Below are 103,358 nucleotides of genomic sequence, written 5' to 3'. Positions count from 1 at the left end.
GTGGGCCCCGGTGATCACCGGGGCCCACCCCTCCGCGCGGTTCAGTTCCTGGCGGCAGCCGCCGCGCACTCCGCGCAGGTGCCGAAGATCTCCACCGTGTGGGCCACGCTCACATAACCGTGCTGGGCCGCGATCGTCTCCGCCCACTGCTCGACAGCGGGCCCCTCGACCTCGACCGCCTTGCCGCAGATCCGGCAGACGAGATGGTGGTGGTGGTCGCCGGTCGAGCAGCGCCGGTAGACCGATTCGCCGTCGTTCGTGCGCAGCACGTCGACCTCGCCCGCGTCGGCGAGCGACTGGAGCGTGCGGTAGACCGTGGTCAGTCCCACCGAGTCACCACGGTGTTTGAGCATGTCGTGGAGATCCTGAGCGCTGCGGAACTCGTCCACCTCGTCGAGCGCCGCCGCCACCGCGGCGCGCTGGCGGGTCGATCGGCCGCGCACGGGGGCCGCGTTCGATCCGCCGCTGGGCGCAGTCGTCACCGGTGCCTCCTTGCCTCTGCCCGTGTCCTCCGGGCGTTGCCCGCTTGTCTACGGGCCCATTCTGCCAGTCCAGGACCGGCCCGCGGTCATGCCGTGGCGTCCTCCGCCGGGCGCCGGGCGCCGGGGACGTCGGCTACCGGCACCGGCGCCGGTCCGGTTCCGTCCGCCTGTACGAGACACGCTTCCGCGTTCCTCAGCGCACGGGCCCGGCGCCGGGCCAGCGGCGCGGCGAGCGCGGTCAGCAGGACGAAGACCCCGATCGCGATCAGCACGATCGTCGCGCCCGGCGGTACGTCCTGGTAGTACGAGGTGACCGTGCCGGCCAGCGTCACCGCCGTACCGATCACGACGGACAGCACGAACGTGACCACGAACGAGCGCGTGACCTGCTGCGCCGCCGCCACCGGCACCACCATCAGCGCGCTGACCAGCAGCAGCCCCACCACCCGCATGGCGACCGTGACCGTCACGGCGGCGGTCACCGCGATCAGCAGGTTCAGGGCGCGCACCGGCAGCCCGGTGACCCGGGCGAACTCCTCGTCCTGGCTGACGGCGAAGAGCTGCCGCCGCAGACCCACCGTGACCAGCACCACAAATCCGGCGAGCAGCGAGATCGCGGTGACGTCGGAGGGAGAGACGGTCGAGAGCGAGCCGAAGAGGTACGAACTGAGGTTCGCGTTGGAACCGTTCGGCGCGAGGTTGATCAGCAGCACACCGCCCGCCATGCCCCCGTAGAAGAGCATCGCCAGCGCGATGTCACCGCGGGTGCGGCCGTACGCCCTGATCAGCTCCATCGTGACGGCGCCGAGGACCGCGACGAGCGTGGCCATCCATATCGGGCTCGCGGAGAGCAGGAAGCCCAGGCCGACCCCGGTCATCGCCACATGGCCGATGCCGTCGCCCATCAGGGCCTGCCGGCGCTGGACGAGGTAGATACCTACGGCGGGCGCGGTGACGCCGACCAGGACGGCGGCGATCAGCGCCCGCTGCATGAAGGCGGTCTCAAGGATTTCCATGGTCAGGTCAGCAGTCCTGTACGGAGCGGCTCGCCGGCCGCGTGCGGATGAACGTGGTCGTGGCCGGGCAGGGCGTGCTGGCCGACGGCCTTCGGCGGCGGTCCGTCGTGCACCACGCAGCCGTCGCGCAGCACCACCGCGCGGTCGATCAGCGGCTCCAGCGGGCCCAGCTCGTGCAGGACGAGCAGTACGGTCGCGCCGGCCGCCACCTGCTCGCGCAGGGTCGCCGCGAGGATGGCCTGACTGGCCAGGTCGACGCCCGCCATCGGCTCGTCCATGATCAGCAGCTCGGGCTCGGAGGCGAGCGCGCGGGCGATCAGCACCCGCTGGTGCTGGCCGCCCGACAGGGCGCCCACGGAGTCCCTGGCGCGGTCGCCGAGGCCCACCAGCTCGATGGCCCGCTGAACGGCCGCACGATCGGCCTTGGTGGGCCATCCCAGCCGCAACGGGCTCGTACGGGAGAGCCGGCCGGAGGAGACGACCTCGCGGACGGTCGCGGGCACGCCGCTCGCGGCGGTGGTGCGCTGCGGTACGTAGCCGACGCGCCGCCACGCGCGGAAGCGGCGCAGCGGGGTGCCGAAGAGCGAGATCTCGCCGTCGGCCAGCGGGACCTGGCCGATCACGGACCGTACGGCGGTGGACTTGCCGGAGCCGTTGGCGCCGAGCAGGGCGACCACCTCGCCGCGGCGCACGGTGAGGTCGATGCCGCGCAGCACGGGGCGCGCGCCGAGCGTGGCGGCGGCGCCGCGGACGGTGATGACGGGCGGGGGGCCGCCGTCGGTACCGGGGTGCGCCGGGGCGCGTTCCGCCGCCCTGGCGTGGTCGCTCTCCACCGTCGCCATCTCAGGCGCCTCCGTTGCTGGTCTCGTCGCTGCCGTCGCCGCCGATGTCGCCACCGGCGGGGGAGTCACCCCTGGTCGAGGGCCGCCCCCGGTCAGGGGAATCGTTTCGCCCGCTCCGTGTCACGTCAGGTCATTTCGCGCCCAGCGCGGTGCGCAGGGCTTCCAGGTTGGACCGCATGACCTCGATGTAGTCGCGGCCCCTGGTCTTGTCGGTGATTCCCTCGATCGGGTCGAGGACATCCGTGGTGAGCCCGGAGTCCCCGGCCACCGTTTTGGCGGTCTTGTCACTGGCGAGTGTCTCGAAGAATACGGTGGTGACCTTGTCCCGCTTCGCGATGGTCTCCAGTTCCTTCACCCGGGCCGGGCTCGGCTCCGACTCGGGGTCGATGCCGGCGATGGCCTCCTGCTCCAGACCGTAACGCTCGGCGAGGTAGCCGAAGGCGGCGTGGGTGGTGATGAACGTCTTGGTGCCGGTGTCGGCGAGGCCGTCCTTGAAGGACGTGTTCAGGCCGTCCAGCCTGGTGACCAGCGCGCTGGTGTTCTTCTTGTACGCGGCGGCGTGGTCGGGGTCGGCCTTCTCCAGGGAGGCGCCGACGCCCTTGGCGACCTCGGCGAACCGCACCGGGTCGAGCCAGATGTGCGGGTCCTTGCCGTCCGTGTCCGACTCCTCGTGCCCGTGGTCGGCCTCGTCCGTGGCGGCCTCGCCGGCGTGGTCGTCGTGACCGTGGTCGTGGCCGGTCTCCGTGCCGTGGTTCTCCAGTGTGGTGAGGGTCGTCGCGTCGATGACCGTCTTCGCCCCGGACTGGTCGATGGCCTTGTCCACGGCGGGCTGGATGCCCTTGAGGTAGAGGATGACGTCGGCCTCGCCGAGCTGGGCGGCCTGCCGGGGCTTCAGCTCCAGGTCGTGCGGCTCGACGCCCGGCTTGGTGAGGGTGGTGACGGAGACGTGGTCGCCGCCGATCTGCTGGGCCAGGTATTCCATGGGGTAGAACGACGCGATCACCGCGAGCTTGCCGTCACGGCTCTTCCCGGTCGTGTCGGAGGAGGAAGAGCAGGCGGAGAGCGCCACCATGCCGAGGGTGACGGTTCCGGCGAGGGCGGCGGTGGGTATGAGGCGTCGTCGTACGTTCATGACAGTCATTTTCAACAAAAGTGGAAACGGTTGTCAACAAGGGTCCGGTAACGGGTCGGAATGTCTCTTGCTCCGCACCGATTTGATCGAAGGGGTGCGCGCGCCGCTAATCTGAAGCATTCGCCGTTCGTCGTCGTCGTAATGAAGAGAGACCCGTGGCCGCCGACAAGATCGACAGCATCGTCAACCTGAGCAAGCGCCGTGGCTTCGTCTACCCGTGCAGTGAGATCTACGGTGGTCAGCGGGCCGCCTGGGACTACGGGCCGCTCGGAGTCGAGCTGAAGGAAAACCTCAAGCGTCAGTGGTGGCGCTACATGGTCACCTCGCGCGAGGACGTTGTCGGCATCGACTCGTCGGTGATCCTCGCCACGGAGGTCTGGGAGGCGTCCGGCCACGTCGCGACCTTCACCGACCCGCTCACCGAGTGCACCTCTTGCCACAAGCGCTTCCGCGCCGACCACCTGGAGGAGGCGTACGAGGCGAAGCACGGCAAGGCCCCCGCGAGCCTCTCCGAGCTGAACTGCCCGAACTGCGGCAACAAGGGCACCTTCACCGAGCCCAAGCAGTTCTCCGGTCTGCTCTCCACCCACCTCGGCCCGACGCAGGACTCCGGCTCGATCGCCTACCTGCGCCCCGAGACCGCGCAGGGCATCTTCACCAACTTCGCCCAGGTGCAGCAGACCTCGCGCAAGAAGCCGCCGTTCGGCATCGCGCAGATGGGCAAGTCCTTCCGGAACGAGATCACTCCGGGCAACTTCATCTTCCGCACGCGCGAGTTCGAGCAGATGGAGATGGAGTTCTTCGTCAAGCCGGGCGAGGACGAGCAGTGGCAGGAATACTGGATGGAGCAGCGCTGGAACTGGTACCGCGACCTGGGTCTCCGTGAGGAGAACATGCGCTGGTACGACCACCCGGCCGAGAAGCTCTCGCACTACTCCAAGCGCACCGCCGACATCGAGTACCGCTTCCAGTTCGGCGGCAGCGAGTGGGGCGAGCTGGAGGGTGTCGCCAACCGCACGGACTACGACCTCTCCGCACACTCCAAGGCGTCCGGTCACGACCTGTCGTACTTCGACCAGGAGGCCGGTGAACGCTGGACCCCGTACGTCATCGAGCCCGCCGCCGGTGTGGGCCGCGCGATGCTCGCCTTCCTCCTCGACGCGTACAACGAGGACGAGGCGCCCAACGCGAAGGGCGTGCTGGAGAAGCGCACCGTGATGCGCCTCGACCCGCGCCTCGCGCCGGTCAAGGTCGCCGTGCTGCCGCTCTCCCGCAACCCGCAGCTCTCGCCGAAGGCCAAGGGTCTCGCGACGGACCTGCGGCGCAACTGGAACATCGAGTTCGACGACGCGGGCGCCATCGGCCGCCGCTACCGCCGCCAGGACGAGATCGGCACGCCGTTCTGCGTGACCGTCGACTTCGACACCCTGGACGACAACGCGGTGACGGTGCGCGAGCGCGACACGATGAAGCAGGAGCGCGTCTCGCTGGACCGGATCCAGAGCTACCTGGGCGAGCACCTGCTCGGCTGCTGACCGCGAAGTACGCGAGACTCCACGGGAGTTTTGGACAGGCCCCCGGTTCCGTCACGGAACCGGGGGCCTGTCCGCGTTCCACGGCGGAGCCTTGCGGCACACTGGGCGCTCCCCGAGAAGAGAGGAACGGATCATGCCGTCCTCCACCACCAGCAAGGTCAGCCGATGGGATCAGCACGGACGGGAACATGTCGTCCGGGTGCAGAAGGCGGGTGTGCAGCGGTCGTTGATATGTGACACCTGCGGCTGGCGGAAGGGGGCGCAGTTCCTTCCCTGGCTCAAGGCCGAGGAACACCTCACCGAGGCCCACCAGGCCACGGTGGACCCGGCGGCGGGCTGACCGCCGGCCGCCCGGGCGGGGGAGGGGGCGGAGGCGGGCGCCGTCCCCCGCCGTCAGGGCTTGAGGCCGCGCAGCAGCAGATCGGCGACGGCGGTGAAGTCGGCGTCGATCGTGGGCTTCTGCCACTCCGGTGCGTAGCACGGGTCGTGGAAGCGCGCCGTCGCGACGAAGAGCGCCCCGGCCGCACCCGCCGGGTCCGGCGCCACGAACTCGCCCGCGCGCACGCCCTCTTGGACGATCCGTGTGAGCTGTCCGGTCAGCTCCGTCAGATGCGCGTCCACCGCGTCGCTCTGTTCCTCGGCGAGCACCGAGTACGTGGCGAACAGCTCGGGGTCGTCGCCCGCCTTGTGGCGCTTGGTGTCGAACAGCGCCAGCAGCCAGCCCCGCAGCTTCTCCGGGCCGGGCGCCCCCGCCCCGTCGACGATCTCCTGGAGCACCCGCTCCGTGCCGCTCAGCCAGCGCGCCGTGACCGCCTCGCGCAGCGCCGCCTTTGTCCTGAAGTGCCGGTAGACGCTGCCGTGACTGACCCCGAGCAGCCGCGCCACATCCACCACCGTCGCCTTCGCCGGCCCGTAACGGCGCAGCACCTCCTCGGTGGCTTCGAGGATGCGCTCGGCGGTCAGGGTCTCGGGGGACATGGCTGCCCGACCTTTCATGGCTCGTGCGGCTTGTGCGGTTCGTACGGCGGCGGTACGTCACCTGGGGTGCCAGGCGACACTACCGGTCACCCCGGGCCGGACGGCCCGCCGGGTGAGCCCTCCGTGCCCCCCTCCCCCTGAGCCGCGCGCGGTCCTGCCGCGCCCCGGTCACCGTTCGCTGTCCAGGGACGACATCTGCGAGGCCGGATAGCGGTCGCCCGCCGCGACGCCTGCCGGGAAGGCCTGGTCGAGGGCGGCGAGATCGGCGGCGTCGAGCGTGACGTCCAGGGCACCCAGGGCCTCGGTCAGCCGGTCCCGGCGCCGGGCGCCGATCAGCGGGACGATGTCCTCGCCCTGGGCGAGCACCCAGGCGATGGCGATCTGCGCGACCGTGACGCCCTTCTGCTCGGCGAGCTTGCGCAGCGAGTCGACCAGCGCCAGGTTGTGATCGAGGTTCTCCCCCTGGAAGCGCGGGCTGAACGCCCGGAAGTCGCTCGGCCTCAGCTCGCGGTCGCGGGTGAAGTGGCCGCTGATCAGCCCGCGCGAGAGCACTCCGTACGCCGTGACACCGATCCCCAGCTCGCGGACCGTCGCCAGGATGTTGTCCTCGATGGAGCGGGAGATCAGCCCGTACTCGATCTGGAGGTCCGCGATCGGGGCGACCGAGGCGGCCCGGCGGATGGTGTCGCTGCCCGCCTCGGAAAGGCCGATGTGGCGTACATGGCCGGCCTCGACCAGCTCGGCGATGGCACCGACCGTCTCCTCGATCGGGACATCGGGGTCGACGCGGGCGATCCGGTAGATGTCGATGTGGTCGGTGCCGAGGCGCTGGAGGGAGTAGGCGGCGAAGTTCTTGACGGCGGCCGGGCGTCCGTCGTTTCCACCCCAGCCGTTGTCGGGATCGCGCAGGGCGCCGAACTTGACGCTGGTGAGCGCCCGTTCGCGGGCACCCGCCGGCGCGGTGCGCAGCGCCTCCGCGATCAGCAGCTCGTTGTGCCCCATCGCGTAGAAGTCGCCGGTGTCGAGCAGGGTGACGCCCGCGTCGAGCGCGGCGTGCAGGGTGGCGATGGACTCGGCGCGGTCCACCTCTCCGTACATCGGGGACATGCCCATGCAGCCGAGGCCGAGGGCGGAGACCTGGGGGCCCGTGGCGCCGAGGGCGCGGGTGGGGATGGCGTGAGTGGTCATGGCGGCTTCCTCCATACGTGAATCCGGACACCATCGAGAATGACATGACGGATGACAGATTTCAATATCTGTCATCCGTTCAGGTGTACGGAAAACGCGTTACGCCCCGGTCGCACCCGGTGGTAGCGTCTCGGGCATGTTCTTCCAGATCTACGAGTGAGAGCGCGGCGGTCTCCGCACCGCCCCCCACCGACGAATCCGCAGATCACTTCTCATCACTTCGGGAGAACCCCGTGGCAAAGAGCCGCAACAACCTTCTCGGCGTGGGCGGTCAGCGCACGAAGATGAGCCGCACGGACCCGCAGTCCAGCGGCCCCGCCCGTGACGCCAACCGCAAGGCCGCCGCCGACCAGAAGCAGGAGCTGCTGCGCAAGATGCGGGAGCGCGCGGCGGGCCAGACGCCGGCCGACCAGGACGACACCGCCCCGGCGGGCGGCACCTCCCCGGCGGGCGGCACCTCCCCGGCGGACGACACCACCCCGGCGAACGGCGAGGACGCGGCGCAGGCCTGACGCCGCCCGTCCCCTGAGGGACGGCTACGGAACAGCGCGCGATGGGCCCGGATCACGAGACGATCCGGGCCCACCCCCTGCTCCCCCTCGGCGTTCCCCTGGGCTCAGCCGATCGCGCGCGGCAGCCGCAGACTGAGCAGCGCCGTCAGGACCACCGTCCCGAGCTGCACCAGCAGCGTCACCGCCAGCGCGTCCCGCATCCCCACCGAGGACGTCAGCGTCAGGAAGAGCGAGCCCAGCGTCGCCACCCCCAGCGCCAGCGCGGACTGCTGGGTCGTGACCAGCACCCCGCTGCCCACCCCGGCCCGTTCGGACGGCACGTCCGCGAGCACGATCCGGATGATCACCGGGAGCTGGAGCCCCTGGCCGAGACCGGCCAGCGCGATCCCCGGCAGCAGTTCCGGCGTGCCGATCGCGGGCCAGCCGTCCCGCACGGTGAGCACCAGCAGCGCCACCCCCACCGCCTGGAGCACCGCGCCGGCCGTGACGACGAGGCTGCCGTACCGCCGGATCAGCCGCGGCCCGGCCAGCGACGCCCCGAAGAACGCCACCGCCATGGGCACCAGCGCCACCCCGGCGGCCACCGTTCCCATCCCCAGCCCCTGCTGGAGCGCGACCGCGATCACGAACATGAAGCCGCCGAAGCCGATCGAGAACGGCACGATCATCGCGAGCCCGCGCCGTACCGAGACCAGCGCGAAGAGGCTCGGCGGCACCAGCGGCGTGCGCCCCTGCCGGTCGGCCCGCCGCTCCACGCGCAGGAAGACGTACGCCACCACCGGGAAGGCGGCGAGCGAGGCCCAGGTCCACACGGGCCAGCCGGCCGCCCGGCCCTCGGTGAGCGGCGCCAGCAGCGTCACCAGGGAGAGCGCCAGCAGCAGCGTCCCCGGTACGTCGACGGGCGCGGGCCGCTGCGCGCGCGTCTCGGGGACCGAACGGAACGCCGGCACCAGGCCCGCCAGCGCGACCGGCACGTTCACCAGGAAGATCGCCCGCCAGCCGGTGCCCGCCAGGTCGGCGGCGACGAGCACGCCGCCGAGGATCTGGCCCACCACCATCGCCAGCCCCGCGGTCGCCCCGTACAGGCTCAGCGCCCTGGCCCGGCGCGGCCCGGTGGTCGAGGCGTGGATCGTGGCCAGCACCTGCGGCAGCATCAGCGCCGCCGCCGCGCCCTGCGCGACCCGCGCCCCAGCGTCCCGGCGGTCGGCGCGAGGCCGCACAGCAGCGACGTGAGGCCGAAGGCCGCCATCCCGGCGAGGAAGAGCCGCCGTCTGCCGAACATGTCCCCGAGCCGGCCGCCGAGGACGAGGAGTACGGCGTAGGAGAGCCCGTACCCGGCGACGACCAGCTCCAGCATGGCGGGACCGGCCGCCAGATCACGGTCGATGGTCGGCAGGGCGACATTGACGATGAAGAAGTCGATCAGGGGCAGCGCCGCTCCGAGCAGCACGGTGAACAGCCCCAGCGGGCCGAGGACGGACCCGTGATCGCGTACGACGGGTGCCACCGCGCCGACCGGGGTGGCACCGGCGGCGGTGGACGGGGTCGGGAGGGAGATGGATGATCTGCTCACCTCATCGAGGGTGCTCCCCGTCCGAGCCTGGTACCAGAGTCTCCTTATCCTGGTACCGGTACTACCTGGCAACAGGATGGACCGTGCGGCACCCTGGAACCATGACCACCCTCGCACGGACCGCGGCGACCGGACAGGCGACCGACATCCGGCGGCATGAACTCGCCGGGTTCCTGCGCAGCCGCCGCGAGCGCATCACCCCCGAGCAGGTCGGGCTCGACCGGGGCCCCCGGCGCCGTACGCCCGGACTGCGCCGCGAGGAGGTCGCCCAGCTCTCCGCCGTCGGCGTCACGTGGTACACGTGGATCGAACAGGCCAGGCCCATCCAGGTCTCCGCCCAGGTTATGGACGCCCTCGCCCGCGCGCTGCTCCTCGACGCAGGCGAGCGCGCGCATCTCTTCTCGCTGGCCGGCGTCGTCGATCCCGCCCCCGGGACGCCCTGCCCCACCATCACCCCCGCCCTGCGGGAGATGCTGGCGCGGCTCGACCCCTTCCCGGCGTGCGTGCAGAACAGCCGGTACGACATCCTCGCGTACAACCAGGCCTACCGGGTGCTCCTGTGCGACCTGGACGCCGTGCCGCCCGAGGACCGCAACTGCATCCTGCTCGCCTTCACCAACGACGAGTGGCGCGCGGCGCTGGCCAACCGGGACGAGACCGTCCGGATCATGGCGGCCAAGTTCCGGGCCGCGATGGCCGAGCACCTCGCCGAGCCGCCGTGGAAGACGCTGCTGGGACGGCTGCGCGCGGCCTCGCCCGAGTTCCGGGAGATCTGGGAGCGGCATGAGGTGGTGGCCCCGGTGGGCGACCGGACCAAACGGTTCGTCAACGCGCGCGTCGGCCGGCTCGACCTGGAGCACACCAACCTCTGGCTCGGCCCCGCCTCGGGGTCCCGGCTGGTCACGTACGTACCTGTGGACGAGGAGTCCCGGCACCGGCTGGAGAGGCTGGTGCGCACCACAGGGGTGGCCGCGGGGGCGGCCCCGGGGGCGCGGGAGGTTCAGGTGTCGGCCCGGGTGTCCGCGGGCGTCTGAGCCCCGGACTTCGCCAGGCCCACCGGAGAGGGCTCGGACTCCAGCCGCCCCGCCGTGCGCAGCGCCGTCCCGCGCGCCCACGCGCCGCTGGTCAGCGCGCCCACCAGCAGCACGCACAGCCCGCACGCGGTGATGATCCACCACGCGACGCCGCTCACCTCGTCGAACCCGGTGCGGTACGCGGCCGAGCCGGCTCCGCCCGCCCCGCTCACGGCCACCCCGCCCGCCAGCACCGCGCCGATCACCGCGACCCCCAGCGTCTGACCGATCTGACGGCTCGTGGAGGCGACGGCCGCCGCCACACCCGCCTGGGCGCGCGGCATCCCGGAAACGGCGGTGTTGGTGATGGGGGCGTTCAGCATGCCGAAGCCCAGCCCGAAGAGCACATACCCGGTGAACATCAGCCCGGTCGTCGCCTCGGCGTCCAGCGTGGCGAAGAGCAGCCCGCTCGCCGTCATCGCCGTACCCGCGACCAGCAGGGGCAGCCGGGGGCCGCGGCTGCCGACCAGCCGGCCCGACAGCGGGGCGCAGAGGAAGGTCAGGGCCGCCATGGGCAGCATGTAGAGGCCCGCGTGGAGGGCGGACAGACCCCGCACGTTCTGGAGGTAGAGCGTGTTCAGGAAAAGGAAGCCGCCCAGCGCCGCGAAGCCGCACACGGCGATGACGGTCGCTCCGCTGAACGGCGCGCTGTGGAAGAAACGCAGGTCGATCAGAGGTTCGGCGCGCCTCGGCTCGTACAGGAGGAGCCCCGCCAGACAGAGCGCGGAGAAGGCGGCGAACGACACGATCAGCGGCGAGGTCCACCCCTTCGCGGGCGCCTCGATGATCGCGTACGTCAGCGCCCCGAGGACGCCGATGACCAGGAGCTGCCCGACCGGGTCGGGGCGGCGCGGCTTCGGCGCCCGGGACTCGGGGACGTACCGCCAGGTCAGCAGCAGGGCGGCCAGTCCGATCGGCAGATTGATCCAGAAGATCGACCGCCAGCCGACCGAGTCCACCAGCACCCCGCCGACCAGCGGGCCCGCCGCCATCGAGATGCCCACGACGGCGCCCCAGACGCCGATGGCGCGGGCGCGCTCACGCGGTCCTGTGAAGGTGTTGGTGATGATCGACATCGCGACCGGGTTGAGCATCGAGCCGCCGACCGCCTGCACCATGCGGAACACGACGAGCGAGGTGAGGTTCGGGGCGAGGGAGCAGAGCGCCGAGCCGAGCGTGAAGAGGACGAGACCGGTCTGGAAGACCCGCCGGCGGCCGATCCGGTCGGCGGTGGAGCCCGAGAGCATCAGCAGAGAGGCGAGAACGAGGGTGTACGCGTCGATCGTCCACTGCATCCCGGAGACCGAGGCGTGGAGCTCGCGCTGCATGGAGGGGAGGGCGACATTGAGGACGGTGTTGTCCAGGCTGACGATCAGAAGACTCATGCAACAGATCGCCAGCACCAGTATTTTCCGCCGGGGGCTCAGCTCGGGCATACGTCGATGGTACGACTGAGTAGTACGGCTAACTAATGAATGCCCCGGTGCGCGACAATGGCCGGATGACCGCTCCACTCGCCATCGGCCCGTACCCCGTGACCCCGCCCGTCGTGCTCGCCCCGATGGCCGGAATCACCAACGCCCCCTTCCGCACGCTGTGCAGGGAATTCAGTGGAGGGAAGGGGCTGTTCGTCAGCGAGATGATCACGACCCGGGCCCTGGTCGAGCGCAACGAGAAGACCATGCAGCTCATCCGCTTCGACCCGACCGAGACACCGCGCTCGATCCAGCTCTACGGGGTGGATCCGGTCACCGTCGGCAAGGCGGTCCGCATGATCGTGGACGAGGATCTGGCCGACCACATCGACCTCAACTTCGGCTGCCCGGTGCCGAAGGTGACCCGCAGGGGCGGCGGCTCCGCACTGCCGTACAAGCGGCCCCTGCTCCGCGCGATCCTGCGCGAGGCCGTCTCCAGCGCGGGCGGTCTGCCCGTCACGATGAAGATGCGCAAGGGCATCGACGACTCCCATCTCACCTGCATGGATGCCGGGCGGATCGCCGTCGAGGAGGGCGTGACGGCCATCGCGCTGCACGGCAGGACCGCCGCGCAGCACTACGGCGGCACCGCCGACTGGGAGGCGATCGCGCGGCTCAAGGAGCATGTGCCGGAGATCCCGGTGCTCGGCAACGGCGACATCTGGTCGGCCGGGGACGCGCTGCGCATGATGCGCGAGACCGGCTGCGACGGGGTGGTCGTGGGGCGGGGCTGCCTGGGGCGGCCGTGGCTCTTCGGCGACCTGGTGGCCGCCTTCGAGGGGACGGGGACGGTCGCGGCGCCGACGCTGCGCGAGGTGGGGGCCGTCATGCGGCGCCACGCCCAGCTCCTGGGGGAGTGGATCGGCGACGAGGCGCGCGGGGTGATCGACTTCCGTAAGCACGTGGCCTGGTACCTGAAGGGCTTCTCGGTCGGCTCGCAGCTCCGCAAGCAGCTCGCCATCACCTCGTCGCTCGCGGAGCTGGACGAGCTGATGGCCGGGCTCGACCTGGACCAGCCGTGGCCGGAGGGCGCGGACGGGCCGCGCGGGCGCACCTCGGGGAACAACCGGGTCGTCCTGCCGGACGGCTGGCTGAAGGACCCGTACGACTGCGCGGGCATCGGCGCGGACGCGGAGCTGGACACGTCCGGCGGCTGAGTGCGCGACACGCGGGGGTGCGGCCGGTGCGTTATGGAAACGTTATGTTCCGGTCCTCCGGTGATCACACTGCCGCAGCAGCGTTCGTCTTTCTCTGACTCTCCGACGAGAAGGATGGGCAGCTTCGATGCGCAGACCCAGCAGATCCGACGGTCGTCGGGCGGGTGCCGTCGCCGTCGCGGTGGCGCTCGCCGCCGGACTGGCGACCACGGCAGGCGCCACGACACCGGGGACACCCGGAGCATCCGCCGGTGGCCAGGCGTTACACGCGGACTCCGTACCCCGCGCGGCCACGGTCACCCTGATCACCGGTGACCGGGTCGACGTGGACGGCCGCGGCAATGTGACCCAGGTGCGTCCCGCCGAGGGCCGCGAGCACCTGAGGATGTCGGTGCGCCGGGAGCACGGCCGTACGTACGCGGTCCCGACCGACGCCCTGCGGCTCATCGCCCAGGGCACGGTGGACCGGCGGCTGTTCGACGTGACCGGCCTGGTCGAGGCGGAGTACGACGACGCCCACCGGGACACGCTCCCGCTGATCGTCTCGTACAGGAACGCGGGCGCCGGTACGGCGAAGTCGCGCGTGGCCGCTTCGGGCGCGAAGGCCGGGCGCGACCTCCCCGCCGTCGGCGGACAGGCCCTCTCGGCGGCCAAGGACGGCACCGACGGCGTCTGGCAGGCGCTGACCGCCGACGCGGGCCGGGCCGAGGCCCGCGTCGCGGCCTCCGGCATCAGCCGCGTATGGCTCGACGGCAAGCGCAAGGTGAACCTGGACAGGAGCGTCCCGCAGATCGGCGCACCCACCGCCTGGGCGGCCGGGTACGAGGGCGACGGGGTCAAGGTCGCCGTCATCGACACGGGCGTGGACCAGACCCACCCGGACCTCGCGGGCGTGGAGGTCGAGGAGAAGAACTTCTCCGGCTCCGCCGACGCCGTGGACCGCGCCGGGCACGGCACCCATGTCGCCTCGACCATCGCCGGCAGCGGGGCCAGGGCGGGCGGCACGTACAAGGGCGTCGCCCCCAAGGCGCGGATCCTGGACGCCAAGGTCTTCGACGACGACGGGTACGGCTCCGACTCGGCCATCCTCGGCGCCATGCAGTGGGCGGCCGACCAGGGCGCCAAGGTCGCGAACATGAGCCTCGGCGGCTACGACGGACCGGAGACCGACCCGCTGGAGGAGGCCGTCGACTCGCTCTCCGAGAGCAGCGGCATCCTCTTCGTCGTCTCGGCGGGCAACGCGGGACCCGGCGCGGGCACCATCGGATCGCCCGGCAGCGCGGCGGCGGCCCTCACGGTCGGGGCGGTGGACCGCGACGACGCCATCGCCGGCTTCTCCTCCGTGGGGCCGTCCGCCGACGGATCCCTGAAGCCGGACATCACCGCGCCCGGCGTGGACATCGTCGCGGCGAAGGCGGCCGAGGGCACCCTCGGCTCCCCGGCGGGCGACGGCTACGTCGCCATGAGCGGTACGTCGATGGCGGCGCCGCATGTCGCGGGCGCCGCGGCGATCCTCGCGCAGCGGCACCCGGACTGGAGCGGCGAGCGGCTCAAGCGGGCTCTCACCGCCTCGGCCGACGCCACCGAGGGGCTGACGGCGTTCCAGCAGGGCGCGGGCCGTACCGATGTGGCGAAGGCGATCACCCAGACCGTCGTCACCGAGGAGACCTCGATCGGGTTCGGCACCCAGCGCTGGTCGCCGGAGGGCGCGGAACCGGTCACCAAGGAGGTGACGTACCGCAACGAGGGGACCGAAGCCGTCACCCTCGACGTGGCGGCCGAGGCGGCCGGCCCCGACGGGAAGCCCGCACCCGACGGGCTGGCCACGACCGGCACGGGGCGGGTCACCGTTCCCGCCGGTGGCACCGCGAAGGTCACGCTGACGCTGGACACCCGCGTCAGCGACGCGTACGGCGCCTTCTCCGGCGCGGTGGTGGCGAAGGAGGCCGGGGCGGCGAAGGCCACCGGCCAGAGCCTGCGCACGGCCTTCGGGGTCACCCGTGAGGCCGAGTCGTACGACGTCACGGTGGACCTGCTGAACCGCGACGGCCAACCGGCCGAGGCGTCCGTCGTCTTCGTCGACCGCGCCACCGGCGCGCAGTCCGGGCAGTGGACCGGCGACGGCAAGGTCACGGTCCGGCTGCCCAAGGGCGACTACCTCGTGGACGCGCCGATCATCACCCCCGAGGACGGCCGGGACACCGAGGTCTCCGAGCTGATCCAAGCTGAGCGTCACCGAGGACATGAACCTCGTCTTCGACGGGCGCGACGCCGAGCCGCTGGCCGTCACGGCCCCCGTGGCCGCCGAGCCGGTCCAGGCGTCGGTGTCCTGGAACCTCGACGCCGGTGACGGCGGCGTCTACGGCCTCTTCCACATGGACTCGCTGGAAGGCTTCTCGACCGGGTCGGTCGGCGCGGCGGTGTCGGGCAAGGAGTTCCAGGCCCAGGTCGGCACCATGCTGGCGGCCGGCGGGGACACGTACAGCCTGCTCTACACGCGTGACGGCAGCATGTACGACGGCTTCACGCACCAGGCGGCCACGAGCGAACTCGCCGAGATCGGGGCGCGGGTGGGCGCATCGGCCCCGGGCAAGGTGGGATCGGTCCACCCGATGTGGTGGAACGAGTTCATGGGGGTCGGCGGAGCGGGCAACCATGTCGCCCTCCCGTACACCTCGAAGCAGTACGTCACCACGCCGCCCGGCTACCGCTGGTCCTTCGGCGTGGGGCAGGCACCCGCCGACGTGCCCTTCGACGGTGAGTACGAGGTCCTCTACGACCGGGACCAGGGCCGGAGTTACGAGGCGGGCAAGAGCTACGGCGTCACTCTCAACGTCGGTGTCTTCGCCCCGGACATCCGGGCCGGGGACCTGGGACGTATCGAGGACTTCGCGGTCCTCTGCCAGCCGGTGTTCTCCGACACCTCCGGCCGTCCGGGCCACACCGGACCGGCCGTGGTGAAGGCGAAGCTGACCGTGGACGGGAAGACGTTCCAGGAACAGGACAGCCCCTGCCTCCAGGTCTCGGGACTGCCGGCCAAGGAGTCCGCTTACACGCTGAGCGTGGACGCGACACGCAAGGCCGAGGTCGCCCGGGTCTCCACCCGCGTCAGCGCCGAGTGGACGTTCACCTCCGCCTCGCCCGGGAACACGGTGGCCCTGCCGCCGCTGTCCACCCTCGGGTTCGCCCCGGAGCTGACCCCGGCCAGCACCGCCGAGGCAGGTACGACGCTGAGGGTCCCGCTCGTCGTCGAGGGCAACGCGGCCAGGAAGGGCGTCGCGTCCCTGACGGTCGAGGCGTCCTACGACGGCGGTACCACCTGGCGGAAGGCGCCCGTCACCACGGAGAACGGTGAGCGCGCCATCACGCTGGACCACCCCGCGTCCGCCGCCTCGGTATCGCTCAGGGGCGGGCTGAAGGACACCGAGGGCAACGGTTACGAGGTGACGGTCACGGACGCGTATCTGCTGACGCCGCACGCTTCCTGAGCCGAGCGCGGCGCGCCCGGGAGGCGCGCGGCGAGGGCGTGATTCTCGCCACGTTTGATGATGAAGTAGCTCAGATGAGCGGATCTTGCGTGGCTGTACCTCTGGAAAGGGTGGCACGCCGTGCCACCCTTTCCGTCTTCAAGAAGTGAACTCAGACGTCGATATCAATGCTCATCTGAGCGCGACGGGTCATGTCCGGGTCACGCCCGCTTCGAGGCGTGAAGGAGCGGCGCGCGCCCCGTCGCCGCCGGGGCGCTTTCGATCCGGTGGCGGACGGGTGGTTAAGGCCGTATGACAGTCAAGTGGCCGTACCCAGGCACCTTCGATCTGGGTATGTTCCTCGCCAGCCAGGGCAGCCACCGCGTCGTCGAGGAGTCGAGACCGTGCCGGACAACAGTGATTCCCACGTAGCCATCTCCCAGGGGAACTCCGGGAAGACCTCCGAGCAGCAGACCAAGTACGTCTACGACTTCACCGAGGGCAACAAAGACCTGAAGCATCTCCTCGGCGGCAAGGGCGCCAACCTCGCCGAGATGACCAACCTCGGGCTGCCCGTCCCGCCCGGCTTCACCATCACCACGGAAGCCTGCAACATCTACCTCGACAGCGGTACGGAACCGGCCGCCCTGCGCGACGAGGTCGGCGCCCATCTCGACGCTCTCGAAGCCCGGATGGGCAAGAAGCTCGGCCAGGCCGACGACCCGCTGCTCGTCTCGGTGCGCTCCGGCGCCAAGTTCTCCATGCCCGGCATGATGGACACCGTCCTCAACGTCGGCCTCTCCGACGCCTCGGTCGCCGGCCTCGCCGCGCAGGCCGGCGACGAGCGCTTCGCCTGGGACTCGTACCGCAGGCTGATCCAGATGTTCGGCAGGACCGTCCTCGGTGTCGACGGCGCGCTCTTCGAGGACGCGCTCGACGAGGCCAAGCAGGCCCGGCGGGCCGCCACCGACGTCGATCTGCCCGTGGCCGACCTGAAGAAGCTGGTCACGCACTTCAAGAAGATCGTCACGCGCGAGGCGGGCCGCGACTTCCCGCAGGACCCGCGCGAGCAGATGGATCTCGCGATCCGCTCGGTCTTCGAGTCCTGGAACACCGACCGCGCCAAGCTCTACCGCCGCCAGGAGCGCATCCCCGGCGACCTCGGCACCGCCGTCACCATCTGCTCCATGGTCTTCGGCAACCTCGGCCAGGAGTCGGGCACCGGAGTCGCCTTCACCCGCGACCCGGCCACCGGCCGCCAGGGCGTGTACGGCGACTACCTCCAGAACGCGCAGGGCGAGGACGTCGTCGCGGGCATCCGCAACACCGTCCCCCTCGCCGAACTCGCCACCATCGACAAGACGTCGTACGACCGGCTCCTGGCCATCATGGAGACCCTGGAGACCCACTACCGGGACCTGTGCGACATCGAGTTCACCATCGAGCGCGGCCAGTTGTGGATGCTCCAGACCCGCGTCGGCAAGCGCACCGCCGGCGCCGCCTTCCGGATCGCCACCCAACTCGTGGACCAGGGGCTGATCGACGAGGCCGAGGCGCTCCAGCGCGTCAAAGGCGCCCAGCTCGCGCAGCTCATGTTCCCCCGCTTCGACGAGGACGCCAAGCGCGAGCTGCTGGGCCGGGGCATCGCCGCCTCGCCGGGCGCCGCAGTCGGCAAGGCGGTCTTCGACTCGTACACCGCCATCAAGTGGTCGCGCTCCGGCGAGAAGGTCATCCTCATCCGCCGCGAGACCAACCCCGACGACCTCGAAGGCATGATCGCCGCCGAGGGGATCCTCACCTCGCGGGGCGGCAAGACCTCGCACGCCGCCGTCGTCGCCCGCGGCATGGGCAAGACCTGCGTCTGCGGCGCCGAGGAGCTGGAGGTGGACACGAAGGCGCGCCGGCTGACCGCGGGCTCCACGGTCATCGAGGAGGGCGACGTCGTCTCCATCGACGGCTCGACCGGCAAGGTCTACCTCGGCGAGGTCCCCGTCGTGCCGTCGCCCGTCGTGGAGTACTTCGAGGGCCGGATGCACGCGGGCGCCGACGACGCCGACGAACTGGTCGAGGCCGTCCACCGGATCATGGCGTACGCGGACCGCCGCCGCCGGCTGCGGGTGCGCGCCAACGCCGACAACGCCGAGGACGCGCTGCGCGCCCGCCGCTTCGGCGCCCAGGGCATCGGACTCTGCCGCACGGAGCACATGTTCCTCGGCGAGCGGCGCGAGATGGTCGAGAAGTTGATCCTGGCCGACACCGAGGACGAGCGTGAGGCGGCACTCGGTGCCCTGCTGCCGCTCCAGAAGAAGGACTTCATCGAGCTGTTCGAGGCGATGGACGGCCTGCCGGTGACGGTCCGGCTCCTCGATCCGCCGCTCCACGAGTTCCTGCCCGACATCACCGAGCTGTCGGTACGGGTGGCCCTCGCCGAGGCCCGCAAGGACCACAACGAGAACGATCTGCGCCTCCTCCAGGCCGTGCACAAGCTCCACGAGCAGAACCCGATGCTCGGGCTGCGCGGGGTACGGCTCGGGCTGGTCATTCCCGGGCTCTTCGCCATGCAGGTACGGGCGATCGCGGAGGCCACCGCCGAACGCAAGAACGCCAAGGGCGACCCGCGCGCCGAGATCATGATCCCGCTCGTCGGCACGGTCCAGGAGCTGGAGATCGTCCGCGAGGAGGCCGAGCGGGTCATCTGCGAGGTCGAGCGCGCCAGTGGCTGCGAACTCAAGCTGGCGCTCGGCACGATGATCGAGCTGCCGCGCGCGGCGCTGACCGCCGGGCAGATCGCGGAGGCCGCCGAGTTCTTCTCGTTCGGCACGAACGACCTCACGCAGACCGTCTGGGGCTTCTCCCGCGACGACGTGGAGGCCAGCTTCTTCACGGCGTACCTGGAGAAGGGCATCTTCGGGGTCTCGCCCTTCGAGACCATCGACCGCGACGGCGTGGGCTCGCTGGTACGGAGCGCGGTCGAGGCGGGCCGCGCCACCCGCCCCGGCCTCAAGCTGGGCGTCTGCGGGGAGCACGGCGGCGACCCGGAGTCGGTGCACTTCTTCCACGAGGTCGGCCTCGACTACGTCTCCTGCTCGCCGTTCCGGATCCCGGTGGCGCGGCTGGAGGCGGGGCGCGCGGCGGCGGAGTCGGGCGGCAGCGACTCGCGGTAGGGACAGGGGCCGGTGGCCCCGTACCGGACACCGGGGCCGCTCCCGCGGTTCACCCCTCACCCTCGCCGAGCCGGCGGGGCGGCCCCGGGGCGGAGAGGGGGCGGGCGTGCTGTGCGGTGCGCCCGCCCCTGTCGCGTCCGCGCACAGGGAATACAACAGCGGTTCCCCGCACGGCCGGTGAACACGGCCCGGCGTTGAATGAGAATCAGCGGAGAGGGGCACGGCCGGAGGATCCCCACCCACCGGCCGTGCCCATTACGCGAGCCGGGCATGGAGCCGCAACCCGTACCGACCGCCGCCAAGCGCGCAAAGCCCCCCACGGCCTTCGTCGCGCCTTTTCGGTCGTTCAGGTTTCATGCCCGACGAGGTACAGCTTTTCGCGGGCGAGGGGGCCCCGCGACCCGTTTCAACTGTGGCTGAAACACCGTGGTAACAGCAGGTGATGGCGTGCATACTCAGTGATGGGGCGCGATGGTGGACGCAACAGGTGGGGATGAGAAGTGCTGCGTATTCATTTCACCGGCAAAGACCTGGGTGGGGTCAGGATGGCTGCCGGGCCCGATCCGCTGTGGGAGACGATTCTCAGTTTTCATCGAATACGGGATCGGCGCGGACCCCTTGTCTTCGGCGAATGGCGCGGGGAAACACGTAGCAGGTTGAAAGGTGAAACAGGTCTGCTCTCGGCGCTCGTTCCGCAGCGCGGCTATTTCCCGGATTTCCTCACCCCCGCGCAAGGCCGCCTCGGCATGGCGGTGGGGCTCGAAGCGCTGCGCGCGACCCCGCAGGAGCGGGTCCGCGCCGAACTGGCCCTGCTCTCCGCCGGCGGCGCCCGCCCGGCGCGCAAGGACCCCGGCGGCCGGCTCGCCCTGCTCGCCGACGGCGGCCCCGGCTGTCTCGCCCGGCTCGTGGAGGTGGTGCGTACGTACTACCGCGTCGCCGTAGAGCCGTACTGGCCGCAGATCCGGGCGAGGGTCGACGGCGACCGCGCGCTGCGCGGCCGGGCCCTGCTCGACGGCGGCGCGGGCCGGCTGCTCGCCACGCTCCCGCCGATGCTGCGCTGGAGCGGCCCCGTACTGGAGGCGGACTATCCCGTGCAGCGTGAACTGTGCCTGGACGGCCGCGGGTTGCTGCTTCAGCCGTCCTTCTTCTGCCGCTCCACCGCGGTGGTCCCCAGGGACCCGGCGCTGCCGCCCGTGCTGGTCTACCCGGTCACCCACTCCGACGCGCCCGCCGTCGCGGAGCGCGGCGGACCCACCCTCGGGCGGCTCCTGGGCCACACCCGCTCCGCGGTCCTCCACGCCATCGAACAGCCCGCGACCACCAGCGAACTCGCCCGCAGGACCGGCGTCTCGCTCGCCTCGGCCAGCCAGCACGCCTGTGTGCTGCGCGAGTCGGGCCTCGTGGTCACCCTGCGCCACGGCAACGCCGTGCTGCACACGCTGACCCCGCTGGGCACGGCCCTGCTGCGGGGCCGTGCCACGGCGGACGTGCTCTACGCGCGGAAGGGCCCGGTCACCTCGTAGGTGATCCCGCCGGAGGAGAGTCCGCTGGTGCCGCGCTGGCTGGAGAAGTAGAGGCGCGTGCCGTCGGGGGAGAAGGCCGGTCCGGTGATCTCCGAGCCGGACTGGCCGTCGATCCGCAGGAACGGCGTCACCACGTCGTCGGGGGTGATCAGGCAGATCTCCATGTTCCCGCCGTCCTCCGCGACGAAGAGGTCGCCGGAGGCGCTGCCGGTGACGTTGTCCACCCCGGTCAGCGGCGCCGTACCGGAGACCAGCGAATCGTCGTACGCCAGCTCGATGGTCCCCGCCGCCGCGTTGTACTGCCAGACGCGGTTGTCGCCCTTGGTGGTGAACCAGCAGGTGTTGTCCGCGTAGTAGCACCCCTCGCCGCCGTTGAAACGCTTGGCGCCGGAGACCTGGTTACGGGTGGCCGTCGAGGCGCCGCTCGGATCGGGGACCGTCGCCCAGCCGACCGGGCCGCTCGTGGCCGTCCCGGCGACGAGCACCTCCAGCCGGCCCGCCGACAGGTCGCCCCAGGTGGTGGGCGTGAAGCGGTAGAAGCAGCCGTCGGTGGTGTCCTCGGTGAGATAGATGGTGCGGCGCACGGGGTCGGCCGCCGCGGCCTCGTGCTTGAAGCGGCCCATCGCGTCGCGCCGTACGGCCGCGTTCACGCCCCACGGGTCCGTCTCGTACACGTAGCCGCGGTCGACCTCCTCGCAGGAGAGCCAGGTCCGCCACGGGGTGGCGCCGCCGGCGCAGTTCTGCCGGGTGCCGGAGAGGATCCGGTACGCGCCGGTGATCGCGCCCGCCGCGGAGAAGCGGACCGCGCTCGCGCCGCCCGACGGGTTGATCTCCGAGTTGGAGACATAGATCCAGCCGGTGCCGTCCGGGTAACAGGCCCCGCCGTCGGGCGCGTTGTGCCAGGTGTACGAGGTGTCGGTGACCGTCTGGCCCGACCGGGCGACGATCCTGCTGGTGAATCCGGTGGGGAGCCGGACACCGTTGGCGTTCGCCGCGCCGAGCGCCCCGTAGGGGCCGGTGCCGGGCTGGGCGGGGGCGGCGAGGGCCGCGCCGCGCCAGAGGGTGCCGCCGAAAGCGGCGGCCGAGGTGCCGATGACCGCTCCGCGCAGGAAGTTGCGACGTTCCACGGGTCGCTCCAGAGGGTGTGGTGACCGCCCCGTGGTACCGGCCGGTGCCACGGGGTCGCACGGCGCAGGAGCGTAGCGGCTGTGGGTGGCCGATGGCTGAACACATCGCGGACTTTGCCGTCCGCCTCGGGGTTCGCCGCGGGCGGTTCGGCGTCCTGCGGCTTCAGCGGCGCCTGAGCGGCGGCAACGCCCGCCCCGAGCGCCTTCACGCTCAACGCCCCGAGCGGCTTCGCGCTCAACGGCACCGCCTGCGCTATGTCGTAGCGGGCACCAGCTCCTCGTCCCGAACCCCCGCCCGTACACGTACCTCGTACGCCTGGACGGCGACTTCCTCGTCGTCCAGGCAGCGGCCGGTCGCCAGCTCGAAACGCTGCTTGAGCAGCGGGGACGCCACGAAGAACTGCCCCTCGTGCGTACCGGTCAGGCCCCGGGAGAGGACATACGCCCCGGAGAACGGATCCCGGTTGGAGATCGCGTACGGCCGCCCCGTCCGGTCCAGGAACAGCGCCACCTGCCGGCCGTCCGGGAGCAGCGCGGCCACCCCGCGCCCCGGGGTGAGCGTGGACACCCCGCACACGGGGAACCACGAACGGTCCCTGAGCAGCACTTCCAGCGTGTCTGATGCGGTCATCGGGCGGTCGCCCCTTCCAGGGTGAGGAAGACCAGGTCCGGCTTGACCTGATCGCGTTCCGGTACGAACTTCACCGACGGGTCCGGCGCGTCGGGCGCGTTGACGAACGAGACGAACCGCCGCAGCCGCTCCGGGTCGTTGATGGTCTCCGCCCACTCGTCGCGGTACCCGGCGACATGCGCCGCCATCAGCGACTCCAGCTCCGCGCAGAGCCCGAGCGAGTCATGGACCACCACGTCGCGCACATGGTCGAGCCCGCCCTCGATCCGCTCCAGCCACGCGGAGGTGCGCTCCAGCCGGTCGGCGGTGCGGATGTAGAACATCAGGAACCGGTCGATCAGCCGCACCAGCCCGTCGTCGTCGAGGTCCTGCGCCAGCAGATCCGCGTGGCGCGGGTCGGCGCCGCCGTTGCCGCCGACGTACAGATTCCAGCCGTTGGCCGTGGCGATGATCCCGAAGTCCTTGCCGCGCGCCTCCGCGCACTCGCGCGCGCACCCCGACACCGCCGACTTCAGCTTGTGCGGCGAGCGCAGCCCCCGGTAGCGCAGCTCCAGATCGATCGCCATCTTCACCGAGTCCTGCACGCCGTAGCGGCACCAGGTCTGCCCCACACAGGACTTGACCGTCCGCAGCGACTTCCCGTACGCGTGCCCCGACTCGAAGCCCGCGTCCACCAGCCGGGTCCAGATCAGTGGCAGCTGGTCCACGCGGGCGCCGAACAGGTCGATCCGCTGGCCGCCCGTGATCTTCGTGTAGAGGCCGAAGTCCCGGGCCACCTCCCCGATCACGATCAGCTTCTCCGGGGTGACCTCCCCGCCGGGGATCCGGGGCACGATCGAATACGACCCGTTGCGCTGGATGTTGGCGAGGAAGTGGTCGTTGGTGTCCTGGAGCGCGGCCTGCTCGCCGTCCAGCACATAGCCGCTCACCCCCAGCGCCGGGGCGAGCGAGGCGATGATCGAGCCGACGGTCGGCTTGCAGATCTCGCAGCCGTCCCCGCCGCGCGCGCCCTCACGGCCGTGCGAGTCGAGCAGCCCGGCGTACGAGGTGACGCCCAGGGTGCGGACGATCTCGTACAACTCGCTCCGGGTGTACGGGAAGCAGCCGCACAGCCCCTGGTCGGCGGGGCCGTTGCCGTTCGCGGCCAGCAACTGGCCGATCACCTTGACGCAACTGCCGCACCCCGTACCGGCCTTGGTGCACTTCTTCACCTCGGGCAGCGACGAGCAGGCGCAGATGGCGCCCTTGGTGACGTTGTGGCAGCTACAGATCACGGCTTCGTCCGGCAGCGCCTCCGGGCCCATCGCCGGCGGCGCGCCGAGCCCGGTCGGTACCACCAACTGGGCGGCGGGGACCGGCGGTACGCTCCCGGTGAGCGGGCGCAGCATGCCGTACGCGTCGGCCTCCCCGACGAGCACCCCGCCGAGCAGCGTGCCCTCCCCGTCCACCACCAGCTTCTTGTAGATACCGGCCTGCGGGTCGGAGTAGACGACGTCCAGCGAGCCGGGTGCGGCACCGTGCGCGTCACCGAACGACGCCACGTCCACGCCCAGCAGCTTCAGCTTGGTCGACATGTCGGCGCCGGTGAAGCCGTCCCCGACCGGCCGGCCCCCGTCCGCCGCCAAGACGTCCGCGACCGTCGTCGCCATCTCGTACCCGGGCGCCACCAGCCCGTACACCCGGCCGTCCGACGCCAGCGCGCACTCGCCGATGGCGAAGACGGCGGGGTCGGACGTCCGGCACTGGGCGTCGACCGCGACCCCGCCGCGCTCGCCGACCGTCAGCCCGGCGTCTCGGGCGAGCTGGTCGCGCGGGCGCACGCCCGCCGAGAAGACGACGAGATCGGTGTCGAGCACGGACCCGTCCGACAGCGCCATACCGGTGACGGTCCCGTCGGCGTCCGTCGTCACCTCCTGCGTCCCCACGCCCGTGTGGACGGTCAGCCCCATCGACTCGATCGTGCGCAGTAGCGCCGCGCCACCGCCGTCGTCGACCTGTACGGGCATCAGCCGGGGCGCGAACTCCACGACATGCGTGGCGAGTCCGAGACCCTTCAGCGCGCCCGCCGCCTCCAGACCGAGCAGCCCGCCGCCGACGACCGCGCCGGTGCGGGCCGTCATCGCGTACTCCTCGATCGCGAGCAGGTCCTCGATCGTGCGGTAGACGAAACAGCCGGTCGCGTCCTTGCCCGGCACCGGCGGTACGAACGGGTACGAGCCCGTGGCCAGCACGAGCGTGTCGTAGGCGAAGACCCGCCCGGCCCGCGAGGTGACCGTGCGGGCGGCGCGGTCCACGGCCTCGGCCGGGTCGCCCACGTACAGCTCGATGGAGTGGCGCGCCATGAAGTCCGGTTCGCCGAGGGTGAGATCATCGGGCGTACGGCCGTCGAAGTACGAGCTGAGCCGCACCCGGTCGTAGGCGGGGCGCGGCTCCTCGCAGAGCACCACGACCCGGGCCCGCTCGGTCACGCCGCGCTCGGCCAGGGCCTCCAGGAACCGCTGGCCGACCATTCCGTGGCCGACGACCACGATCGTGGGGGTGGACATCTCGGGGGCCTCCATCGGTAGGTCGTAGCTGGAAGCCTGCGCGGTGGCTGTTACCCGGCCGCATCGCCCCCGTTTCCCGTACGGAACGCTGCGCTCAGCGCGCCGGGCGTGCGGGTGTGAGGGAGGCGGCCCCGGGCGGGTCGCACGGTGTGAGGAGCCGGTCCGGGGCGGCGCGCGGCGGGCGGGACGCAGCGCGCGGCCGTCGGAAGGGGCGGCCGACGATGTCGTTGGACAGGCCACGTATCCCCTCCATAAGGTCGCGGCCATGCCCGACATATCGCTGACCGTGCTGGTCCTGCTCTGCCTCGCCGCTGCCGCCGCGGGCTGGATCGACGCCGTGGTCGGCGGGGGAGGGCTGCTGCTCCTGCCCGCGCTGCTGCTCGGCCTCCCGCAGATCTCCGCCGCGCACATCCTCGGCACCAACAAGGCCGTGGCGATCGTCGGCACCACGGGCGCGGCGGTCACGTACGCGCGCCGGGCGCCGGTGGACGTGAGGACGGCTGTACGGATCGGGCTCATGGCGCTCACCGGGTCGATGACCGGCGCGTTCTTCGCGGCCGGGATCAGCAGCGAGACGCTGCGGCCGGTGATCATGGTGGTGCTGCTGGGGGTGGCCGCCTTCGTGATGCTGCGGCCGTCGTTCGGCCGGGAGCAGGCGGGCGGCCCGGTGGGGCGCGGGCGTACGGTCCTGGCGATCGTGCTGGTGGGCGGCGGAATCGGCTTCTACGACGGGCTCTTCGGACCGGGTACGGGAACGTTTCTCGTGCTGGGGCTCACCGCCGTGCTCCACCTGGATCTGGTGACGGCGTCCGCCACCGCGAAGATCGTGAACGTCTGCACGAACGCCGGGGCGCTCGCGATGTTCACCTACCAGGGCACGGTGCTGTGGCAGCTCGCCGGACTGATGGCGGTCTTCAACCTGGCGGGCGGGATGTTCGGCGCGCGCATGGCGCTCCGCAAGGGCAGCGAGTTCGTCCGGGGGGTGCTGCTGGTGGTGGTGTTCTCGCTGGTCGCGAAGCTCGCGTTCGACCAGTGGACGGCGTGACGGGCGTGACCGGTGCGGCGGGCGGAGCCGGAGGTGTGGCGCATCTGAAAGCGGCCCACGACTACGGCACCCCCGAGATCATCGCCACGCCGGTGGTGCGCGGGAGCGCGGGAGTATCTGGCGTGGCTCACGGAGGAGATCACCGGAGCATGACAGCGATCGCACCGGACCCGTCCGGCGACGGCATCAGGACCGAATGAGCTCAGCAGCCCGTTCGGCGACAGCCAGGACAGTGGCGTTGGTATTCGCTGTAGGGAGTGACGGCATTACCGACGCGTCCACCACCCTGATTCCCTGAACACCGTGCACCTTCAGGTCCGAATCGACCACAGCCTGCGACCCCGTTCCCATCGCACACGTGCCGGCCAAGTGGAAGTAACTGACCGTTGCGAGTTTGACGTAATCCCGCATGTCGCTCACGGTTTCCAGCGGGTGGCCGAAGGCTTCCTCGCCCTGGCGCAATGAGGCCAGGGAATCGGCGCGGCCAATAGCCAGAGCGGCGCGGAGGCCGACGACCATGCGTTCCAGATCGCGAGATTCGGTGTAGAGCCCCAGGTCGATCAGCGGAGCCGTGGCCGGGTCCGGGCCGGCCGGCCGCACCGAACCCCGGCTCTCGGGTCGCATGTACGAGAAGGCGATGGAGTAGCCGTGTGCACCGGAGGGGGCCCACGATTCACTGCCCCAGGGTTCGAGTTTCGCGGCAGCGTCCCTGACCGGTAGAAGCAGCGGCACGGCGACGAGTTGGAGATCAGGCTCGGCGGTCGCCGAACTGCGGGTGAGAAGGTGCGGCGTGTACGGACTGGCGGCCGGGACAGGGGCCGACGTGGCGAACCCGACATGCGCATAGGTGTGTCCTGGAGATTACCTCCGACGCCCGGCAGATCGTGAACGACCTGGACCCCTGCTCCGCGGAGATGAGCAGCCGGACCGATCCCCGACAGCTGCAGGATGTGAGGTGACCCGACCGCCCCGGCGCACAGAACGACTTCGCGGTCGGCTCCCGCCCGGACGCTTCGGCCGTCGACAACGTACTCGACACCGAGGCAACGGCGGTCTTCCATCAGCAGCCGATGGACCGTGGCGTCCGTTGTCACGGTCAGGTCGGGGCGTTGCTGGACAGGCCGCACGTATGCGTCCGCCGCACTCTGGCGTTTCCCCTGCACCAGGTTGATCTCTGTCGGTGCCACTCCCTCAGATTCGGCACCGTTCCCGTCAACGAGACTCTTGTGCCCGGCCTCTTCCGCCGCGGTCAGGACCGCGCCGTAAAAGGCGTCGCGAGAAAGTGGGGTCGGAGGTTCGATCACCATGGGGCCATCGGTTCCGCGCCACTGGGTATCCATTCCCGTGGTCTGTTCGCTCCGGCGAAAGGAGGCCAGCCGAGCCTCGAAATCCCACCCGTGAGCCCCGGATTCCCCCCAGGCATCGTAACCTGAGCGGTGGCCACGTATATGGTACAAGCCATTTATGGAACTGGAACCGCCCAGCGCCCGCCCGAGTGGAACGGGCACCGTCACATCATTCAGATTTTCCTGCGGCACGCTGGTAAAGGCCCAGTCGAAGCGGCTTCCCCACAGATCGACAACGCCCTTTTCGTCGCCCGGCCGGTCACTTGACCCTGCCTCCAGGAGCAGGACGCTCACCGAGGGATCTTCGCTCAATCTGGCCGCCATGGCGGACCCGGCCGTGCCCGCTCCGACCACTATGTAGCTGTATTTCTCCATAGCGAACCTCCTTGCTCAGTGCCACCAGGTGCCCTTTACCATCACCAGACGCGCGCTGGGTGGACCGTAACTCGCCTTCCCTGTACCGCAGTTGGACTTCTCCCGGGGTCGTTTTCAGCAGCACGCCTCCCTTGACGGCGCTGTGTCCCGACTGGTTGCCCCGCGCATGATGCGCTGACGTCCCCCACGCATCACCCGCTGAATTTCCAGAGACGGACGTCAAGCAACAAGCTCAGGGCCTGTTCCCACCATGTGCGTCTCCGTGGCGACCGTTCGGCCCCGCGCGAGGGCCAGCGCCTCCGCCACCCCCGGTTCGGCCGGCCCGAGGAACATGGGCGGCCGGTCCGTGACGGCGTCGGCCGCCGCCTTCCCGGAGGCGAAGATCTCCCGTACGGCGCCGTAGTACCAGGTCACGTCGCGTGGCTCCGTGACCCCGACGCCGTACGCGTCGATCCCCGCCGACCCGCAGAGCGCCACCGCGCGCCGGACATGGAAGCCCTGTGTGACCAGCAGGGCCCGCTCGACCCCGAAGATCTTCCTGGCCCGTACGCAGGAGTCCCAGGTGTCGAACCCCGCGTAGTCGCTGACGATCCGCCGGTCGGGCACGCCGTGCTCCACGAGATAGGCGCGCATGGCGTCGGGCTCGTCGTACTCCACCCGGCTGTTGTCCCCGGTGACCAGCACGACCTTCACCCTGCCCGTACGGTACAACTCGGCGGCCGCGTCGAGCCGGTGGGCGAGATACGGCGTCGGCCTGCCCTCCCGCAGTCCGGCGCCGAAGACCACGGCGACGTCCCTGGCCGGGGCGTCCGCGACCGTACGGACCCGGCTGTCCGCGACCGCGTGCATCCAGCTCGCGGGCGCCAGCGCGAACACGCAGGCCAGCATGGCGGTCTGCACGGCGCGCCGCCGCAGACGTGGCTCGCCCAGCAGCGCTCCCACCGCCTTGAGCGACTTCAGCACCTTCGCCGGTCCTGGCAGCGGCATGGTTCCCTCCCCGACCTCTGGTTTCCGAACGGGGATCACACTAGGTGACGGGTCTGACAACGCCCCCGCGGTGTCTGTGAGGCGGTGGAAAAGCTCCGTCACCGCCACGCAACGGCCCGGCAATCCCGGCCCGGCAGTATCGGCTCATGACGGAGACTGCGCACGACCGCATGCCACCGCCACCGCCACCGCCACCGTCACCGGCACTGTCGAACCCCGGCAGCCCGGCCGGCCTCGCGACGGCCGTGCCCCTGCCCGACAGTGCGGCGCGGCTCTTCGGCCGGATCACCGCCCAGCTCGGTCACCAGCTCAGCCACGTCGCACCGAACGGAGCCCGCAGGAGCATGGACCATCCCACCCTCGTCGTCGTGGCCCACGGCAGCCGCGACCCGCGCGCCCTGCGCACCGTCACGACGCTGCTGGACCGGGTACGTGAACTGCGCCCCGGCGTGGACGTACGCCTCGGCCACATCGAGATCGAGGAACCGCTTCTCTCCGACACCCTCGCCTCCCTCGCCACCGGCCGGGCCGTCCTCGTACCGCTGCTGCTCGGCCGGGGCGTCCACATCAAGCGCGACCTGCCGGCGTTCGCCGCCGCCGCGGCGCCCCGGCTGGAGTGCCGCGTGGCGGCTTCGCTCGGCCCGCATCCGCTGCTGGTCGAGACGTTGTACGACCGGCTCCTCGAAGCGGGCTGGCCCACCGGCCCCGGCCCCGGCCGCCCCGGCGCGCACGACCGCGCCGCCGGCGTCGTCCTGGCCGCCGCCGGTTCCCGCGACCCGGAGTCCGCCGTCGACACCCGCCGTACGGCCGCTCTCCTCAGCGAACGTCTCGGCGGCGTCCCGGTCCTTCCCGCGTACGCCTCCGCCGCCTCGCCCACGGTTCCCGAGGCGCTGCGCGCCCTCGCCGCCCGGGGCCGCCACCGGACCGCGATCGCCTCGTACTTCACCGCGCCCGGATATTTCGCCACCCGCAGCGCCGCCGACGCGCCCTGGATCGCCGCCGCCCCGCTCGGCGCGCACCCCGCGATGGCCAGGCTGCTGCTGCACCGCTACGACGAGGCGCTGGCGACGGCGCACGGCACGACGGGTCACCGCCTCCTCGCCCCCGCGTAGCGCGCGGGCCGGTTACGGTCGGTGCATGGCAGGAACAGGTGCGGGGACAGGCGCGGGAACAGGCACGAACACCGGCGCGGGCACGAGTAGGGGCACGGGTGCGTCAACGGGCACCAGCACGAACGCCGGCGCGGGCACGAACACCCCCGGAATCACCCCACCGCCCCCCTCCGCCCCGGCGGGCGCCTACGACGACCGGGCCACCGAACGCTGGGACGCCGAGCCCGACAAACGCCCCGGCCGCACCGCCTTCCAGCGCGACCGAGCGCGCGTGCTGCACTCCGCCGCCCTGCGCAGGCTCGCCGGAAAGACCCAGGTGGTCACCCCCGGCTCGCGCAGCCAGGAGTGGGACGCCAGCCCCCGGACCCGTCTCACCCACTCCCTGGAGTGCGCCCAGGTGGGCCGCGAGCTGGGCGCCGCGCTCGGCTGCGATCCCGATCTCGTCGAGACCGCGTGTCTCGCCCATGACATGGGCCACCCGCCGTTCGGCCACAACGGTGAGCAGGCCCTCAACGACGTCGCCGCCGACTGCGGCGGCTTCGAGGGCAACGCCCAGTCGCTCAGACTGCTGACCCGGATCGAGCCGAAGCGTTTCGTCCGGTCCCCGCAGAGCGGCGAACTCGTCAGCGTCGGCCTCAACCTCACCCGCGCCGCCCTCGACGCCGCCACCAAGTACCCCTGGCCGCGCGGCGCGCACCCCACCCAGCCCGGCTCGGCGAAGTTCGGGGTGTACGAGGACGATCTGCCGGTCTTCCGCTGGGCCCGCGCGGGCGCCCCGGCCGACCGGATCTGCTTCGAGGCACAGGTCATGGACTGGTCCGACGACGTGGCCTACTCGGTCCACGACTTCGAGGACGCCCTTCAGGCCGGCCATGTCGACCCGGCCGCACTCGCCTCCGCGGCCGAGCGCAGCGGCATCTGGGCGGTCGCGATCGGCCGCTACGTACCGGCGGACACCGACCCGGGCGAGCTGGCCGCCGCCCTCGACCGGCTCATGGCGCAGGAGTGGTGGCCGCACGGCCACGACGGCTCCGCGCTCGCCCAGTCCCGTCTGAAGGACGCCACCAGCCAGCTCATCGGGCGCTTCTGCGAGGCCGCCGAGGGCGCCACCCGGCAGGCGTACGGTCCGGGCCCGCTCACCCGGTACGCCGCCGAACTCGTCGTCCCGCGCGCCGCCCGCCACGAGTGCGCCGTCCTCAAGGCCGTCGCCGACCGCTACGTCATGCAGCGCGCCGAACAGGAGCTGCTCCGCGCCGACCAGCGCGTCGTCCTGGCCGAACTGGCCCAGGCGCTGACGGCCCACGCCCCGCGCGGGCTCGACCCGCAGTTCCGCGCGCTGTTCGCCACCGCCGGTGACGACCGGGCGCGTCAACGCGTCATCGTCGACCAGATCGCCTCGCTCACCGATGCGGCGGCCCGCTCCCTCCATGCCGAACTGACCCGCCCCTCCTGAGACGAATGAGCGACCCGCGCCCCTCATGGCGCCCGTCTGCCGACGTGGACGTGTACGAAAGGCGGGTATGAAGTAACCGGATCACGTCAGGAACCGGATCACACCGATCCGGTCGGATCCGGCCGAGACTCAGGCCCGTGGAGCGCTCCCTCTTTCGCCATCACGCTCCGTGCGGGACGCTCACAGATGGCGGCAGCGCGAAGAGGAGGCATCAAGTGGTCGACGCACATCGGACATTTGTCATCGTCGGCGGAGGGCTGGCCGGGGCGAAGGCCGCGGAAACCCTCCGTAAAGAGGGATTCACCGGCCGGGTGATCCTCATCGGTGACGAGCGCGACCACCCCTATGAACGCCCGCCCCTCTCCAAGGGGTATCTGGCCGGCAAGGAAGAGCGCGACAGCGTCTTCGTCCATGAGCCCGCCTGGTACGCGCAGGCGCAGGTGGAACTGCACCTCGGTCAGAGCGTCACCGCCGTGGACCGCGACACCAGGTGCGTACATCTCGGCGACGGAACCTCCCTGCGGTACGACAAGCTGCTTCTGGCCACCGGCGCCGAGCCGCGCAGGCTGGACATCCCCGGTACGGATCTGGCGGGCGTCCACCATCTGCGCCGGCTCGCCCACGCGGACCGGCTGCGCCAGGTCCTGACGGCCCTCGGCCGGGACAACGGCCATCTCGTGATCGCGGGCGCGGGCTGGATCGGTCTCGAGGTCGCCGCGGCGGCCCGCGTCTACGGGGCCGAGGTCACCGTCGTCGAACCGGAGGCGACCCCGCTCCACCGGGTCATCGGCCCCGAACTGGGCCAGCTCTTCACCGATCTGCACCAGGAGCACGGCGTACGGTTCCACTTCGGCGCCCGGCTCACCGAGATCGTCGGCCAGGACGGCATGGTCCTGGCGGCCCGTACGGACGACGGCGAGGAGCACCCGGCGCACGATGTGCTCGCCGCGATCGGCGCGGCCCCCCGCACCGCACTCGCCGAGGCCGCCGGGCTCACGCTCGCGGGCCGGGCCACGGGCGGCGGCATCGCCGTGGACACGGCCCTGCGCAGCTCCGACCCCGACATCTTCGCGGCCGGGGACGTGGCCTCGATCCCGCTGCCAGGACGGGGGTCCGCGCCCGGCGAGAGGGTACGCGTCGAGCACTGGGCGAACGCGCTCAACGGAGGCCCGGCCGCCGCGCGCGCGATGCTCGGCCAGGAGGTCAGGTACGACCGCGTGCCGTACTTCTTCTCCGACCAGTACGACCTCGGCCTGGAGTACTCCGGCTGGGCGCCGCCCGGCTCGTACGACCAGGTGGTGGTACGCGGCGACGCCGGAAAGCGGGAGTTCGTCGCGTTCTGGCTGAAGGACCGCAAGGTGCTCGCCGGGATGAACGTCAACGTCTGGGACGTCACCGAGGACATCCAGCGCCTGATCCGCTCCGACGCCCGCCAGGACCTGGACGCCCTCGCCGACCCGGGCGTGCCGCTCGCCTCCCTGGGCACCTGACACCCGATACCCGACATCCGGTGGGAAGAGACCGACGGGTGTCCGGGGCTGTCGGTGGGTCCCCGTAGAATTCACGCGTGGCAGGCAGGATCAACGATGACGACGTGAAGGCGGTCCGGGACGCGGTCCCGATCGACGCCGTCGTGTCCGAGTACCTCCAGCTGCGCAGCGCGGGCGGCGGCAATCTGAAGGGGCTCTGCCCCTTCCACGACGAGAAGTCCCCCTCCTTCCAGGTCAGTCCGAGCAAGGGTCTCTTCCACTGCTTCGGCTGCCAGGAGGGCGGGGACACCATCGCCTTCGTGATGAAGATCGACCATCTCTCCTTCTCCGAGACGGTCGAACGGCTCGCCGCCCAGGCGGGCGTCACGCTGCGGTACGAGGAAGGCGGGTACAACCCGTCGAGCCAGCGCGGCGAGCGTACGCGGCTGGTCGAGGCCCACAAGATCGCCGCGCGCTTCTACGCCGACCAGCTCTCCGGGGACGAGGCCGCCATCGGGCGCACCTTCCTCGCCGAGCGCGGTTTCGACCAGGCGGCGGCCGAACACTTCGGCGTCGGGTACAGCCCGGTCGGCTGGGACCACCTCACCCGCTTCCTGCGCGGCAAGGGCTTCACCGACAAGGAGCTGATGCTCTCCGGGCTCTCCCAGGACGGCCGCCGCGGCCCCATCGACCGCTTCCGCGGCCGGCTGATGTGGCCGATCCGCGACATCTCCGGCGAGGTCGTCGGCTTCGGCGCGCGTAAGCTCCGCGAGGACGACAACGGGCCGAAGTACCTGAACACCCCCGAGACGGCCATCTACAAGAAGTCCCAGGTGCTGTACGGCGTCGACCTGGCGAAGAAGGACATCGCCAAGTCCAGCCGCGCCGTCGTCGTCGAGGGGTACACGGACGTGATGGCCTGCCATCTCGCCGGCGTCACCACCGCCATCGCCACCTGCGGCACAGCCTTCGGCGGCGACCACATCAAGATCCTCCGACGGCTCCTGATGGACAACGGCAGCGCCCGGGTGATCTTCACCTTCGACGGGGACGCGGCCGGCCAGAAGGCCGCGCTGCGCGCCTTCGAGGACGACCAGAAGTTCGCCGCCGAGACCTATATCGCCATCGCCCCCGACGGCATGGACCCCTGCGACCTGCGGCTCGCCAAGGGCGACGCCGCCGTCCAGGACCTGGCCGAACCGCGCACCCCGCTCTTCGAGTTCGCGATCCGCCAGATCGTCTCCCGGTACGACCTGGAGACCCCGGCGGGCCGCGCCGCCGCGCTGGACGAGGCCGCGCCGATCGTGGCCCGTATCAAGAACGGCTCCTCGCAGCACGAGGTCGCCGTCCAGCTCGCCGGCATCCTCGGCATCCTCGACACCCAGTTCGTCGTCAAGCGGGTCGCGCAGGTGGCCCGCTGGGCACGCGACCGCGGCGGCCGGGGCCCGTCGGCCGGCCCCGAGCCGCGCGGGCGGCAGCCGTACGGGACCGAGGCGAGACAGGCCCCCTCCGGCCCCGCGCTCACCCTCCGCAGCCCGGCCCACCGCACCGAGCGCGAACTGCTCAAGCTCGCACTCCAGCGGCCCGAGCTGGTCTCCCCGGCCTTCGACGCCTATGGGGAGGACGAGTTCACCGCCCCGCCGTACGCCGCCGTACGCCGCGCGATCGAGGACGCGGGCGGCGCCGAGTCGGGCCTCCGGTCCGTCACCGAATATCTGGCCCGGGTCCGTGAGGCCGCGCCGGACGACATGGTGCGCGCCATGGTCACGGAGCTGGCGGTGGAGGTCTTCCGGGGCAAGACCATCGACGAGGTGTACGCGGGACAGCAACTCGTCCATGTCAGACTCCGCGCCGTGGACCGCCGTGTCCAGGACGTCACGGGCACGCTGACCCGACTGGGCAGCCAGGGCGACCCGGAGCGGTACGAGGCCGTCCAGAAGGAGCTGTGGGTGCTCCAGCAGTACGGTCAGGCGCTGCGCGCCCGCGGAGCGGAAGCCCTCTGACGCCGGCGCCGCACCCCGCCGGGGCCGGCGGGGGACGGCGCGGTGCCGCCCCGGCCGTACGGCTGTAACGGGCCGGTTACGGACCGGACTCAGAAAATCGCCGCACGCCCCTCGTGGCGGCGATATCCCGTACCCCACACTGGGGTCCGGTGCCTGAGTCCTCGGAGCGCGGCCCGTCCATCGGCATGGACATCCCCACTCTCCCGCGGATCCGTTCATCGTGTACGGGACGGAAGGCGGCCCGGCCGCCCCCGCCCCGCTGCCGTACGCCCCCGAACCGGCAGCGATCACCCTGGAGGTCGCCCCCCGTGCAGACCCGGACCCTGATCGAGACACCGGCGGAGGCGCCGGACGTGTCCACCGCCGGACGCGTCGGTGCCGTACCGCCGCAGAGCCGCGCCGCCCACCACCCTGAGACGGCCCTCCCGGAGCAGGCTCTCCCGGCGACGGCCGTCCCCGGGAACTCCGAGGATCCCCCCGAGCCCCATGGATCCCGCGGGCCCCTCACCGAACATCCCGTGGAGGAGGTGCCCCTCGCGCCCGAACCCGCGGCACGGCGGGGCAGCCGCGCCGACACCGGCGGGCCCTCGTCCGATCTCTTCCGGCAGTACCTGCGGGAGATCGGCCGTATCCCGCTGCTCACCGCCGCCGACGAGGTCGAGCTGGCCCGCCGCGTCGAGGCCGGTCTTTTCGCCGAGGAGAAGCTGAGCGCCGCCAGCGACCTCGACACGGAACTCGACTCGGATCTCGCCCTGGACCTCGACCGGCTGGTCGTCCTCGGCCGGATGGCCAAGCGCCGCCTCATCGAGGCCAATCTGCGCCTCGTCGTCTCCGTCGCCAAACGCTACGTCGGACGCGGACTGACCATGCTCGACCTGGTCCAGGAGGGAAACCTGGGACTGATCAGGGCCGTCGAGAAGTTCGACTACGCGCGCGGCTACAAGTTCTCCACGTACGCGACCTGGTGGATCCGCCAGGCGATGTCCCGGGCCCTCGCCGACCAGGCCCGCACGATCCGGGTGCCGGTCCATGTGGTCGAGCTGATCAACCGCGTCGTACGGGTCCAGCGCCGGATGCTCCAGGAGCGCGGCCACGAACCGGCCCCCGAGGAGGTCGCCGCCCAGCTCGAACTGACCGCCGACCGTGTCAGGGAGGTGCTGAGGCTCGCCCAGGAGCCCGTCTCCCTGCACGCCCCGGTGGGGGAGGAGGACGACGTCGCGCTCGGGGACCTGATCGAGGACGGCGACGCCGCGTCCCCCGTCGAGACGGCGGCCTTCCTGCTGCTCCGCGAGCATCTGGAGGCCGTGCTCTCCACACTCGGCGAGCGCGAACGCAAGGTCGTGCAGTTGCGCTACGGCCTGGACGACGGCCGGCCGCGCACCCTGGAGGAGATCGGCAGGATCTTCGGCGTGACCCGCGAACGCATCCGCCAGATCGAGTCGAAGACCCTCAGCAAACTGCGCGACCACGCCTACGCCGACCAGCTCCGCGGCTACCTGGACTGATCCGCACGGCCGCCGCGGATCAGCCCCCGCGCCTCCCGGCGCCCCCACCACCGGCCTCAGTCGACCTCGACCACCGCCTGCGCGAACTGCGCCTGGTACAGACGGGCATAGGCGCCGTCCGCGGCCAGGAGCTCTTCGTGCGTGCCCTGTTCGACGATGGAGCCGTGCTCCATGACGAGGATGACGTCCGCGTCCCGGATGGTCGACAGCCGGTGCGCGATCACAAAGCTCGTCCGGCCGTGGGCCAGACGCGCCATGGCCTTCTGGATCAGCACCTCGGTACGGGTGTCGACCGAGCTGGTCGCCTCGTCCAGGACCAGGATCACCGGGTCCGACAGGAAGGCGCGGGCGATGGTGATGAGCTGCTTCTCACCGGCGCTGACGCCAGAACCCTCGTCGTCGATGACGGTGTCGTAGCCGTCCGCCAGGGTCCGTACGAACCGGTCGGCGTGCGCCGCCCGCGCCGCCTCCTCTATCTCCTCCCGCGACACGTCACGCGAGGCCCCGTACGCGATGTTCTCCGCTATCGTCCCGCCGAACAGCCAGGTGTCCTGAAGGACCATGCCTATCCCGGACCGCAGCTCCTCCCGCGACATCCGCGTCACATCCACGCCGTCCAGCAGGATCCGGCCGCCCGTCACCTCGTAGAACCGCATCAGCAGGTTCACCAGTGTCGTCTTGCCGGCCCCCGTCGGGCCCACGATCGCCACGGTCTGTCCCGGCTCCACGGCCAGCGACAGGTCCTCGATCAGCGGCTTGTCGGCGTCGTACCGGAATGCCACGCTCTCCAGGACGACCTGCCCCCGCGCCTCGCGCAACCGCTCCACCGCCGGGGCGTCGGCCTCCTGCTCCTCCGCGTCCAGCAGTTCGAAGATCCGCTCGGCGGAGGCGACCCCGGACTGGACGAGGTTGGCCATCGAGGCGACCTGGGTCAGGGGCGTCGAGAACTGCCGGGAGTACTGGATGAAAGCCTGGACGTCACCGATCGACAGTGTGCCGGAGGCGACCCGCAGCCCGCCGACCACCGCGACCAGCACATAGTTGAGGTTGGAGATGAAGAACATCAGCGGCTGCATGATCCCGCTGTTGAACTGTGCCTTGAACCCGGCCTCGTACAGCCTGTCGTTCTGCTCGCGGAACGTCTCGGCCGACTCGTCCTGCCGCCCGAAGACCTTCACCAGGGAGTGCCCGGTGTACATCTCCTCCACATGGGCGTTGAGCGAGCCGGTGACCTTCCACTGCTCGACGAACTGGGGCTGCGACCTCTTGCCGACCTTCGCCGCCACGAACACCGACAGCGGCACCGTCACCAGCGCGACCAGCGCCAGCAGCGGCGAGATCCAGAACATCATCACCAGCACGCCGACGATCGTCAGCAGCGAGTTGACGAGCTGGCCCATCGTCTGCTGGAGAGTCTGCGAGATGTTGTCCACGTCGTTCGTCGCCCGGCTGAGGACCTCGCCGCGCGGCTGCTGGTCGAAGTAGGACAGCGGCAGCCGCGACAGCTTCGCCTGGATGTCCTCGCGCATCCGGTACACCGTGTTGTTGATGACCCGGATCGAGAGCCGGCTCGACACGAGCATCAGCAGCCCGGCGCCGATGTACACGACCAGCGTCATCAGCAGGACGGTGCCCACCGCGCCGAAGTCGATGCCGTGCCCGGGGGTGAAGTCCACCCCGGAGAGCAGATCCGCGAGCCCGTCGTCCCCCTTGGCCCGCAGCCCGTCGATGGTCTGCTCCTTGGTGACACCCGCCGGGGACTGCCGGCCGATCACCCCCGCGAAGATCAGGTTGGTGGCCTCTCCGAGGATCTTCGGACCCCACACCGAGAGCCCGACGCTGAGCACGCCCGCCGCGACCATCCACCACAGCGTGACCTTCTCCGCCGACAGCCGCCGCAGCAGCCGCCTGCTCGACCCCTTGAAGTCCATGGACCGCTGCGTCGACGCGGCCATCGTCATGCGTCCGCCAGGACCGCTCATCAGGCAGCCTCCGCCTCGGTCAGTTGGGAGAGCACGATCTCCCGGTATGTCTCATTGCCCGCCATCAGCTCGTGGTGCCGGCCCTCACCGACGACCCGGCCCTCGTCCAGGACCACGATCCGGTCGGCGTCCCGGATGGTGGAGACCCGCTGGGCGACGATCAGTACGGTCGCCTCCGCGGTCTCCCGGGCCAGCGCCGCCCGCAGCGCCGCGTCCGTCGCGTAGTCCAGCGCCGAGAACGAGTCGTCGAAGAGATAGATCTCCGGCCGCCGCACCAGCGTCCGCGCGATGGACAGCCGCTGCCGCTGCCCGCCGGAGACATTGGTGCCGCCCTGCGCGATCGGCGCGTTCAGCCCGCCCTCCAGCGACGCCACGAACTCCCTGGCCTGCGCCACCTCCAGCGCGTTCCACAGCTCCTCGTCGGTCGCGTCCGGGTTGCCGTACCGCAGGTTCGTCGCGACCGTCCCGGAGAACAGATACGGCTTCTGCGGCACCAGGCTCACCGTCCTGGCCAGCAGGGCGGGGTCGAGCCCGCGTACGTCCGTACCGTCGACCAGCACCTCCCCGCCCGTCGCGTCGAACAGCCGGGGGACGAGCCCCAGCAGCGTCGACTTCCCGCTGCCCGTCGACCCGATGACCGCCGTCGTCTCGCCGGGCCGCGCGGTCAGCGAGACCTCCCGCAGGACGGGCTCCTCGGCACCCGGGAATCGGAACTCGGCGTTCCGTATCTCCAGGTGTCCATGCCGGCGCAGCTCCCGCACCGGGTTCTCGGGCGGTGCGACGCTCGACCTGGTACCCAGCACCTCCTCGATGCGCTCGGCGCACACCTCGGCGCGCGGCACCATCATGAACATGAAGGTGGCCATCATCACGGCCATCACGATCTGCATCAGATACGCGAGGAACGCGGTCAGCGCCCCGATCTGCATCCCGCCGCTGTCGATCCGCTGCGCGCCGAACCAGACGACGGCGATCGACGACAGGTTCACGACCGTCATCACGGTCGGGAACATCAGCGCCATCAGCCGGCCGGTCGACAGCGCGACATCGGTCAGCTCCGTATTGGCGCCCTTGAAGCGCCCCTTCTCGTACTCGTCCCGGACGAACGCCCTGATCACGCGGTTGCCGGTGATCTGCTCACCCAGCACCCGGTTGACCGTGTCCAGCCGCGACTGCATCGTGCGGAACAGCGGCCGCATCCTCTTGACGATCAGGCTCACCGAGATCCCGAGGACCGGCACCACCGCGAGCAGCACCGCCGAGAGCGGCACGTCCTGGCCGAGCGCCATGACGATGCCGCCCACACACATGATCGGCGCGGACACCATCAGCGTGAACGACATCAGGACCAGCGTCTGCACCTGCTGGACGTCGTTGGTGGTACGGGTGATCAGCGAGGGGGCCCCGAAGCGCGCCACCTCACGGGCGGAGAAGCTCTGCACCTGCCCGAAGACGGCGGCCCGCACATCCCGGCCGAGGGCGGAGGCGGTCCGCGCGCCGTAGTACACGGCGCCGATGTTGCAGAGCACCTGGACGACACTGACGGCGATCATGATGCCGCCGAACCGCATGATGTAGCCGGAATCCCCCTTCACCACACCGTTGTCGATGATGTCGGCGTTGAGGGTCGGCAGGTAGAGGGTGGCGATCGTCTGCAGAAGCTGGAACGCCACCAGCAGGACTATCGGTTTCTTGTACGGGGCGAGATGGGCTCGCAGGAGTTGTAGCAGCACACGCAGTCTCTCGGGCTCGGCTCGGATTCGGCTGGCCGAACGGCGCGGACCGGTCGGCGAAGATCAGGGGGGTCTCGACCCTCCATCTTGCGGCACGCCACCCGCCGAACCCCAAGGGTTTAAGTCCAAGGACGGGTCAAGAACGCCCCCGGACCGGCACCCCGCCCCAGCGACCCGCTCACCCCGTTCCCCCAGTAACAGCCTCCCCGCACCGGCCCGCGCCCAGCCCCCGAGAACACCCGGAGCCGGCCCCGAGGAACCCCGGACTCAACCCCCGAGAGACCCCTGCGCGAGCCCTCCGGGCCCGAACGCCCCCGGGTGCACCTGCTCCCTCGTCGCCTGGTACTGATGCCGTACGGCCGCTCCCACCGCCGTGTCGTCACCCGGCTCGAACACCTGCGCTGCCGCGCCCTGCCAGGCCGGCGGGTGCTGCGGCGAGTGCGTCCCCCGCGCGACCCCGAGCGCCCACGCCGCCTGCCGCGCCGCGCCCAGCGCCGCGTAGTCCGCCGGCTGCGGCACGACGACCTGCGCGCCGAAGACCGACGGCGCCAGGGCCTGTACGGCGGGCAACTCGGCGGCGGCACCCAGCAGGAACACCCGGCGCACCTCCACCCCACGCCCGCGCAGCACGTCCATCGCGTCGGCGAGCGAGCAGAGCATCCCCTCGAACGCGGCCCGCGCGAGATGCTCCGGCTTCATCGACTCGCGCCGCAGCCCGGTCAGCGTGCCCGCCGTGTGCGGAAGCTGCGGGGTCCGCTCGCCCTCCAGATACGGCAGGAACACCAGCCCCGAGGAGCCCGGCGTGGACTTCAGCGCCAGCGCGGACAGCTCCCCCAGATCCGCCGTCCCCAGCAGCTCCGCCGTCCCGCGCAGCGCTCTGACCGCGTTCAGCGTGTGGACCACCGGCAGATGCATGCCCGTGGCGTCCGCGAAGGAGGTGATCAGCCCGGACGGGTCCGCCGCCGCCTCGTGGTGCACGGCCATCACGGAACCCGAGGCGCCCAGCGACACCACCGCGTCGCCGATCCCGACCCCCAGCCCGAAGGCCGCAGCCATCGTCTCGCCGGTCCCCGCCGAGATCAGCAGCCCCTCCGGCGTGGTCCCCGCCGCGTCGGCGGGACCGAGCACCTCCGGCAGCGCCGCCTGGTGCCCGAGCGCCAGCTCCACCAGATCAGGCCGGTACGCCCCCGTACGGGCCGACCAGTAGCCCGTCCCCGAGGCCGCGCCCCGGTCGGTCGTCCGGCGCGCCGGACGACCGAGCAACTGCCAGACGAGCCAGTCGTGCGGCTGGAGCACCAGCGCGGTGCGGTGCGCCGCCTCCGGCTCGGTCCGCGCCATCCAGCGCAGCTTCGCCACCAGCCGGCTCGACTGCGGTACGGACCCGACGGCCTCGGCCCACGCCTGCCGCCCGCCCAGCGCGTCCACCAGATCGGCGGCGGCGACCTGGGCGCGCTTGTCGTTGCCGATCAGCGCGGCCCGTACGGGATTGCCCTGCCGGTCCAGCGCCACCATGCCGTCCTGCTGTGCCGCCACGCCGATGGCCTGCACACCCTCCAGCAGCCCGCCCGAGGCCGCCTCACCGAGGGACAGCAGCCACACCTGAGGGTCGACCTCGGTGGCTTTGGGCTCGACCGGATGCTGCGCGTACCCCTGACGCAGTACGGCACCTGTGTCCGCGTCGCAGACGACGACACGCGTGAACCCGGACGAACTGTCCAACCCGGCGACTATTCCCATGACACCCGATTCTGCCCCACGCGCGCCATGAACAGCGCGCGGCCGGGGTGATCAGGTATTGCTGGTGCCCCAGTCGTCGAGACCGTTCTGGCTCCGTTCCCGCAGGGAGCGGACCCGCTGGGCGACCGAGTCGGGCACCTTGTCCCCGAGTTTCTCCCCGACGACGCCGTTCACGGAGTGGTACGCCCGCCCCGCGACCTCGCGGCCGGTCTGTGCGGCCGACTCGGCGGCGTTGCGCACCGCCGGATTCTGCGACACCTGCCGTGCGGACTTCTTGATCTGCTCGTAGCGCTCGCGGCCCGCCCGCGTTCCGAGAACGTATCCGCAAGCGAGTCCGGCGATGAACGTGAGGCGGTACCGCATGGCTGCCCAGCCTTCCTTGATGTCGGCGTCCCGTGCGCCGGCGGTCGGACCGTCGGTCTGTGCCCTCCGCCTACCCCGTCCCGGCCCGGGATCACCCGAGGTGACCCGGCTCGATACCGATTGGCGGAGCACCCCCCTGCTTGCGCTAATGTATGTGTCGCAGCGAACGCGCGCCGCTCGGGAGGACCGGGGTAGGTACGTTCGGTGCACACGCAGCAATCCCCTGTAGCTCAATTGGCAGAGCAGCCGGCTGTTAACCGGCAGGTTACTGGTTCGAGTCCAGTCGGGGGAGCGCGATCCCCTGTAGCTCAATTGGCAGAGCATTCGGCTGTTAACCGGAGGGTTGCTGGTTCGAGTCCAGCCGGGGGAGCGGGAAAGACGGAAGGGACCCTCAGGGGTCCTTTTTCGTTATGTCCACCTTCGTCACACCCGCCCCACGACCATGCCCCAACGGCGTCCATACGACGCCTCCGTGTCCCTCGTACGGCTGTACCCACACGTTCCTGGAACCGGGCAGGGCGCGGCGAAGTCTTCATGGTCAAGTGATGCCGACCATCCGAAGCAGGAGATCGTATGAGCGGCTATGCTGCGGCAGAACGGCGCGCACAAATGTGCGCGACGCGCCGTTAGGGGCGGTAGCTCAGCCGGTTAGAGCAGCGGACTCATAATCCGTCGGCCGTGGGTTCGAGTCCCACCCGCCCCACCTGAGTCTCCTCAGGAGAACCGTTTCTACCTGGGGAAACACGAAGCGGTGGCCGCCGCTCCGGAGTGGCGGCCACGGTTCATCCGTTCAGACCAGGTGTCAGGGGACGCGCGGGGGCCGCGTGGGCTGATCCCGGCTTGTTCACGCGGCAGGCTCCGGCAGGTGGCCGAGGTGCTCGATGACTCGCTCGCGCAGGAGCAGGTACTCGTCCCAGCGACGCAGGGGGCCCGGGGGGCGCTCGACGACGCGGGCTTCGGTGATGGTCTCGCCCCGCTGGAACTGTTCGTGTGTCAGGTCGAGTTCGACACCGCTGGGCAGTCGGTTCCACCAGTGGAAGCCGTGCTGGTCCTGATCGAGACGCACTTCGCCGACCATGAGATCGCCGCCGAAGAGGTCGTGGACGATCAAGGTGGTGATGTCGCAGTGGCCCCAGGCGGGGTTGTCGGCCGTCCAGGCGATGTGACTCAGATCGCTCGGTGAGCAGGTGTCGGCGGCCCAACTGGCTCGCAGGGCTTTGTCGAGGTCGAGCAGGTTCCAAGGACTCATGCCCGCAGCCTTTCAGCCACCACTGACATCGCCACCGCGACGGATCGGTGAAGGGGCGGTCCTCGGGGCGGCGACGGCGGCGTATCTCGCCGGGAGAGGGGCCCGGCTCGTCCTGGGCGCCCGGCGGGAAGGCCGGCTGAACGAGGTGGTGGACCGGATCACGGCGTTCCTGTTCGTGACGATTCCTGGCCCGCCGGCCCGGATCCGTGTCGTTTTCGGGGCCGTCGTCCAGGCCGTCGCCCTGGGCGCCCTGCACCACTGGTTCGCCGGTCGTACGCCGTGCGGTGCCGGGACCAGCAGCGCCCGACCGGAGCCCGGCACGGAGGCCCGGCGACGTTCCCCGGAAAGCGCGTGAGAAACACGCGAAATAATGTGTGTGGGGGAAATTGCGCGGGGCATGCGGTGCTTCGGAGGTTGATAACTATGGTTCCCCTGCTTCTCGTTCTGCTTCTGGCCCTGGTTCTTTTCGGTGCGGGCTTCGCGCTGAAGGCGCTGTGGATCGTCGCGGTCATCGTGCTGGTTCTCTGGGCGCTCGGATTCGTCATGCGTTCCGCCGGGGCCAGCGGCCGGCGTGGCCGGTGGTACCGCTGGTAGGTGCCGTGTATCGCCAGGCAGCCCTGGTGAGGGCGGACAACCGATCCATGCTCGGGTGGGGCCCGGACGCTCGGCGTCCGGGCCCCACACCCATGAGCGGGAAAAACCGGTCATGGTGCTCTCGGCGTGGTGCTCGCGGGTATACGGAGTTCTTTGTGTGAGGCGCGGAAACCGGGGCACGAGAGTCGGAGAGAAACAGTCACCGCAATTCCGGAAGATATCGGGGGCTGCACCGCCGAGGAGAAGATCTACGTCGAGCGGATCAAGGCGGAGATCAAGGACGCGCCGGAGTTCGCCCCACCCGCAGGTGCGCTCATATCATCTTGAGAACAAGGGAATGGGAACCGTGGAACCGCCGTGTGTATCTGGGTACACACCAGTAGGAGTTACTGGATACCCGGCGAAGAGGGACCGATCCGATGGCGCTCTACACCTATGGCGGGACGCCCTCCGACGTCCTGACCACGACGGGCGGCGAGGCGCTGCCCGACTGCCCGGTCACGCTGCGCGTCGCCGGGGGCGGCGGTGAGGTGGCCGGCGGTGTCTTCGAGGCGGACGGGACGACGCCGATCCGCGTCCTGCTCAGCAACGGCCCGGGGTCCTCGGCACCCGGGGCCCTGCGGACGTTCCTGGTGGAGGATGTCCCGGCCATCGAGTACGAGTACCCGGACGCCGCCGGCCGGATCGTACGGAGGTACCGCGCCGCACGGGAGACCCCGGGGCCCGGGCGGCAAGGGGCCGGTCCGGAAGGGGCCGGGCCGACGGAGGCCGGTGCGGCGGCCGGCCCGGAAGGCGCCGTACCGTCGCTGACCGAGCCGGTCGACCTGTCCGGGCAGCGGGTCTTCGACCCGATGCTGTTCGGCGCCCTCGGGGACGGGGTCGCCGATGACACCGCGGCCGTCCAGGCCGCCTTCGACGCCGCCTACGCGGGAGGCGGCGGCATCGTCTTCTTCCCGCCCGGCGGCACGTACAACGTGTTCACGTTCGTCGTCTGCCGCGCCAACACCACGGTGGTGGCCCATGGCGCGACCATCCGCTCCATCCACGCCACGACCGGCTGCTTCCGCAACTTCTACGGGGACGACGCGTTCCCCTCGTACGCCGGCCACTCGCACATCCGCGTGTACGGCGGGACCTGGGACGGCAACGCCTACCGCGCCGCCGACGGCAGCGGTGTCGTCACCGGCACGACCAACATCATGACGTTCATCCACTGCTCGGACATTCTGGTCAAGGACGCCGTCTTCCGTGACTGCTCGGGCGCCCACGGCATCGAGGTCAACGCCGTCGACGGATGCCGGATCGTGGACTGCCGCTTCGAGGGGTTCACCGACAACACCCCGGACCAGTCGCGGGTGACGTCCGAGGCCGTCCAGCTCGACATCGCCAAGTCCGGGTCGAGCGCCATCGGCGAGTTCGACGGCACCGCCTGCCGGGACATCCAGATCACGGGATGCTGGTTCGGCCCCTCCGCGCGCCTCGGTGACTGGGGCCGCGCGGTCGGTACGCACGCCAGCGTGGCCGGCTCGTACTTCGACCGGATCACCGTCAGGGACTGCGAGATCACCGGTGCCTACGACACCGGGATCCTCGCCCTGTACTGGCGGGACTCCGTCATCTCCGGCAACCGTATCTCCGGCACCGGCGCGGCCGGCATCCACGCGGCCACCGCCTCCTCCGCCCCGCAGGGCTGCCGCTGCCTCACCGTCACCGACAACATCATCGACGGCTCCGGCGCCGACTCCGGGATCCGGGTCGCGGGGCTCGCCAACGCCCTCTGGAGCGATGTGGTGATCCGGGGCAACACCGTGCGCGCGGGCACCGGCTACGGGGTACGGACGGACTACGCGTCCGGCACGGTCATGGAGGGCAACCGCATCACCGGCACCGGCGGAGGCGGCATCCTCGCGCAGCGCAGCGACCGGATCACGGTCACCGGCAACTCGGTGACGGCGGCCGGGTCGAACGGGATCAACATCGCGGGCTGCTCGGGCGCCCTCGTGGCGAACAACCTGATCGACGGCACCGTCGCCAACCACGGAATCATGATCGGTGTGGCGAGCGCGCCCGGCGGCAACGCCACCGTGTCGGGCAACACGATCCGCGCCGCCGCGTCGGCCGGTATCCGGGTGACCTCGCCCGGCTGCCTCGTCACCGGCAACCAGATCAGGAAGGACGGCGGCACCACCGTCACCGGCGTCTCGACCGCCGTGACCGCCACCGGCTGTGTCATCGCCGGCAACGACCTGACGGGCAACGGCTGGACGGCCGCCACCGCCCTGCTCGTGGCCGGGGCGGCGGCGCTCGACTGGAGCGGGTCCACCGTCAGCCCCGGTCACAACCTCTGCTGACGGAGCCGCAGTTGGCGGGGTGCCAACGGGCCGTCGATCATGTGGAGTTGGTGTGATCAAAAGGTGCGCCCACGGTGCGCGTTCGTCTAGGTTGGTGCTCCTGGCCCGCTGCCGTGTCCGCCGAGGAGGCGCTTTCCGTGTCCGACCGTGATCCCCGCTTCGAGTCAGCCGCCGCCGCCCGGGCGCGGATCGACACCGGCAAGCCGCACTCCGCGCGCTTCTGGAACTACTTCGTGGGCGGCAAGGACAACTACGACGTCGACCGTGCCGTGGGCGACCAGATCAAGGAGATCTTCCCCGGCCTGGTCGACGTGGCCCGGACGAGCCGTCACTTCCTCGGCCGGGCCGTCCGGTACCTCGCGGTGGAGCAGGGCGTACGCCAGTTCCTCGACATCGGGACCGGCCTGCCGACCGCCGACAACACCCACGAGGTCGCCCAGCGCGTCGCCCCGGACTCCCGGATCGTCTACGTCGACAACGACCCGCTGGTGCTCGCCCATGCCCGCGCCCTGCTGACCAGCACGCCCGAGGGCAGGACCGACTACCTCGACGCCAACCTCTACGAGCCCGAGGAGATCCTCAAGGCCGCCGGGGGAACACTGGACCTCTCACAGCCCGTCGCGCTGATGATCCTCAACACGCTCGGCCATGTCGCCGCGTACGAGGAGGCACGCTCGCTCGTCACACGGCTGATGGCGGGACTGCCGTCCGGCAGCTACCTGGTGATCAGCGACTCGACCTCCACCAGCGAGGGGATGATCGCGGCGTCGGACGCGTACAACGAGAGCGGGGCCGTCCCCTACTACGTGCGCGGCGTCGACGAGATCGGCGGCTTCTTCGACGGTCTCGACCTGGTGGCGCCCGGCGTCGAGCAGGTCACGCGGTGGCGCCCGGAGGCGGACACCGTGAGCGTGGCGGTCGACGCGTACGGTGCCGTGGGCCGCAAGCCGTAATACGGGAGGACGGGGGGACGTGGCGCAGTACGGGGCGGAGGTCGTGCCCCAGGGGCCCCGGGGCTCCCGGTCATCTCGGGGACTCCCAGGTCACCGTCGTCCCCCCGGGGCCGCCGTCCTCCCGCGTCCCGTCGTCCGTCACCACCAGCCGTACCCTGCCCGTGCCGTTTGCCGCCCGCGCCGTCGCGTCGACCTCCACCTCGATCGCCGTCGCCCCGCCACGCCGGTGCGCGGCGGCCAGCGCGCCGCGCAGCGCGGCCAGCAGCTCCCGGGCGACCCGTGGGCTCACCAGCGTGTCCACCGCGCCGCTGAAGCGCACCGACGGCCGGAGGCCCAGCAGGACCGCCGCGCCGCCCGTCTCGCGCAGCACCGAGGCGCGTACGCCCGTCGGGCCGTCGGCGGGCGGCTGCTGGAGGGCGAAGATCGTCGTCCGTACCTCCTGGATGGTCGAGTCCAGCTCGTCCACCGCGCGCCCCAGCAGCCCGTCCAGCGAGGGGTCGGTGACCCGCCGCCGGGTCGACTCCAGCATCATCTCCGTGGCGAACAGCCGCTGCACGACCAGATCGTGCAGGTCACGGGCGATCCGGTCGCGGTCCTCGTACACCGCCAGCCGCTCCCGGTCGTGCTGGGAGTCCGCCAGTACGAGCGCGAGCGCCGCCTGCGAGGCGAACTGCGTGGCCAGCAGCCGGTCCACCGCGCGGTACGGCTTGCCACCGCGCCGGCGCGGCAGGGCCAGCGTCCCGATCAGCTTGCCGCCGCTCTGCAGCGGCAGCATCATGCTCGGTCCGAAGCGTGAGCGCACATGGGTGGTCATCCGGGGATCGGTGGACGAGTCCTCGATGAACACCGGTTCCCCGCCGAGCAGTTGGACCAGGACGGGGGAGCCAGGGGCGATGGTCGTCCCGACGATGTCGCCCGGGTCGTCGGACGTGGACGCGGCGACGATCTCCATCCCGCCCTCGTCGGTCGGCTGGAGCACCACGCCCGCGAAGGCGTCGGCGAGCGCGCGGGCCGACTCGGCCACCGTCATCAGCGCGTCCATCGCGTTCACGCCGGTCAGCAGCGCGGTGGTGACGGCGGCGGCCCCCGTGATCCACCGCTCGCGCTGCCGGGCCGTGCCGTACAGCCGGGCGTTGCCGATCGCGATGGCGGCCTGCGAGGCCAGGATCCGCAGCAGGTTCTGGTCCTGCTCGGTGAAGGGGCCCCGCCGCTTCCCCGTCAGATAGAGATGGCCGAGGACCTCCTCGTCGAGCTGGACCGGCACCCCGAGGAACGAGCGCACCGGGGGCGGGCCCGGCGGGGTCCCGGCCGAGCGCGGGTCGGCCGCGGCGTCGTCCACGCGCAGCGGCCGGGGGTCCGTCAGAAGCAGTCCGGGCAGTCCGGTGCTGCCCTCGGCGAGCCGCCCGGCGCGCTCGGGGTCCGTACCGCCCGTACCGCCCGTTCCGCCAGAGCCGCCCGTCCCGCCCCGGGTTCCGGTGGTGAACAGCTCGGCCAGTCCGCCGCGTTCGGGTTCGACCACGCCGAGCGCGCCGTACCGCGCGCCGACGAGTTCGGCGGCGCTGTCCACGAGGTGCTGGAGCGTGGTGCGCAGCGCGAGGTCGTCGCCGATGCCGAGGACGTCCTCCAGACGCACGGGCACTCAGTGGGCGTCGGCGAGCGGGTTCAGGGCCATCGGCTGGATCTTGCCCTCCAGCATCGCCCCGAGGCCCAGCACGGTGCAGGTGTCCGGGCGCTCCGCGATGGTCACCGGCATACCCGTCGCCTTGCGCAGCATCCGGTCGAGCCCCGGCAGCAGGGCGCTGCCGCCGACCATCATGATCCCGCTGTCCGCGAGATCGGCCACCAGGTCCGGCGGGCAGTCCCGCAGCACCTTGCCGATGCCGTCGAGGACCGCGGTCAGCGGCGTGTAGATCGCGCTGCGCACGGCGGCGGTGTCGACCAGCACGGAGCGGGCGACGCCGGTGGCCACGTCCCGGCCGTGGATCTCGGTCTCGGCCGGGCCGTCCGGGCTCAGACCGTTGCCGCTGAGGGCCAGTTGCAGTGGGCGTACGGACTGGCTCGGCAGCATCAGTTGGTGCTGGTGGCGCAGGTGCTGGATCACCGCGTGGTCGATCGCGTTGCCGCCGACCGGAATCCGCTGCGCGGTCACGATCGCGCCGAGCGAGAGCACCGCGATCTGGGTGGTGGCCGCCCCGCACACCATGATCATGGTGGCGGTCGGCTCCTCCACGGGCAATCCGCAGCCGACCGCCGCGGCGATCAGCGTGTCGACCAGCTCGACCCGGCGGGCGCCGAGGCCGAGCAGGGTCTCGATGGTGGCGCGCTGGGCGAGCGGATCGGCCTCGTGCGGGGTGGACGCGGCGGCGCGCAGCCGGGGCTTGCGGCGGAGCTGCCTGCGCAGCTTGTCGCCGATGAGGTGGCGCAGCATCCGCTGGGCCATCTCGATGTCGACGACCGTGCCGCCGGTGACGGGGCGGGCGACCCGGATGTAGTCGGGGGTACGGCCCGTCATGCGTTCGGCGAGTGAGCCGACGGCGATGAGCGCGCCCGTACGGGTGTTCACGGCGGCGGCGCTGGGCTCGTCGACGACGAGTCCGGCCCCCTTCACGAACACCCTCGTTCTCGCGGCCCCCAGGTCGACGGCGATGTGGCAACGGCGCAACTGCTCAAGACTGACGGTCACGGCAGGGTCTCCCGAGAACGCTGATGTGGTGCACCGGCGGCGCCGGCCCTGGTACCGATCGTGCGGTCCCGGGGCGGGCCGCGCGCGCCGGGTTGCTCCGGTCGGGCGTCACCCGGCCGGCGGTCGGGGCCCGGTCGTACGGCGGCCGGCTCCGACCGCCGTACCGCCGGGGACGTGACGCGCCGTCACTCCGTCCAGCGCTGAAGCAGGCCCCAGGTGAACTCCGCGACCCGGATCTCGCCGCCGGGCAGCGTGAACCGCAGCCCCGTCCTGGTCGGCGCCGTCCCCGGCAGCGGCCGGGCCGGCGGGAACGCCCGCGCCACCTCGTCCACGGTGCACGACCAGGGCCGCAGATCCTCCGCCGTACGCAACTCGGGCCCGGCCTCGCCAGGGGCGCGGACCAGCCACTCGTTCCACACCGCCCCGCCCGGCGCGGTCATCACCTCGAAGCGCAGGGCGGGCCAGAGCACGACCGGCCAGAGCAGCGCGTCGCACTCCAGGTCGCCGATCCTGCGCCGGACGACGCTCTCCGGCTCGCCGAGTACGGAGCGGTAGCGGCCCGCCGCCGAGCGGGAGCGCGGCGAGCGCACCATGGCCTGCCAGCGGCGGTTGGCCTCGCGCATCCCGGCCAGGGACACCCCCAGCTCGTGGCGGGCCTCGTCGACCAGCTCCGGCTGGTGGTCGGCCATTCGGCGCAGCAGGACGAGCTGGAATTCGAGCGGCCCGAACGGCCCGTTGGACGTCATGGCGCCATCCTGCCCGGTGTACGCGCCACACCACCCGCACGCTCTTCCGCACAGGACCCTCACAGACCCCACATCAGCACCCTCCCGGAGCCGCATAATCTTCGGGGCGCCATGGACTACTGCCACCCGTGCCGACGGCACCTCAACGGAGCGCTGACCTGCGCCGGATGCGGTGCCCCCGCCGAGGGCGCGAGCACGAGCGGTTACGGAGAGTCCGGCTTCGTGATCGATGGTGACATCGGCCTGATCGGCCACGCTCCCGGCCCCGACACCGGCGACACCGGCGACACCGACACCGGCCCCCGCCCCGGCTCCCGTACGGAGAGCCGCGCCGCCGGCCGTCGCAAGCCGTCGAACCGCGAGCCGTCGAACCGCGAGCCCTCCGGTCGCAGGCCCTCGCGCCGGGCCCCGCGCAAGGCGCCTGGGCAGGGGCGCCGCGCCCGCGACCGGCGCGGGCGCAGGGTGCTGATCGGCACGCTGGGGGTGGTGCTCGCGGCGGGCATGCTCAGCCTGGCGCAACTCGCGTTCGAGGCGCCGGGCCGGGACCACGCGGCCTCGGTCAAGGAGGACACGTCCGTCCTCCCCGACGGCGGTTCGGTCGACGGCGACACCGACCGCCCGGCCGCGCCCGACGATCCGGGCCCGGCGGTCTCCCCGGGGTCCGGTTCCGCCTCCGGCGACGGCGCGGGCCCGAGCGTGGACGGTTCGGCCGCCCCGGTCGGCGGCGGCGACCCGGACGCGGACCGGTCCTCCGAGGAGGAGGCGCCCGCCCCGCCCGGCGCCTCCTCCTCGGCCGAGGCGGTCGACGGCGACGGTACGGACCCGGCCGCGCCCGGCTCCGGCGGTCCCGAGCCCGGTGGAGCCGGTACGACAGGCCCCGGTGACCCGGCGGGCCGCCCCACGGGGGAGCCCACCGGCGAGTCAGACCCGGCCACGCCGACCTCGGCGCCGCCACCGCCCGCGCCGGAGCCTGAGCCGTCGGAGACCTGCGTCCGGTTCCTCTGGTGGTGCACCTGACCCTGGGGCGGGCGCAGGCCACGTCAGGCCAACGTCGTCAGACCACGTCCTGGCCCAGCATCCGCTTCAGCAGATCCCGCAGCACCGTGCGCTCCTCCTCCGACAGCCCGGCGAGCGGCGCGCGGGCGAAGCCGAGTGAGTTCCGCAGCAGGGCGGCCGTGGAGAGCCCCTTCTCCGTCGGTGCGGCGAGCTTCACCCGCCGGTCGGCCGGGTCGGGGCGGCGCTCCACCAGGCCGCGCGCTTCCAGCCGGTCCACGATCCCGGTGACGTTGGACGGCTCGCACTTCAGGTTCTGCGCGATCCGGCGCATGGGCATAGGTTCCAGGGAAAGCAGTCCGAGGACGCGTGCCTGCGCGCCCGTGAGGGAGTGATCGGCCGCGGCCCGGTCGTACTCCTCGTAGTAGCGCGCCACGATGGTGCCGATGAGTTCGAGGACTTCGACGGTCAGCGGGTCTCTGCGCGCGGTGGTGGCCATGGTTACGAGCGTACCCGCATATTTGACAACATGAAATATTCAGGAGCATGGTTGTTTCAGGTGGTGAAGCTTTCCCCATGGCATCCGGCTGATCCGGTGTCCGGCTCGCCGCCGCTGAGCTGTCCAAGGAGGACTCCGCCATGACCGCACTTCCCGCGTCCGGCCGTGCCTGGCATCTCGTCGCCCGCCCCCACGGCTGGCCGGAGCCCGGTGACGTCGCCCTGCGCGACGTGCCGGTGGCCGAGCCGGGCGAGGGCCGGATCCTCGTCCGCAACCTGTACTTCTCGGTCGACCCCTACATGCGGGGCCGGATGAACGACGTGAAGTCGTACGTACCGCCGTACCGGCTCGACCGTCCGATGGAGGGCGGCGCGGTCGGCGAGGTCATCGCCTCGCGCGCCGAGGGGTTCGCGGTCGGCGACCATGTGCTGCACGGTCTGGGCTGGCGGGAGTACGCCGAGCTCCCGGCGGACAAGGCCACGAAGGTCGACGCCTCGGCCGCCCCGCTCTCCGCCTATCTGAGCGTGCTCGGTATGACCGGACTGACCGCGTACGCGGGCCTGTTCGAGACCGCGTCCTTCAAGGAGGGCGACGCCGTCTTCGTCTCCGGCGCCGCCGGTGCGGTCGGCAGCCAGGTCGGCCAGTTCGCCCGGCTCAAGGGCGCCTCGCGGGTCATCGGTTCCGCGGGCTCCGACGAGAAGGTCAAGCTCCTCGTGGAGGAGTACGGCTTCGACGCGGCCTTCAACTACAAGAGCGGCCCGGTCGAGGAACTGCTCGCTGAGGCGGCGCCCGACGGGATCGACGTCTACTTCGACAATGTGGGCGGCGAGCACCTCGAAGCCGCCATCGGCTCGCTCAACCCGCACGGCCGCGTCACGGTCTGCGGCATGATCGCGCAGTACAACAGCACCGAGCCGACCCCGGCGCCGCGCAACCTCGCCCTGGTGATCGGCAAGCGGCTGCGGATCCAGGGCATGCTCGTCGCCGACCACTTCGGGCTCCAGCCGCGGTTCGTCCAGGATGTCGCGGGCTGGCTCGCCGCCGGTGAGCTGAAGTACAACGAGACCGTCGTCGACGGCATCGAGAACGGCTTCGACGCGTTCCTCGGCGTACTGCGCGGCGACAACACCGGCAAGATGGTCGTGTCGCTCGGCGGCTGACCCGCTCCCTGATCCAGCCGAATCCCCCCAGAAAGACCCGAAAGACCCGAAAGACCCGAGGGCCCGTGGGCCGCACACCCCTGTGACGGGATGTGGCCCCCGGGTCTTTTCTTGCGCGAGGGATTGACTCGTTCGCGCTCCGACCATAGTTTCCGGTTCGAAGTTACGGTCGCCGTTCGGTATTTCGGACGATACGGGGCGGGGCCGTGGGAGGACGACAGAATCGAGCCGTCATGCCACCATCGCTCCCGAGCCGCCGCGGCGTGCTCGGCGGACTAGGAGCACTCGCCGTCGCCGGCAGCTTCGGCCTGGCCGCCGCGGGTACCGGCGCCTCCGCGCTCACCTCGACCGCGGACGTCCGTGTCCGCTACTGGAACCTCTTCAGCGGCGGCGACGGCGCCAACATGATCGCCATGCTGGACGCGTTCCGCCGGGCCACCCCGGCCGTCGACGTCAAGGACTCCACCCTCCAGTGGGGCAACCCCTTCTACACCAAGCTGGCCATGGCGGCGGCCGGCAACCGCGCACCGGACCTGGGCGTGATGCACCTCGGCCGGGTCACCGGCTTCTCGCCGGGCCGCCTCCTCGACCCCTGGGACATGGGCCTGCTCGCCGAGTACGGCGTGAAGGAAGCGGACTTCAACCCCGCGCTGTGGAAGCGCGCCGTCGTCGACGGCACCCTCTACGCCCTGCCGCTCGACATCCACGTACAGCTCTGTTACTACCGCAAGGACGTCCTCGGGAAGGCGGGCCTGCTCGGGGACGACGGCCGGATGGTGCCGGTGACATCCACCGACGAGTGGTTCGACGTGCTCAAGGAGGCCAAGAAAGCCACCAAGAAGGGGCTCCAGACCATCGGCCTGTGGCACAGCGACCAGAACTTCCAGTGGTGGTTCTTCGTCGCCTTCTACACCCAGCTCGGCGGCGCCTGGTTCAACGCCGACAACACCGAGGTCGCCTTCGACGTCGACAAGGCCGCCCAGGTCCTGGAGTTCCTGCGCCGGCACATCACCGACGGATACGCCGACCCGGGCTACGGCGGCACCGCCGGAGCCGAACAGTTCATCAACGGCTCCCCGTTCGCCTGGGAGGGCAACTGGTCCGTGCCCGTCTTCTCCGGCGCGAAGGTCGAGTACGGCGCGACACCGCTGCCGCCCGTCTTCGGCAGACCGGCCACCCACGCCGAGTCGCACTCCTTCGTCCTGCCGCACCAGTCCGACCGCGGCGGCCCCGCCAACGAGGGCGCGCACCGGCTCGCCGCGTACGTGGTCAAGCACGCCCTCCAGTGGGCGGCGGGCGGCCACATCCCCGCCTACACCCCGACCCTGTCCACACCCGCGTACCGGAAGCTCGAACCGCAGCACGAGTACGCGAGCGCCATGGACCACCAGGCCACCGAGCCGAAGGTGTGGTTCGCGGGCTCCACCGGCATCCTCGCCCAGGAGGTCGGCCCGCTCGTCGTCTCCTCCACGACGGGCTCCGCCAAGCCGGACGTGGCCGCCGGACGGATGCGCAAGCAGCTCGCCAGGCTCCTCGCCATGAAGAACCCGATGGACGGCAGGACCGCCGCACAGGAAGGGGCGGTGGCATGACGACGACCGGTGCGGGGACCGTCATCGCCCCGGCGCGCGCGCGAACCGCCGCCGACAGCGCCGGGGCCCGCCGCGGGCAGGGCTTCCAGCACGGGGGCTGGTTCGTCGCCCCGTTCCTGTCGCTCTTCGTCCTGTTCGTGATCTTTCCGCTGCTGCGCGGCGTCTACCTCAGCTTCACGGACGCCAACATCTCCGGCGACAGCACGAGCTTCATCGGCCTCGACAACTACCGCGAGGCCCTGCACGACACGATGATGTGGGACTCGCTCGGCCGCAGCGCGTACTTCACGTTGCTCGTCGTGCCGTCCATCACCGTCCTCGCCTTCCTGCTCGCGATGCTCGCCCATCACATCGAACGCGGGAAGTGGCTGTGGCGGCTGTGCTTCTTCATGCCGTTCCTGCTGCCGTCGACCGTCGCGGGCAACCTGTGGCAGTGGCTCTTCAACCCCGGCACCGGTCTGGTCAACCACGTCCTCGGGACGGACACGCCCTGGCTGACCGACAAGGCGTACGCCATGCTCGCCGTTGTCATCCAGACCCTGTGGTGGACGGCCGGCTTCAGCTTCCTGCTCTACCTCGCCGCGCTCCAGGGCATCCCCGCCCACCTGTACGAGGCCGCCAACCTGGACGGTGCGAACGCCTGGCACCGCATGATCCACATCACCCTGCCGATGCTCCGCAACATCACCGGCCTGGTGATCGCGCTCCAGATCCTCGCCTCGCTGCAACTCTTCGACCAGGCGGTCGTGATGCAGGACTTCGGCCCAGGACCCGAGAACAGCACCAGGTCGTTCGTGCAGTACACCCTCGAACAGGGCTTCACCAGCTATCGCGTGGGCTACGCCTCCACGATGTCCATCATCTTCTTCGTGATCATCGCGGCCGTCGCCCTGGGACGGATGTGGCTGCTGCGCAAGAGTGAGGAGGGCGCGCGATGACGATCGCCACGGTCCGCGAGAAGCGGCCGACGGACAGGAAGAAGTGGACGCTCAGCCAGATCGTGCTCACCGCGCTCGGCGCCGTGGTCTCCGCGGTCTGGACGGCGCCGCTGCTGTGGGCGCTGTTCACCTCGCTCAAGTCGGAGACCGAGGCCGTCGCCCTGCCCGTACGGTGGCTGCCGAAGGAGTGGACGACCCAGGCGTGGACGGCCGTCTTCGAGTCGGGCAACCTGCCCAACTGGTTCGTCAACTCGTTCGTCGTCTCGGTCTGCGTCACCTTCGTCGTGGTGTTGGTCTCGGCCCTCGCCGGGTACGGCTTCGCCCGTACCGAGTTCCGCGGGAAGAGCGCACTGCTCGGTCTCGTCATGGCCGGTCTGATGGTGTCGCCCGCGGTGCTGGGCGTCCCGCTGTTCACCACCGTCCAGGCGATGGGCATGGTGGACACGTACTGGGGCATGATCCTTCCGCAGTGCGCGCCCGCGGCGATGGTCTACATCCTGTACAAGTTCTTCCAGTCCATCCCCAGGGAGCTGGAGGAGGCGGCGTTCATCGACGGCGCGGGCCGGTGGCGGGTCTTCTTCACCATCGTGCTGCCGCTGTCACGGCCCTCGCTCTCCGCCGTCGGCATCTTCACCTTCATCGCCTCGTGGAACAACTTCCTGTGGCCCTACATGGTGACCAACAACCCCGACCTGATGACGATGCCGAACGGCATCGCCACCGTCATGAACTCCTACGGCATCCAGTGGGCGCAACTGATGGCCGGCGGGCTGATGGCGGGCCTGCCCCTGGTGATCGTCTTCGTCTTCTTCCAGCGGCAGATCGTCAGCGGCGTGGCCCACACCGGGCTGGCGGGCCAGTGAACCGGCCGCCGGGCGACCGACCCGGTCGAAGCGCTTCCGCGCCACCCCTGGTCCTCCGGTTACCTGTTGACCAAACGCCCCGTTGTCAGTTTTCCTACCGTTCCGTCGTCAGTTGAGGAAGTCATGACCCGTTCCGCTCGCTTCACCCTGCACCCCGACTTCACCGTCGGTAAGGTGAACCCCCGTCTCTTCGGCTCCTTCGTCGAGCACCTGGGCCGCTGCGTCTACACCGGTATCCACGAGCCGGGCCACCCGACCGCCGACGAGGCGGGGCTCCGCGGGGACGTCCTCGACCTGGTCAGGGAGCTGGGCCCGACCGCCATCCGCTACCCCGGCGGCAACTTCGTCTCCGGCTTCCGCTGGGAGGACAGCGTCGGCCCCGTCGACGAGCGGCCCCGCCGGCTCGACCTGGCCTGGAAGAGCACGGAGTCCAACCGCTTCGGACTCTCCGAGTTCATCGACTTCGTCCGCAAGGCGGGCCCCGAGGCGGAGCCGATGATGGCCGTCAACCTCGGCACGCGCGGGGTGGCCGAGGCCATCGAACTCCAGGAGTACGCCAACCACCCGGGCGGCACGGAGCTCTCCGAGCGGCGCAGGGCGCACGGCGACAAGGACCCGTACGGCATCAAGCTGTGGTGCCTCGGCAACGAGATGGACGGCCCCTGGCAGACCGGCCACAAGACCGCGGAGGAGTACGGGCGGATCGCCGCCGAGACCGCGCGGGCGATGCGCCAGATCGACCCGGACGTCGAACTGGTCGCGTGCGGCTCCTCCGGCTCCGGCATGGAGACCTTCGCGGAGTGGGAGGCCACCGTACTGGCGGAGACGTACGACCTCGTCGACCAAGTCTCCCTGCACGCCTACTACTGGGAGTCGGACGGCGACCGCGACTCCTTCCTGGCCTCCGCCGTCGACATGGAGACCTTCATCGAGAAGGTCGTGGCGACCTGCGACCATGTCGGGGCCCGGCTCAAGTCGAAGAAGAAGATCAACCTCTCCTTCGACGAGTGGAACGTCTGGTACATGGAGAAGCCCAACCCGCACCAGGTCGAGGAGTGGGAGGAGGCCCCGCGCCTCCTGGAGGACGTCTACTCGGTGACGGACGCCGTCGTCTTCGGCTCCCTGCTGATCGCCCTGCTCCGCCACGCGGACCGGGTCGCCGTGGCCTGCCTGGCCCAACTGGTCAACGTGATCGCCCCGATCATGACCGAGCCCGGCGGGGCCGCCTGGCGGCAGACCACCTTCTTCCCGTTCGCGCAGGCGGCGAAGTACGGCCGAGGCACCGTCCTGGACGTACGGGTCGACTCGCCGTCGCACGAGACGAAGAAGCACGGCGAGACGGATCTGCTGCACGCCACCGCCGTACGGGCGGACGACGGCTCGGTCACCGTCTTCGCGGTCAACCGCAGCCAGACCGAGCCGCTGCCGCTGGAGGTCGCGCTCGCCGGTCTCGGGCTGACGGAGCTGGTGGAGCACTCCGTGCTCGCCGACGCCGACCCGGAGGCGAAGAACACCCTGGAGGACCAGGAGCGGGTCGCCCCGCACGCGGGGGAGGGCACGGCGCTCACGGACGGGGCGCTGACGGCGACGCTGGAGCCGCTGTCCTGGAACGTGATACGGCTGCGCTGACCGCCGCCGTACGACACCCGGCCCCCGGTGGAGCGGTTCCACCGGGGGCCGGGTGGTGCCCGGGGCGGCCGGGCGACGTGTGGCGACGGGTGGGGCGTCGTGCGGGGAGCGTGACGAAGTCTGCGCGAACCGTTGACGCGGAAGCGCTTCGACTCTACCTTCCCGTCCGAAGTGACGATCACAGTTCGATATACCGAACAGTCCGAACGGTTTCCCCGCACGCCGTAAGGAGAACTCGCGTGAGCCGCACCCCCCGCACCCCCCGCACCCCCCGCAGGTCCCGGGCGTCCCGCAGGGCCACGCTCCTCGCCCTGCCCGCCGCCGTCCTCCTCGCCCTCGTCCCGAGCAGCGCCTCCGCCTACCCCAACCCCGGCCGGGTCACCGGCGACGTCGTCGTCCACGACCCGACGATGCTGCGCACCTCCTCCGGCCAGTACCTGCTCTACTCGACCGGCGACGGCCTCCAGGCCCGTACCTCCACCGACCGGACCGCCTTCAGCCGCAACAGCTCCGCCTTCACCACCCTGCCGGGCTGGTGGTCCACGTACTCCTCCGCGAAGGACCCCTGGGCGCCGGACATCTCGTACCACGGCGGCAAGTACCTGATGTACTACGCCGTCTCGTCCTTCGGCTCCAGCACCTCGGCCATCGGGCTGGCCGGCTCCACCACCGGGCAGCCCGGGAGCTGGAGCGACTACGGCATCGTCTACACGTCCAACGCCTCCAGCGACTACAACGCCATCGATCCCAACCTCTTCGTCGACGACGACGGCAAGTGGTGGCTCTCCTTCGGCTCCTGGTGGACCGGCATCAAGATGATCAGGATCGACCCCGCCACCGGCAAGCAGTTCGCGGGCGACACCGCGCGCCGCTCGCTGGCCTCGCGGCCGACCGGCACCAAGGCCGTCGAGGCGCCCGTCGTGGTCAAACGGAACGGCTACTACTACCTGTTCGCCTCGTACGACACGTGCTGCGCCGGGACCAGCTCCACGTACAAGATCAAGGTCGGCCGGGCCACCGGCGTCACCGGCCCCTACGTCGACAAGAACGGCGTGAACATGATGAACAACGGCGGCTCGCTCGTGCTGGAGAGCCACGGCCGCTACATCGGCCCCGGCGGCCAGTCGATCATGCCGGACAGCGACGGCGACCTGCTCGTCTACCACTACTACGACGGCCAGGACAACGGCACACCCAAGCTCGGCGTCAATCTGCTGAGCTGGTCCGGCGGCTGGCCGACGGCGTACTGACGGGGGCCGGTCATGACACCCACCGCTCAGGCCGGGAGGACCCGCCGCGCGCTGGTCTTCCTGCTGGCCCTGCTCCTCGCCGTGTTCGCCGCCCAGCTCTCCGGGGCCGCCGGCGCCGCGGAGGGCCGCCCGTACACCAACCCGGTCAAGGCGCAGAAGGGCGCCGACCCGTGGATCCAGTACCACGACGGCAACTACTACCTGATCACCACGTCCTGGACATCCGAGCTGACCATGCGCAAGTCGCCCACGCTGGCCGGGCTCTCGACCGCGCCGAGCGTCCAGGTGTGGTCCGACTCCACCTCCTCGCGCTGCTGCAACATGTGGGCGCCCGAGACGCACTTCTGGAACGGCCACTGGTACCTGTACTACGTGGCGGGCCAGGGCATCGCCGACTACAACCCCACCCAGCGCGTCCACGTCCTGGAGAGCGCCGGCGCCGACCCCATGGGCCCGTACACCTACCGGGGGCAGCTCGGCTCCCAGTGGATGCTCGACGCCAGTCTGCTCACCCTGAACGGCTCGCTGTACCTGCTGGGCAGCGCGAACGGCGGTGGTACGCAGAACCTCGTCATCGCCCCGATGAGCAACCCGTACACGCTGAGCGGACCCTTCTCGACCATCTCCACGCCGACCCTCGCCTGGGAGCGGTCCGGCGGTACGGTCAACGAGGGCCCCGAGGTGCTGCAACGCGGCGGCAGGACCTTCGTCGTCTACTCGGCGAGCGGCTGCTGGACACCCGACTACAGACTCGGCCAGCTCACCTACACGGGGACCGACCCGCTCAGCGCGTCGTCCTGGACGAAGAAGTCCACGCCCGTCTTCAGCCGTAACGACGCGGCCGGGGTGTACGGTCCCGGCCACAACGGGTTCTTCACCTCGCCCGACGGGACCGAGAGCTGGATCGTCTACCACGCCAACGACGCGGCGGGCGACGGGTGCGACAACGGCCGCACCACCCGCGCCCAGAAGTTCACCTGGAACGCCGACGGCACCCCGAACCTCGGCGCCCCCGTCGCGCTCGGCACCACCCTCGCCGGACCCTCCGGGGAGAGCGCGGCCACCCCGTCGGCGTACACCGTCGTCAACCGCAACAGCGGCAAGTGCCTTGAGGTGGAAGGGGGTTCGACGGCGGACGGCGCCAACGTCCGGCAGTGGAGCTGCAACGGAGGGGCGCAGCAGCGCTGGCGGTTCGAGGATCTCGGCAACGACACCAGCCGGCTGGTCAACGCCGCCACCGGCAAGGTCCTGGACACGGCGGACTGCTCCGTCGCCGACGGCGCCGATCTGCGCCAGTGGTCCTGGCTGGGCAACCTCTGCCAGGCGTTCCGGCTGGTCGTCACCGCACAGGGTGGCTGGGTACGGATGGTGAACGCGCGCAGCGGCAAGGTCGCGGACGTCGCCGACTGCTCCACGGCCGACGGGGCGGACGTACGCCAGTGGTCCTGGCTGGGCAACACCTGCCAGCAGTGGCAGATCAGACCGGCCTGACGCACGGAAGAGCCGGACGCACAGAAAAGCGGAGGGGGCCGTTCCTCCCGTTCCTCCGGTACCTGTACGGGTACGGGTACGGGAGGGACGGCCCCTGAGCGCTCAGGATCCGGACCCGGTCAGCCCGCCGCCGCCAGCAGCGCGCGGCCCACCTGGGGGAAGAGCCCCTTGGGGTGGTCGCGGAAGAGCGGCTCCGTACCGAAGAGCGTCACCCGCGCGCCCGTCGCGGACGTCCCGCTGACCACCGACGCCCGGCCCGCCGCGTCGCCCGGGGCGCCCGTGCCGTCCTCCTGCGCGCGCCAGTGGCCCGACACCAGCGGGTTGCCGGTCCCGTACGACTGGTCGACGCGCACCCCCGAGCCGAGGTCCGTGAACCAGAGCGGCGAGTAGACGAAGGAGTGCTCCGGGGCGCCGCCGGTGACGGTGCCGCCCGCGTTCACCACCCGGACCACCCCGTTGGCGTCGCCGTTGCCCGCGACCGCCGTGGCGGGCAGCAGCCCGGCGGCGGTGTTGAACGCGGCGCCCGCCGAGCCGAGGGCGACCAGGCCCCCGCCGTCCGCACCCGAGCCCAGGAAGGAGCCCAGGGCGGTACGGGCGGGGGCGCCGAGGTCGGCGTAGCGCAGGCCGGACGAGACGAACAGGACGTCCGCCGCCGACCAGTCGAAGCCCGCGTTGAGCGTGGCCGCCGACACCGGCACCACCTCGAACCCCATCTCCCGCAGCGCGAACAGCTCACTGGAGGTCACGGCCGCGGCGACCCGTGTACGGTGCGGCGCCCCCGTGCCCTTCTCCTTCGTGGCGGTGAAGGCGACCCCGAGGCGGTCCGCGAGAACGGCCGCCCGCGGGCGGGCCGACGCCGGCACGATCGCCGAGCCGTCCGCCGCCCGCCGTACCGTCACACCCTGCGCGAGCAGGGAGTTGAGCGCGGCCAGCTCCGTCGGGTCGTCGAGCCGCAGCCGCAGATCACCGGTCCGGCCCACCTCTCCGCTGGGGGCGGCGGCCGTCACGGTACGCCCGGGGACGAGCCCCGGCGTGTGCGTGCCCCCGCTCACCTTCTGGACCTTGTCGACGCTCGCGCCCCACAGCAGCCCGAGGCTCCATCCCGAGATGTCGTACATCGTGGAGACGTCCGCGCTGATGTCCCGGCCCGCGTCCAGGATCACATTGGCCATCCCGCGCTTGGCCTGGTGCATGTCGACCACGTACGAACCCGCCGGGTACCGCTTCCCCGCCAGCCGGAAGCCGGTGCTCGCGCGCCGCACCCGCACGTCGTTGGCGACGAGATGGTCCACGAGCCGGGCCGCCGCGGTCGCCGAACGCTGTTCCGCGCCCGCCGGGATCACATACGCGCGCGGGAAGTCGGTGGTGTAGACGTCCTCCGGGCCGATCCCCGGCACCCCCGGCACGGTCTCCTCGGACACCGGCCGCTGCGCCTCACCGGCCGCACCCCGCCGAAACGTTTCTATCTGGTCCGCGACGATCGAAGTCCGGTTCCGGACGGTCCATTCGAGCGTGGCGCGCATCACCGCCCCGGCGATATCCGTGTTGATCGCGGACCGCCGCCGCAGCTCGGTCACGGGGAGGGAGTCGTACGAGCTGTTGTTGACCCGCATCGGGAACTCGACGGTGTGCGAGGCCACCGCGCCCTGGAAGGCCAGATACTGCGGGGTGAAGATCGGCGGCCAGTCGTCCCAGCCCTCCCGCTGGTCACGGAAGGGGATGACGGACGGGTCCACACCGTCCTTCCCGGGTGTGTAACCGAGACCGTTCACCGCCTTCTCCATGCCGAGGGCGTTGGCGTAGGCGTTCTTCAGGAAGAGGTCGTACTCGTAGTTCTCGCCGTGCGGCGGTGTCGTCGGCTCGATCAGCGTCCCGTTGACATAGCCGTGCAGATCGAGCATCACGGCCGGCTGCTTGTCGACGGCGATCCGCCGCACCGCGCGCGACTCGGGCTGCGAACCGGTGATGAAGTCCCGGTTGAGGTCGAAGCCGGCCGAGTTGGCGCGGGTCCCGGCGATCCGGCCGTCCGGGTTGGCGGTCACATTGAGATAGACGCGGTTCGACGCGAGCAGCCCGGCCGTCCCGCTGTCCTTGGCCTTCGCCAGCTCCTCGACGAGCTTCAGGGCGGCGTCGGTGCCCTCCCACTCGTTGCCGTGGATGTTGTTGTTGATGAACACCGGTGTCTTGTAGGAGGACTTGATCCGGCGGTCCTTGGCGGCAAGCGCCGGCGCGCTCTCGATCAGATCGCGCATCCGCCGCTGCTCCCGCACCTCCCGCGCGCTCTCGGGCGCGGTGACAGTGACGAGATACAGCTCATGCCCGCCGGCCGAGCGGCCCGCGACCTCCACGCTCACCCGGTCCCCCAGCTTCTGGAGGGCGTTGAGCCGGGGAGCGAGCGAGTGGTACGGGGCCAGGCCCAGCTTGATCGACTTGTCCGCCGGGTTCACGGGCGGGGTGTCCAGGACGGTACGGCGCGGATAGGCGCGGCTGTCCGGGAGCGCGGCGCCGGCCGTGCCGGTGACCGTCGTGCCGGTGACTGTCGTGCCGGTGACTGTCGTGCCGGTACGGGCGGCGGTGGCCGCGTCCGTCCGGGTGTCCCGCTCCCGTACGGGATGGGGCCGCGGCGCGTCCTCCCGTACGGGAGCGGCGGAGGCGGGCAGCGGCGCGAGCAGCAGGGCACCGGCCGTGACGGCGGTGGTCAGCAGGAGCGGTCGGGGTATCCCCATGCGTGGGTTTCCTCCAGTGAGGTGGACGAGGGAGGGAGGGTGATCGACGCTGATCGGTACGCAGGGGTCTACCGGCTGCGCCCCGGGACGGCAAGGGGGTCTTCCCGAGCGCCGGTAGGCTGACCCGCATGCATGATCTGGGGTCGGGTTTCGGCTATGTGATGAAGGGCCAGCGCTGGGTCGCCGGTCATGGCCGGTGGCTGGGGTTCGGGCTGCTGCCCGGTCTGGTCACCCTGGTGCTGTACGCGGGCGCGCTTGTCGGACTCGGGTACGGGGCCGACGACTTGATCGCCTGGTCGACGCCCTTCGCCGATGACTGGTCCTCGCCCTGGGGCGGTCTCTTCCGCGGTTTCCTGACCGCGCTCCTCTTCGTCCTCGGGCTCTTCCTCGCGGTGATCACCTTCACCGCCGTGACGCTCCTGATCGGCCAGCCCTTCTACGAGTCGCTGTCCGAGGAGGTCGACCGCGCGGAGGGCGGCGAGGCCCCGCAGTCGGGGCTGCCGCTCTGGCGCGATCTGTGGGTCTCCGCCCGGGACAGCGTCCGCATCCTGGTCCGGGTGACGTTCTACGGGATCCTGCTCTTCGCGCTCGGCTTCATCCCGGTCGTCGGACAGACGGTCGTGCCCGTGCTCGGCTTCTGCGTCACCGGCTACTTCCTGGCGGAGGAACTGACGGCGGTGGCGCTCCAGCGCCGCGGCGTCGAGCTGAAGGAACGCCTCGCGCTGCTGCGCGGCCGGCGGATGCTCACCCTCGGCTTCGGTGTGCCGATCGCGCTCGCCTTCCTCGTCCCGGTCGTGGCGGTCTTCCTGATGCCGGGAGCGGTGGCGGGGGCGACGCTGCTGGTCCGCGACCTGACGGGGGAGCGCGAGCCGGAACCGGAGTCGGAGCCGGACGACGCGGAGCCGGAGCCGGACGACGCGGGAGCGCGCCGGCCCGGCGTACCGCTCACCCTGGAGAAGTAGCCGGGCACGTCCCGCACCGGTGAGGGCGGCCCTCAGGAGGCGTCGGCGGCCACGGTGATGATCGACCGGAGCTGCGCGACGATGTCCAGCCGGTTGCGTACGAACTCCGGGTCGGTCACCGTCCCCGTCGCCGGGTCGGTGTTCCCCGTACCGAACTGGAGCACCGGCGTGTGCACATGGCCGCCCGGTATGGACCGGCCGAGCCGGTCGCGCAGCAGGGTCGCCCGGTAGGCGATCTCGTTGGAGAGATAGTCCCCGCCGCCGCCGGCCCGCGCCGCGGAGCCGGGGGTCGGACCGTCCGGGCGCACCACCGGGGCGGTGGCGCCCGCCGGGATCTCCGTCACCGAGGTGTTGTCGTACACGGGGAAGCGGCCGGTGTCCGCCGCCACGATCGCACCGTACGGCAGGCTCGTGGCCGTCCACTGCGGCTGCGATGCCGGGTCGCTCACGGGGACGAGGCCGGTCTCGGAGACATTCTCGTTGTCGCCGAACCCGCCCCGCCAGGCGCCGTTGAACCGCTCCACGTCGATGCGGCCGACCCGGCCCTGGCTGACCGTGACGAAGAGATCGGCCCGCGCCAGCGGCCGGCGCAGCGCCCGCTCCACCGTGCCGTCGGCGAAGTCCTGCCAGCGGACGGGGAAGACGGCGGTCTCGATCCTGGCCGGTCCCTCGGCGGTGGTGACGACCGTGCCGTCCAGGGCGAGCGCGGTCGCCCCCGAGGGGTTGCTGATCCGGATGTCACGGTCGAGGGTGAACGGGTCGAAGCCGGTCACGACGATCCGCTTGACGCCCTTGCCGCCCCTCTGGGGGAACGTCAGGGAGTCCTGCCCCCGCGAGGTACGTTCCAGCGCCCCCAGCAGCCGGGCGCGCGCCGCCTCCGACAGCCCGAACTCCGGCTGCCACTGCCGCAGTTCACGGATCATCGCCAGCCGCGCCCAGTACAGCGGCCGGTCGTCGTCCCGGCTCAGGTCTCCATGCGCGGGGCCCCGCCCCTGCGCCCGGTCCACCGCCCGCTGCCACAGCCGCGCCCCCTGCCGTTCGACGGCCCGCTCGGCCGCCTGGTACGAAGAGGCGCCGCGCAGAGCCCGTACGAGCCCGGGCGCCACCTGGTCGAACCCGCCGCGCCGCAGGATCTCCTGGGGCACGGCCCGGTCGAGGCGCTGCTCCTCGACGGTGGGCGCGGCCGTCGCGGAGGCGGGGGCGGCGGTGGCGGCCGGCGGCAGTACGGCGAGGGTGAGCGCGGCGGTGGTGAGCAGCACGATCCCGAGCCGGTCGGGCCGTACACGCAGGCGGACACGGGGTGGGCGTACCGGGGTGAGTCTCACGGGAGTCCTTCCGTCGGGTGGCGGAAGTATCGCCTCCGGACAGCCCTGTTGACCATGGTGCCCGGTGGACCGGCCTGCGCGGCGCGGCCGGCTTCAGACCCGGACGACCCGCACGCCGGGTCCGCAGAGTGCGCCGATGTCCTCCGGGTCGGAGGTGAGGACGACGACAGGAGGCCGGCAGAGCAGGACGGTGGCCGAGAGGATCGCGTCGAGTGCGTACTTGTGACCGTGCAGTCCCGCCTGCGCGAGCAGCTTGGACGCCCCGCGTGAGATCTCGTCGTCGACCGGGCTGATGTCGAGACGCGACAGCACCCAGTCGAATCGGGCCTGGTTCGCCTTGGGGTGCCGTGCCTCGACGGGTGTCACGGCGCTCGTCACGACATGGGCTCCGTGGTCCCGGGCCCGTCCGATCATGGCCACGACGGTGCGGTCGTCCCTGACCAGTTTGGACAGGCCCTCGCAGTCGAGCACCAGCGTGCCGATGAGAGGCCCGGTCATGCGGCGGTCCCGCCCCCGCCGCGTTCCTCGGCCGTACCGCTCAGGAGCGCGTCGGCACGGGCGAGCTCGTCATCGCCGAGAGCTCCGTGGCGGGCCTCGTGATCCTCGACGAGTTCCGTCAGCCGGTCCATGGCGAGCCGGTGCCTGAGGGCATCGGTGACATACGCCGAGAACCCCCCGGGGCCGACCTGTTCCCGCACGGTCTCGGCCAGGTCCTCGGGGATGCTGATGGAGTACTTACGCGTGGCTCCGCTCATGTGAGGGACGATACCACCGGCGGTGGCATGAAGAATCGGTTACGCGGAGGGCACCTTTGGCCATCACTATGTCACCATTCCCTTCGACCGCCGGTACGGATCAACGCTGACCAGGAGGTACGGCCGTGGCCGACGAACCCACCACCCGGGCCGATCACGCACGGGACGCCGCCGTCGCCGCGGCCCTCGGCAAGCTCGATCTCGACGCCAAGGCCCGGCTGCTGGCCGGCCAGGACATGTGGTCCCTGCCCGCGCTGCCCGAGATCGGGCTCGCGTCGCTCGTCATGTCCGACGGGCCCATCGGGGTCCGCGGAGTCCGCTGGACCGCCGACGACCCGTCCGTGGCGCTGCCCTCCCCGACCGCGCTCGCCGCCTCCTGGGACCCGGAGCTGGCCCGCCGCGCGGGCCGGCTGCTCGCCCAGGAGGCCCGCCGCAAGGGCGTGCACGTCCTGCTCGCGCCGACCGTCAACCTGCACCGCTCGCCGCTCGGCGGCCGGCACTTCGAGGCGTACAGCGAGGACCCGTATCTCACCGGCGAGATCGGCACCGGCTATGTGCTCGGCGTCCAGGACGGCGGGGTCGGTACGACCGTCAAGCACTTCGTCGCCAACGACGCCGAGACCGACCGCTTCACCGTCGACAACCTCGTCGCCCCGCGCCCGCTGCGCGAGCTGTATCTCGCGCCCTTCGAGGCGATCGTCGCGGGCGCCCGCCCGTGGGGCATCATGGCCGCGTACAACCAGGTCAACGGCTCCACGATGACCGAGCACCGCTACCTCCAGAACGATGTGCTGCGCGGCGAGTGGGGCTTCGACGGCTACATCGTCTCCGACTGGCTCGCCGCGCGCTCCACCGTGGGCGCCCTCCTCGGCGGTCTCGACGTCGCGATGCCGGGCCCGCGCACGGTCTACGGCGAGGCGCTGGCCGCCGCCGTACGGGCCGGGGAGGTGGACCGGTCCGCCGTCGACGACGCCGTACGCCGGGTCCTGCTGCTCGCCGCCCGGGTCGGCGCCCTCGACGGGGCGCCCGCCGCCGTCACCGAACCGCCCGCGCCGGTCGACGGCGAGGCGCTGGCCCGCGAGATCGCCCGCCGCTCCTTCGTCCTCGTACGCAACGAGGCGCGGGACGGCCGCCCCGCGCTGCCGCTGGACCCCGCGAACGGCACGATCGCCCTCAGCGGCGCCGCCGCCCGCGACGCCCGGGTCCTCGGCGGCGGCTCGGCGACCGTCTTCCCCGACCACATCGTCCCGCCGCTGGACGGGCTCACCGCCGCGCTCCCGCCGGGGCGTCTGACATACGCGATCGGCGCCGACCCCAGCGACGAACTCGCCGACGCCGACCAGGGGTTCGAGCTGACCGCCGTTTGCCGGGACGCCGAGGGGCGGATCCTGGGCACCGCCTCCGTCCCCGGCGGCCGCCTCCAGTGGGCCGGCAGCGACCTGCCCGACGGCGTCACCCATGACACGCTCCACTCCGTGGAGCTGACGGGCACCTTCACGCCCCGGGAGAGCGGCGAGCACACCTTCGGCACCCGGGGCCTCGGCGGGTTCCGGCTCACCGTCGGCGGCGCCGTCCTCTTCGACGGCTTCCAGGCGCCCGGCCCCGCCGCCGACCCGTTCGAGGAGTTCTTCGGGGCACCCGTGGAGCGCGCCCGCGCCGCCCTCACCGAGGGGGAGCGGGTCGAGGTCTCCCTCCTGCACACCGTCTTCAAGATCCCGGACGCCCCGATCAGCGCCGTCGCGCTCTCCCTGCTCCACCTCGGCCCGCGCCACGACCCCGACGAGCTGATCGCGGAGGCGGTCGAGGCCGCCCGTACGGCCGCCGCCGCCGTGGTAGTGGTCGCCACGACGGAGAGCGTCGAGTCCGAGGGCTTCGACCGCGAGAACCTGCGCCTGCCCGGCCGCCAGGACGACCTCGTCCGCGCGGTCGCCGCCGTCAACCCGAACACGGTCGTGGTCGTCAACACCGGCTCCCCGGTGGAGCTGCCCTGGCGCGCGGAGGTGGCGGCGGTGCTGCTGAGCTGGTTCCCCGGCCAGGAGGGCGGCGGGGCGCTCGCCGACGTACTGCTCGGCGCGGCGGAGCCGGGCGGCCGGCTGCCCACCACCTGGCCCGCCGTCCTCGCGGACGCGCCGGTCTCGAAGACCACCCCGGAGAACGGTGAACTCCCTTACACAGAGGGCGTGTTCATCGGCTACCGGGCCTGGGAGCGGGCGGGCACGACGCCCGCGTACCCCTTCGGCCACGGTCTCGGCTACACCGACTGGGAGTACGAGACGATCGCCGCGACCCCCTCCGAGGCGCGGGTGCGGGTGCGCAACACCGGCCGGCGCGCGGGCCGCGAGGTCGTACAGATCTATCTCGCCCCGGTCGTCGACGCGGAGGCGGACCCGGACCGGGTGGAGCGCCCGGCGCGCTGGCTGGCCGGCTTCGCCTCCGTCGAGGCGGCGCCCGGCGAGAGCGTCGAGGTGACGGTCCCGCTGCGCCGCAGGGCGTTCGAGATCTGGGACGAGACGGCCGGCTCCTGGTCGTACGTGTCCGGTACGTACGAGGTCCAGGCGGCCCGCTCCGTCACCGACCGCCGGCTGACCGCCCTGGTGGAGGCCGCCGACCGGACGCCGTAGGGCGGAGCGCCGCAGGGCGGAACACGGACGTGCGGCCCCGGGGCGGAACCTGACACCACCCCGGGGCCGCACCCCGTGCGCCGCGCGTCAGCGCGTGGAGAACCGGCAGACCGTGGTCGACACGTACACCTCACCGGGCCGCAGCACCGTGCTCGGGAAGCCCGGCTGGTTCGGCGAGTCCGGGAAGTGCTGCGTCTCCAGCGCGATCCCGGCGCCGGGGCCGAACGGCTTCCCGTCGAAGTGGTCACCGGAGTAGAGCTGGAGCCCCGGCTCGGTGGTGGTGATCGTGAGCACCCGGCCGGACGCCGGGTCGTACAGCTCGGCGGCGAGGGCGTCCTCGGCGGCGCCGTCCCCCCGCCCGCCGTCCAGCACGTAGTTGTGGTCGTAGCCGGGGCCCACCGGACGGGACGTCCGGAAGTCGAAGCGCGTACCGTCCACCGGCGCCAGCTCCCCGGTCGGCAGGAGGGCGCCGTCCACCGGGGTGATCCGGCCGGCCGCGATCCGCAGCTCGTGCCCGTCCGTCGCCGGACCGCTGCCCGCGCCGCCCAGGTTCCAGTACGTGTGATTGGTCAGCGCGACATGCGTCGGCGCGTCGGTCACCGCGCGGTAGGAGATCCGCAGCGCCCCGTCCTCGTCCAGCGTGTACGACACCGAGACGTCGAGGCGGCCGGGGAACCCCTCCTCACCGTCCGGGCTGACCCGCGACAGCCGCACCCCGGACAGGCCGGCATCCGCTCCCCGCGCCACCTCGCCGTCCGCGCCGATCGGTTCCGCGTCCCAGACCCGCCGGTCGAAGCCGTACGCCCCGCCGTGCAGACAGTTCGGCCCCTCGTTGGGCGTGACCCGGTGCACCACTCCGTCCAGGGTGAAGGCGGAGCCCGCGATCCGGTTCGCGTAACGGCCGACGAGGGCCCCGTAGTACGGCCCCCGGTGGTCCAGATAGCCGGTGGGATCGGGGAAGCCGAGAACGACATCGGCGACGGTGCCGTTCCGGTCGGGAACCTCCACCGACTGCACGATGCCGCCGTACGTCAGCAGGCGTATCCGGGTACCGGCCCGCTCCAGGGTCCAGCGGTCGACGGGCGTACCCTCGGGCGTGGCGCCGACGCGCTCGGTGTTCATGACAGTCACGATCAAGCACCCTACGCGGGCGGCTCGGCCGCCGTGACATTGCGGTACGCGATCTCCGCCAGCCTGCTCTGCCCGTTCCTGCTGGGGTGGAACCAGTCCCAGGGGCTGAGCTGTTCGCCGCTGAACCGGAAGGCGAAGACCGCGCCGCCGTCGTACCGGCAGCGCCGGTCCTTCGCACACACGTCCTTCAGTACGCCGTTGTACGCCACGACCCGGTCGTACACCAGGTCCCGCCGCTCCTGAGCCGCCTTGCTGTCGTCCTGGGAGTCACCGAGCATCGACGCGCAGATGCCCAGCTTCCACACCTGCCGGCCCAGCGGATTGCCGCGCCCCGTCGACCAGAGCCGCTTGAGGTCCGGCACGCTCGACACGTACACCTGCGCCTTGGGCGCGCCCGCGCGCAGCTCGCGCAGCGACGCCTCGAAGGACGCCTTGAAGGCGGCGACCGGAGTCATCCGCTCCGTCGAGTTCCGGCAGGCGTCGTTGGCGCCCACCAGGACCGTGACCAGCTCGGGCCCGTACCGCGCCGCCCGCGCCATCTGGTCCGGCAGATCAGCCATCCGGGCGCCCGTCCTGGCGACGTTCCAGGTCCTCGCCGCCAGCACCTCCTCCGACGGCCCGCCGAGCAGCCGGTAGGCAAGGCTCCGTACGTTCCGGTCCTTGCCGGTCGACCAGGACGCCTCGGGGCACTCGGCGAGCACCCCGCAGGCGTCGAAGCCACGGGTTATCGAGTCCCCGACGGCGGCGACGGTGGCCGGACCGCGGTTCCACAGCGGGGTGGGGCGCGGGGAGGGGGAGGCCGCCGCGCTGGAGGAGCCCGAGGTGGGGGAGCCGGAGGACGTGCACCCGGCGAGCACCCCCGTCCCGGCGACGACGGCCGCGGTCACGGCGGCGCACCCGGCCAGGACCCGCCCGGGTCCGCCGGTTCCGCCCCGGCGCCGCGGGCTCTTTCCACGCATCTGGCCTCCCGATCGGTGTCGCGGCCGGTGGCCGCCGGTCTCCGCCGGTGTCCGCCGGGTCGTCCGGGGCCGTTCGGGCGAGTGAAGGCTTCGCGCATATCGGCCCGGGACCGACGGTACGTCACCCCGGGCACCCCACCGCACGATAGCTTTTCCCACGTCGAAACAGAGGCGCCCGATCGCTCGGCTCCGGTAAATTACCTCACGTCACAAGCTGTCCCTTTTGCGGAGTTTCACTCCCGATGCTGTTTACTGAGGCCGCTGGGAAAGGCGAACCTCGTCCCACACTGGAGGTCCCGGTGACGACACGTGGAGTTCTGTACATTCACTCCGCACCGCGCGCGATGTGTCCCCATGTCGAATGGGCGGTGGCCGGGGTGCTGGGTCTGCGGGTCCAGCTCGACTGGATCAGGCAGCCGGCCTCGCCCGGCACCTGGAGAGCCGAGGTCTCCTGGAAGGGCCGGGCGGGCACCGCGTCCAAGATCGCCTCCGCACTGCGCGGCTGGCAGATGCTCCGCTTCGAGGTGACCGCGGAACCCTGCCCCACGGCCGAGGGCGAACGCTACAGCGCCACCCCCGACCTGGGCATCTTCCACGCGGTCACCGGAATGAACGGCGACATCCTGGTCCCCGAGGACCGGCTGCGGGCCGCCCTCGCCCGCGCGCAGGAGGGCGAGACCGTACTGGCGGCGGAGGTCGCCAAGCTGCTCGGCAAGCCGTGGGACGACGAACTGGAGCCGTTCCGGTACGCGGGCGAGGGCGCCCCGGTGCGCTGGCTGCACCAGGTGGTCTGAGCGGCCGCCGCGCCCGGACGGGTCCGTACGGGCGCCCGGCCGCTGACGGTGCTGAGGGGGCTGACGGTCCGTACGGAGCCCCGGCCCGTGCGGCGGACCGCCCCCGGCCCTACGGTGGCCGTATGGCTGACACACTCGCAGTAGCCGTCCTCGGCACCGGAATCATGGGCGCCGCGATGGCCCGTAACCTCTGCCGCGCCGGACTCGACGTACGCGTCTGGAACCGCACCCCCGCCAAGGCCGAGCCACTCGCCGCCGACGGCGCCCGCCTCGCCGCGACCCCCGCCGAGGCCGTCGTCGGCGCGGATGTCGTCCTCACGATGCTGTACGACGGGCCGGCCGCGCTGGCGGCGATGGAGGCCGCGGCCCCGGGCCTGCGCCCCGGCGCCGTCTGGCTCCAGTCGACGACGGCGGGCGTCGAGGCCGTCACCCCGCTGGCGGAACTGGCGGCGGAGCGGGGGCTGCTCTTCGTCGACGCCCCGGTCCTCGGCACCCGCGCCCCGGCGGAGAACGGTGAACTGCTGATCCTGGCCGCCGGACCGCGGGAGGCCCGGGCGCCGCTCGCCCCGGTCCTGGACGCGGTGGGCAGCCGTACGGTCTGGCTGGGCGAGGACGGCACCACGGCCGCGGCCACCCGTCTCAAACTCGTCTGCAACAGTTGGGTCCTGGCCCTCACCCACGGCACGGCCGAGGCGCTCTCCCTGGCCAAGGGGCTCGGTGTGGACCCGAACCACTTCCTGGAGGCCGTCGCGGGCGGCTCGCTGGACTGCGGTTATCTCCGTGCCAAGTCCCAGGCGATCCTGAACGACGACTACACCCCGAGCTTCTCGGTGACCACGGCGGCCAAGGACTCCCGTCTGATCGTCGCGGCGGGCGCGGCCGAAGGCGTACGCCTGGACCTCGCGGCGGCCGGCGCGGAACGCTTCCGCCGGGCGGAGGCGCAGGGGCACGGGGGGGACGACATGGCGGCGACGTACTTCGCGAGCTTCGGCGGCGCGTGACAGGGACGAGGACGACGGGGACAACGGCGAAGGGGGGCCCGTCCGGACCCCCCTTTTTCACGCACTGCTCAGACCGTGCGCAGCGCCAGCACCACATTGTGGCCACCGAAGCCGAACGAGTTGTTGATCGCGGCGATCGTGCCCGACGGCAGTGTGCGGGGCTCGCCGCGCACCACGTCCGCGTCGACCTCCTCGTCGATGTCGTCGAGGTTGATCGTCGGCGGGGCCGTGCGGTGGTACAGGGCCAGGGCCGTGGCCACCGTCTCGATACCGCCCGCTCCGCCCAGCAGATGGCCGGTCATCGACTTCGTGGCGGAGATCGCGACATGGTCCAGATCGTCGCCCAGGACCTGGCGCAGCGCCTTGACCTCGGCGACGTCGCCCTGCGGCGTGGACGTGGCGTGCGCGTTCAGGTGCATGATCTCGGACGGCTTGAGGTCCGAGGAGTCCAGCAGGTTGTGCATGGCCTTCGCGATGCCCCGGCCGGTCGGCTCGGGCTGCGCGATGTGGTGGGCGTCCGAGGAGAGGCCCTGGCCCAGCACCTCGCAGTAGACGCGCGCGCCGCGCTTGGCCGCGTGCTCGGCCGACTCCAGGACGACGACGCCGGCGCCCTCGCCGAGGACGAAGCCGTCGCGGCCCTTGTCGTAGGGGCGCGAGGCCCTGGTGGGCTCGTCGTTGTTCTTGGACATCGCCATCATGTTGGCGAACGCCGCGATGGGCAGCGGGTGGATGGCCGCTTCCGTACCGCCCGCCACGACCACGTCGGCGCGGCCCGTACGGATCATCTCGACCGCGTAGCCGACGGCCTCGGCGCCCGAGGCGCACGCGGAGACCGGGGTGTGCACGCCCGCGCGGGCGCCCACCTCCAGGCTCACGTTGGCGGAGGGGCTGTTGGGCATCAGCATCGGCACGGTGTGCGGGGAGACCCGGCGTACGCCGCGCTCCTTCAGCACGTCGTACTGGTCGAGCAGCGTCGTGACACCGCCGATGCCGGAGGCGATCACGGTGCCGAGCCGGTCGGCGTCGACAGCGGGGTCGTCGCCGGCCTTGGCGGTGTAACCGGCGTCCGCCCACGCCTCCCTGGCCGCGATCAGCGCGAACTGCGCCGAGCGGTCGAGCTTGCGGGCGAGCGGCCGGGGCAGTACGTCGTACGGGTCGACGGCAGCGGTGGCGGCGATCCGGACCGGCAGGTCGGCGAAGAGCTCGCCTTCCAGGGGCCGGACTCCGGAGCGGCCGGCGAGCAGACCCTCCCAGGTCGAAGCGCTGTCGCCACCCAGTGGTGTGGTTGCGCCGATACCGGTGACGACCACGGTGCGATTGGTCTGGCTCACTGGAATTCTTCTCCACGTGTAGAGGGTGCTGAATTTGTTACGGCGCCACCACCGGGTGGCGTCTGCCGCGATGAACGGGTCGAACGTCAGGCGTCAGACGTGCCCGGAGGGACCTCTCCGGACGGATCCGGAGTCGTGCCTCGGAGCTGTCAGGCCTGGTGCTTGGCGATGTAGTCGGCGGCGTCGCCGACCGTCTTCAGGTTCTTGACGTCGTCGTCCGGGATCTTCACGTCGAAGCGCTCTTCGGCGGCGACGACGACCTCGACCATGGACAGCGAGTCGACGTCCAGGTCGTCGGTGAAGGACTTGTCGAGCTTGACGTCCTCCTCCGGGATCCCGGCGATCTCGTTCACGATCTCGGCGAGACCCTTGACGATCTCTTCCTGGGTGAAGGCCATGGTGGGCGATCTCCTTTTAGATATTGAGCAGATATGGAGCAGAGGGTTTGCGGAAGGCGTCCCGGAAGGATCCGGTGTGCCTAGGGGAGGGTAACGACCGTCGCCGCGTACACGAGACCCGCCCCGAAGCCGATGACGAGCGCGGTGTCACCGCTCTTCGCCTGCCCGGTCGCCAGAATCCGCTCCATAGCGAGCGGGATCGAGGCGGCCGAGGTGTTGCCGGTGGTCTCGACGTCACGGGCGACCGTGACGCTGTCCGGCAGCTTCAGAGTCTTCACCATCGAGTCGATGATCCGCATGTTGGCCTGATGCGGAATGAAGACATCCAATTCTTGCGGGGTGATGCCCGCGGCGTCCAGCGCCTGCTGGGCGACCTTCGCCATCTCGAAGACGGCCCAGCGGAAGACCGCCTGGCCCTCCTGCGTGATGGCCGGGAACTTCTCCTGGGAACCGGCGTGGAAATCGTCCCACGGCACGGTCTGCCTGATGGTGTCGGACTTGTCGCCCTCGGAGCCCCACACCGTCGGGCCGATCTGCGGCTCCTGCGCGGGGCCGACGACGACGGCGCCGGCCCCGTCACCGAAGAGGAAGGCCGTCGCGCGGTCCTCCAGGTCGGTCAGGTCCGAGAGCCGCTCCACGCCGATCACCAGGACATGTTCGGCGGAGCCCTCGACGATCATGCCCTTGGCCAGGGTCAGTCCGTAGACGAAGCCCGCGCACGCCGCCGAGATGTCGAACGCGGCGGGCCGGCCCGCGCCGATCCGGTCCGCGATCTCGGTCGCGATGGCCGGGGTCTGCTTGAAGTGCGAGACGGTGGAGACGATCACGGCGCCGATCTGCTCGGGTGTGATCCCCGCGTCGGCGATGGCCTTGCCCGCCGCCTCGACGGACATCGCCGCGACGGTCTCCTCGGGGGAGGCCCAGTGACGGGTCGCGATACCGGAGCGGGAGCGGATCCACTCGTCGGACGAGTCGATCGTTTCGAGGATCACCTCGTTCGGCACGACCCGGACCGGGCGGTATCCGCCCACGCCCATGATGCGTGCGTACGGGGCGCCCTTGCTGGGCTTGATCTTCGACATGCTCTCTGGCTCCTTATTCAGCCGTGGAGGAGTGCGAGGACTGGTGCGAGGCGTGCAAGGACGGTGCGGTGGAGTTCTCGGCGATCAGCGACCGGGCCGCTTCGAGGTCGTCGGGGGTCTTCAGCGCGAGGGTCCGCACCCCGGGCAGGGCGCGCTTCGCGATCCCGGTCAGGGTGCCACCGGGGCACAGCTCGATCAGGGCGGTCACGCCCCGCTCCTGGAACGTCTCCATGCAGAGGTCCCAGCGCACCGGGTTGGCGAGCTGGCCGATCAGCCGCTTCACCACCTCGGCGCCGGTGGCGACGGCGCCGCCGTCGCTGTTCGAGACGTACGGAACGACCGGGTCGGCGGTCTCGACGGAGGCGGCGGCGGCCGCCAGCTTCTCGACGGCGGGCGCCATGTGGTGCGTGTGGAACGCCCCGGCGACCTTCAGCGGCACCACGCGCCGTACGCCCTCGGGCTTGTTCTCGGCCAGCGCGGCGAGCTGCGCGAGCGTGCCGGCGGCCACGATCTGACCGGCGCCGTTCACGTTCGCCGGGGTCAGACCGAGCGTGTCGAGATGGGCGAGCGTGGTCTCCGCGTCCCCGCCGAGCAGCGCGGACATCCCCGTCCCGGTGATCGCGGCGGCCTCGGCCATCGCCTGTCCACGGGCCCGTACGAGGCCCATGGCCGCGTCGTCCGTGAAGACCCCGGCGAGCGCCGTGGCGGCCAGCTCACCGACGCTGTGCCCGGCGACCGCGCCGACGTGCGGCACGAGGTCACCGGTGGTGGGGAAGAGCTGCCGCGCGGCGAGCAGGGAGGCCGCCACGAGCAGCGGCTGGGCGACGGCGGTGTCGCGGATCTCGTCCGCGTCGGCCTTCGTGCCGTAGTGGACCAGATCCAGGTCGATGGCGGCCGACCAGGCCCGCAGCCGGTCTTCGGCGCCGGGGAGATCGAGCCAGGGGGTCAGGAAGCCGGGCGTCTGAGCGCCTTGGCCGGGAGCGACGAGTACGAGCACACTCACACTCTCTCTTGTGTACGGTCCTCACCGCCCGTGGGGACAGGAACGAAGAACCGTGAGGGGAATTGTTGGAGTACGACAAAAGTCTAGGACTGGGGATCTCCGTCGGCCAGGCGCCCCAGGATCAGCGCAATCCGCAGCGTAAACGCCGACCTGACATCGGAGGGTGACCATCCGGTGACGTCAGTCACACGTCGCAGCCGGTAGCGCACGGTGTTCGGGTGGACGAAGAGCATCCGCGCCGCGCCCTCCAGACTGCTCGCCTGTTCGAGATAGACACTCAGAGTCTCCAGCAGCGCCGACCCGGCCTCTTCGAGCGGTCTGTAGATCTCCTCCACCAACTGCTCACGCGCCGCCGGATCGGAGGCGATCGCGCGCTCCGGCAGCAGATCGTCCGCCAGTACCGGGCGCGGGGCGTCCTGCCAGGCGAAGCACGCCTTGAGTCCCGCCGCGGCGGCCTGCGCGGACTTCGTGGCGGCCAGCAGATCGGGCACCACGGGACCCGCGACGACCGCACCCGCCGCGTACGGGCCGATCAGCGCCTTCGCGACCTTCAGCGGATCGTCGCTGCCGCCCGCGATCACCACGAGCCGGTCGCCCAGCACCCCGGTCAGCACCTGGAGCTTGGCGTGGCGCGCCGCCCGCCGGATCGCCTCCACGGTCAGCTCGCTGTCCCCGTCGGGGGCCGTGCCGAGCAGTACACAGACATGGTCGGGGGAGCTCCAGCCCAGCGCCGCGGCCCGGGACACCGCGCCCTCGTCGGCCTCACCGGAGAGCACCGCGTTGACCACCAGCGACTCCAGCCGCGCGTCCCACGCGCCCCGCGCCTCGGCGGCCTGCGCGTACACCTGTGCGGTGGCGAAGGCGATCTCCCGCGCGTAGACGAGCAGCGCCTCGCGCAGCGCGGACTCGTCGCCGGGGGCGGCCACCTCCCCGATCGCCGTCTCCATGACCTCGATCGTGGTCCGCACCATCTCGACGGTCTGGCGCAGGGTGATCGCCCGCGTCAGCTCGCGCGGCGCCGTACCGAAGACGTCCGTGGAGATCGCCTGCGGGGTCTCCGGGTGCCGGAACCACTCGGTGAACGCGGCGATGCCCGCCTGCGCCACCAGCCCGATCCACGAACGGTTCTCCGGCGGCATCGCGCGGTACCACGGCAGCGTCTCGTCCATGCGGGCGATGGCGTTCGCGGCGAGCCGCCCTGAGGACTGCTCCAGCCGCCGCAGCGTCGCGGGGTGCGGATGGGGTTCGTTCGAGGGTTCAGGCACGGGACAAGACTGCCTTATCGGGTCGGGTGCCCGTGGGGCCGGGGCCATGGGGCGGGGCTACGGTGGAAACGTGATTCTCGTACGGTACGCAGCGGAGCGTTACGCGGGCGGCGACGCCGCCGCGGGCATCGAGTCGCTGCACGCCTTCTCCTTCGGACACTTCTACGATCCGGACAACCTCCGCTTCGGCGCGCTGCTCGCCTGCAACGAGGAACGGCTCGCGCCCGGCGCCGGGTTCGGCGAACACCCCCACCGGCACACCGAGATCGTCACCTGGGTCGTCGAGGGCGAGCTGACCCACCGCGACGCGGCCGGGCAATCCACGGTCGTCCGCCCCGGCGACGTCCAGCGGCTCAGCTCCGCGGGCGGCGTGCGCCACGCGGAACGCAACGAGGGGACGGCCCCGCTGGTCTTCCTCCAGATGTGGCTGGCCCCGCTGGAGCCGGGCGGCGAGCCCGCGTACGAGGTCGTACGGGGCATCGCCGACGCCACTCCGTACGCCCTGCCCCGGGCGGGCGCGCTGCTGCACGTACGCCGGCTGCGGTCCGGCGAGCGCTCCGCCGTGCCGGACGCGCCGTCGGTGTACGCGCACGTGGTGCGGGGCGCGGTACGGCTCGACGGGCCCGACCGGACCGCGGGCGCCGGGGGCACCGCGGAGCTCGGCCCCGGCGACTCGGCGCGGATCACCGGCGCGCGGGGGCTCGAACTGGTCGCCGGGTCCGGGGCCGGCGACACGGCGGCCGAGGTGCTGCTCTGGGAGATGCCGGCCTGACCCGGCCCCGTCCGGGGCCGTCCTGGACCGGAGGGACGCTATCCGGCCAGCTCCGCCAGCACCGCGTCCGTGAACGGCGGCCACGCCTCGATCGCCCACGGCCCGAAGTCCCGGTCCGTCAGGGCCACACAGGCGGCGCCCGCGTCCGGGTCGACCCACAGGAACGTACCGGACTGCCCGAAGTGGCCGAAGGTGCGCGGCGACGACGAACTGCCCGTCCAGTGCGGGGACTTGCCGTCCCGGATCTCGAAGCCCAGTCCCCAGTCGTTGTTCTTCTGGTTGCCGTACCCGGGCAGCACGCCGGAGAGCCCCGGGTGGACCACGCTCATCGCCTCCAGCACCGTACGCGGGTCGAGCAGCCGGGGCGCCTGCACCTCGGCGGCGAACCGCGCCAGGTCGTCGGCGGTCGACACACCGTCCTTGGCCGGTGAACCGCCCGGCGGCAGCGCCGTGTCGGCCATCCCGAGCGGTTCGAGCACGGCCTCGCGGAGATAGTCGGCGAAGGGGATGTCGGTGGCCTTGGCGACATGGTCGCCCAGCACCTCGAACCCCGCGTTCGAGTAGAGCCGCCGGGCGCCGGGCGCGCTCGCCGCCCGGTGCTCGTCGAAGGCCAGGCCGCCGGTGTGCGCGAGCAGATGGCGCACGGTGGCCCCCTCGGGCCCGGCGGGTTCGTCCAGCTCGACGGCGCCCTCCTCGTACGCCACGAGCACCGCGTACGCGGTGAGCGGCTTGGTCACCGAGGCGAGCGGGAAACGCCGCGCCGTGGGCCCGTACGCCCCGGCGACGCTCCCGTCGGCGCGCACGACGACGGCCGCGGCGTGCGGCACGGGCCAGTTCTCGATCATCGCCAGGCTCTGCATGCGCACGAGCCTACTGGGCGGGTACGACACCCCCGCGGGCCGCCCTGGGGCCGCCCTGGAGGCCGCCGTACCGTCGCGGCGCGACCGGCGGACGGCCGCCGTACGGTCCGGCCGGAGAGGACGTCCGCCCTGGCCATTCGGGCGTAAGGACTTGCTTGGAGTGCACTCGAAGGTTCTAGCGTTGACGGTATGACGCTGATCCAGACCAGTCCCGTACGGACAGCCCGCGTGGAGAGCTGCGCCGCCGCGCCGCCCGCGCATCCGCGCCCCAACGGCCAGGACCGCTACACGATCAGTGAGGTCGCCGCCTTCACCGGGCTCACCGCGCACACCCTGCGCTGGTACGAGCGGATCGGTCTGATGCCGCACATCGACCGGTCGCACACCGGGCAGCGGCGCTTCAGCAACCGGGACCTGGACTGGCTCATGTTCGTCACCAAGCTGCGGCTGACGGGGATGCCCGTCGCGGACATGGTCCGTTACGCCGAGCTTCTGCGGGTAGGCGACGAGACGTTCGGGGAGCGCCAGGAGCTGCTGGAACGGACACGCCGTGACGTACTCCGCCGGATCGCGGAGCTTCAGGACACCGTGTCCGTACTCGACCACAAGATCAGCTTTTACGCGGACGCCCGCACGGCGTCGGAGAGGTTCTGAACCCCGATGAGCGACAACAGGAGTCACAGCGTGGATCACGGCGCGAACGACGGCAGGATCCAGAAGGTACGCCTCGGCACCGGCGGCCCGGAGGTCGGCGCCCAGGGGCTCGGCTGCATGGGCATGAGCTTCGCGTACGGGCCCACCGACGCCGACGAGGCGCGGGCCACCCTGGAACGCGCCCTGGAGCTGGGCGTGACCCTCTACGACACGGCGGACATGTACGGGAACGGCGAGAACGAGAAGTTCCTCGCGCCGTTCGTCGGGGCGCACCGCGACGAGATCGTCCTCGCGACCAAGTTCTCCCTGGGCGTCGATCCCGACGACCCCACCAAGCGGATCATCCGCAACGACCGGGCCTATCTGCGCGGCTGTGTGGAGGCCAGCCTCCAGCGGCTCGGCGTGGAACAGATCGACCTGTATTACATGCACCGGCGCGATGTGAACGTCCCCATCGAGGAAACGGTCGGCGCCATGGCCGAACTGGTCGACGAGGGCAAGGTCACGTACCTCGGGCTGAGCGAGGTCACCGGCGCCGAGCTGCGCGCGGCCCACGCCGTGCACCCGATCACCGCCCTCCAGTCCGAGTGGTCGCTGTTCAGCCGCGACGTCGAGACGACCGCCGTCCCGGCCGCCGCCGAGCTGGGCGTGGCCCTCGTGCCGTACTCCCCGCTCGGCCGGGGCTTCCTCACCGGCTCGTTCGTCCACGCCGAGCGCGAGCTGGGCGCCGACGACTTCCGCCGCCAGCAGCCCCGCTTCACCGGGGACAACGCCGCCGCCAACGCCGCGCTGCTGGAGCCGGTCCGCAAGATCGCCGAGGGGCGCAACGCCACCCCGGGCCAGGTCGCCCTCGCCTGGGTGCAGCAGCGGGCGCCGCTGCACGGCCTGGCCGTCGTACCGATCCCGGGCACCCGCAGCCGCGCCAGGATCGAGGAGAACACCGCCGCGACGCGTCTCATCCTCACCGAGAGCGAGCTGAGCCTGCTGGAGCCGATCGCGGCGCGGGTGGCGGGCGGCCGGTACGCCGACATGAGCACCACCTCGACCGCCCGGGAGTGACCGCGCGGGAGTGACCGCCCGCCGCCATGGTTCGGCCACCCGCCGCCGTGGCTCACGCCAGCCCCAGCGCGAACACGGCGAAGCCCGCGGCGAGCAGCCCCGCCGCCGCGCGGCGGGCCCTCGCCGCCCGCGTCCCGCTCTCCCACGGCCCGTCGAAGCCGCGCGCGTAACCGCCGATGACCACCAGCAGCGTCGCGAAGAGCGGCAGCCAGGTCAGCCGGGCCAGGATCCATCCGAGGGTGTCCGGCGAGGTCGTCAGCCCGGACAGCTCCCCGGCGAAGGAGCCGGGCACGGCGACGGCGAGCATCGCCGTCTGGTGCCAGCACAGGATCGTCATCGCGGACAGGTTCACGACCACCACCGGCGCCCACAGCGCGGGCCGCGCCAGCAGCCGCCCCAGCCGGTCCCTGACCAGGATCGCCGCCCCGCTCTGCGCGGCCGCCAGGGCGAGCACCAGCAGCGACGGCGGATGCGAGTTCGTACGGACCTCACCCGGGACCCCGACCATCGATGCCGGGTAGTCGAAGACCACCAGCAGCGCGGCGAAGAGCAGGGCGCCCCCGACGAGCAGGAGACGCGCCCCGCGCCTCCCGATCCGCCCCTCGCCCCAGGAGACACCGAGCTGGTACGCGAAGAGCCACCCCGGCAGGATGTTCAGCACGCTCAGCCAGGACGGTACGGCCTGCGCGTACGGCCCGTACCGCAGCAGGTCGACGGCGGCGACGGAGACCAGCAGCGGGGCGGCGGCCCAGCCGCCGAGCCGGCGCGCGGCGGCGACGCAGTACGGGGTCAGCGCGGTCACGATCACGTAGATCCCCACGAACCACAGCGGCTGCACCACCAGCGTCGACCCGGTCCGCAGCGTCGTGGCGGGCACCCCGAGCCCGTACAGCACCGGCAGCAGCAACGCCCACACGGCCGTCACCCCGAGGACCGGCCTGCCCAGGCGCACCACGCGCCCGCGCAGCCAGGCGGCCGTCGTGGAGCGCCTCCTGCGGTACGAGAGCACGGAGGCGTACCCGCCGACCAGGAAGAAGATGCCGAGCATCTGGAGCACCCAGCTCACCGGGGCGAGGCCGCCGAAGGTGGTGAGGGGGCTCGCGTTGTGGAGCGCGCCGCCGGCGTCCAGTGTGAAGCCGCCGAGCAGCCAGTGCCCGGTGGGTACGGCGAGCAGCGCGAGGGCGCGGAGCCCGTCGATCGCGCGGTCGCGGGAGGCGGGGGTGCGCGCCTCGATCTTCGCCACGGTCTCGGCGATCACCGGCTTACTCCCGCCGTACGGGCCCCCGCGCTCCCACCGAGCGCGATGGCGGCGAAGGCGCGGAGCGAGTCCGTGCCGGGGACGAAGTAGCCGGTGTGGCCGTGGGCCGTGGTGGCGGGCACCCGGCGAGCGCCGAACTCGGGGGCGGCCGGGTCGGGGCCGTGGCCGAGCCCGGCGAACTCGACGTTCGGGACCTTGGAGATCCAGTCGGACGCGTCCTTCGCCGCCCAGACGCGTGCGTCCGTACGGAGGCCGGCGACCCGGCCGGCGCGCATCCCCGGCGAGCCGCACACCACGATGTCGGTGGCGTTCACCTCGGAGGCGGCGAGACCGCAGACCACCGAGCCGTAGCTGTGGCAGAACAGCGCGGGCTTCGCCGCCCCGGCCGCCACAAGACCCTGGGTGAACCGCGCCAGCCGCCCGGCCCCCGCCTCGGCGAGGTCCCCGGTGGCCGCGTCGAGGCCGACCCCCACGGGGGTGGTGTAGCCCGTCCACGCGACGGCGGCGGTACGGTCGCCGGTCGCGGTCCGCAGGGACGTGGCCATCCCGGCGGGCGTGCCGTACGGATCCTTCGCGCGGTCGAAGGTCGCCGCGTCGATGTCCGAGCCCGGCACGACGACGGAGACATGGGCAGCGGCCGTCAGATCGCCGTACACCTCGGCGACCTGGCCCCGGCCGCGCGGATCGAAGGCGAGGATCTGCCGGCCGGGCGCCACGAGGCGTTCGTACCGGGGGTCGTGGGCGGCCCGGATCGCGAGCGCGTTGGCCTCGTAGCGCAGCGCCACCGGCGCCCCGTCGAGATTGCCGACGACCGAGGGGTGCCGGTGCGCCAGCTCCCGCTGCCTGCCGGGCGTCAGCGTCCCGAAGAACGAGGCGATCGCGCGCGGGCCCGCCGTGGCCGGGTCGGGCAGTGGCCGGCCCAGTGCACCGTCCGTCCGCCAGGCCGCGCTTCCCGGCGGCGCCCCGGTCACGGCCTGCTGCGCACCGCCGGAGGCCCAGCCCGCCGTGCCCCCGGCCACGGTCGTCGCCAGCGCGGCGGCGACCAGAGTCCTCTTGTAGCGGCGCATGTACGTCTCCCTCTTCCCGCCCTCGCCCGTCGAGGTGGCGAGAGGGAAGGTAGGAAGAAGGTGTCCGGGCGGACGTCACACCGGGGAGCCAACTGCCGGGTCATACCCGGGTAGTGGGGGTACTGGGGGCCGGCCCCGTACGGGTCGGTCCTGTGGAGGGCGTCCGGACAGGGGCGGCGACGCGGCGGGGCGCGGCTCAGGTGGGCGCGGCGGGGCGGGGCTCAGGCGGGCGCGGCGGGGCGGGGCTCAGGCGGGCGCGTCGCCCGGGGTGACCAGGCCCGACTCGTACGCGAAGATCACGGCCTGCGCGCGGTCCCGCAGCCCGAGCTTGGAGAGCACCCGGCCGATATGGGTCTTGACGGTCTGCTCGGCGACCACCAGCCGTCCGGCGATCTCCAGGTTGGAGAGCCCGCGTGCGATCAGCTCCAGCACCTCGGTCTCCCGGGGCGTCAGCCCGCGCAGCCGCTGCGAGCGGTCGGTACGCGGGGCGGGCCGCCGCTGGGCGAAGTCCGCGATCAGCCGGCGGGTCACGGAGGGCGCGAGCAGCGCCTCGCCGACCGCGACGATCCGTACGGCCGCGATCAGATCGGCCGGGGGCGCGTCCTTGAGGAGAAAGCCGGACGCGCCGGCGCGCAGCGCCTCGTACACGTAGTCGTCCACGTCGAAGGTGGTCAGCATCAGCACCTTCGGGAGGTGGACGACCCCGGCCGGCGGGTGCAACAGCTCGCGGGCGGCGGCCAGTCCGTCCATCTCCGGCATCCGGACGTCCATCAGCACCACGTCCGGGTGGACGGTACGGCTGACCTCCACGCCCCTGCGTCCGTCCGGCGCCTCGCCCACCACGTCGATGTCGGACTGCGCGGACAGCAGCGCGGCGAACCCCGCGCGCACCATGGCCTGGTCGTCGACGATGATCACGCGGATGGTCACGGGGTGTCCTCGGGGGCCGGGCCCCTCGGAGCGTCGGTGGGATCGCCCGTCAGGCCGTCGGTCAGGGGGAGCCGGGCCGCGACCCTGAAGCCGCCGTCCGGCAGCGGCCCGGTGTCCAGGGTGCCGCCGGTCAACCGTACGCGTTCGCGCATCCCGATCAGACCGTGGCCCGTCCCGGTGGTCTCCAGCGGCGAAGTCCGGGCGGTGCCGGGGCCGTTGACGATCAGCACGGTCAGCCGGTCGGCGTGGGCCACCACCGAAACCCGCGTCCGGGCGCCGGGCGCGTGGCGCACCACGTTGGCCAGCGCCTCCTGCACGATGCGGTACGCGGAGAGGTCCACGGCAGGCGGTACGGGGCCGAGCCGGGCCGGCATCGACAGCTCGGCGGGGACCCCCGCCCGTACGGTCGCCTCCACGAGCTGCTGCACCCGGTCGAGCCCCGGCTGCGGTGCCCGCTCGCCCTCCGTACCGTCGCTGCGGAGCACCGAGAGCAGCCGCCGCATCTCGGTCAGGGACTCCCGGGCGCCGGCGGCGATCGTGGAGAACTCCTCCCGCGCGGCGTCCGGCAGCCCCTCGATCCGGTACGGCGCCGAGTCGGCCTGGACGGTGATCACCGACATGTGGTGGGCCACCACGTCGTGCAGCTCGCGGGCGATCCGGGTGCGCTCCTCCAGCAGGGTCCGGCGGGCCCGTTCCGCCTCGCTGATCGTCTCCTGCTCGACCAGTCTGCGCTGGGCGTCGCCGCGTTCGCGCAGGGCGGCGCTGAGCACCAGGAGGAGCCCGCTGAGGACGAACAGCAGCAGATGGGTGCCGTCGCCCTCGACCTGCGAGATCACCTCGAAGAAGAGCCCGGCGAGACCGGTGGCCAGCCAGACGGCGAGAAGGGTACGGCGCGGTTCGCGCAGCCCCAGGCAGATCATCAGCACCAGGTAGCCCACGATCACCATGGGCGGCCAGGGCCAGGGCCGCCCGTCGGCCCCGTTCGCGCTCTGGAGCAGGATCCCGCCCACGACATCGGCGGCGAAGATGATCCACCACGCCTGGAGCGGCCGGGTCACGGCGAGCAGCAGCGGCGCGCTCTGCGCGGTGGCCAGCGCCCCCGACCAGCCGCCGCCGAGCCGGTAGTCCTGGGTGAACACGGCGGCGGTGACGGGCAGCAGGGTGACGGCGAAGCCGAGGACGACCGCGTACGGGAAGAGCCGCTGCCACCGCCTGGGCGCGTGCGAGAGGAGCGGTTCGGTGGACTCCGAGGGGGTGCCCAGCGAGGTGGCGAGGGACCGCAGGGTCCGGCGCGCGGCGGCGGAGCGCGGGGGCGTGGTCGGCCGCGGGGGCGTGGTCGGCCGCGGCGGGGTCGACGGCGGGGGAGCGGTACTCATGGCCTGGTCAGCCTAGGCAGCCGTCGCCCGGACGGCGTCATACCGGGGAGCCGGTCCACGTCTCATACCCAGGTATGACACACCCCCCACGCCGCCCGCCCCCGTACCGCCGTACCCCCGCACTCCCCACCCTTCTTCCCTCTTCGTTCACAGCTCCGCCAGCAGCTCCGTCTTCTTGGCGGTGAACTCCTCGTCCGTCACCAGACCCGCCTGGTGCAGCTCCCCGAGATGCCGGATCCGGTCCGCCACGTCCGCCGGGTCGCGCCGGCCCGTCGGGGCCGTCGCGAGGACCGGCGCGGCCACCCGCTTCGCCGCCGCGCCGCGGACCGCCTCCAGAACGGCCGCCGCGAACGGCAGCGACTCGTGGACCGGGCCGTAGCCGAGCCCGAAGACGACGGCGGCCGGGTCGTGGTCGGCCTCGCCCGCCCCGGAGCCCGCGCCATGGCCGTCGCGCGGCAGCAGCCGCAGATATCCGTCGAAGAGTTCGGGGGAGCGCCACTCGACCCCCTCCAGCTCCGTGACCGGCAGGCGCTGGTCGCCCGCCTTCCACTTCGTGGAGGACGCGCCCGTCCAGAACCAGCGGAACGAGACGGTCTCGCCGTCGAAGGACGCCTTGCCGTCGTACGCCTTGAAGTGGAGCGGCGCCCCGGGTGCCGCGACCAGATAGCGCTCCGCGGGCTCGTCGGGCGCGGCGTTCCCGTCCGCGCCGAGGCCCCAGCGCCGCTGCCGCGCGGCGGTGAGGGCGGCGCGCAGCTCGTCGGCGTAGTACTCGGCGAGGGTCTCGGACTCGGCGGGCAGCACCAGCCGGTACGGATCGCCGCTCTCCTTGAGCTGTCCGGCCGCGGCCTCCGTCAGCGGGTCGGCGCCCGGTCTCGGCACGGCGCGCAGGACGACCGTGCCCCGCTTGCCCGGAGCGAGCGTCACCGACGACAACGCCTCGTGAGGGACACGGCGTTCACCCAGGGCCGAGAGGAGCTTCGGCGTCCGTATTCCGCGTTCGAAGCGGATGAGCACGCTGTCGCTGTCGAACTCCCAGGTGGCATGGATCCCCGCAAGCACATCACCCATGTGCCTCATCGTAGGCGGCGCGCGCGCTCGCGTCGCCTGCCCAAGAAGGGGAATCTACGCGCGTCGGGGCGCGTGGGACGCGGCGCGCCCCCGGGGAGCGGGTGGCCTACGGCCACTGCTCATCCGGCCATCGTCTCGCCGTCGTAGACGATGCCGCTCCGGCAGGAACCGGCGGCGTCCGCGCACGTCACCGCGCGGTACGAACCGACGCCGATGTCCGCGAAGTTGTCCAGGCTCTCGGTGCCCGGCTCGAAGTAACCGGCATGCCCGGCCGCGCCCCCCGCCGAGAGCACTCGGGCGCCGAACGCCCGGGTCACCGGGTCGGCGCCGTGGCCGAGCCCGCCGACGGCGAGGTACGGCACGTCCTGGATCCAGTCGTCCCGGTCCCGCATCGCCCACACATGGGCGCGGGTCCTGAGCTGCGCAGCGTTCTCGACACGCATCCCGGGGCTGCCCGCGACGGCGACGTCCGTGACCCGCGCGGGCAGTGAGCGCGCGGCGACCCCGCACACCACGGAGCCGTAGCTGTGGCAGAAGAGCGAGATGTCGGAGCGGCCTGGCAGGGCGGCGGCGAGCGCGGTGAGCCGTACGGCGCCGTCCTCGGCGAGCTTGCCGATGGCCGCGTCCACGCCGAGGCCGGCGGGCGAGGTGTAGTCGGCCCAGGCGATGACGGCGGTACGGGTGCCGGGGTCGGCCTTGCGCTCGGCGGAGTAGAGCGATTCGGCCATGCCCGCGGTCGCCGAGTACCAGCGGTCCGCACGCTCGAACGTCAGCACGTTCGTGTCGACCCCGGGCACGATGAGGGAGACACGCTGGGCGCGGTCGAGATTGCCCAGGACCTCGGCCACCCGGCCCTGGCCCGACGGGTCGAACGCGAGGATCTGCCGGTCACCGCTGAGCAGTGACTCGTACCTGTTCATCCGACGGCCCGCGAGGTGCCGGCCGTCGCTCGACAGCCTGCTGTCCCGCATCCGTTCCTCCTCGGTCGCGCGGGACTGGGCCAGTGCGATCCGGTTGGCGCGGTAGCGGAGGGTGACCGGGGCGCCGTTGAGATTGCCGACCGCGAGCGGGTATCTGGCCGCGAGCCGTGACTGCTGCCCGCTGTCGAGGGACGCGAAGAAGGCGGCCAGTGTCCTGGCCGGCCCGGTCGGATCGGGCAGGTGACGGGCGCCTATCCGGCCCCGCTCCCAGGCGCTGAAGGCGGCTGTCAAGGGCTCGCCGGGGCCGCGCTGGTGCTGTACGGCGGTCCATCCGGTCGTCGCCAGCATCACGAAGACGACGGCGAGGGCGAGCAGGGCGCGCCACACGCTCAGAGTGGGGGAGGAGTCGAAGGAAGTCACTGCTTCTCACCCTAGAGTGCGCGCGGGGGGCCTCGCGACGAGCGTGAGACAGATCACCGGACGCGCGGGATTGAACCGCCGGTAACCTCACCGAACGTACGGCGGGACGCACACTCCGGAGCGCGGGTCACCGCGGGGGCGCGTGACCGTACGGCCACCACGGTCGGCACGGCTCTTTCAGGATTTTCGCCCGAACGGCCCTTGCGGATCGCGCGAGGGCGTGAAAGGCGAGAGCCGGTCGCGGAACCTCGCCGACCGGTCGCCGGGTCCTGGCGCCAGGGGGCTAGTGCCAGTCGTCCATCAGGAGGCGTGGGGTGAGCTGGTCGAGATACGCCTCGGTCAGACGGCCCAGCCCCGCCACGGTGCAGTCCTCGCCCTGGCTCCAGAGCCGCCCGGTGGCCCGCATCACGCCGGTGAACGCGGCGACGGCCACCCGGGGCCGCGGGTCGGCGTCGACGTCCAGGCTCTCCCGGTCCGCGATGAGCCGGGCGACCCCGTCCTCCAGGTCCGAGGAGCGGCGCAGATGGGCGGCGAGCAGGGCCGGGGTCGACTCGATCATCCGGTACGACTCCATGTACAGCTCGACCGTCATGACGGACTCGACGGTGTCGTCCACGCTGCCCCAGACGGACGCGACCGCGTTGCGCATCGCCTCGAACGGGCCCTCCGCGGCGGGCCGGGCGCGCAGCGCCTCGACGAAGCGGGCCTCGATCAGGTCCACCATGGCGAAGGCCGCTTCCTCCTTGCTGGCGAAGTAGCGGAAGAACGTGCGCTGGGAGACCTCCACGGCATCGGCGATCTCGTCGACGGTGGTCCGCTCGTACCCCTGCGTGGTGAACAGTTCGAGCGCCACGCGGAGCAGGGACTCCCGGGTGCGTTGTTTCTTGCGGGCGCGCAGTCCGCCGTTCACCGCGGAGACCTCACTCTCACTTGCTCACCTGGGAGTAACTTGACAGTTACTAGCTTGTGAAATGGTTTGTCAACTGTCAGTGGCTGACACTACCGTTCGCGGTATGACTAGTCAGACCACTGTCGACAAGGCGCCACCGAGCCCGGACCCCGCGGAACCTCTGGGCCCGACGCCCTCCAAGGGGCGGCGCGGCCACCCTTGGCTGACTCTCTTCTCCGTGGCCATCGGCGTCATGATGGTGGCCCTCGACGGCACCATTGTCGCCATCGCGAACCCGGCCATCAAAACCGACCTCGGTGCGTCGTTCGCCGACGTCCAGTGGATCACCAACGGCTACTTCCTCGCGCTCGCCGTGGCGCTGATCACCGCGGGGAAGCTGGGCGACCGCTTCGGCCACCGGCAGACCTTCCTCATCGGCGTCACCGGCTTCGCCGCCGCCTCCGGGGCCATCGGGCTCTCCCACAGCATCTCCCTGGTGATCACCTTCCGGGTGCTCCAGGGGCTCTTCGGCGCGCTGCTGATGCCCGCCGCGCTCGGTCTGCTGCGGGCCACCTTCCCGGCCGAGAAGCTCAACATGGCCATCGGTATCTGGGGCATGGTCATCGGCGCCTCGACCGCCGGCGGACCGATCCTCGGCGGCGTGCTGGTCGAGCATGTGAGCTGGCAGTCCGTCTTCTTCATCAACGTGCCGGTGGGCGTGCTCGCCCTCGTGCTCGGCGCGCTGATCCTGCTGGACCACCGGGCCAGGAACGCGCCCAGGTCCTTCGACGTGCTCGGCATCCTGCTGCTCTCCGTCGCGATGTTCGCGCTGGTCTGGGCGATCATCAAGGCCCCCGAGTGGGGCTGGGGCGCCGGGATGACCTGGCTCTTCATCGTCGCGGCGGTGGTCTGCTTCGGCGGATTCGCCTACTGGGAGACGAAGGTCAGGGAACCACTCGTCCCGCTGGCGCTCTTCCGCTCCGTACCGCTCTCCGCCGGTGTGGTGCTGATGGTCCTCATGGCCGTCGCCTTCCTGGGCGGGCTCTTCTTCGTCACCTTCTACCTCCAGAACGTGCACGGCATGAGCCCGATCGACGCCGGTCTCCATCTGCTGCCGCTCACCGGCATGATGATCGTGGGATCGCCGCTCGCCGGGCTCCTGATAACCAAGGTGGGCCCCCGGATCCCGCTGGCCGGCGGCATGGTGTTCACCGCCGCGGCCATGTTCGGCATGTCCACCCTGGAAACGGACACCAGCAGCCTCACCATGTCCGTCTGGTTCGCGATGCTCGGCTTCGGCCTCGCCCCGGTGATGGTCGGCGCGACCGAGGTCATCGTGGGCAACGCGCCGATGGAGCTGTCCGGCGTGGCCGGCGGCATCCAGCAGTCCGCCATGCAGATCGGCGGCAGCCTCGGTACGGCCGTACTCGGCGCCGTGATGGCCTCGAAGGTCTCCAGCGATCTGCCGGGCAACTGGACGGCCGCCGGGCTGCCCCCGCTCACCGCCGCCCAGTCCGGCCCCGCGACCGAGGCCGTCCAGGTCGGGGTGGCGCCGGTCTCCCCGGACCTGCCGCCCGCGGTGGCCCAGCAGATCACCACCGTCGCGCACGACACCTTCATGTCCGGCATGAGCCTGGCCAGCCTCGTCGCCGCCGGAGTCGCGGCCGTGGCGGTCCTCGTCGCCCTGCTGACGAAGCGCGGCGACAACGCGGACGCCGCGGGTGGCGGGGTGCACATCTGACGTCAGCCGCCGGCTGACCCGGCGTCAATTCCACGCCCAACACAGCCCCGCCGGAAGGTTCCGGCGGGGCTGTCGCCTATCCGGGTGGAGGGTGGCCACACCCTCTTCCGGCACCCTGAGTCGCAGGTCAGAGTGGTGGTGCCGGGACCGCGACAGGCGCCCCGGGCACCACATGGACACGTCCGGCGTATACACACGCACGACGGACACGACACACGGGGGCCGAACGCAATGACTCGTACCACCACGACGCCGCGCACCACCAGCACGACGCCGCGCACCACCACGACGCCGCGTACCGCCACGACCGCCTTCCGCCGTACGACGAGGACCGTCGGCACCGCCGCCGGGGCCGCCTTCGGCGCGCTCACCCTCGCCGTCCTGCTGCCCCAGACCGTCACCGCGGCGCCGGCCGCCCAGGCCGCGCCGCCGCGTCTCGGGGCGTGCGCGGCGGGCGAGCTGTGCCTGTGGGCGAAGGACGACTTCAAGGGCGCCCGGCAGACCCACGAACTCTCCGGGACCGACATCGACAGTTGTGTGCCCCTCCCGGCGGGCACCACCGCCCACTCCCTCGCCAACCGCACCGGCCGGCCCGTGACGACGTACCAGTCCGCCACCTGCGGGGAGACCGGGGAGTTCGAGACCTACCCCGGCACCGGCACCTGGCTGCCCAGCTCCCCGTACCGGGTGAGGGCCTTCAAGATCTGGGAGCGATGACCGGGCCCCGCCGGACGCCGGAGGGCGGCGGAACCGTCCAGGTCCCACCGCCCTCCGTACGTACCGGCACATGGCGCCCGTGGTCAGGCGTCGCCGCCCGCCGCGCCCGGGTCCGCCGCCGACGCGTCCAGGAGCTGGTAGTGGTCCACCGCCTGCTTCAGCGCGGAACGGTCGACCTTGCCCTCCCTGGCCAGCTCGGTGAGCACCCCCAGCACGATCGACTGCGCGTCGATGTGGAAGAAGCGGCGGGCCGCGCCCCGCGTGTCCGCGAAGCCGAAGCCGTCCGCGCCCAGCGACTGGTACGTACCGGGCACCCAGCGCGCGATCTGGTCCGGCACGGAACGCATCCAGTCGGAGACCGCCACGAACGGGCCCGTCGCGTCCGAGAGCTTCCGCGTCACGTACGGAACCTGCTGCTCCTCCTCCGGGTGCAGCAGATTGTGCTGCTCCACCTCGACCGCCTCACGGCGCAGCTCGTTCCAGGACGTCGCCGACCAGACGTCCGCCCGGACGTTCCACTCCTCGGCGAGGATCCGCTGCGCCTCGACCGCCCACGGCACGGCCACACCGGACGCCATGATCTGCGCCGGGATCTCGCCCCGCTCGCCCTTCCGGTAGCGGTGGATTCCCTTGATGATCCCGTCGACATCGACGTCGGCGGGCTCGGCGGGGTGCTGGATCGGCTCGTTGTAGACGGTGAGGTAGTAGAAGACGTCCTCGCTGTCCGGGCCGTACATCCTGCGCAGCCCGTCCCGGACGATGTGCGCGATCTCGTAGCCGAAGGCCGGGTCGTAGGCGACACAGGCCGGGTTAGTCGAGGCCAGCAGATGCGAGTGGCCGTCGGCGTGCTGGAGTCCCTCGCCGGTCAGCGTCGTACGGCCGGCGGTCGCGCCCAGGACGAAACCGCGCGCGAGCTGGTCGGCCATCTGCCAGAACTGGTCGCCGGTCCGCTGGAAACCGAACATCGAGTAGAAGACGTACACCGGGATCAGCGGCTCGCCGTGCGTGGCGTACGCGGAGCCCGCCGCGATCAGCGAGGCCGTGCACCCCGCCTCGGAGATGCCGTCGTGCAGCATCTGCCCGGTGGGGGACTCCTTGTACGCGAGCAGCAGCTCACGGTCGACGGACTCGTACTGCTGGCCCAGCGGGTTGTAGATCTTGGCGCTCGGGAAGAACGAGTCCATCCCGAACGTGCGGTACTCGTCGGGCGCGATCAGCACGAAGCGCTTGCCGATCTCCTTGTCCCGCATCAGGTCCTTGAGGAGCCGGACGAACGCCATGGTGGTGGCGATCGACTGCTGGCCGGATCCCTTTCTGACCGCCGCGTAGGCCTGGTCGCCGGGGAGCGTCAGCGGCTTCGCCCGGACGACCCGGGTCGGTACGTACCCGCCCAGCGACCGGCGCTGGTCGTGCATGTACTGGATCTCCTCCGAGTCCCTGCCCGGGTGGTAGTACGGGGGCGGTCCGTCCTCCAACTGGCTGTCGGTGATCGGCAGGTGCAGCCGGTCCCGGAAGCCCTTGAGGTCGGCGACGGTGAGCTTCTTCATCTGGTGGGTCGCGTTGCGGCCCTCGAAGTTCGGTCCGAGCGTCCAGCCCTTGACGGTCTGCGCCAGGATCACCGTGGGCTGGCCCTGGTGGGCCTTGGCCGCCGCGTACGCCGCGAAGACCTTCCGGTGGTCGTGGCCGCCCCGCCCGAGGTGCAGGATCTGGGCGTCGGTCATGTTCTCGACCATCGCGCGCAGCCGCTGGTCGTCGCCGAAGAAGTGCTCGCGGATGTACGCGCCGGTCTCGGTGGCGTACGTCTGGAACTGCCCGTCCGGTGTCGTGTTCAGCCGGTTGACCAGCACACCGTCGCGGTCCTGGGCCAGCAGCGGGTCCCACGAGCGGTCCCAGACCAGCTTGATGACGTTCCAGCCCGCGCCGCGGAACTGGGACTCCAGCTCCTGGATGATCTTGCCGTTGCCGCGGACCGGGCCGTCGAGGCGCTGGAGGTTGCAGTTCACGACGAAGGTCAGATTGTCCAGGCCCTCACGGGCGGCGATGGAGAGCTGCCCCAGGGACTCGGGCTCGTCCATCTCGCCGTCGCCGAGATAGGCCCACACATGGGAGCCGGAGGTGTCGGCGATACCGCGCGCCTCCATGTAGCGGTTCATCCGGGCCTGGTAGATCGCGCCGAGCGGGCCGAGGCCCATCGAGACGGTCGGGAACTCCCAGAAGTCCGGCATCAGCCGCGGGTGCGGATAGCTGGAGAGCCCGTACGGCGCCTTCGACTTCTCCTGGCGGAAGGCGTCGAGCTGCCTCTCGCTGAGGCGGTCCAGCAGGAAGGCGCGGGCGTAGATCCCGGGGGAGGCATGGCCCTGGAAGAAGATCTGGTCGCCGCCGTCACCGCCGTCCTTGCCCCGGAAGAAGTGGTTGAAGCCCACGTCGTACAGGGAGGCGGAGGAGGCGAACGTGGCGATGTGGCCGCCGACCCCGATCTCCGGACGCTGGGCGCGCGAGACCATGACCGCGGCGTTCCAGCGGGTCGCGTTGAGGATCTTGCGCTCGATCTCCTCGTTGCCCGGGAAGAACGGCTCGTCCTTGGTCGCGATGGTGTTGACGTAGTCCGTACTGCGCATCTCGGGAACGGCCACGCGCTTCTCGCGCGCCCGCTCGATCAGCCGGAGCATCAGATACCGGGCACGCTCACGGCCTCGCTCGTCGACAGCGGCGTCGAGTGAGTCGAGCCACTCCTGGGTTTCTTCGGGATCGAAGTCCGGGACCTGGCTGGGAAGGCCGCCAATGATGATCGGATTGCGATCGGATCCGGAAGCCACGCTTGTCCTTCGCTGGTCGGGTCGTGTCGTGCCCCGCACGCGGACGATGCGGTGCACGCCGTCGGGATACTGCTGTTCCGCGGGTACGTACGCCGCATCCATCGTGTACCGCGACGACGGAAACGTCATCTCTACTGAGGGGTAACCCGGATTCCCCGGGAAATTCCCGAGGCCGGGCCCGCTCGGGGACGGTTCCCGCGACGATCAAATCGCAACCTTACGCCCATCCCGTCCATCCGTTTCGTTCGGTCGTTCGGGCCGGATTGGGGCACCGAAACGGCATAACATGGCAAAGAAGGAGGAAACGTGTGGCCCAGGTCACGCGCGGTGGGGTCGAAGTGGCTGGAGATGCGGCGAAGGCGCCCGGAACGTCACCGTTTCGGCGGTCTCGGCGGCCGGGTACTTGCGCGATCCGCCCCGCCCGTGTGGACTACGGCCAATGCCCCGCGTACGCGCGCGGCCCGAAGCGTTTAAACGAAACATGATCAGGAGGCAATCCGTGAGCGCGACCGCGGACCACGCGGAGGAACGGACCAACCTTGCCGTGAGGCTTGGGTTCGAACCCGGACAGGTGGTCCAGGAGATCGGTTACGACGACGACGTCGACCAGGATCTCCGCGAGTCCATCGAGGCCATCACCGGCACGGACCTTGTCGACGAGGACTACGAGGACGTGGCCGACGCCGTCGTCCTGTGGTTCCGTGACGAGGACGGCGACCTTACGGACGCGCTGGTGGACGCCATCGGTTTGATCGAGGACGGCGGAGTGATCTGGCTGCTGACGCCCAAGACCGGCCGTGACGGCTACGTCGAACCGAGCGACATCAACGAGGCGTCCCAGACCGCGGGCCTGTCCCAGACCAAGAGCATCAACGCGGGCAAGGACTGGACCGGCAGCCGGCTCGTCACGCCCAAGGCGGCGAAGAGCAAGCGCTGACCCCCTGCGCCGCCTCGGGCGCGCGATGAAGCGGCAGCCCCTGGTGCCGCCACCGGCACCAGCGACGTGACCAGTGAGCCCCCGCCGATCTCCTCGGCGGGGGCCCTTTGCGTACGCCCGGGTCCGGATCCCGTCGGCGGGAGGGGTTGCGTAGGCTCGGGTCCACACAGGCGTGTGGGCCGGATGCCGCCCCTGGCATCAGGGCCGCTCCGCCGAGCCCTTCGAAAGGACGTGCATCCATGGCGATCGAGGTCGGCACCCCTGCCCCGGACTTCGAACTGAAGGACAACCACGGGCGGACCGTGCGGCTGTCCGACTTCCGCGGGGCCGACGCGGCCGGCGGCGCCAAGAACGTGGTGCTGCTCTTCTACCCCTTCGCCTTCACCGGTGTGTGCACGGGCGAGCTGTGCGCCCTGCGCGACGAGCTGCCCTCGTTCGTCAACGACGACACCCAGTTGCTCGCCGTCTCGAACGACTCCCCCCACACCCTGCGGGTCTTCGCCGAGCAGGAGGGCCTGGAGTACCCGCTGCTGTCGGACTTCTGGCCGCACGGCGAGGTCTCGCGCGCGTACGGGGTCTTCGACGAGGAGAAGGGGTGCGCCGTCCGCGGCACCTTCATCATCGACAAGGAGGGCGTCGTGCGCTGGAGCGTCGTCAACGCCCTGCCCGACGCCCGGGACCTCGACGAGTACGTCAAGGCCCTCGCGTCCCTCTGACCGGCACGGCCTGACCGGCACGGCAGCGCGTCCGCGCCGCACATCCCGGGCGGGCGCGACATCCCGTACGGGCGCGACATCCCGTAACCGACCACCGAAAACGCGCCGTGGCCGGGAACCGGTCACTAGGATCCAGTCGTTGATCGGATGCCAACGCTTCACACCATAGGGAGGACTCGTGGGAGTCAGCCTCAGCAAGGGCGGAAACGTCTCGCTGACCAAGGCCGCGCCCAACCTGACCGCGGTCACCGTGGGTCTGGGCTGGGACGTACGCACCACCACCGGCAGTGACTTCGACCTCGACGCCAGCGCCCTGCTGACGAACGCCGAGGGCAAGGTCACCGTCGACGGGAACTTCATCTTCTTCAACAACCTCAAGAGCCCCGACGGCTCCGTCGAGCACACCGGTGACAACCTCACCGGTGAGGGCGAGGGCGACGACGAGGCGATCAAGGTCAACCTGGCCACGGTCCCCGCCGACGTCGAGAAGATCGTCTTCCCGGTCTCGATCTACGAGGCGGAGAGCCGCCAGCAGTCCTTCGGCCAGGTGCGCAACGCGTTCATCCGCGTGGTCAACCAGGCCGACAACAACGAGCTGGCGCGGTACGACCTGAGCGAGGACGCCTCGACGGAGACCGCGATGGTCTTCGGCGAGCTGTACCGCAACGGCGCGGAGTGGAAGTTCCGCGCCATCGGCCAGGGGTACGCCTCGGGCCTGCGCGGCATCGCCCAGGACTTCGGCGTCAACGTCTGAGTCCGACCGCTCCGTCCGTATCCCCGTCTCCGGCGCCGCACCTCCTGTGCGGCGCCGGACGCGTACCGGGTTCGTACCGGTCCCGGAGAGTAGGTGCGCCGATACGGCCGGGGACGGCATGATCTCGGTACGGGCACGAACGGCATGACCGGGTACGGAACGGGCAGGACCTCAGGCGCGTCCCGCCTGTCGGCACCGAACGAACATCACCTCGGGGAGGACTCACCATCATGGGCGTCACACTCGCCAAGGGAGGCAATGTCTCCCTCTCCAAAGCCGCACCCAACCTCACCCAGGTGTTGGTCGGGCTCGGCTGGGACGCCCGCTCCACCACCGGAGCGGACTTCGACCTCGACGCCAGCGCGCTGCTCTGCCAGTCAGGGCGCGTACTCGGCGACCAGTTCTTCATCTTCTACAACAACCTGACGAGCCCCGAGGGCTCCGTCCAGCACACCGGGGACAATCTGACGGGTGAGGGCGAGGGCGACGACGAATCGCTGATCGTCGATCTCTCCCAGGTCCCCGCCCACTGCGACAAGATCGTTTTCCCGGTCTCGATCCATGACGCCGACAATCGCGGCCAGACATTCGGCCAGGTCGCCAACGCGTTCATCCGGGTCGTCAACCAGGCCGACGGCCAGGAACTCGCCCGGTACGACCTCAGCGAGGACGCCTCCACGGAAACGGCGATGATCTTCGGCGAGCTGTACCGGTACGGCGGTGAATGGAAGTTCCGGGCCGTGGGCCAGGGGTACGCGTCGGGCCTGCGAGGCATCGCTCTAGACTTCGGGGTCAACGTTTCGTAAAGCAGTACGCTGCGCGGGGGAAAACCCGTTAATCACCAGATGGGGTAGCCAGTGATCCTGAAAACCTTCGGCTGGTCGTTCGCCATCACGGCGGTCGGCCTGGCCTTCGCGGCCTGGCAGTGGGGGTGGGAGGCGTTCGGGATCGTACTGATCCTGTCGATCCTTGAGATCTCGCTGTCCTTCGACAACGCGGTCGTCAACGCCGGGATCCTGAAGAAGATGAATGCCTTCTGGCAGAAGATCTTCCTCACCGTCGGCATCCTCATCGCCGTCTTCGGTATGCGACTGGTCTTCCCCGTCGTCATCGTCGCCATCAGCGCCAAGGTCGGGCCGATCGAGGCCGTCCAGCTCGCGATGGACAACCCCGGTCGTTACGAGGACCTGGTCACCGACGCCCACCCGGCGATCGCCGCCTTCGGTGGCATGTTCCTGCTGATGATCTTCCTGGACTTCATCTTCGAGGACCGGGACATCAAGTGGCTCGCCTGGCTGGAGCGCCCGCTGTCCAAGCTCGGCAAGGTCGACATGCTGTCGGTCTGCGTCGCGCTGATCGTCCTGCTGGTCGCGGCCATGACCTTCGCGACCAACGCGCACACCAGCACCGGATACGCGGACAAGTCGGCCACCGTACTGCTGGCCGGGATCGCCGGTCTGATCACCTATCTCATCGTCGGCGGCCTCTCCGGCTACTTCGAGGACAAACTCGAAGAGGAGGAGGAGCGCGAGCACGAGGAAGAGGAGAAGGCCAAGGCCGAGGGCAAGGAGGTCTCCGCGATCGGCCTGGCCGGCAAGGCGGCGTTCTTCCTCTTCCTGTACCTGGAGGTCCTGGACGCGTCCTTCTCCTTCGACGGTGTGATCGGTGCCTTCGCCATCACGAACCACATCTTCTGGATGGCGCTGGGTCTCGGCATCGGCGCGATGTACGTCCGTTCGCTGACGGTGTACCTGGTCCGCCAGGGCACCCTGGACGACTATGTCTATCTGGAGCACGGCGCGCACTACGCGATCGGTGCGCTGGCCGCGATCCTGCTCATCACCATCGAGCACTCCATCAACGAGATCATCACGGGTCTGGTCGGGGTCGTTCTCATCGCGGCCTCCTTCTGGTCCTCCGTGCGCCGTAACAAGGCGCTCGAAGCGGAAGGCGGCGCCAAGGACGCCGACGGGGACAAGGCGGCGCTCCACGTCTGAGCGCATGCTCCGGTGAGCCCTCCCGTGAGCCGGTGCTCAGGGGTGTGACAAGGAGCGGATCCAGGGAACCCTGTTGAACGGGGCGGCCAAGAGGCGGGAGCCTACCGGCCGCCCCGTTCTTCCGTGCCGAAATGACGGTTTGTTGGCAAGCGGTTTGCCGGCGAGCAGACGACGAGTGGATGACTGGAGTGGGGTGGGGGCATGGCCTTCTGGGACAACCTGTGGCAAGGGCAAAGGGCATCGCAATTCGATTCGGGCAGTGCGTCCAACTCCATCGAACTGACCAAGCGGCGCCCGACGATCTCGCTCTCCAAACAGGGTGCGGCGACCGGAAATCTCCGGGTGAACCTCTCCTGGCAGATGCGTACCTCCGACATCGGGGGGCGCTCGCGCCAGAGCGGCAAGCTCCTGGGCAACCCGCTCAAGCTCTTCAAGCCCGAGGTCGTCCAGGCCCATACACAGGGTGTGGTCAACGTCGACCTGGACCTCGGCTGCATGTACGAGCTGAAGGACGGCAGCAAGGGCGTCGTCCAGCCCCTGGGCAACTTCCTGGGGGACCTCAACGACCCGCCGTACGTCAAGCTCAGCGGCGATGACCGGTTCGGGGCGGGTTCGGGGGAGACCGTCTATGTCAATCTCGACAACCGGGACGAGATCAAGCGCCTGCTGTTCTTCGTCTACATCTACGACCAGACGCCCGCGTTCAACCGTACGCACGCGCATGTGACGCTCTACCCGAGCAACGGCCCGCAGATCCAGATCGACCTCGACGACGACGAGCCGCAGGCCAGGTCCTGCGCGGTCTTCTCGCTCCAGAACGTCAAGGGCGATCTGGTCGTCCGGCGCGAGGTGAAGTACGTGTACGGCTTCCAGGCCGAGCTGGACCGGCTGTACGGCTGGGGCCTCCAGTGGGGGCGCGGCTACAAGGCGAAGACCTGAGGCGGCCTTGAGCCGGCAGGACCGGCGCTTGAGCCGGGAGGACCGGCGCTTGAGCCGGGAGGACCGGCGCGGGCGCCCCGGACCGCGCGGAGCGCCGGCGGGCGGACGGCCGGTGGGCCGTCCGCCGGGCGGTGGGCCGCGGCCGGGCGGGCTACTGCCGGGCGAACTGCGGGCCCATCGGAGGCAGCCGGAAGTGCGGGTCGGGGGCGGGCGCCGCGGCGGCGGCCGGCTGCGGATAGCCGTACGCGGGCTGCGGATGCGGCGCCGAGACGGGCTGCGGATAGCCGTAGGGCGGCTGGGCCGAGGGCAGGTCGGGCTGCGGATAGCCGTACGCGGGAGGCAGGACCGGGGGCGGCGGGAGCTGGGCCGCGGGCCGGGTGGCCGCCGTGGCGTCAGGACCGGGGTGGAACACGGTGTCGGCGCCGGGGTCGACCGTGAAGGCGCCCTCCTCGGGCCCGTCCGACCCGTCCGCCCCACCGTCGGAGTCGTCGCCGTTCGTGCTCTCCGTGTCGTCGACCGAGATGCCGAACGCGGTGGCGAGTCCGATCAGCCCGGTCGGATACCCCTGTCCCACGGCACGGAACTTCCAGGCGTCGCCGCGCCGGTACAGCTCGCCGCAGATGATCGCGGTCTCCTCGCCGGTCTCCGGCTGCACGTCGAAGACGGCCAGCGGCTCGCCGTCGGCCGCGCCCGCGTCGTACAGCATGATCCGCAGATCGCTCACATGCTGGAAGCCGGCGCCGTCCGAGGAGGCGGCCAGCACGACCTGTTCGACCGAGGGGTCGAGGGCGGTGAGATCCGCCTCGACCGAATCGGTCAGCCACTCGCCGACCTGCTTCTTGGGCAGCCGGCGCACCACCCCGGACGGATGCCTCGGCTGGTTGTAGAAGACGAAGTCCTCGTCGGACCTGACCCGGCCGCCGGAGCCGAGCAGCAGCGCCGAGGCGTCCACATCCGGGACCCCGGCACCGGGCGTCCAGCGCAGCACGGCTCGTACGGCCATGGCGTCGAGGGGGACGTTCGAGCCCTTGAGCATCGCGTGCGTCATACCGGCCATCCTGCCTTCCCACCGCCCACGGGGACAACGTGGCGGCCCCTCCGCCACGTTCCGTCCTGCCGGCCGTACGACCGGTACGCCGGTGGAGCCACCGTGAAGCAGACGAGTTACCAGGATTTCATGCGCCCGGGGAACTCTTGACACCCGTCCATACGTACTATTACCGGCCACATGACCAACGGTCCATTTTGGCGGTACGGGGGATTTACATGCGTCATTTCGGGCATATCCCGCCCGCTGCCCGCAAGGGCCTGTTCCACCAGGAGCCGTGCGAGTTCACCGCCGGGTCCCCCGCCAGGCTGCTCTCGGCCGCCCTCGGGGCCACCCTCTACAGCCCGGCCACCCGGCCCCGGCTGGCGGACGACGTACGGAAGCAGGCCGGACGCGGGGTCGTCTCCATGGTGCTCTGCCTGGAGGACTCCATCCACGACGCCGAGGTCGAGGACGCCGAGGCCAATCTGGTGCGCCAGTTCGCCGAACTCGACGCGTGCGGGGCCGAGACACCGCTGCTCTTCGTCCGCGTCCGCGAACCGGACCAGATCCCCGACCTCGTCCGGCGTCTGGGCGCCTCGGTCCGGCTGCTGTCCGGATTCGTACTCCCCAAGTTCACCGAGGAGCGCGGCACCGCCTTCCTGGAGGCCCTGGCCGAGGCGGAGGCCGCCTGCGGGCGCACGCTCTACGCCATGCCCGTCCTCGAATCGCCCGAACTGCTCCACCTGGAGACCAGGACGGAGACGCTGACCGGCATCGCCCGCGCCGTCGACAAGTACCGCGAGCGGGTGCTGGCCCTGCGCCTGGGCGTCACCGACTTCTGCTCGGCGTACGGACTGCGGCGGTCGCCCGACATGACGGCGTACGACGTACGGATCGTCGCCGGGGTCATCGCGGACGTCGTCAACGTCCTGGGCCGCGCCGACGGCACCGGCTTCACCATCACCGGCCCCGTCTGGGAGTACTTCCGGCTCCAGGAGCGCATGTTCAAACCCCAGCTCCGCCGCAGCCCCTTCCTCGAAGGGCGCGCCGAGGAGCTGCGCACGGCCCTGATCGAGCACGACCTCGACGGCCTGCTGCGCGAGATCGAACTCGACCGGGCCAACGGGCTCATGGGCAAGACGTGCATCCACCCCTCGCACGTCCCGCCCGTGCACGCGCTCTCGGTCGTCAGCCACGAGGAGTTCAGCGACGCCCAGGACATCCTGCGTCCCGAACGGGACGGCGGCGGGGTGCTGCGCTCCGCGTACACGAACAAGATGAACGAGGTGAAGCCCCACCGCGCCTGGGCCGAGCGCACCCTCCTGCGCGCCGAGGTCTTCGGCGTCGCCCGCGAGGACGTCGGCTTCGTGGAGCTGCTGACGGCCGGACTCGCGCAGTGAGCGGGAGCGAGGGGACGCACGGACCACGGCGCACCGCCACCACGAGGATCACCGACACGGAGGAGAACACCGGCATGGTCTGGTCGGGCACATGGGTCGCCGAGCGGCTGGGCATCGAACTGGCCGGCGACGACGGGCTGCGGGACCTGCTCGGGCTCGCCCT

At 71.3% G+C, this 103,358-nt stretch carries 87 protein-coding genes, 3 tRNA genes and 1 pseudogene (1 of these 91 only partly in view); 47 read left to right on the top strand and 44 right to left on the bottom strand.

Annotation, left to right across the window (positions count from 1 at the left end; all coding sequences use genetic code 11):
• Window positions 1–41: 41 nt before the first annotated feature.
• From ACIQ7D_RS18650 to ACIQ7D_RS18635, 4 genes are all read right to left on the bottom strand, one after another.
• Window positions 42–482 (bottom strand): Fur family transcriptional regulator, encoded by a 441-nt coding sequence (locus ACIQ7D_RS18650; RefSeq protein WP_403938779.1) that lies wholly within the window; start codon window positions 480–482, stop codon window positions 42–44.
• 86 nt (window positions 483–568) lie between these two features.
• On the bottom strand, window positions 569–1,498 hold the full coding sequence (locus ACIQ7D_RS18645) for a metal ABC transporter permease (RefSeq protein WP_403938777.1): 930 nt from the start codon (window positions 1,496–1,498) through the stop codon (window positions 569–571).
• Between the two features lie 2 nt (window positions 1,499–1,500).
• A complete protein-coding gene (locus ACIQ7D_RS18640; RefSeq protein ID WP_403938775.1) occupies window positions 1,501–2,340 on the bottom strand; it encodes a metal ABC transporter ATP-binding protein in 840 nt (279 codons plus the stop codon).
• 130 nt (window positions 2,341–2,470) lie between these two features.
• Window positions 2,471–3,472 (bottom strand): metal ABC transporter substrate-binding protein, encoded by a 1,002-nt coding sequence (locus ACIQ7D_RS18635; protein ID WP_403938773.1) that lies wholly within the window; start codon window positions 3,470–3,472, stop codon window positions 2,471–2,473.
• Window positions 3,473–3,627: 155 nt separating this feature from the next.
• On the opposite strand from ACIQ7D_RS18635, the gene ACIQ7D_RS18630 reads away from it, so the two are divergent.
• Together ACIQ7D_RS18630 and ACIQ7D_RS18625 are read left to right on the top strand one after the other, a co-directional pair.
• Window positions 3,628–5,007: a glycine--tRNA ligase gene (locus tag ACIQ7D_RS18630; RefSeq protein ID WP_403938771.1), complete on the top strand. Its 1,380-nt coding sequence runs from the start codon at window positions 3,628–3,630 to the stop codon at window positions 5,005–5,007.
• Between the two features lie 133 nt (window positions 5,008–5,140).
• Window positions 5,141–5,347, top strand: coding sequence for a hypothetical protein (locus ACIQ7D_RS18625; RefSeq protein ID WP_403938769.1), 207 nt, complete (start codon window positions 5,141–5,143; stop codon window positions 5,345–5,347).
• Between the two features lie 53 nt (window positions 5,348–5,400).
• Here the strand turns inward: ACIQ7D_RS18625 and ACIQ7D_RS18620 are convergent, their stop codons facing one another.
• Together ACIQ7D_RS18620 and ACIQ7D_RS18615 are read right to left on the bottom strand one after the other, a co-directional pair.
• Window positions 5,401–5,985 carry a TetR/AcrR family transcriptional regulator gene (locus ACIQ7D_RS18620; RefSeq protein WP_403938767.1) on the bottom strand — a complete coding sequence of 195 codons (585 nt, stop codon included), beginning with the start codon at window positions 5,983–5,985 and terminating at the stop codon, window positions 5,401–5,403.
• A 168-nt stretch (window positions 5,986–6,153) separates the two neighbouring features.
• Entirely contained in the window at window positions 6,154–7,173 is a 1,020-nt protein-coding gene (locus ACIQ7D_RS18615) for an aldo/keto reductase (RefSeq protein WP_403938765.1), read from the bottom strand.
• Between the two features lie 233 nt (window positions 7,174–7,406).
• On the opposite strand from ACIQ7D_RS18615, the gene ACIQ7D_RS18610 reads away from it, so the two are divergent.
• Window positions 7,407–7,685: a DUF6243 family protein gene (locus ACIQ7D_RS18610; RefSeq protein ID WP_403938763.1), complete on the top strand. Its 279-nt coding sequence runs from the start codon at window positions 7,407–7,409 to the stop codon at window positions 7,683–7,685.
• 104 nt (window positions 7,686–7,789) lie between these two features.
• Here the strand turns inward: ACIQ7D_RS18610 and ACIQ7D_RS18605 are convergent.
• Window positions 7,790–9,192, bottom strand: a pseudogene (locus ACIQ7D_RS18605) (MFS transporter).
• Between the two features lie 167 nt (window positions 9,193–9,359).
• On the opposite strand from ACIQ7D_RS18605, the gene ACIQ7D_RS18600 reads away from it, so the two are divergent.
• Window positions 9,360–10,292: a helix-turn-helix domain-containing protein gene (locus ACIQ7D_RS18600; protein WP_403938761.1), complete on the top strand. Its 933-nt coding sequence runs from the start codon at window positions 9,360–9,362 to the stop codon at window positions 10,290–10,292.
• Here the strand turns inward: ACIQ7D_RS18600 and ACIQ7D_RS18595 are convergent.
• Window positions 10,259–11,767 carry an MFS transporter gene (locus tag ACIQ7D_RS18595; protein ID WP_403938759.1) on the bottom strand — a complete coding sequence of 503 codons (1,509 nt, stop codon included), beginning with the start codon at window positions 11,765–11,767 and terminating at the stop codon, window positions 10,259–10,261. The two genes, ACIQ7D_RS18600 and ACIQ7D_RS18595, sit on opposite strands and share 34 nt — an antisense overlap.
• 65 nt (window positions 11,768–11,832) lie before the next feature.
• On the opposite strand from ACIQ7D_RS18595, the gene dusB reads away from it, so the two are divergent.
• The 5 genes from dusB (at window position 11,833) to ACIQ7D_RS18570 (ending at window position 21,117) form a co-directional block, all read left to right on the top strand.
• Window positions 11,833–12,963 (top strand): tRNA dihydrouridine synthase DusB, encoded by a 1,131-nt coding sequence (gene dusB / locus ACIQ7D_RS18590; RefSeq protein ID WP_403938757.1) that lies wholly within the window; start codon window positions 11,833–11,835, stop codon window positions 12,961–12,963.
• 127 nt (window positions 12,964–13,090) lie between these two features.
• Window positions 13,091–15,313 carry a S8 family serine peptidase gene (locus tag ACIQ7D_RS18585; RefSeq protein WP_403938755.1) on the top strand — a complete coding sequence of 741 codons (2,223 nt, stop codon included), beginning with the start codon at window positions 13,091–13,093 and terminating at the stop codon, window positions 15,311–15,313.
• Window positions 15,207–16,451, top strand: a complete 1,245-nt coding sequence (locus ACIQ7D_RS18580; RefSeq protein ID WP_403938753.1) for a hypothetical protein — start codon at window positions 15,207–15,209, stop codon at window positions 16,449–16,451. The genes ACIQ7D_RS18585 and ACIQ7D_RS18580 overlap by 107 nt, the downstream gene beginning before the upstream one ends.
• A 413-nt stretch (window positions 16,452–16,864) precedes the next feature.
• Window positions 16,865–19,594 carry a pyruvate, phosphate dikinase gene (ppdK, locus tag ACIQ7D_RS18575; RefSeq protein ID WP_403938862.1) on the top strand — a complete coding sequence of 910 codons (2,730 nt, stop codon included), beginning with the start codon at window positions 16,865–16,867 and terminating at the stop codon, window positions 19,592–19,594.
• A 500-nt stretch (window positions 19,595–20,094) separates the two neighbouring features.
• Window positions 20,095–21,117, top strand: a complete 1,023-nt coding sequence (locus ACIQ7D_RS18570; protein ID WP_403938751.1) for an ArsR/SmtB family transcription factor — start codon at window positions 20,095–20,097, stop codon at window positions 21,115–21,117.
• Here ACIQ7D_RS18570 and ACIQ7D_RS18565 read toward each other — a convergent pair.
• From ACIQ7D_RS18565 to nirB, 3 genes are all read right to left on the bottom strand, one after another.
• Window positions 21,087–22,244 carry an alkaline phosphatase PhoX gene (locus ACIQ7D_RS18565; RefSeq protein WP_403938749.1) on the bottom strand — a complete coding sequence of 386 codons (1,158 nt, stop codon included), beginning with the start codon at window positions 22,242–22,244 and terminating at the stop codon, window positions 21,087–21,089. The two genes, ACIQ7D_RS18570 and ACIQ7D_RS18565, sit on opposite strands and share 31 nt — an antisense overlap.
• A gap of 253 nt (window positions 22,245–22,497) precedes the next feature.
• Window positions 22,498–22,875, bottom strand: coding sequence for a nitrite reductase small subunit NirD (gene nirD / locus ACIQ7D_RS18560; protein ID WP_403938747.1), 378 nt, complete (start codon window positions 22,873–22,875; stop codon window positions 22,498–22,500).
• Window positions 22,872–25,421 carry a nitrite reductase large subunit NirB gene (gene nirB / locus ACIQ7D_RS18555; RefSeq protein WP_403938745.1) on the bottom strand — a complete coding sequence of 850 codons (2,550 nt, stop codon included), beginning with the start codon at window positions 25,419–25,421 and terminating at the stop codon, window positions 22,872–22,874. Before nirB ends, nirD begins: the two co-directional genes overlap by 4 nt.
• A 265-nt stretch (window positions 25,422–25,686) precedes the next feature.
• Here nirB and ACIQ7D_RS18550 point away from each other — a divergent pair, with 265 nt between their 5' ends.
• A complete protein-coding gene (locus tag ACIQ7D_RS18550; protein ID WP_403938742.1) occupies window positions 25,687–26,466 on the top strand; it encodes a sulfite exporter TauE/SafE family protein in 780 nt (259 codons plus the stop codon).
• Between the two features lie 186 nt (window positions 26,467–26,652).
• Here the strand turns inward: ACIQ7D_RS18550 and ACIQ7D_RS18545 are convergent, their stop codons facing one another.
• The 3 genes from ACIQ7D_RS18545 to ACIQ7D_RS18535 form a co-directional block, all read right to left on the bottom strand.
• Window positions 26,653–27,090, bottom strand: a complete 438-nt coding sequence (locus ACIQ7D_RS18545; RefSeq protein WP_403938740.1) for a GMC oxidoreductase — start codon at window positions 27,088–27,090, stop codon at window positions 26,653–26,655.
• Complete coding sequence (locus ACIQ7D_RS18540) at window positions 27,027–28,136, bottom strand: GMC family oxidoreductase (RefSeq protein WP_403938860.1); 1,110 nt, start codon at window positions 28,134–28,136, stop codon at window positions 27,027–27,029. The genes ACIQ7D_RS18545 and ACIQ7D_RS18540 overlap by 64 nt, the downstream gene beginning before the upstream one ends.
• Window positions 28,137–28,406: 270 nt before the next feature.
• Window positions 28,407–29,075: a vancomycin high temperature exclusion protein gene (locus ACIQ7D_RS18535; protein ID WP_403938859.1), complete on the bottom strand. Its 669-nt coding sequence runs from the start codon at window positions 29,073–29,075 to the stop codon at window positions 28,407–28,409.
• Between the two features lie 245 nt (window positions 29,076–29,320).
• Here ACIQ7D_RS18535 and ACIQ7D_RS18530 point away from each other — a divergent pair, with 245 nt between their 5' ends.
• The 5 genes from ACIQ7D_RS18530 (at window position 29,321) to ACIQ7D_RS18510 (ending at window position 36,716) form a co-directional block, all read left to right on the top strand.
• Window positions 29,321–30,286 (top strand): sirohydrochlorin chelatase, encoded by a 966-nt coding sequence (locus tag ACIQ7D_RS18530; protein WP_403938738.1) that lies wholly within the window; start codon window positions 29,321–29,323, stop codon window positions 30,284–30,286.
• A gap of 25 nt (window positions 30,287–30,311) precedes the next feature.
• Window positions 30,312–31,739: a deoxyguanosinetriphosphate triphosphohydrolase gene (locus ACIQ7D_RS18525; protein ID WP_403938736.1), complete on the top strand. Its 1,428-nt coding sequence runs from the start codon at window positions 30,312–30,314 to the stop codon at window positions 31,737–31,739.
• A gap of 215 nt (window positions 31,740–31,954) precedes the next feature.
• Window positions 31,955–33,229 (top strand): NAD(P)/FAD-dependent oxidoreductase, encoded by a 1,275-nt coding sequence (locus ACIQ7D_RS18520; protein ID WP_403938733.1) that lies wholly within the window; start codon window positions 31,955–31,957, stop codon window positions 33,227–33,229.
• Window positions 33,230–33,306: 77 nt separating this feature from the next.
• On the top strand, window positions 33,307–35,211 hold the full coding sequence (dnaG, locus tag ACIQ7D_RS18515) for a DNA primase (RefSeq protein WP_403938731.1): 1,905 nt from the start codon (window positions 33,307–33,309) through the stop codon (window positions 35,209–35,211).
• A gap of 308 nt (window positions 35,212–35,519) precedes the next feature.
• A complete protein-coding gene (locus ACIQ7D_RS18510; protein ID WP_403938729.1) occupies window positions 35,520–36,716 on the top strand; it encodes an RNA polymerase sigma factor in 1,197 nt (398 codons plus the stop codon).
• 56 nt (window positions 36,717–36,772) lie between these two features.
• Here ACIQ7D_RS18510 and ACIQ7D_RS18505 read toward each other — a convergent pair whose 3' ends face one another.
• The 4 genes from ACIQ7D_RS18505 to ACIQ7D_RS18490 form a co-directional block, all read right to left on the bottom strand.
• A complete protein-coding gene (locus ACIQ7D_RS18505; RefSeq protein WP_403938727.1) occupies window positions 36,773–38,698 on the bottom strand; it encodes an ABC transporter ATP-binding protein in 1,926 nt (641 codons plus the stop codon).
• On the bottom strand, window positions 38,698–40,431 hold the full coding sequence (locus tag ACIQ7D_RS18500; protein ID WP_403938725.1) for an ABC transporter ATP-binding protein: 1,734 nt from the start codon (window positions 40,429–40,431) through the stop codon (window positions 38,698–38,700). Before ACIQ7D_RS18500 ends, ACIQ7D_RS18505 begins: the two co-directional genes overlap by 1 nt.
• 267 nt (window positions 40,432–40,698) lie before the next feature.
• Window positions 40,699–42,168, bottom strand: a complete 1,470-nt coding sequence (locus tag ACIQ7D_RS18495; RefSeq protein WP_403938723.1) for an FGGY family carbohydrate kinase — start codon at window positions 42,166–42,168, stop codon at window positions 40,699–40,701.
• A 51-nt stretch (window positions 42,169–42,219) separates the two neighbouring features.
• Entirely contained in the window at window positions 42,220–42,531 is a 312-nt protein-coding gene (locus ACIQ7D_RS18490) for a YtxH domain-containing protein (RefSeq protein WP_329827234.1), read from the bottom strand.
• Window positions 42,532–42,750: 219 nt separating this feature from the next.
• Here ACIQ7D_RS18490 and ACIQ7D_RS18485 point away from each other — a divergent pair.
• The 3 genes from ACIQ7D_RS18485 to ACIQ7D_RS18475 all read left to right on the top strand — a co-directional run bounded on the left by ACIQ7D_RS18485 (window position 42,751) and on the right by ACIQ7D_RS18475 (window position 43,234).
• Window positions 42,751–42,823 (top strand) — tRNA-Asn (locus tag ACIQ7D_RS18485).
• Between the two features lie 5 nt (window positions 42,824–42,828).
• Window positions 42,829–42,901 (top strand) — tRNA-Asn (locus tag ACIQ7D_RS18480).
• A 259-nt stretch (window positions 42,902–43,160) separates the two neighbouring features.
• Window positions 43,161–43,234 (top strand) — tRNA-Ile (locus ACIQ7D_RS18475).
• 141 nt (window positions 43,235–43,375) lie between these two features.
• Here the strand turns inward: ACIQ7D_RS18475 and ACIQ7D_RS18470 are convergent.
• Window positions 43,376–43,780: a hypothetical protein gene (locus tag ACIQ7D_RS18470; RefSeq protein ID WP_403938721.1), complete on the bottom strand. Its 405-nt coding sequence runs from the start codon at window positions 43,778–43,780 to the stop codon at window positions 43,376–43,378.
• Here ACIQ7D_RS18470 and ACIQ7D_RS18465 point away from each other — a divergent pair.
• The 4 genes from ACIQ7D_RS18465 to ACIQ7D_RS18450 all read left to right on the top strand — a co-directional run bounded on the left by ACIQ7D_RS18465 (window position 43,779) and on the right by ACIQ7D_RS18450 (window position 47,678).
• On the top strand, window positions 43,779–44,135 hold the full coding sequence (locus ACIQ7D_RS18465; protein ID WP_403938720.1) for a hypothetical protein: 357 nt from the start codon (window positions 43,779–43,781) through the stop codon (window positions 44,133–44,135). The two genes, ACIQ7D_RS18470 and ACIQ7D_RS18465, sit on opposite strands and share 2 nt — an antisense overlap.
• 68 nt (window positions 44,136–44,203) lie before the next feature.
• Window positions 44,204–44,374, top strand: coding sequence for a DUF5670 family protein (locus tag ACIQ7D_RS18460; protein WP_403938718.1), 171 nt, complete (start codon window positions 44,204–44,206; stop codon window positions 44,372–44,374).
• A gap of 419 nt (window positions 44,375–44,793) precedes the next feature.
• Entirely contained in the window at window positions 44,794–46,725 is a 1,932-nt protein-coding gene (locus ACIQ7D_RS18455) for a right-handed parallel beta-helix repeat-containing protein (RefSeq protein ID WP_403938716.1), read from the top strand.
• A 137-nt stretch (window positions 46,726–46,862) separates the two neighbouring features.
• Window positions 46,863–47,678 (top strand): SAM-dependent methyltransferase, encoded by an 816-nt coding sequence (locus tag ACIQ7D_RS18450; RefSeq protein WP_403938714.1) that lies wholly within the window; start codon window positions 46,863–46,865, stop codon window positions 47,676–47,678.
• A 70-nt stretch (window positions 47,679–47,748) separates the two neighbouring features.
• Here ACIQ7D_RS18450 and ACIQ7D_RS18445 read toward each other — a convergent pair whose 3' ends face one another.
• The 3 genes from ACIQ7D_RS18445 to ACIQ7D_RS18435 all read right to left on the bottom strand — a co-directional run bounded on the left by ACIQ7D_RS18445 (window position 47,749) and on the right by ACIQ7D_RS18435 (window position 51,107).
• The gene (locus ACIQ7D_RS18445; protein ID WP_403938712.1) at window positions 47,749–49,317 is read right to left on the bottom strand and encodes a GAF domain-containing protein; all 1,569 of its coding nucleotides are present in this window, start codon (window positions 49,315–49,317) and stop codon (window positions 47,749–47,751) included.
• Window positions 49,318–50,361 (bottom strand): rod shape-determining protein, encoded by a 1,044-nt coding sequence (locus ACIQ7D_RS18440; protein WP_403938710.1) that lies wholly within the window; start codon window positions 50,359–50,361, stop codon window positions 49,318–49,320. It abuts the gene before it with no gap.
• A gap of 185 nt (window positions 50,362–50,546) precedes the next feature.
• Window positions 50,547–51,107, bottom strand: a complete 561-nt coding sequence (locus ACIQ7D_RS18435; protein ID WP_403938708.1) for a hypothetical protein — start codon at window positions 51,105–51,107, stop codon at window positions 50,547–50,549.
• Window positions 51,108–51,218: 111 nt separating this feature from the next.
• Between ACIQ7D_RS18435 and ACIQ7D_RS18430 the strand changes: the two genes are divergently transcribed.
• A complete protein-coding gene (locus tag ACIQ7D_RS18430; RefSeq protein WP_403938707.1) occupies window positions 51,219–52,124 on the top strand; it encodes a hypothetical protein in 906 nt (301 codons plus the stop codon).
• 37 nt (window positions 52,125–52,161) lie between these two features.
• Here ACIQ7D_RS18430 and ACIQ7D_RS18425 read toward each other — a convergent pair whose 3' ends face one another.
• Complete coding sequence (locus ACIQ7D_RS18425; protein WP_403938705.1) at window positions 52,162–52,599, bottom strand: MarR family winged helix-turn-helix transcriptional regulator; 438 nt, start codon at window positions 52,597–52,599, stop codon at window positions 52,162–52,164.
• Between the two features lie 140 nt (window positions 52,600–52,739).
• Here ACIQ7D_RS18425 and ACIQ7D_RS18420 point away from each other — a divergent pair, with 140 nt between their 5' ends.
• The 7 genes from ACIQ7D_RS18420 to ACIQ7D_RS18390 all read left to right on the top strand — a co-directional run bounded on the left by ACIQ7D_RS18420 (window position 52,740) and on the right by ACIQ7D_RS18390 (window position 61,522).
• Window positions 52,740–53,759, top strand: coding sequence for an NADP-dependent oxidoreductase (locus ACIQ7D_RS18420; RefSeq protein ID WP_403938703.1), 1,020 nt, complete (start codon window positions 52,740–52,742; stop codon window positions 53,757–53,759).
• Window positions 53,760–53,992: 233 nt separating this feature from the next.
• Entirely contained in the window at window positions 53,993–55,351 is a 1,359-nt protein-coding gene (locus ACIQ7D_RS18415; RefSeq protein WP_403938701.1) for an extracellular solute-binding protein, read from the top strand.
• On the top strand, window positions 55,348–56,289 hold the full coding sequence (locus tag ACIQ7D_RS18410) for a carbohydrate ABC transporter permease (protein WP_403938700.1): 942 nt from the start codon (window positions 55,348–55,350) through the stop codon (window positions 56,287–56,289). The genes ACIQ7D_RS18415 and ACIQ7D_RS18410 overlap by 4 nt, the downstream gene beginning before the upstream one ends.
• Window positions 56,286–57,152 (top strand): carbohydrate ABC transporter permease, encoded by an 867-nt coding sequence (locus tag ACIQ7D_RS18405; protein ID WP_403938698.1) that lies wholly within the window; start codon window positions 56,286–56,288, stop codon window positions 57,150–57,152. The genes ACIQ7D_RS18410 and ACIQ7D_RS18405 overlap by 4 nt, the downstream gene beginning before the upstream one ends.
• 123 nt (window positions 57,153–57,275) lie before the next feature.
• On the top strand, window positions 57,276–58,781 hold the full coding sequence (locus ACIQ7D_RS18400) for an alpha-N-arabinofuranosidase (RefSeq protein ID WP_403938696.1): 1,506 nt from the start codon (window positions 57,276–57,278) through the stop codon (window positions 58,779–58,781).
• A 239-nt stretch (window positions 58,782–59,020) separates the two neighbouring features.
• On the top strand, window positions 59,021–60,031 hold the full coding sequence (locus ACIQ7D_RS18395) for an arabinan endo-1,5-alpha-L-arabinosidase (RefSeq protein ID WP_403938694.1): 1,011 nt from the start codon (window positions 59,021–59,023) through the stop codon (window positions 60,029–60,031).
• A gap of 12 nt (window positions 60,032–60,043) precedes the next feature.
• On the top strand, window positions 60,044–61,522 hold the full coding sequence (locus tag ACIQ7D_RS18390; RefSeq protein ID WP_403938692.1) for a family 43 glycosylhydrolase: 1,479 nt from the start codon (window positions 60,044–60,046) through the stop codon (window positions 61,520–61,522).
• Between the two features lie 119 nt (window positions 61,523–61,641).
• On the opposite strand, the gene ACIQ7D_RS18385 is transcribed toward ACIQ7D_RS18390, so the two are convergent.
• Window positions 61,642–64,248: a M14 family zinc carboxypeptidase gene (locus ACIQ7D_RS18385; protein ID WP_403938690.1), complete on the bottom strand. Its 2,607-nt coding sequence runs from the start codon at window positions 64,246–64,248 to the stop codon at window positions 61,642–61,644.
• Between the two features lie 128 nt (window positions 64,249–64,376).
• On the opposite strand from ACIQ7D_RS18385, the gene ACIQ7D_RS18380 reads away from it, so the two are divergent.
• A complete protein-coding gene (locus ACIQ7D_RS18380) occupies window positions 64,377–65,210 on the top strand; it encodes an EI24 domain-containing protein (protein ID WP_403938688.1) in 834 nt (277 codons plus the stop codon).
• Window positions 65,211–65,242: 32 nt separating this feature from the next.
• Here ACIQ7D_RS18380 and ACIQ7D_RS18375 read toward each other — a convergent pair whose 3' ends face one another.
• The 3 genes from ACIQ7D_RS18375 to ACIQ7D_RS18365 all read right to left on the bottom strand — a co-directional run bounded on the left by ACIQ7D_RS18375 (window position 65,243) and on the right by ACIQ7D_RS18365 (window position 67,290).
• Window positions 65,243–66,535 (bottom strand): pyroglutamyl peptidase, encoded by a 1,293-nt coding sequence (locus ACIQ7D_RS18375; RefSeq protein WP_403938686.1) that lies wholly within the window; start codon window positions 66,533–66,535, stop codon window positions 65,243–65,245.
• Window positions 66,536–66,628: 93 nt separating this feature from the next.
• Window positions 66,629–67,033: a DNA-binding protein gene (locus tag ACIQ7D_RS18370; protein WP_403938683.1), complete on the bottom strand. Its 405-nt coding sequence runs from the start codon at window positions 67,031–67,033 to the stop codon at window positions 66,629–66,631.
• Window positions 67,030–67,290, bottom strand: coding sequence for a hypothetical protein (locus ACIQ7D_RS18365; RefSeq protein WP_403938681.1), 261 nt, complete (start codon window positions 67,288–67,290; stop codon window positions 67,030–67,032). The genes ACIQ7D_RS18370 and ACIQ7D_RS18365 overlap by 4 nt, the downstream gene beginning before the upstream one ends.
• Window positions 67,291–67,415: 125 nt before the next feature.
• On the opposite strand from ACIQ7D_RS18365, the gene ACIQ7D_RS18360 reads away from it, so the two are divergent.
• A complete protein-coding gene (locus tag ACIQ7D_RS18360) occupies window positions 67,416–69,911 on the top strand; it encodes a glycoside hydrolase family 3 protein (protein WP_403938679.1) in 2,496 nt (831 codons plus the stop codon).
• A gap of 87 nt (window positions 69,912–69,998) precedes the next feature.
• On the opposite strand, the gene ACIQ7D_RS18355 is transcribed toward ACIQ7D_RS18360, so the two are convergent.
• Window positions 69,999–71,033: an aldose epimerase family protein gene (locus ACIQ7D_RS18355; protein WP_403938677.1), complete on the bottom strand. Its 1,035-nt coding sequence runs from the start codon at window positions 71,031–71,033 to the stop codon at window positions 69,999–70,001.
• A gap of 20 nt (window positions 71,034–71,053) precedes the next feature.
• The gene (locus ACIQ7D_RS18350; RefSeq protein ID WP_403938675.1) at window positions 71,054–72,001 is read right to left on the bottom strand and encodes an SGNH/GDSL hydrolase family protein; all 948 of its coding nucleotides are present in this window, start codon (window positions 71,999–72,001) and stop codon (window positions 71,054–71,056) included.
• A 299-nt stretch (window positions 72,002–72,300) separates the two neighbouring features.
• On the opposite strand from ACIQ7D_RS18350, the gene ACIQ7D_RS18345 reads away from it, so the two are divergent.
• Both ACIQ7D_RS18345 and ACIQ7D_RS18340 read left to right on the top strand, forming a co-directional pair.
• On the top strand, window positions 72,301–72,795 hold the full coding sequence (locus ACIQ7D_RS18345) for a DUF3145 domain-containing protein (RefSeq protein WP_403938674.1): 495 nt from the start codon (window positions 72,301–72,303) through the stop codon (window positions 72,793–72,795).
• Window positions 72,796–72,917: 122 nt separating this feature from the next.
• Window positions 72,918–73,796 carry an NAD(P)-dependent oxidoreductase gene (locus ACIQ7D_RS18340; protein WP_403938672.1) on the top strand — a complete coding sequence of 293 codons (879 nt, stop codon included), beginning with the start codon at window positions 72,918–72,920 and terminating at the stop codon, window positions 73,794–73,796.
• 68 nt (window positions 73,797–73,864) lie between these two features.
• On the opposite strand, the gene fabF is transcribed toward ACIQ7D_RS18340, so the two are convergent.
• From fabF to ACIQ7D_RS18315, 5 genes are all read right to left on the bottom strand, one after another.
• A complete protein-coding gene (gene fabF / locus ACIQ7D_RS18335) occupies window positions 73,865–75,127 on the bottom strand; it encodes a beta-ketoacyl-ACP synthase II (RefSeq protein ID WP_403938671.1) in 1,263 nt (420 codons plus the stop codon).
• Between the two features lie 149 nt (window positions 75,128–75,276).
• A complete protein-coding gene (locus ACIQ7D_RS18330) occupies window positions 75,277–75,525 on the bottom strand; it encodes an acyl carrier protein (RefSeq protein ID WP_384914594.1) in 249 nt (82 codons plus the stop codon).
• An 80-nt stretch (window positions 75,526–75,605) separates the two neighbouring features.
• Complete coding sequence (locus ACIQ7D_RS18325; RefSeq protein WP_403938669.1) at window positions 75,606–76,607, bottom strand: ketoacyl-ACP synthase III; 1,002 nt, start codon at window positions 76,605–76,607, stop codon at window positions 75,606–75,608.
• Window positions 76,608–76,620: 13 nt separating this feature from the next.
• A complete protein-coding gene (locus ACIQ7D_RS18320; RefSeq protein ID WP_403938857.1) occupies window positions 76,621–77,604 on the bottom strand; it encodes an ACP S-malonyltransferase in 984 nt (327 codons plus the stop codon).
• Window positions 77,605–77,693: 89 nt separating this feature from the next.
• A complete protein-coding gene (locus tag ACIQ7D_RS18315) occupies window positions 77,694–78,923 on the bottom strand; it encodes a PucR family transcriptional regulator (RefSeq protein ID WP_399295253.1) in 1,230 nt (409 codons plus the stop codon).
• Window positions 78,924–78,945: 22 nt separating this feature from the next.
• Between ACIQ7D_RS18315 and ACIQ7D_RS18310 the strand changes: the two genes are divergently transcribed.
• On the top strand, window positions 78,946–79,647 hold the full coding sequence (locus ACIQ7D_RS18310; protein WP_403938668.1) for a pirin family protein: 702 nt from the start codon (window positions 78,946–78,948) through the stop codon (window positions 79,645–79,647).
• Between the two features lie 38 nt (window positions 79,648–79,685).
• On the opposite strand, the gene ACIQ7D_RS18305 is transcribed toward ACIQ7D_RS18310, so the two are convergent.
• Window positions 79,686–80,507: a serine hydrolase domain-containing protein gene (locus tag ACIQ7D_RS18305; RefSeq protein WP_403938666.1), complete on the bottom strand. Its 822-nt coding sequence runs from the start codon at window positions 80,505–80,507 to the stop codon at window positions 79,686–79,688.
• A 189-nt stretch (window positions 80,508–80,696) separates the two neighbouring features.
• Between ACIQ7D_RS18305 and ACIQ7D_RS18300 the strand changes: the two genes are divergently transcribed.
• The gene (locus ACIQ7D_RS18300) at window positions 80,697–81,161 is read left to right on the top strand and encodes a MerR family transcriptional regulator (RefSeq protein ID WP_403938664.1); all 465 of its coding nucleotides are present in this window, start codon (window positions 80,697–80,699) and stop codon (window positions 81,159–81,161) included.
• A gap of 117 nt (window positions 81,162–81,278) precedes the next feature.
• Window positions 81,279–82,220, top strand: a complete 942-nt coding sequence (locus tag ACIQ7D_RS18295) for an aldo/keto reductase (RefSeq protein ID WP_403938855.1) — start codon at window positions 81,279–81,281, stop codon at window positions 82,218–82,220.
• Window positions 82,221–82,272: 52 nt separating this feature from the next.
• Here ACIQ7D_RS18295 and ACIQ7D_RS18290 read toward each other — a convergent pair whose 3' ends face one another.
• The 7 genes from ACIQ7D_RS18290 to ACIQ7D_RS18260 all read right to left on the bottom strand — a co-directional run bounded on the left by ACIQ7D_RS18290 (window position 82,273) and on the right by ACIQ7D_RS18260 (window position 90,169).
• Window positions 82,273–83,478 carry an acyltransferase gene (locus ACIQ7D_RS18290; RefSeq protein ID WP_403938661.1) on the bottom strand — a complete coding sequence of 402 codons (1,206 nt, stop codon included), beginning with the start codon at window positions 83,476–83,478 and terminating at the stop codon, window positions 82,273–82,275.
• Window positions 83,475–84,545, bottom strand: a complete 1,071-nt coding sequence (locus ACIQ7D_RS18285) for an alpha/beta hydrolase (protein ID WP_403938659.1) — start codon at window positions 84,543–84,545, stop codon at window positions 83,475–83,477. The genes ACIQ7D_RS18290 and ACIQ7D_RS18285 overlap by 4 nt, the downstream gene beginning before the upstream one ends.
• 246 nt (window positions 84,546–84,791) lie before the next feature.
• Window positions 84,792–85,475: a response regulator gene (locus tag ACIQ7D_RS18280; protein WP_403938657.1), complete on the bottom strand. Its 684-nt coding sequence runs from the start codon at window positions 85,473–85,475 to the stop codon at window positions 84,792–84,794.
• Window positions 85,472–86,851 carry a sensor histidine kinase gene (locus ACIQ7D_RS18275; protein ID WP_403938655.1) on the bottom strand — a complete coding sequence of 460 codons (1,380 nt, stop codon included), beginning with the start codon at window positions 86,849–86,851 and terminating at the stop codon, window positions 85,472–85,474. The genes ACIQ7D_RS18280 and ACIQ7D_RS18275 overlap by 4 nt, the downstream gene beginning before the upstream one ends.
• A gap of 147 nt (window positions 86,852–86,998) precedes the next feature.
• Window positions 86,999–87,919, bottom strand: coding sequence for a DUF4429 domain-containing protein (locus tag ACIQ7D_RS18270; RefSeq protein ID WP_403938653.1), 921 nt, complete (start codon window positions 87,917–87,919; stop codon window positions 86,999–87,001).
• 119 nt (window positions 87,920–88,038) lie between these two features.
• Window positions 88,039–89,259 (bottom strand): alpha/beta hydrolase, encoded by a 1,221-nt coding sequence (locus tag ACIQ7D_RS18265; protein ID WP_403938651.1) that lies wholly within the window; start codon window positions 89,257–89,259, stop codon window positions 88,039–88,041.
• A 283-nt stretch (window positions 89,260–89,542) separates the two neighbouring features.
• A complete protein-coding gene (locus tag ACIQ7D_RS18260; protein ID WP_403938650.1) occupies window positions 89,543–90,169 on the bottom strand; it encodes a TetR/AcrR family transcriptional regulator in 627 nt (208 codons plus the stop codon).
• A 103-nt stretch (window positions 90,170–90,272) separates the two neighbouring features.
• On the opposite strand from ACIQ7D_RS18260, the gene ACIQ7D_RS18255 reads away from it, so the two are divergent.
• Window positions 90,273–91,889 carry an MFS transporter gene (locus ACIQ7D_RS18255; RefSeq protein WP_403938648.1) on the top strand — a complete coding sequence of 539 codons (1,617 nt, stop codon included), beginning with the start codon at window positions 90,273–90,275 and terminating at the stop codon, window positions 91,887–91,889.
• A gap of 231 nt (window positions 91,890–92,120) precedes the next feature.
• The gene (locus tag ACIQ7D_RS18250) at window positions 92,121–92,606 is read left to right on the top strand and encodes a peptidase inhibitor family I36 protein (protein ID WP_403938646.1); all 486 of its coding nucleotides are present in this window, start codon (window positions 92,121–92,123) and stop codon (window positions 92,604–92,606) included.
• Between the two features lie 83 nt (window positions 92,607–92,689).
• Here ACIQ7D_RS18250 and aceE read toward each other — a convergent pair whose 3' ends face one another.
• A complete protein-coding gene (gene aceE / locus ACIQ7D_RS18245; protein ID WP_403938644.1) occupies window positions 92,690–95,422 on the bottom strand; it encodes a pyruvate dehydrogenase (acetyl-transferring), homodimeric type in 2,733 nt (910 codons plus the stop codon).
• 499 nt (window positions 95,423–95,921) lie between these two features.
• Between aceE and ACIQ7D_RS18240 the strand changes: the two genes are divergently transcribed.
• The 6 genes from ACIQ7D_RS18240 (at window position 95,922) to ACIQ7D_RS18215 (ending at window position 100,765) form a co-directional block, all read left to right on the top strand.
• Window positions 95,922–96,359, top strand: a complete 438-nt coding sequence (locus tag ACIQ7D_RS18240; RefSeq protein ID WP_403938642.1) for a DUF3052 domain-containing protein — start codon at window positions 95,922–95,924, stop codon at window positions 96,357–96,359.
• A 239-nt stretch (window positions 96,360–96,598) separates the two neighbouring features.
• A complete protein-coding gene (locus ACIQ7D_RS18235) occupies window positions 96,599–97,075 on the top strand; it encodes a peroxiredoxin (RefSeq protein WP_384997098.1) in 477 nt (158 codons plus the stop codon).
• Window positions 97,076–97,253: 178 nt separating this feature from the next.
• Window positions 97,254–97,829, top strand: coding sequence for a TerD family protein (locus ACIQ7D_RS18230; protein WP_384997096.1), 576 nt, complete (start codon window positions 97,254–97,256; stop codon window positions 97,827–97,829).
• 230 nt (window positions 97,830–98,059) lie between these two features.
• Window positions 98,060–98,635: a TerD family protein gene (locus ACIQ7D_RS18225; protein WP_403938640.1), complete on the top strand. Its 576-nt coding sequence runs from the start codon at window positions 98,060–98,062 to the stop codon at window positions 98,633–98,635.
• 51 nt (window positions 98,636–98,686) lie between these two features.
• Window positions 98,687–99,826 carry a DUF475 domain-containing protein gene (locus ACIQ7D_RS18220; RefSeq protein ID WP_403938638.1) on the top strand — a complete coding sequence of 380 codons (1,140 nt, stop codon included), beginning with the start codon at window positions 98,687–98,689 and terminating at the stop codon, window positions 99,824–99,826.
• A 201-nt stretch (window positions 99,827–100,027) separates the two neighbouring features.
• Entirely contained in the window at window positions 100,028–100,765 is a 738-nt protein-coding gene (locus ACIQ7D_RS18215; protein ID WP_403938636.1) for a Tellurium resistance, read from the top strand.
• Window positions 100,766–100,916: 151 nt separating this feature from the next.
• On the opposite strand, the gene ACIQ7D_RS18210 is transcribed toward ACIQ7D_RS18215, so the two are convergent.
• The gene (locus tag ACIQ7D_RS18210; RefSeq protein WP_403938634.1) at window positions 100,917–101,813 is read right to left on the bottom strand and encodes a TerD family protein; all 897 of its coding nucleotides are present in this window, start codon (window positions 101,811–101,813) and stop codon (window positions 100,917–100,919) included.
• A gap of 218 nt (window positions 101,814–102,031) precedes the next feature.
• Between ACIQ7D_RS18210 and ACIQ7D_RS18205 the strand changes: the two genes are divergently transcribed.
• A complete protein-coding gene (locus tag ACIQ7D_RS18205) occupies window positions 102,032–103,195 on the top strand; it encodes an HpcH/HpaI aldolase/citrate lyase family protein (RefSeq protein WP_403938632.1) in 1,164 nt (387 codons plus the stop codon).
• A 74-nt stretch (window positions 103,196–103,269) separates the two neighbouring features.
• Window positions 103,270–103,358: the 5' portion of a phosphoribosyltransferase gene (locus tag ACIQ7D_RS18200; protein ID WP_403938854.1), read on the top strand. 2,419 nt of this gene lie beyond the right edge of the window; only the first 89 of its 2,508 coding nucleotides appear in the window; the start codon lies at window positions 103,270–103,272; the stop codon falls past the right edge of the window.

This window comes from Streptomyces sp. NPDC096310, from assembly GCF_044763125.1.
In the GTDB taxonomy this organism is placed as follows: domain Bacteria; phylum Actinomycetota; class Actinomycetes; order Streptomycetales; family Streptomycetaceae; genus Streptomyces.
The sequence above is the reverse complement of the archived record's forward strand: the minus strand, read 5'-3'. Positions and strand labels throughout refer to the sequence as shown.

Excerpts from the sequence above, each read along its gene's own strand:
- ACIQ7D_RS18615 (WP_403938765.1), bottom strand. The coding sequence starts at position 7,173 with ATGACCACTCACGCCATCCCCACCCGCGCCCTCGGCGCCACGGGCCCC.
- ACIQ7D_RS18425 (WP_403938705.1), bottom strand. The coding sequence starts at position 52,599 with ATGGCCACCACCGCGCGCAGAGACCCGCTGACCGTCGAAGTCCTCGAA.
- ACIQ7D_RS18250 (WP_403938646.1), top strand. The coding sequence starts at position 92,121 with ATGACTCGTACCACCACGACGCCGCGCACCACCAGCACGACGCCGCGC.
- ACIQ7D_RS18545 (WP_403938740.1), bottom strand. The coding sequence starts at position 27,090 with ATGCGACCCGAGAGCCGGGGTTCGGTGCGGCCGGCCGGCCCGGACCCG.
- ACIQ7D_RS18365 (WP_403938681.1), bottom strand. The coding sequence starts at position 67,290 with ATGAGCGGAGCCACGCGTAAGTACTCCATCAGCATCCCCGAGGACCTG.
- ACIQ7D_RS18300 (WP_403938664.1), top strand. The coding sequence starts at position 80,697 with ATGACGCTGATCCAGACCAGTCCCGTACGGACAGCCCGCGTGGAGAGC.
- ACIQ7D_RS18455 (WP_403938716.1), top strand. The coding sequence starts at position 44,794 with ATGGCGCTCTACACCTATGGCGGGACGCCCTCCGACGTCCTGACCACG.
- ACIQ7D_RS18420 (WP_403938703.1), top strand. The coding sequence starts at position 52,740 with ATGACCGCACTTCCCGCGTCCGGCCGTGCCTGGCATCTCGTCGCCCGC.
- ACIQ7D_RS18315 (WP_399295253.1), bottom strand. The coding sequence starts at position 78,923 with ATGGCCCCGGCCCCACGGGCACCCGACCCGATAAGGCAGTCTTGTCCC.
- ACIQ7D_RS18550 (WP_403938742.1), top strand. The coding sequence starts at position 25,687 with ATGCCCGACATATCGCTGACCGTGCTGGTCCTGCTCTGCCTCGCCGCT.
- ACIQ7D_RS18460 (WP_403938718.1), top strand. The coding sequence starts at position 44,204 with ATGGTTCCCCTGCTTCTCGTTCTGCTTCTGGCCCTGGTTCTTTTCGGT.
- ACIQ7D_RS18640 (WP_403938775.1), bottom strand. The coding sequence starts at position 2,340 with ATGGCGACGGTGGAGAGCGACCACGCCAGGGCGGCGGAACGCGCCCCG.
- ACIQ7D_RS18400 (WP_403938696.1), top strand. The coding sequence starts at position 57,276 with ATGACCCGTTCCGCTCGCTTCACCCTGCACCCCGACTTCACCGTCGGT.
- ACIQ7D_RS18270 (WP_403938653.1), bottom strand. The coding sequence starts at position 87,919 with ATGGGTGATGTGCTTGCGGGGATCCATGCCACCTGGGAGTTCGACAGC.
- ACIQ7D_RS18495 (WP_403938723.1), bottom strand. The coding sequence starts at position 42,168 with ATGGGAATAGTCGCCGGGTTGGACAGTTCGTCCGGGTTCACGCGTGTC.
- ACIQ7D_RS18205 (WP_403938632.1), top strand. The coding sequence starts at position 102,032 with ATGCGTCATTTCGGGCATATCCCGCCCGCTGCCCGCAAGGGCCTGTTC.
- ACIQ7D_RS18285 (WP_403938659.1), bottom strand. The coding sequence starts at position 84,545 with ATGCGCCGCTACAAGAGGACTCTGGTCGCCGCCGCGCTGGCGACGACC.
- ACIQ7D_RS18625 (WP_403938769.1), top strand. The coding sequence starts at position 5,141 with ATGCCGTCCTCCACCACCAGCAAGGTCAGCCGATGGGATCAGCACGGA.
- ACIQ7D_RS18210 (WP_403938634.1), bottom strand. The coding sequence starts at position 101,813 with ATGACGCACGCGATGCTCAAGGGCTCGAACGTCCCCCTCGACGCCATG.
- ACIQ7D_RS18600 (WP_403938761.1), top strand. The coding sequence starts at position 9,360 with ATGACCACCCTCGCACGGACCGCGGCGACCGGACAGGCGACCGACATC.
- ACIQ7D_RS18410 (WP_403938700.1), top strand. The coding sequence starts at position 55,348 with ATGACGACGACCGGTGCGGGGACCGTCATCGCCCCGGCGCGCGCGCGA.
- ACIQ7D_RS18525 (WP_403938736.1), top strand. The coding sequence starts at position 30,312 with ATGGCAGGAACAGGTGCGGGGACAGGCGCGGGAACAGGCACGAACACC.
- ACIQ7D_RS18350 (WP_403938675.1), bottom strand. The coding sequence starts at position 72,001 with ATGCGTGGAAAGAGCCCGCGGCGCCGGGGCGGAACCGGCGGACCCGGG.
- ACIQ7D_RS18235 (WP_384997098.1), top strand. The coding sequence starts at position 96,599 with ATGGCGATCGAGGTCGGCACCCCTGCCCCGGACTTCGAACTGAAGGAC.
- ACIQ7D_RS18580 (WP_403938753.1), top strand. The coding sequence starts at position 15,207 with ATGAACCTCGTCTTCGACGGGCGCGACGCCGAGCCGCTGGCCGTCACG.
- ACIQ7D_RS18415 (WP_403938701.1), top strand. The coding sequence starts at position 53,993 with ATGCCACCATCGCTCCCGAGCCGCCGCGGCGTGCTCGGCGGACTAGGA.
- ACIQ7D_RS18540 (WP_403938860.1), bottom strand. The coding sequence starts at position 28,136 with ATGGCGGCCAGATTGAGCGAAGATCCCTCGGTGAGCGTCCTGCTCCTG.
- ACIQ7D_RS18405 (WP_403938698.1), top strand. The coding sequence starts at position 56,286 with ATGACGATCGCCACGGTCCGCGAGAAGCGGCCGACGGACAGGAAGAAG.
- ACIQ7D_RS18505 (WP_403938727.1), bottom strand. The coding sequence starts at position 38,698 with ATGAGCGGTCCTGGCGGACGCATGACGATGGCCGCGTCGACGCAGCGG.
- ACIQ7D_RS18635 (WP_403938773.1), bottom strand. The coding sequence starts at position 3,472 with ATGAACGTACGACGACGCCTCATACCCACCGCCGCCCTCGCCGGAACC.
- ACIQ7D_RS18645 (WP_403938777.1), bottom strand. The coding sequence starts at position 1,498 with ATGGAAATCCTTGAGACCGCCTTCATGCAGCGGGCGCTGATCGCCGCC.
- ACIQ7D_RS18535 (WP_403938859.1), bottom strand. The coding sequence starts at position 29,075 with ATGCTGGCCTGCGTGTTCGCGCTGGCGCCCGCGAGCTGGATGCACGCG.
- ACIQ7D_RS18435 (WP_403938708.1), bottom strand. The coding sequence starts at position 51,107 with ATGACGTCCAACGGGCCGTTCGGGCCGCTCGAATTCCAGCTCGTCCTG.
- ACIQ7D_RS18370 (WP_403938683.1), bottom strand. The coding sequence starts at position 67,033 with ATGACCGGGCCTCTCATCGGCACGCTGGTGCTCGACTGCGAGGGCCTG.
- ACIQ7D_RS18470 (WP_403938721.1), bottom strand. The coding sequence starts at position 43,780 with ATGAGTCCTTGGAACCTGCTCGACCTCGACAAAGCCCTGCGAGCCAGT.
- nirD (WP_403938747.1), bottom strand. The coding sequence starts at position 22,875 with ATGACCGCATCAGACACGCTGGAAGTGCTGCTCAGGGACCGTTCGTGG.
- ACIQ7D_RS18325 (WP_403938669.1), bottom strand. The coding sequence starts at position 76,607 with ATGTCGAAGATCAAGCCCAGCAAGGGCGCCCCGTACGCACGCATCATG.
- ACIQ7D_RS18355 (WP_403938677.1), bottom strand. The coding sequence starts at position 71,033 with ATGAACACCGAGCGCGTCGGCGCCACGCCCGAGGGTACGCCCGTCGAC.
- ACIQ7D_RS18585 (WP_403938755.1), top strand. The coding sequence starts at position 13,091 with ATGCGCAGACCCAGCAGATCCGACGGTCGTCGGGCGGGTGCCGTCGCC.
- ACIQ7D_RS18330 (WP_384914594.1), bottom strand. The coding sequence starts at position 75,525 with ATGGCCTTCACCCAGGAAGAGATCGTCAAGGGTCTCGCCGAGATCGTG.
- ACIQ7D_RS18215 (WP_403938636.1), top strand. The coding sequence starts at position 100,028 with ATGGCCTTCTGGGACAACCTGTGGCAAGGGCAAAGGGCATCGCAATTC.
- ACIQ7D_RS18430 (WP_403938707.1), top strand. The coding sequence starts at position 51,219 with ATGGACTACTGCCACCCGTGCCGACGGCACCTCAACGGAGCGCTGACC.
- ACIQ7D_RS18390 (WP_403938692.1), top strand. The coding sequence starts at position 60,044 with ATGACACCCACCGCTCAGGCCGGGAGGACCCGCCGCGCGCTGGTCTTC.
- dusB (WP_403938757.1), top strand. The coding sequence starts at position 11,833 with ATGACCGCTCCACTCGCCATCGGCCCGTACCCCGTGACCCCGCCCGTC.
- ACIQ7D_RS18340 (WP_403938672.1), top strand. The coding sequence starts at position 72,918 with ATGGCTGACACACTCGCAGTAGCCGTCCTCGGCACCGGAATCATGGGC.
- ACIQ7D_RS18255 (WP_403938648.1), top strand. The coding sequence starts at position 90,273 with ATGACTAGTCAGACCACTGTCGACAAGGCGCCACCGAGCCCGGACCCC.
- ACIQ7D_RS18620 (WP_403938767.1), bottom strand. The coding sequence starts at position 5,985 with ATGTCCCCCGAGACCCTGACCGCCGAGCGCATCCTCGAAGCCACCGAG.
- ACIQ7D_RS18275 (WP_403938655.1), bottom strand. The coding sequence starts at position 86,851 with ATGAGTACCGCTCCCCCGCCGTCGACCCCGCCGCGGCCGACCACGCCC.
- ACIQ7D_RS18530 (WP_403938738.1), top strand. The coding sequence starts at position 29,321 with ATGACGGAGACTGCGCACGACCGCATGCCACCGCCACCGCCACCGCCA.
- ACIQ7D_RS18380 (WP_403938688.1), top strand. The coding sequence starts at position 64,377 with ATGCATGATCTGGGGTCGGGTTTCGGCTATGTGATGAAGGGCCAGCGC.
- ACIQ7D_RS18305 (WP_403938666.1), bottom strand. The coding sequence starts at position 80,507 with ATGCAGAGCCTGGCGATGATCGAGAACTGGCCCGTGCCGCACGCCGCG.
- ACIQ7D_RS18465 (WP_403938720.1), top strand. The coding sequence starts at position 43,779 with ATGCCCGCAGCCTTTCAGCCACCACTGACATCGCCACCGCGACGGATC.
- ACIQ7D_RS18295 (WP_403938855.1), top strand. The coding sequence starts at position 81,279 with ATGGGCATGAGCTTCGCGTACGGGCCCACCGACGCCGACGAGGCGCGG.
- ACIQ7D_RS18490 (WP_329827234.1), bottom strand. The coding sequence starts at position 42,531 with ATGCGGTACCGCCTCACGTTCATCGCCGGACTCGCTTGCGGATACGTT.
- ACIQ7D_RS18595 (WP_403938759.1), bottom strand. The coding sequence starts at position 11,767 with ATGCCCGAGCTGAGCCCCCGGCGGAAAATACTGGTGCTGGCGATCTGT.
- nirB (WP_403938745.1), bottom strand. The coding sequence starts at position 25,421 with ATGTCCACCCCCACGATCGTGGTCGTCGGCCACGGAATGGTCGGCCAG.
- ACIQ7D_RS18385 (WP_403938690.1), bottom strand. The coding sequence starts at position 64,248 with ATGGGGATACCCCGACCGCTCCTGCTGACCACCGCCGTCACGGCCGGT.
- ACIQ7D_RS18225 (WP_403938640.1), top strand. The coding sequence starts at position 98,060 with ATGGGCGTCACACTCGCCAAGGGAGGCAATGTCTCCCTCTCCAAAGCC.